The 115,343-nt window shown below is 69.2% G+C and carries 84 protein-coding genes, 2 tRNA genes and 5 pseudogenes (1 of these 91 running past the window's edge); 18 read left to right on the top strand and 73 right to left on the bottom strand.

What is annotated here, in order from left to right:
• Positions 1-435, bottom strand: the start of a protein-coding gene (gene lepA / locus ACFYWY_RS24950; RefSeq protein WP_389190232.1) for a translation elongation factor 4. Its footprint begins 1,434 nt before the window's first position; 435 of the gene's 1,869 nt are visible here — the first part of the coding sequence; it begins with the start codon at positions 433-435; its stop codon lies beyond the left edge, outside the window.
• Between the two features lie 212 nt (positions 436-647).
• On the opposite strand from lepA, the gene rpsT reads away from it, so the two are divergent.
• Positions 648-914, top strand: a complete 267-nt coding sequence (gene rpsT / locus ACFYWY_RS24945) for a 30S ribosomal protein S20 (RefSeq protein WP_307663582.1) — start codon at positions 648-650, stop codon at positions 912-914.
• A 216-nt stretch (positions 915-1,130) separates the two neighbouring features.
• Here rpsT and holA read toward each other — a convergent pair whose 3' ends face one another.
• The 11 genes and pseudogenes from holA to ACFYWY_RS24890 form a co-directional block, all read right to left on the bottom strand.
• Positions 1,131-2,117: a DNA polymerase III subunit delta gene (gene holA / locus ACFYWY_RS24940; RefSeq protein ID WP_389190231.1), complete on the bottom strand. Its 987-nt coding sequence runs from the start codon at positions 2,115-2,117 to the stop codon at positions 1,131-1,133.
• Between the two features lie 43 nt (positions 2,118-2,160).
• The gene (locus ACFYWY_RS24935; RefSeq protein WP_389190230.1) at positions 2,161-2,406 is read right to left on the bottom strand and encodes a hypothetical protein; all 246 of its coding nucleotides are present in this window, start codon (positions 2,404-2,406) and stop codon (positions 2,161-2,163) included.
• 11 nt (positions 2,407-2,417) lie between these two features.
• The gene (locus tag ACFYWY_RS24930) at positions 2,418-3,194 is read right to left on the bottom strand and encodes an arylamine N-acetyltransferase (RefSeq protein ID WP_389190229.1); all 777 of its coding nucleotides are present in this window, start codon (positions 3,192-3,194) and stop codon (positions 2,418-2,420) included.
• 152 nt (positions 3,195-3,346) lie between these two features.
• Positions 3,347-4,117, bottom strand: a pseudogene (locus ACFYWY_RS24925) (ComEC/Rec2 family competence protein); the annotation flags it as partial.
• A gap of 434 nt (positions 4,118-4,551) precedes the next feature.
• Positions 4,552-4,845 carry a hypothetical protein gene (locus ACFYWY_RS24920; RefSeq protein WP_389190228.1) on the bottom strand — a complete coding sequence of 98 codons (294 nt, stop codon included), beginning with the start codon at positions 4,843-4,845 and terminating at the stop codon, positions 4,552-4,554.
• 135 nt (positions 4,846-4,980) lie between these two features.
• Positions 4,981-5,466 carry a CBS domain-containing protein gene (locus tag ACFYWY_RS24915; RefSeq protein ID WP_389190227.1) on the bottom strand — a complete coding sequence of 162 codons (486 nt, stop codon included), beginning with the start codon at positions 5,464-5,466 and terminating at the stop codon, positions 4,981-4,983.
• A gap of 104 nt (positions 5,467-5,570) precedes the next feature.
• Complete coding sequence (locus tag ACFYWY_RS24910; RefSeq protein WP_389190226.1) at positions 5,571-5,861, bottom strand: hypothetical protein; 291 nt, start codon at positions 5,859-5,861, stop codon at positions 5,571-5,573.
• Positions 5,862-5,864: 3 nt separating this feature from the next.
• Complete coding sequence (locus ACFYWY_RS24905) at positions 5,865-7,163, bottom strand: SLC13 family permease (protein WP_389190225.1); 1,299 nt, start codon at positions 7,161-7,163, stop codon at positions 5,865-5,867.
• On the bottom strand, positions 7,160-7,618 hold the full coding sequence (locus ACFYWY_RS24900; RefSeq protein ID WP_389190224.1) for a CBS domain-containing protein: 459 nt from the start codon (positions 7,616-7,618) through the stop codon (positions 7,160-7,162). Before ACFYWY_RS24900 ends, ACFYWY_RS24905 begins: the two co-directional genes overlap by 4 nt.
• Complete coding sequence (locus ACFYWY_RS24895) at positions 7,605-8,846, bottom strand: cation:proton antiporter (protein WP_389190223.1); 1,242 nt, start codon at positions 8,844-8,846, stop codon at positions 7,605-7,607. Before ACFYWY_RS24895 ends, ACFYWY_RS24900 begins: the two co-directional genes overlap by 14 nt.
• 180 nt (positions 8,847-9,026) lie before the next feature.
• Complete coding sequence (locus ACFYWY_RS24890) at positions 9,027-9,386, bottom strand: hypothetical protein (protein WP_389190222.1); 360 nt, start codon at positions 9,384-9,386, stop codon at positions 9,027-9,029.
• A gap of 305 nt (positions 9,387-9,691) precedes the next feature.
• Between ACFYWY_RS24890 and ACFYWY_RS24885 the strand changes: the two genes are divergently transcribed.
• Positions 9,692-11,080, top strand: coding sequence for a TrkH family potassium uptake protein (locus ACFYWY_RS24885; RefSeq protein ID WP_389190221.1), 1,389 nt, complete (start codon positions 9,692-9,694; stop codon positions 11,078-11,080).
• Positions 11,073-11,795 carry a potassium channel family protein gene (locus ACFYWY_RS24880; protein ID WP_389190220.1) on the top strand — a complete coding sequence of 241 codons (723 nt, stop codon included), beginning with the start codon at positions 11,073-11,075 and terminating at the stop codon, positions 11,793-11,795. Before ACFYWY_RS24885 ends, ACFYWY_RS24880 begins: the two co-directional genes overlap by 8 nt.
• A gap of 46 nt (positions 11,796-11,841) precedes the next feature.
• On the opposite strand, the gene ACFYWY_RS24875 is transcribed toward ACFYWY_RS24880, so the two are convergent.
• The 3 genes from ACFYWY_RS24875 to ACFYWY_RS24865 all read right to left on the bottom strand — a co-directional run bounded on the left by ACFYWY_RS24875 (position 11,842) and on the right by ACFYWY_RS24865 (position 14,457).
• On the bottom strand, positions 11,842-12,438 hold the full coding sequence (locus ACFYWY_RS24875; protein WP_389190219.1) for a hypothetical protein: 597 nt from the start codon (positions 12,436-12,438) through the stop codon (positions 11,842-11,844).
• Positions 12,439-12,470: 32 nt separating this feature from the next.
• Entirely contained in the window at positions 12,471-13,886 is a 1,416-nt protein-coding gene (locus ACFYWY_RS24870) for a flotillin family protein (RefSeq protein ID WP_389190218.1), read from the bottom strand.
• A 64-nt stretch (positions 13,887-13,950) separates the two neighbouring features.
• On the bottom strand, positions 13,951-14,457 hold the full coding sequence (locus ACFYWY_RS24865; RefSeq protein ID WP_389190217.1) for a hypothetical protein: 507 nt from the start codon (positions 14,455-14,457) through the stop codon (positions 13,951-13,953).
• A 205-nt stretch (positions 14,458-14,662) separates the two neighbouring features.
• Between ACFYWY_RS24865 and ACFYWY_RS24860 the strand changes: the two genes are divergently transcribed.
• From ACFYWY_RS24860 to ACFYWY_RS24850, 3 genes and pseudogenes are all read left to right on the top strand, one after another.
• Entirely contained in the window at positions 14,663-15,730 is a 1,068-nt protein-coding gene (locus tag ACFYWY_RS24860) for a PucR family transcriptional regulator (protein ID WP_389190216.1), read from the top strand.
• Positions 15,731-15,898: 168 nt separating this feature from the next.
• Positions 15,899-16,276, top strand: a pseudogene (locus ACFYWY_RS24855) (transposase); the annotation flags it as partial.
• A 173-nt stretch (positions 16,277-16,449) separates the two neighbouring features.
• Positions 16,450-16,908 (top strand): annotated as a pseudogene (locus ACFYWY_RS24850) (transposase); the annotation flags it as partial.
• Positions 16,909-16,927: 19 nt separating this feature from the next.
• Here the strand turns inward: ACFYWY_RS24850 and ACFYWY_RS24845 are convergent.
• The 4 genes from ACFYWY_RS24845 to ACFYWY_RS24830 all read right to left on the bottom strand — a co-directional run bounded on the left by ACFYWY_RS24845 (position 16,928) and on the right by ACFYWY_RS24830 (position 21,301).
• Positions 16,928-17,386 (bottom strand): hypothetical protein, encoded by a 459-nt coding sequence (locus tag ACFYWY_RS24845; protein WP_389190215.1) that lies wholly within the window; start codon positions 17,384-17,386, stop codon positions 16,928-16,930.
• 307 nt (positions 17,387-17,693) lie between these two features.
• Complete coding sequence (locus ACFYWY_RS24840) at positions 17,694-19,013, bottom strand: UDP-glucose dehydrogenase family protein (protein WP_389190214.1); 1,320 nt, start codon at positions 19,011-19,013, stop codon at positions 17,694-17,696.
• Positions 19,014-19,068: 55 nt separating this feature from the next.
• Positions 19,069-19,506: an NUDIX domain-containing protein gene (locus ACFYWY_RS24835; RefSeq protein ID WP_389190213.1), complete on the bottom strand. Its 438-nt coding sequence runs from the start codon at positions 19,504-19,506 to the stop codon at positions 19,069-19,071.
• A 28-nt stretch (positions 19,507-19,534) separates the two neighbouring features.
• Positions 19,535-21,301, bottom strand: a complete 1,767-nt coding sequence (locus tag ACFYWY_RS24830; RefSeq protein WP_389190212.1) for an asparagine synthetase B family protein — start codon at positions 21,299-21,301, stop codon at positions 19,535-19,537.
• Between the two features lie 340 nt (positions 21,302-21,641).
• Here ACFYWY_RS24830 and ACFYWY_RS24825 point away from each other — a divergent pair, with 340 nt between their 5' ends.
• Positions 21,642-23,039, top strand: coding sequence for a sporulation protein (locus ACFYWY_RS24825; RefSeq protein ID WP_389190211.1), 1,398 nt, complete (start codon positions 21,642-21,644; stop codon positions 23,037-23,039).
• Positions 23,040-23,103: 64 nt separating this feature from the next.
• On the opposite strand, the gene ACFYWY_RS24820 is transcribed toward ACFYWY_RS24825, so the two are convergent.
• From ACFYWY_RS24820 to leuS, 9 genes and pseudogenes are all read right to left on the bottom strand, one after another.
• Complete coding sequence (locus ACFYWY_RS24820; protein WP_389190210.1) at positions 23,104-23,517, bottom strand: hypothetical protein; 414 nt, start codon at positions 23,515-23,517, stop codon at positions 23,104-23,106.
• Positions 23,517-25,649: an integrase gene (locus ACFYWY_RS24815; protein WP_389190209.1), complete on the bottom strand. Its 2,133-nt coding sequence runs from the start codon at positions 25,647-25,649 to the stop codon at positions 23,517-23,519. The genes ACFYWY_RS24820 and ACFYWY_RS24815 overlap by 1 nt, the downstream gene beginning before the upstream one ends.
• Positions 25,646-27,391: a hypothetical protein gene (locus ACFYWY_RS24810; RefSeq protein WP_389190208.1), complete on the bottom strand. Its 1,746-nt coding sequence runs from the start codon at positions 27,389-27,391 to the stop codon at positions 25,646-25,648. The genes ACFYWY_RS24815 and ACFYWY_RS24810 overlap by 4 nt, the downstream gene beginning before the upstream one ends.
• Positions 27,388-28,839 (bottom strand): site-specific integrase, encoded by a 1,452-nt coding sequence (locus ACFYWY_RS24805; protein ID WP_389190207.1) that lies wholly within the window; start codon positions 28,837-28,839, stop codon positions 27,388-27,390. Before ACFYWY_RS24805 ends, ACFYWY_RS24810 begins: the two co-directional genes overlap by 4 nt.
• 107 nt (positions 28,840-28,946) lie before the next feature.
• A pseudogene (locus ACFYWY_RS24800) lies at positions 28,947-30,806 on the bottom strand (ComEC/Rec2 family competence protein); the annotation flags it as partial.
• Positions 30,807-30,838: 32 nt separating this feature from the next.
• A complete protein-coding gene (locus tag ACFYWY_RS24795; protein WP_389190206.1) occupies positions 30,839-31,966 on the bottom strand; it encodes a helix-hairpin-helix domain-containing protein in 1,128 nt (375 codons plus the stop codon).
• A 153-nt stretch (positions 31,967-32,119) separates the two neighbouring features.
• Complete coding sequence (locus ACFYWY_RS24790) at positions 32,120-32,965, bottom strand: DegV family protein (RefSeq protein ID WP_389190205.1); 846 nt, start codon at positions 32,963-32,965, stop codon at positions 32,120-32,122.
• Positions 32,966-33,134: 169 nt separating this feature from the next.
• Complete coding sequence (locus tag ACFYWY_RS24785) at positions 33,135-33,938, bottom strand: hypothetical protein (protein WP_389190204.1); 804 nt, start codon at positions 33,936-33,938, stop codon at positions 33,135-33,137.
• Between the two features lie 117 nt (positions 33,939-34,055).
• A complete protein-coding gene (gene leuS, locus ACFYWY_RS24780) occupies positions 34,056-36,914 on the bottom strand; it encodes a leucine--tRNA ligase (RefSeq protein ID WP_389190203.1) in 2,859 nt (952 codons plus the stop codon).
• Positions 36,915-37,505: 591 nt separating this feature from the next.
• On the opposite strand from leuS, the gene ACFYWY_RS24775 reads away from it, so the two are divergent.
• Positions 37,506-38,843, top strand: coding sequence for a hypothetical protein (locus ACFYWY_RS24775; RefSeq protein WP_389190202.1), 1,338 nt, complete (start codon positions 37,506-37,508; stop codon positions 38,841-38,843).
• Positions 38,840-40,426, top strand: a complete 1,587-nt coding sequence (locus ACFYWY_RS24770; RefSeq protein ID WP_389190201.1) for an NADH-ubiquinone oxidoreductase-F iron-sulfur binding region domain-containing protein — start codon at positions 38,840-38,842, stop codon at positions 40,424-40,426. The genes ACFYWY_RS24775 and ACFYWY_RS24770 overlap by 4 nt, the downstream gene beginning before the upstream one ends.
• Before the next feature lie 90 nt (positions 40,427-40,516).
• On the opposite strand, the gene ACFYWY_RS24765 is transcribed toward ACFYWY_RS24770, so the two are convergent.
• Positions 40,517-40,589, bottom strand: a tRNA-Ala gene (locus tag ACFYWY_RS24765).
• A gap of 122 nt (positions 40,590-40,711) precedes the next feature.
• Here ACFYWY_RS24765 and ACFYWY_RS24760 point away from each other — a divergent pair.
• Positions 40,712-41,929: pseudogene (locus tag ACFYWY_RS24760) on the top strand (glycosyltransferase 87 family protein); the annotation flags it as partial.
• Here the strand turns inward: ACFYWY_RS24760 and ACFYWY_RS24755 are convergent.
• The 8 genes from ACFYWY_RS24755 to ACFYWY_RS24720 form a co-directional block, all read right to left on the bottom strand.
• Positions 41,856-42,089 (bottom strand): hypothetical protein, encoded by a 234-nt coding sequence (locus ACFYWY_RS24755; protein ID WP_389190200.1) that lies wholly within the window; start codon positions 42,087-42,089, stop codon positions 41,856-41,858. The pseudogene ACFYWY_RS24760 and the gene ACFYWY_RS24755 sit on opposite strands and share 74 nt — an antisense overlap.
• Positions 42,090-42,696: 607 nt before the next feature.
• A tRNA-Ala gene (locus tag ACFYWY_RS24750) sits at positions 42,697-42,769 on the bottom strand.
• 104 nt (positions 42,770-42,873) lie between these two features.
• Entirely contained in the window at positions 42,874-43,551 is a 678-nt protein-coding gene (locus tag ACFYWY_RS24745; protein ID WP_389190241.1) for a histidine phosphatase family protein, read from the bottom strand.
• Positions 43,548-43,979 (bottom strand): ribosome silencing factor, encoded by a 432-nt coding sequence (gene rsfS / locus ACFYWY_RS24740; protein ID WP_389190240.1) that lies wholly within the window; start codon positions 43,977-43,979, stop codon positions 43,548-43,550. Before rsfS ends, ACFYWY_RS24745 begins: the two co-directional genes overlap by 4 nt.
• 82 nt (positions 43,980-44,061) lie before the next feature.
• Positions 44,062-45,780, bottom strand: coding sequence for an LCP family protein (locus tag ACFYWY_RS24735; RefSeq protein ID WP_389190199.1), 1,719 nt, complete (start codon positions 45,778-45,780; stop codon positions 44,062-44,064).
• A 19-nt stretch (positions 45,781-45,799) separates the two neighbouring features.
• On the bottom strand, positions 45,800-46,441 hold the full coding sequence (gene nadD / locus ACFYWY_RS24730) for a nicotinate-nucleotide adenylyltransferase (protein ID WP_389190198.1): 642 nt from the start codon (positions 46,439-46,441) through the stop codon (positions 45,800-45,802).
• Between the two features lie 38 nt (positions 46,442-46,479).
• Complete coding sequence (locus tag ACFYWY_RS24725) at positions 46,480-46,641, bottom strand: hypothetical protein (protein WP_389190197.1); 162 nt, start codon at positions 46,639-46,641, stop codon at positions 46,480-46,482.
• A 110-nt stretch (positions 46,642-46,751) separates the two neighbouring features.
• Complete coding sequence (locus ACFYWY_RS24720; protein ID WP_389190196.1) at positions 46,752-46,916, bottom strand: hypothetical protein; 165 nt, start codon at positions 46,914-46,916, stop codon at positions 46,752-46,754.
• 110 nt (positions 46,917-47,026) lie between these two features.
• Between ACFYWY_RS24720 and ACFYWY_RS24715 the strand changes: the two genes are divergently transcribed.
• Positions 47,027-48,154, top strand: coding sequence for a M48 family metallopeptidase (locus ACFYWY_RS24715; protein WP_389190195.1), 1,128 nt, complete (start codon positions 47,027-47,029; stop codon positions 48,152-48,154).
• Positions 48,155-48,282: 128 nt separating this feature from the next.
• Here ACFYWY_RS24715 and ACFYWY_RS24710 read toward each other — a convergent pair whose 3' ends face one another.
• From ACFYWY_RS24710 to rplU, 11 genes are all read right to left on the bottom strand, one after another.
• Positions 48,283-49,359: a hypothetical protein gene (locus ACFYWY_RS24710; protein WP_389190194.1), complete on the bottom strand. Its 1,077-nt coding sequence runs from the start codon at positions 49,357-49,359 to the stop codon at positions 48,283-48,285.
• A 179-nt stretch (positions 49,360-49,538) separates the two neighbouring features.
• The gene (locus tag ACFYWY_RS24705) at positions 49,539-50,147 is read right to left on the bottom strand and encodes a hypothetical protein (RefSeq protein ID WP_389190193.1); all 609 of its coding nucleotides are present in this window, start codon (positions 50,145-50,147) and stop codon (positions 49,539-49,541) included.
• A gap of 90 nt (positions 50,148-50,237) precedes the next feature.
• Positions 50,238-51,521 (bottom strand): glutamate-5-semialdehyde dehydrogenase, encoded by a 1,284-nt coding sequence (locus ACFYWY_RS24700; protein ID WP_389190192.1) that lies wholly within the window; start codon positions 51,519-51,521, stop codon positions 50,238-50,240.
• 101 nt (positions 51,522-51,622) lie between these two features.
• Positions 51,623-52,165, bottom strand: a complete 543-nt coding sequence (locus ACFYWY_RS24695) for a hypothetical protein (protein WP_389190191.1) — start codon at positions 52,163-52,165, stop codon at positions 51,623-51,625.
• Positions 52,166-52,297: 132 nt separating this feature from the next.
• Entirely contained in the window at positions 52,298-53,425 is a 1,128-nt protein-coding gene (proB, locus tag ACFYWY_RS24690) for a glutamate 5-kinase (protein WP_389190190.1), read from the bottom strand.
• A 132-nt stretch (positions 53,426-53,557) separates the two neighbouring features.
• The gene (locus ACFYWY_RS24685; RefSeq protein ID WP_389190189.1) at positions 53,558-55,645 is read right to left on the bottom strand and encodes a hypothetical protein; all 2,088 of its coding nucleotides are present in this window, start codon (positions 55,643-55,645) and stop codon (positions 53,558-53,560) included.
• A gap of 164 nt (positions 55,646-55,809) precedes the next feature.
• The gene (locus ACFYWY_RS24680) at positions 55,810-57,309 is read right to left on the bottom strand and encodes an SDR family NAD(P)-dependent oxidoreductase (RefSeq protein WP_389190188.1); all 1,500 of its coding nucleotides are present in this window, start codon (positions 57,307-57,309) and stop codon (positions 55,810-55,812) included.
• Between the two features lie 245 nt (positions 57,310-57,554).
• On the bottom strand, positions 57,555-59,576 hold the full coding sequence (locus tag ACFYWY_RS24675) for a glycosyltransferase family 4 protein (protein WP_389190187.1): 2,022 nt from the start codon (positions 59,574-59,576) through the stop codon (positions 57,555-57,557).
• A gap of 241 nt (positions 59,577-59,817) precedes the next feature.
• Positions 59,818-61,254 carry a GTPase ObgE gene (gene obgE / locus ACFYWY_RS24670; RefSeq protein WP_389190186.1) on the bottom strand — a complete coding sequence of 479 codons (1,437 nt, stop codon included), beginning with the start codon at positions 61,252-61,254 and terminating at the stop codon, positions 59,818-59,820.
• A 132-nt stretch (positions 61,255-61,386) separates the two neighbouring features.
• Complete coding sequence (gene rpmA, locus ACFYWY_RS24665) at positions 61,387-61,641, bottom strand: 50S ribosomal protein L27 (RefSeq protein ID WP_307663554.1); 255 nt, start codon at positions 61,639-61,641, stop codon at positions 61,387-61,389.
• Between the two features lie 14 nt (positions 61,642-61,655).
• The gene (rplU, locus tag ACFYWY_RS24660) at positions 61,656-61,976 is read right to left on the bottom strand and encodes a 50S ribosomal protein L21 (protein ID WP_223774625.1); all 321 of its coding nucleotides are present in this window, start codon (positions 61,974-61,976) and stop codon (positions 61,656-61,658) included.
• Between the two features lie 283 nt (positions 61,977-62,259).
• Here rplU and ACFYWY_RS24655 point away from each other — a divergent pair, with 283 nt between their 5' ends.
• On the top strand, positions 62,260-64,092 hold the full coding sequence (locus ACFYWY_RS24655) for a hypothetical protein (protein WP_389190185.1): 1,833 nt from the start codon (positions 62,260-62,262) through the stop codon (positions 64,090-64,092).
• A 267-nt stretch (positions 64,093-64,359) separates the two neighbouring features.
• Here the strand turns inward: ACFYWY_RS24655 and ACFYWY_RS24650 are convergent, their stop codons facing one another.
• The 4 genes from ACFYWY_RS24650 to ACFYWY_RS24635 all read right to left on the bottom strand — a co-directional run bounded on the left by ACFYWY_RS24650 (position 64,360) and on the right by ACFYWY_RS24635 (position 77,106).
• Positions 64,360-64,866 carry an SUKH-3 domain-containing protein gene (locus ACFYWY_RS24650; RefSeq protein WP_389190184.1) on the bottom strand — a complete coding sequence of 169 codons (507 nt, stop codon included), beginning with the start codon at positions 64,864-64,866 and terminating at the stop codon, positions 64,360-64,362.
• A complete protein-coding gene (locus ACFYWY_RS24645; protein ID WP_389190183.1) occupies positions 64,859-71,746 on the bottom strand; it encodes a polymorphic toxin-type HINT domain-containing protein in 6,888 nt (2,295 codons plus the stop codon). Before ACFYWY_RS24645 ends, ACFYWY_RS24650 begins: the two co-directional genes overlap by 8 nt.
• 135 nt (positions 71,747-71,881) lie before the next feature.
• Entirely contained in the window at positions 71,882-75,511 is a 3,630-nt protein-coding gene (locus ACFYWY_RS24640) for a LamG domain-containing protein (protein WP_389190182.1), read from the bottom strand.
• A gap of 53 nt (positions 75,512-75,564) precedes the next feature.
• On the bottom strand, positions 75,565-77,106 hold the full coding sequence (locus ACFYWY_RS24635; RefSeq protein WP_389190181.1) for an FG-GAP repeat domain-containing protein: 1,542 nt from the start codon (positions 77,104-77,106) through the stop codon (positions 75,565-75,567).
• A 261-nt stretch (positions 77,107-77,367) separates the two neighbouring features.
• Here ACFYWY_RS24635 and ACFYWY_RS24630 point away from each other — a divergent pair, with 261 nt between their 5' ends.
• The 4 genes from ACFYWY_RS24630 (at position 77,368) to ACFYWY_RS24615 (ending at position 82,649) form a co-directional block, all read left to right on the top strand.
• Positions 77,368-78,129 carry a polyprenol monophosphomannose synthase gene (locus ACFYWY_RS24630; protein ID WP_389190180.1) on the top strand — a complete coding sequence of 254 codons (762 nt, stop codon included), beginning with the start codon at positions 77,368-77,370 and terminating at the stop codon, positions 78,127-78,129.
• Positions 78,130-78,243: 114 nt separating this feature from the next.
• On the top strand, positions 78,244-79,485 hold the full coding sequence (locus tag ACFYWY_RS24625) for a hypothetical protein (protein ID WP_389190179.1): 1,242 nt from the start codon (positions 78,244-78,246) through the stop codon (positions 79,483-79,485).
• 64 nt (positions 79,486-79,549) lie between these two features.
• A complete protein-coding gene (locus ACFYWY_RS24620; RefSeq protein WP_389190178.1) occupies positions 79,550-80,149 on the top strand; it encodes an acyltransferase in 600 nt (199 codons plus the stop codon).
• Positions 80,150-80,372: 223 nt separating this feature from the next.
• Positions 80,373-82,649, top strand: coding sequence for a glycosyltransferase (locus ACFYWY_RS24615; protein WP_389190177.1), 2,277 nt, complete (start codon positions 80,373-80,375; stop codon positions 82,647-82,649).
• A gap of 67 nt (positions 82,650-82,716) precedes the next feature.
• Here the strand turns inward: ACFYWY_RS24615 and ACFYWY_RS24610 are convergent, their stop codons facing one another.
• From ACFYWY_RS24610 to ACFYWY_RS24600, 3 genes are read right to left on the bottom strand one after another with little or no spacing between them, the layout of a single operon-like run.
• Positions 82,717-84,123, bottom strand: a complete 1,407-nt coding sequence (locus ACFYWY_RS24610) for a glycosyltransferase (RefSeq protein WP_389190176.1) — start codon at positions 84,121-84,123, stop codon at positions 82,717-82,719.
• Between the two features lie 21 nt (positions 84,124-84,144).
• Positions 84,145-84,699 (bottom strand): hypothetical protein, encoded by a 555-nt coding sequence (locus ACFYWY_RS24605; RefSeq protein WP_389190175.1) that lies wholly within the window; start codon positions 84,697-84,699, stop codon positions 84,145-84,147.
• 9 nt (positions 84,700-84,708) lie between these two features.
• Entirely contained in the window at positions 84,709-85,914 is a 1,206-nt protein-coding gene (locus tag ACFYWY_RS24600; protein WP_389190174.1) for a glycosyltransferase, read from the bottom strand.
• 112 nt (positions 85,915-86,026) lie between these two features.
• Here ACFYWY_RS24600 and wecB point away from each other — a divergent pair, with 112 nt between their 5' ends.
• A complete protein-coding gene (gene wecB, locus ACFYWY_RS24595) occupies positions 86,027-87,115 on the top strand; it encodes a non-hydrolyzing UDP-N-acetylglucosamine 2-epimerase (RefSeq protein WP_389190173.1) in 1,089 nt (362 codons plus the stop codon).
• 68 nt (positions 87,116-87,183) lie between these two features.
• Here the strand turns inward: wecB and ACFYWY_RS24590 are convergent, their stop codons facing one another.
• The 18 genes from ACFYWY_RS24590 to ACFYWY_RS24505 all read right to left on the bottom strand — a co-directional run bounded on the left by ACFYWY_RS24590 (position 87,184) and on the right by ACFYWY_RS24505 (position 114,093).
• Positions 87,184-88,467 carry a nucleotide sugar dehydrogenase gene (locus ACFYWY_RS24590; RefSeq protein ID WP_389190172.1) on the bottom strand — a complete coding sequence of 428 codons (1,284 nt, stop codon included), beginning with the start codon at positions 88,465-88,467 and terminating at the stop codon, positions 87,184-87,186.
• The gene (locus ACFYWY_RS24585; protein WP_389190171.1) at positions 88,464-90,092 is read right to left on the bottom strand and encodes a glycosyltransferase; all 1,629 of its coding nucleotides are present in this window, start codon (positions 90,090-90,092) and stop codon (positions 88,464-88,466) included. The genes ACFYWY_RS24590 and ACFYWY_RS24585 overlap by 4 nt, the downstream gene beginning before the upstream one ends.
• An 11-nt stretch (positions 90,093-90,103) precedes the next feature.
• Positions 90,104-91,072, bottom strand: a complete 969-nt coding sequence (locus ACFYWY_RS24580) for a Gfo/Idh/MocA family protein (protein WP_389190239.1) — start codon at positions 91,070-91,072, stop codon at positions 90,104-90,106.
• Positions 91,073-91,116: 44 nt separating this feature from the next.
• Positions 91,117-92,235, bottom strand: a complete 1,119-nt coding sequence (locus ACFYWY_RS24575; RefSeq protein ID WP_389190170.1) for a DegT/DnrJ/EryC1/StrS family aminotransferase — start codon at positions 92,233-92,235, stop codon at positions 91,117-91,119.
• 330 nt (positions 92,236-92,565) lie between these two features.
• Complete coding sequence (locus ACFYWY_RS24570; protein WP_389190169.1) at positions 92,566-96,504, bottom strand: ribonuclease E/G; 3,939 nt, start codon at positions 96,502-96,504, stop codon at positions 92,566-92,568.
• A 232-nt stretch (positions 96,505-96,736) separates the two neighbouring features.
• Positions 96,737-97,516 carry a TIGR03936 family radical SAM-associated protein gene (locus ACFYWY_RS24565; RefSeq protein ID WP_389190168.1) on the bottom strand — a complete coding sequence of 260 codons (780 nt, stop codon included), beginning with the start codon at positions 97,514-97,516 and terminating at the stop codon, positions 96,737-96,739.
• A 125-nt stretch (positions 97,517-97,641) separates the two neighbouring features.
• Positions 97,642-98,838: a hypothetical protein gene (locus ACFYWY_RS24560; RefSeq protein ID WP_389190167.1), complete on the bottom strand. Its 1,197-nt coding sequence runs from the start codon at positions 98,836-98,838 to the stop codon at positions 97,642-97,644.
• Between the two features lie 133 nt (positions 98,839-98,971).
• On the bottom strand, positions 98,972-100,897 hold the full coding sequence (locus ACFYWY_RS24555) for a TIGR03960 family B12-binding radical SAM protein (RefSeq protein ID WP_389190238.1): 1,926 nt from the start codon (positions 100,895-100,897) through the stop codon (positions 98,972-98,974).
• Between the two features lie 52 nt (positions 100,898-100,949).
• Positions 100,950-102,476 carry a CHAD domain-containing protein gene (locus ACFYWY_RS24550; RefSeq protein WP_389190166.1) on the bottom strand — a complete coding sequence of 509 codons (1,527 nt, stop codon included), beginning with the start codon at positions 102,474-102,476 and terminating at the stop codon, positions 100,950-100,952.
• A 50-nt stretch (positions 102,477-102,526) separates the two neighbouring features.
• Positions 102,527-103,729, bottom strand: coding sequence for a rod shape-determining protein RodA (gene rodA / locus ACFYWY_RS24545; RefSeq protein ID WP_389190165.1), 1,203 nt, complete (start codon positions 103,727-103,729; stop codon positions 102,527-102,529).
• A 3-nt stretch (positions 103,730-103,732) separates the two neighbouring features.
• Complete coding sequence (gene mrdA / locus ACFYWY_RS24540) at positions 103,733-105,901, bottom strand: penicillin-binding protein 2 (protein WP_389190164.1); 2,169 nt, start codon at positions 105,899-105,901, stop codon at positions 103,733-103,735.
• 16 nt (positions 105,902-105,917) lie between these two features.
• Positions 105,918-106,592, bottom strand: coding sequence for a rod shape-determining protein MreD (mreD, locus tag ACFYWY_RS24535; protein WP_389190163.1), 675 nt, complete (start codon positions 106,590-106,592; stop codon positions 105,918-105,920).
• Positions 106,593-106,605: 13 nt separating this feature from the next.
• A complete protein-coding gene (gene mreC, locus ACFYWY_RS24530; protein WP_389190162.1) occupies positions 106,606-107,598 on the bottom strand; it encodes a rod shape-determining protein MreC in 993 nt (330 codons plus the stop codon).
• Positions 107,599-107,734: 136 nt separating this feature from the next.
• Positions 107,735-108,754 carry a rod shape-determining protein gene (locus tag ACFYWY_RS24525; protein ID WP_389190237.1) on the bottom strand — a complete coding sequence of 340 codons (1,020 nt, stop codon included), beginning with the start codon at positions 108,752-108,754 and terminating at the stop codon, positions 107,735-107,737.
• A 253-nt stretch (positions 108,755-109,007) separates the two neighbouring features.
• Complete coding sequence (ndk, locus tag ACFYWY_RS24520; protein ID WP_389190161.1) at positions 109,008-109,421, bottom strand: nucleoside-diphosphate kinase; 414 nt, start codon at positions 109,419-109,421, stop codon at positions 109,008-109,010.
• A gap of 63 nt (positions 109,422-109,484) precedes the next feature.
• Positions 109,485-109,838: a DUF4233 domain-containing protein gene (locus ACFYWY_RS24515; protein WP_389190160.1), complete on the bottom strand. Its 354-nt coding sequence runs from the start codon at positions 109,836-109,838 to the stop codon at positions 109,485-109,487.
• A gap of 6 nt (positions 109,839-109,844) precedes the next feature.
• Complete coding sequence (locus ACFYWY_RS24510; protein WP_389190159.1) at positions 109,845-111,335, bottom strand: bifunctional folylpolyglutamate synthase/dihydrofolate synthase; 1,491 nt, start codon at positions 111,333-111,335, stop codon at positions 109,845-109,847.
• A gap of 136 nt (positions 111,336-111,471) precedes the next feature.
• Positions 111,472-114,093, bottom strand: coding sequence for a valine--tRNA ligase (locus ACFYWY_RS24505; protein WP_389190158.1), 2,622 nt, complete (start codon positions 114,091-114,093; stop codon positions 111,472-111,474).
• Positions 114,094-114,230: 137 nt separating this feature from the next.
• Between ACFYWY_RS24505 and ACFYWY_RS24500 the strand changes: the two genes are divergently transcribed.
• Entirely contained in the window at positions 114,231-115,208 is a 978-nt protein-coding gene (locus ACFYWY_RS24500; protein ID WP_389190157.1) for a hypothetical protein, read from the top strand.
• Positions 115,209-115,343: the final 135 nt, after the last annotated feature.

Raw genomic sequence — 115,343 nt, 5'->3', positions numbered from 1 at the left:
GATCGTGAGCTCGTTCTCCATCGCGAGATAGAGGTTGGCGAGGGTCTGCGCCTCGATGCCCTGGGCGGCGTCGACCAGCAGGACGGTGCCCTCGCAGGCCGCGAGCGAGCGGGAGACCTCGTAGGTGAAGTCCACGTGCCCGGGGGTGTCGATCATGTTCAGGATATGAGTCCTGGACTGGTCGGGGCCCTCGGAAGGAGCCCAGGGCAGCCGTACCGCCTGGGACTTGATCGTGATGCCGCGCTCGCGCTCGATGTCCATGCGGTCGAGGTACTGAGCGCGCATCTGCCGCTGCTCGACCACTCCGGTCAGCTGGAGCATCCGGTCGGCAAGGGTCGACTTGCCGTGGTCGATGTGCGCGATGATGCAGAAATTGCGGATCAGCGCCGGGTCGGTACGGCTCGGCTCGGGCACGTTGGTAGGAGTCGCGGGCACGCAGGGTCCTGATTCTTGAGACGCCGGGCGTCTCGTCTCGGGCGATGTCGGATCGGGATCGATACGTAGAGCTTCTATGGTCCCACGGCTGCCGGGCAGCGCTCGGTTTGGGCCGCTCGACGGGCGACTGGTAGCCTGGGCAGCTGTGTCTCGTGGCCTCTCAAGTACGAGAACACACACTCAAAGATCATCGAACCTGAAAAGGCTCTTTCGTGGCGAACATCAAGTCCCAGATCAAGCGGAACAAGACGAACGAGAAGGCGCGCCTGCGTAACAAGGCCGTCAAGTCGTCGCTCAAGACCGCGATCCGCAAGGCCCGTGAGGCTGTCGCCTCGGGCGACGTCGAGAAGGCCAATGTGGCCGTCCGTGAGGCGTCGCAGAAGCTCGACAAGGCCGTCTCCAAGGGTGTCATCCACAAGAACGCCGCCGCCAACAAGAAGTCGGCGCTGGCCTCCAAGGTTGGCTCCCTCAAGGGCTGAACCTCTTGATTGTCGCCGGTAGGGACTCAGCGGGCCCTCTCTTCCGCTCCTGATCCGGCACCCTCAGCGCCGCACGCGGCCTGCGTTCGCCACGCGGGTGCGGCGCACATTGTTTGAGCTGTGAGCCCCAGTGGCTGTCCTTCCCCAGGACGGCGACCGGGGCTTTCGGCGTTGTGGGGGCGAGGCCGAGCCGGGCCAGGCTCGGCTCGGCTCGGATCAGCGTCGGGAGCGTGCCGCGCGGGCGATCGCCACGACCGCCTTCTCCAGCGCGTACTCCGGGTCGTCACCCCCGCCCTTCACCCCCGCGTCCGCCTCCGCCACCGCACGCAGCGCGACCGCCACGCCGTCCGGCGTCCAGCCCCGCATCTGCTGCCGCACCCGGTCGATCTTCCAGGGCGGCATGCCCAGCTCACGCGCGAGATCGGCGGGCCGCCCGCCGCGGGCCGACGAGAGCTTGCCGATCGCCCGCACCCCTTGCGCCAGAGCGCTGGTGATCAGGACGGGCGCGACCCCCGTCGACAGCGACCAGCGCAGCGCCTCCAGCGCCTCCGCCGCACGCCCCTCCACCGCGCGGTCGGCGACCGTGAAGCTGGAGGCCTCGGCCCGGCCGGTGTAGTACCGCCCGACGACCGCCTCGTCGATCGTGCCCTCGACGTCGGACGCGAGCTGCGAGACCGCGGCGGCCAGCTCCCGCAGATCGCTGCCGATCGAGTCGACCAGAGCCTGGCACGCCTCAGGCGTCGCCGACCGCCCCAGCGCCCGGAACTCGGACCGTACGAACGTGAGCCGCTCCGCGGGCTTCGTGGTCTTTGGACAGGCGACCTCGCGAGCCCCCGCCTTGCGGGCAGCGTCCAGGAGGCCCTTGCCCTTCGCACCGCCGGGGTGCAGCAGCACGAGGGTGATCTCCTCGGCGGGCGCGTCGAGATACGACTTGACGTCCTTGATGGTGTCCGCGGACAGGTCCTGCGCGTTCCGCACGACGACGACCTTGCGCTCGGCGAAGAGCGACGGGCTGGTCAGCTCGGCCAGCGTGCCCGGCTCAAGCTGGTCGGCGGTGAGGTCGCGTACGTCCGTGTCCGCGTCGGCGGCCCGGGCGGCCGCCACCACCTGCTGCACGGCACGGTCGAGGAGCAGGTCCTCCTGGCCCACGGCGAGCGTGACGGGGGCGAGGGGATCGTCGGTCGAATTCTTCCTGGTGGCCATCGCGGTCCAGCATCCCACGCGCCACTGACACCGCCCTCCGCGCTCACGGCTCTTCGCGCCAGCCGTCCCACTCCCCCGCGAACTCGTCCAGCTTCGCCGGGTCCAGCCGCCCGTCCGGGTCCTCGACGACCAGCAGCCACTGGGCGTCCTCGGCGTCGTCCTCGCCGGCCAGCGCGTCTCGCAGAAGCAGCGGCTCCTCGGCGACGCCGAAGCGGTCGCCGAGCGCCTCGGCCGCATCCTCCGCGGCATCGCGGTCGGGCAGCACCAGTACATGTCTCACAGCACTCACAAGGACATTGTTCAGGTCGCCCCGCCCGGCACTGTCGGCAGGCGGTCGAGCTGCAGCCCGAAGTGATCGCGGTACGCCGCGAGCACCGCGGCGTCGTCGGCCAGCGCCCGCTCATGCCGCTCACCGCGCACGGTGGTGACCAGTTTGCGGCCGCTGAGCGTGATCCGTCCCTCGGCGGTGAGCCGGGAGCAGACGACGGACTGAGTGAAGTGCGAGTCGGGAGAAGTGCGGTGCCACCAGGCCCCGGCCCGGAAGTCGTCGAGGACGCGGGGCCTTGTGTCGAGGCGGAACTGCGGCTTGCCGTCGCGGTAGACGTCGAGGTCCCCGTACTGAGAGGCCTCGACGATCCGGAACGTACCGGCCGGATCCTTCTGATCGCCCCGCTCGCCGAACACGAGCGGATGGTGGCTGTGGTCGCCGAAGCCGACGTCGGCCAGCCAGGGGCCGGTGGAATCCACCGTCTCGACGAGCAGGGCGAGATGGTCGTACGGGATGCCGAGCCGGCCCTGGTCGCCGAACACGCGCCCCTGGAGGAGGGCGACGGTGAACCCGAGGTCGCGCAGCAACGCGGCGAAGGCACCGTTGAGTTCGTAGCAGAACCCGCCCCGCCGCGCGTCCACGATCTTGGCGAGGAGCGCCTTCTCCTCCAGCACGATGTCCTCGCCGAGGTGGATGGAGAGGTTCTCGAAGGGCACTGCCCGCAAGTGCCGCAGCTGCAGATCGCGCAGCGCGTCGGCGTCGGCGCGCTCGGGGCGGCTCGCATCGATACGGCGGAGGTAGGCATCCATGGGACGAGTGTGTCCCGAGGGGCGCCCGCGCACCATGGCTCCCTGGTCCTAGGTCTGTCGCCCGAGGCCCGAGCGGGCGGGGGCGGGTACGGCGGCGGACAAGGGGGCGGATGCGGCGGTGGACAAGGGGGCGGATGCGGCGGTGGGTCCGGGCCCCGAGGGACCGCCCGCAGACCTCGTCCGGCGCCTCCCGCAACCGCGATCGCCCCGTCCGTGTCGGTACGCAGCACCACCGCTCCCCCTGCCTTCAGCGCCGCGACCGTACGGGGCGCAGGATGGCCGTACATGTTGCCGCGGCCTGCGGAGATCAGGGCCAGCCGCGGGCGCACGGCACGCAGCAGGCCGGGATGCTGGTGGGCGGAACCATGGTGGGCGACCTTGAGGACGTCGACCGGTGGGAGCGCCGGATGGGCCCGCAACAGCCCTCGCTGGGCCGGTGGTTCGAGGTCGCCGAGAAGCAGCACGGTGGGACCGCCCTCGACCCGTACGAACAGCGTGACGCTGGCGTCGTTGGGTCCCTCCGGGACGGGACCGGAGCCGAGGCCGGGGCCGGAGCCGGGCCCGAGGGCTGTCCGCGGCCACAGGACCTGCCAGGCGAGCGGCCCGACCCGGCGCCGCTCCCCCGGTCCGGCGCGGATCACGGCCACCCCGGCCACAGTCGCCGTTCTCCGTACGAATTCACTCTGGTCCCGCGGCTCGTCGAACGTCGTCGTCTGCACCGCACCGACGGCCCTGCCCCTCAACACGCCGGGCAGCCCCCGGACGTGGTCGGCATGGAAATGCGTCAGAAGGACCAGCGGAACCCGGGTGACGCCCAGTTCCCGCAGACAACGGTCGGCGAGTTCCGGGTCGGGGCCCGCGTCCACGACGACGGCCGCGCCGGCACCGGCCGCCAGCACCGTGGCATCGCCCTGCCCGACATCTTCCCTGTCAAGTCTGTGCGTGTTGCGGCAGCCTTCCTGACTTCCTTCTTCTCCTGCCGCCATGGTGACGCTCAGTAGAAGGGGACAGCTCCGCAGCAGGCAGAAGGGGCCGTTGACCGGGTGGGTTCTCACTACACGATGAGGAGGCCGTCCTGTGCGGGGTGGAACTGATCAGGGCGGCGATGCGCAAGGTGGCTCGTCAGCTCGGTTGGAAGGTCACCACGATCGGGTGGATCGGCACCCGCTTCGGCACGATGGTCGCCGTCCAGGAAACCCGAGACGTCCCTGAGGAGTGCCGGGTAGCGGTCGACGCTCCACACCTATGGCACACCACGCGACATCTACGAGGCCTACACGGAAGATCACGGCAGAGCTCGGCTCTGAGCGGCGAACCGGCTGGCACCCCGTAGAAGTGGTGCGCCGCATCGCCGGGATCACCCCATCGGCTCGCTCGCAGGGCTTCCCGCTGAGCGCCGGCGCCCTCGGATCTCGCCGAGAGCAACCACCAGCGTCGCGACATTCAGAGGGAACGCCACGGTTGAAGCGATCACCGTGATTCCGGCGGCCCGGGTGAGACTGGCGGCCAGTGCCGCGCACAGCAGCGCAGCGGGCAACAACCGGCGCCACGTGGGCAGGTTCCGTATGCGCCACACGCGTACGCAAAGGATCACATTGAGCGTCAGGAAAGCCACGGCCCAGGCGGCAAGCACAACCAGGGACAGCGACATCGGCTATCTCCAGAGCAGAAGGAATTTCATGCCGACCAGACTTCCCGGCTGACCTGCCGTGATCCTAGGGTGCGCCTGTGCCCGGCAATAGCGGCGCCCCGGCCTGGAGCAAGGTCCATGGGACGATCCGGCCGGTCACGGCCGAGTCGTGCCGCCGTAGCCGTCCGACGCTGCGAGGAGCTCATGCAGAAGATGGGCGGCTGTGATCACCCCGAGCAGGTGGGTGCCGTCCTTGGCCTTCTCGGCCACGGCCACCAGCGGGCTGCGGACCCGTGCCATGAGCGCCGCCACTTCCAGCGCGGTGTCATCGGGATCCGCGATGGGCGGCGGGGAGGCGGTGCTGGGGAGGCAGTCGCCGACACTGCGTCCGACCAGGTACTGGCACAGGCGGTCGGCGTGTTTCTCGTCGACGACCGCGGCCAGAGTCGGGTCCTCGATCACGTACTCGGGCACCAGGACCTTGACCATCTGGGAGGCGGGCAGGATCGCCTTGGGTTCGCCGTGCTCGTCCAGCACCAGGAGCCCGGGGAGTTTGTGCTCGGCCATCAGCCGGGCCGCCTCCAGCGCGTCGCTGCCGACGCTCACCGATTCGTACTCGACTGCCAGGTCTCGTGCGCGCACGGCCGGCTCCTCGTCTGCTCGTCATGTCCCTGTTCCCAGCGTCGGTCATCACCGGGCTCCCGGCGATGACCTTGACGCGACGCATACGGTCCGCCGGCCCCGTTTCATTCCCGCCCCTTGCCGGCTTGGTCCATGAGCCGGTCGACGATGAACGCGGTCAGGATCCCGCCCAGCAGCGCCCATATGGCATGACCCGGACCCAGTCCACTGACGGCCACCGCTGTGCCGAGGGCAGCGGCGGACGCGGCACCCGTCATCACCGCCGCCGTGTTGGTCAGGAACCGCCATTGCTGTCGAGCGGTGCCGGGTCGGCGTATTTCACCGAGCGCGGCACGGATGACGAGTGCTGCGACGGCGACGCTGCAGCCGAGTGCCGCTTGGGTCCATGTGGTCATCGGTCAGGCCAGGGCGAAGTAGCGCAGCCAGACATACCCGGTCGAGATCGCCACGGTGACGGCGGTGACGACGAGTCCGTACTTGGTGAACTGCCAGAAGGAGATGGGGGTGCGGTTGCGTTCGGCGATGCCGAGGACGACGACGTTGGCGCTGGCGCCGATGGCGGTGGCGTTGCCGCCGAGGTCCGCGCCGATGGCCAGTGCCCACCACATGACGTGGTTGGTGTCGCCGCCCATCGCCTCGACCAGGTCGCTCGTGATGGGTGCCATGGTGGCGACGTAGGGGATGTTGTCGATGATGCCGGACAGCACGGCGGAGGCGTTGAGCAGCAGCATGGAGCCGCCCAGTTCGTTGTCGCCGATGGCGTCGGCGAGGGCCGTGGACACCTCGCCGATCACTCCGGTCTCGATCAAGCCGCCGATCATGATGAACAGCCCGGCGAAGAAGGCGAGGGTGGGCCACTCGACCTCTTTGAGTACGTCCCCGGTCTCCGCGGTGGAGAGGGCGATGAGCAGGCCGGCGCCCAGCAGCGCGACGACGCTGGGCTCGTAGTGGAGCACCGGATGCAGGACGAATCCGGCGACGACCAGGGTGAGCACGATCAGGCCCTGGACGAGGAGCCGGGGGTCGCGGATGGCTTCGCGTTCCTCCAGGTCCATCACCTCGGCCGCGCGGTCCTCGTCGTAGACGAAGGACTTGCGGAACAGGAAGCGGCACATGGCGATCAGGACCACGATCAGCAGCACGGACAGCGGGGCGAGGTGGACGAGGAAGTCGTTGAAGGTCAGGCCGGCCCGGCTGGCGATGATGATGTTGGGCGGGTCGCCGACGAGGGTCGACATACCGCCGATGTTGGAGGCCAGGACCTCAGCGATCAGGAACGGGGCGACCGGCAGGGCGAGCCGTTCACACACCAGCAGCGTCACCGGGGCGATGAGCAGCACGGTGGTGACGTTGTCGAGCAGCGCCGAGGCCGCGGCGGTGATCACGATCAGCATGACCATCACCCGGAAGGGCCTGGCCTTGGCTCTCTTCACGGACCAGATGGCCAGGTACTCGAACATGCCGGTCTTCTTCAGCACGCCGACGATCATCATCATGCCCATCAGCAGGAAGATGACGTTCCAGTCGATGCCGCTGTGCTCGGAGTAGAAGGCGGACTTGTCGTCTGTCGCCCTGATCGCCAGCATCAGCCCGGCGCCCCCGAGGGCGGCCCCCACCCGGTGGATCTTCTCGCTGATGATCAGGGCGTACGTGCTGGCGAAGACGACGATCGCGGCCCAGCTCTGCCAGTCGTTCACGATCCTCCGATGAGTCGTTCCATCAGGCGGGCGGCCGTGATGGCGCCCACCAGCCGGACCTGGTCCCCGTCGCGTTCGATGACGGCGACGAGCGGGCTGTGGGTCCGGGCCATGAGCGCCGCCACCTGCAGTGCCCCCGCGTCGGGCCCGACCACCGGCGGCGTGTACGTCCGCGGCGGCAGCCACTGGGTGACGGTGAGGCCCGCGATCTTCTCCGTGACCTCGGCGAGGTGCCGGTCGTCAATCACGGCGGCGACGTGCGGGGTCTCCAGGACGTAGTCCGGTACCAACTGCTTGATCAGCTGGGAGCCCGGCACGATGGCGTACGGCTGCTGGTCCGCATCGAGCACGAGCAGTGCGGGCAGCTTGCGCTCGGCCAGCAACCGTGCCGCATCCAACGCGCTGTCGTCCGTCGAGACGGAGGGGTAGGGCTCTGCGAGTTCATGCGCGCGCATGGCTGGCCTCCTTGCTGTGGCGAACTTCCGCTGAGCCGTTGTCGGCGGGGATGCCCGTCAGGTCCTCGACGTGGAAGAGGCGGGCGATCGGCACGTCCGTGCTGCTGTGGGCGATGATCGAGGCCGCGATGCAGACGGCAATGAGGGTGTACGCCTCCTGGCCGTGCGGGATGCCGGACTGCAGCACCAGCAGCCCGTACACCACCGATGCGAAGCCCTTCGGCCCGAACCAGGCGGCGACCAGCTTCTCCCGGCGGTCGAATCGCGTCCCGATGAGTGATATCAGCAGGGACGCCGGCCGGATCAGCGCGATCGCCAGGACCACGGCGACGTACCCGCCGAGGGAGAGGTCGCCGAACAGCTGCGGGGTGAGCAGTGCGCCGAAGACGAGCAGGGCGGCGAACTTGGCCAGTTCGGCCAGTGCCTCACCGAGCGGCTCGAACGCCGCCTTCGCCTCCGGGGACGCCGCGGTGAGAACGGCACCGGCGGAGAAGGCCGCGAGGTAGGGGTTGGCTTGGGTGAGGTGGCACAGCCCGTACAGGATGATCCCGGTGGCCAGCGGCAGCAGCGGCTGCAGCTTCGGCTCCGCGCCGAGCAGCCGGAACCGCACGAGGCCCGTGACGATCAGCGGCAGCACGATGCCGAGGGCGAGGCCGCCTCCCAGCTCCAGGGCGATCTTCCCGAGCGACGCGTGCGCCGGGCCCGCCGTGGGGCCGGCCGCGGCGATGAGGATCAGGACGACCGGCAGGGCGAGGCCGTCGTTGATGCCGCTTTCCACATTCAGCAACTGCCGCAGTTTGGCGGGGACTTCCTTGCGGCCGACGATCGCGGAGGCGAATACCGGGTCGGTGGGCGCAAGCACCGCGCCGACCAGGAACGACGTCGTCCAGTCCAGGCCCACCACGTAGTGCGTGATCAGGGCCATGCCGACAAACGCGAGCGGCATGCCCAGGCCCAAAGCCCGCGCCGGGTTCTTCCAGTTGGCGCGCAACTTGGGGAACGAGACGTGCATCCCGTCGGTGAACAGCACCGCGAACAGGGCGAGGTCCGCGGTGACCGCGACGATCTCGCTGTCCGGCGTGATGTGGATCAGGCCGAGAAAGCCGTCACTGACCAGCGCCCCGCCGACGAGGAACAGGAACGAGGTGGACAGGACGGTACGGGCGGCAAGCCCGGAGAGCAGCACCGCGATGAGCAGTGCGACTCCGAAAACGGCAACGAGCACCATGAGGGTGTCCCCCGATCGGCAAAGAGAGCTCTCTCGAATTCGCCGACCAGGCTTCCCGGCACACCACGCTGGACCTTACACGTCCCTTACGTCACATTGACAGGTCTCCCACGCGCACCCGCGGCGCCGTCACGTTGCCGGATCCCGGCAGGGATTCTGTGCTCCTCCGTCGCGTGGCTGTCAGGCACGGCCCTCCCACCAAGTCGAGCGCACGACGGATGACCCAGCGCGCTCGGCGTCGCGGCGGTTGAAACGCTCACACAGGGTCGCCCCGAGAACGAGTCCGTTTCCGCCAAAGACGGCCACAGGGACCAGGACCATCCGCAAGAAGTCCGCATCCTCGGAGCGCATTCCGGACATGGCCGTGACGGGCGGGATCAGCAGGGCCACATACAGGACCAGGATCGCGATCCCCTTCACCTTGAGTCCGCCAGGTGTGGACTGCCGCCGCATCCACTGCGGCACCCGCCCGGACAGGAACAGCGCAGCCAGGGGCAGCACGATCGCCGACCAGACAGTTATCCACAGCCAATGGAACATTTCCCCTCCAGGGCCGAGTTGGGGACGCGAGCGGTCCGGCCACGCCGATGCAGAGATAGTGCCACCGCCCCCAGCAACCAATCACTGCCCTGATACAGCAACCCCGCGCGGCCTTGGCTGCCGAGGACAGCTCCTGTCCTTACCCGCCCTTCCTGCACATGAGCCCCCGCCCGAAGAACATCCCCGTGCCCAGTTGGCGCGCGGCTGGGTTTACGCCAAATCCCAGGTGGAGGGGGTAGGGTGACGGCCCGCGGAGCCTTGACGGGGTGTCAATGCCAGGGCCCGGGCGGACGGTATGGAGCGTGATGGCAGGGCGACGGGTGACGGTAGGCACGATGCGGGTACGGCAGTCGCTGTTCACCACGCACCCGGCCCGTACTGTCGTGCTGGCCTTCGCCACCGTCATCCTGGGCGGGACCGCACTGCTGTCGCTGCCCATTGCGTCCGAGCAGGGGAGCGCGACGGGCTTTGTCACCGCGCTGTTCACCTCCACCTCGGCGGTGTGCGTCACCGGTCTCGTCGTGGTTGACACGGGAACGTATTGGAGCGGGTTCGGCGAGGGCGTGATCCTGGCGCTGATCCAGGTCGGCGGGTTCGGCATCATGACCCTGGCGTCGCTGCTGGCGCTGCTGATCTCCGGCAAGCTGCGCCTGCGGATGCAGCTCACCGCGCAGGCGGAGACCAAGAGCCTGGGCATCGGTGACGTACGGCGAGTACTGCTCGGTGTCGCGGCGACCACCCTTGCTGTGGAGCTGGCGGTGGGGGCGATTCTCGCGCTGCGCTTCCGGTTCGGTTACGCCAATTCCATCGGTGACGCGGTATACCGCGGGTTCTTTCATGCGGTCTCGGCGTTCAACAACGCCGGGTTCGGACTGCACGCCGACAGCCTCACCCGCTACGCGCAGGACGCCTGGGTGACGCTGCCCATCTCGGTGGCGGTCATCCTGGGCGGTATCGGCTTTCCGGTGCTGCTGGAGCTGCTGCGCCACCGGCATCGGCGGCGTACGACCGGACGGCGCAGGTGGTCGCTGCACGCCAAGCTGACCCTGGTCACCACCGCCGCTCTCCTGCTGGCCGGCACGGTGCTCACCTGTCTTCTCGAGTGGGACAACCCCGGGACTCTCGGGCCTTTCGACGGGGACGAGAAGCTGCTGAACGGGTTCTTCTACTCCGCGATGAGCCGTACGGCCGGGTTCAACGCCGTCGACATCGGTGCGCTTGACGCATCGACGCTGCTGATGACCTGCATGCTGATGTTCGTCGGAGGCGGCAGTGCGGGTACCGCTGGCGGCATCAAGGTAACGACGTTCGCGGTGCTGGCCGCGGCCATACTCGCTGAGGTACGCGGCGAGCCCAGTTCCAGCATCCTGGGCCGGCGCCTCGCACCCCACGTCCTGCGGCAGGCGCTGACGGTGGCACTGCTGGGCGTGGGGCTGGTCGTCGCCGCCACACTCGCGTTGCTGACCGTCACGAAGTCGTCGTTCGAGGCTGTGCTCTTCGAGGCAGTGTCCGCGTTCGGAACCGTCGGCCTGTCCACGGGGATCACCGCCGACTTCACGGACTCCGGACGGCTGATACTGATCCTGCTGATGTTCGTCGGCCGGCTCGGGCCGGTCACCTTGGTCTCGGCCCTCGCCCTTCGTGAGCGGACCCGCCGCTACCAGCTACCCGAGGAGCGACCTGTCATTGGGTAACTACCTGCGCAGTCTGCGCCGTCGCCGCCGTAAGCGGCTTGCGGACCAGTACGCCCAGCCCGGCCACGACCAACGCGTCGCAGTGATCGGCCTCGGCCGGTTCGGCAGCTCTCTGGCCCACGAGCTGACCCGGCGCGGCTGGGACGTCCTGGGCATCGACACCGACGCCCACCTGGTGCAACAGCACAGCGACACTCTCACCCATGCCGCTGTCGCGGACTGCACTGACCCCGAGGTGCTGCGCCAACTCGGCGTACATGAGTTTTCCCGCGCGGTCGTCGGCATCGGCACCGATATAGAGGCGAGCATACTGATCAGCTCCAACCTGTTGGAGGCGGGCGTTCCCAACATCTGGGCCAAGGCCATCAGCCGCCAGCACGGTCAGATCCTGGAACGGCTCGGCGTGCACCACGTCGTGCTGCCCGAGCACGAGATGGGTGAGCGCGTCGCGCATCTCGTCACCGGCCGCATGCTCGACTTCATCGAGTTCGACGACGACTACGCCCTCGTCAAGACAGTCGTCCCCGACATCGCCACCGGCGTCCCGCTCGGCCAGAGCCGGGTGCGCAGCAAGTACGGCATCACCGTGGTCGGCATCAAGCGACCGGGCCAGGACTTCACCCACGCGACGGCCGAGACCGTGGTCGAAAGGGGCGACGTCATCATCGTCACCGGCAAGACCCAGGCGGTGGAGGCATTCGCCGAGCTCAGCTGAGACTACCCGTCACCGGGCCGGAAGGGCGGGCCAGACCGCCACGATGTCACCGCGCGCCTGCCGGTCCGGCTGTCTCATGCCGCCCCATCGGGGGTGAGTGTGGGTCGCGGCGTCCGGACGTGAGATGCAGTTCTCCGATGATGAGGGTGAGGGTTCCCGCGCCGGCGGCGAGCAGCCCGATGATCGCGAACATAGAGCGTTGATCGTGCTTGTACACGTCGTCGTACTCGCTCGTGGTGACCTCGACGTGACGCCGGTGCGGGTCGGCCGTATCGACGGCGAAGTAGCGGCCGTGCGCGGCGTCACTGGCCTGGAGGGGACCCCCGCCGACGGCGGTCACCACCGCGATCCCCGCGGCGAATACGCAGACCAGGACGGCCTGCACCGTGCGGGGCAGGCAGCGCAGGGCGAGCCACTGCAACCACGAGTTGCTGAGGCTGCCGCCCGAGCCGACGTCCAGGGCGATCCCGCGGATGATCGTGGCAAGGAAGAGAAGGAGCAGCAGCACGAAGCCGATCCCCGCGAACAAGGCGGTGTTGTCCAGCACCGGTTCACCGGGGAGGAGAGTGAGGGCGGATGCCGACAGCGCGGACACGCTCACCGACAGCGCCAGACCGGCCTGGACCTTGTAGCTCGTCTTCATGGCAACCGCCCCCTGTCCCCGTGGCGCGCGCTCTAGTCGGTGATCGCGATAGCCCCGTTGTCGGAGGGCGCGCCGGTGCCCTTCTTCTGCGTGATGCCCTTAAGCAGCTGGGCGAGGTCGACTCCGGTGGTGGAGCTGAGGAGTTCCATGCCCTGGGCGACGTTGTCGGCGACCGTACGGGACAACTGGCTTGCCCCGTCGGTGGAGATGACGGTCATCTTGTCGATGGCGGACAGCGGCTCGGAGGCCTTGGCGACGACCTGCGGCAGCACCTCGACCAGCATCTGCAGCATGGCCGCGTCGCCGTACTGGGCGAAGGCGTCGGCCTTCTTGCGCATGGCCTCGGCCTCCGCCGATCCCCTGGCGGCGATGGCCGCGGCCTGTGCCTCGCCCTCGATGCGTAGGGCGTCCGCGAGTGCTGCGCGGTGTGCCTTTTCGCCCTCACCCGTCAGGCGGGCGCGCTGGGCATCCGCCTCGGCCTCCTTGACCTGGGCGATACGCCGCGCCTCGGCCTCCTGCTCGGCCTGATAGCGCGCGGCATCGGCGGGCTTGCGGACCTGGGTGTCCAGTTCACGGTCGGTCAGCGCGGCCTGCCGCTCGGCGACCTTCTCCTGCTCGCTCAGAACCGCCTGCTGACGGTCCGCCTCGGCAAGCGGACCGGCGGCGGCAGCCTTGGCCGCGGCCTCGTCCGTCTCCGCCTTGATCTCCGCCTGCTTGAGCGCGAACGTCCGCTGGGCGATCGCGATCTCTTCCTCGGCCTTCAGCCGTGCCTGCTCCGACGCACGCCGTGCCACGGCCTCGGCTATGTCCGCCTCCTGCTTGGCGCGGGCGGCCTCGGGCCGGCCCAGGTCCTCCAAGTAGGAGCCCTCGGTGGTGATGTCCTGGATCTGGAAGGCGTCCAGCACCAGGCCCTGCCCGGACAGGCTCGCCTCCGCCTCCTCCGCGACCTGCCCGGCGAAAGCCGCCCGGTCCCGGATGATGTCCTCCACCGACATCCGGCCGACAATCGACCGCAGCGCACCCGAGAGCACCTCCTGGGTGAAGCCGACGATGCCGTTCTGCTGCATCAGGAAACGCTGCGCCGCGGCCCGGATGGAATCCTCCGTCCCGCCGACCTTGACGATCGCAACGCCCTCAAGGTTGGCCTTCACCCCGCGCAGGGTGACCGCGCCACGCACCGCGACCGGAATGTGCCGACTGGACAGGTCCAGGGTGAACTTCTGCTGGACGAACGGGACGACGAAGACGCCTCCGCCAACGACGACCTTCTGGCCACTGTTGTCGGTGAACACCCGGCCGGTGGCCGGATCGGTGGCCTTCTTGCCACGTCGGCCGGTGATGATGAACGCCTCACTGGGCCCTGCGACCTTGTAGCGGGTGATAACGACGAGGGCGAGCAGTACAACGAGAACGACGATGCCCACCACAGCGGTGAGAACAGGGCTCATGGCAAATCCTCTTGGGTTGGAACAGACAGAACAACCAGCACGGACCGCTGTGGCGGTCAGGCGGTCAACGCTCGACGGGACGCACCGCGACTGACGTCGTGGTGAGCACCGACTCGACCCAGACCTCGGTGCCGCGAGCGACCGGAACAGAACTCTTCGCTGCGAACTTCAGTGGCTGCCCGGCCAGATACAGCAGCACCTCGCCGTAGCCGTCCACCGGAATCCCGGTGACCACGGAGCCCGAACTGCCCACGAGATCCTCACCGCGCGGCGTGACCGAGACACCGTCATGCATCAGAGCCCGGCTCAGCTTCCAGGTCAGCCAACCCGCGCTAACCCCCGCCACCGTGCCCACACCGGTGGCGGCTGCCGCTCCAAGACCGGTGGTCCCGAGCGTGATCGCTCCGGCGAAGCCGAGCATCGACACGAACCCGGCGATCACCGGCAGCGACAGGAACCCGTCCAGGCCACCGCTCAGCCCCTCGATGACCCCTTCCAGCAGCCCGTCGAAGACCAGGGACAGCACGAGCAGAACGAGACCGGCGATGCCGAGACCAAGAAACCAGCCCATGAGCGCCACCCCTTCCCGTTCGCAAGTACCCGACGATACGGCGATGCTTCCACGGAACCGCACATGAGTTCACTGCCGGAACCCGGCAATCTTTACACGCCCTTGATGCCGTGCCCCGACCGGAGAGCGGCCGGGTGCGTCATGCCACCCTGGTCCTGGTCGCGTCAGGAACGCGTCATCAGCGCATCAAGGATCAGGGGGCTGCGTGAATCGGCGGACAATTCCGGAGGAGTACCTGGCGGGATACACCCAAATCCTGGCCGAGGTCGCCGCGACCGGCCGTCGGCTCACCCGGGACGAACTGCAGTCCCGGCGGGCGCTCGGTGAACAGGCCGCCGAGGCGGGGCACGGCCTGCGCGCCCTCATCGTCAAACACCTCGCCGTGACACGGGCAGCGTGGCCCGACACCGCAGCCGCCGGCGTCCTCGCGGCTGTCGAGCAAGCCATCGACGCCTTCGCCGAAGGCTACGAAGGCGCCCAGCGACTCGCCGTACGCCAAGAAGAAGCCGCACGCCGCGAGTTCATCGACGACCTGCTCTACGGCCGCAGCGATCTTGGACGACTCGCCGAGCGAGCCGAACGCTTCGGCCTTCGGCTCTCCCACGCGCACGCCGTCGCGGTAGCCGGCGACCCGGCCTCGTACGACGAGACCGGCTCCGTACTGCGCCAGGTGGAACAGGCCGTCTTCACCCGTTTCGGAGACCGCCGCATCCTGCTCACCACCAAAGACGGCAGGCTGGTCTGCATCGCACCCGGCGACCAGGACGACATCCTGGCCTCCTTCGCCAAGCACGCGCACGCCGCCACGGACGGCGGCCAGGTCGCCATCGGACGCCCCCACCCGGGCCCCGGCGGCGTGGTCCACTCGTATGAGGAAGCCCTCAACGCCCTTGACCTGGCAGAGCGTATGCATCTGGAAGGCCCGGTCCTGCGCGCCGTCGATCTCCTCGTCTTCCCCGTCCTGACCCGCGATCGGGCAGCGATGGCCGATCTCGTAGGCAATGTCCTTGGACCACTCCAGAAAGCACGCGGCGGCCCCCGCCCTCTGCTCGACACTCTCACCGCCTACTTCGACGCAGGCTGCGTCGCGGCCGAAGCAGCGCGCCAACTCAATCTCAGCGTCAGGGCGTTGACGTACCGGCTCACCCGCATCCACAGCCTCACCGGCTCCAATCCGGCGGACCCCATGCACCGCTACACCCTGCAGACCGCGGTCATCGGTGCCCGTCTGCTCGACTGGCCGGCCAAGAACCTGGGACCCCGAACGGTGTGACTGCCATCCCGGTGCGAGTCATCGAGCGGCCAGTCCGGCCGGCGTGGTCGCCGGACTCGGCGCGGGCCGATCGGTGTCCTGCTTACCCCTGGCCGTCGTGGGTGGCGCGTTCTTTGGAGCGGCGGATCTTGGGCAAAGACCCCAGGGCGGTGGCCACCGTGATCGACTCGCAAGCGGAATCTCGTGGTCGACACCCGCGGGCTTCCGCTGCTGGTCATGGTCACCCCCGCCTCGCTCAGCGACCGCGACGCGGCCAAGGAAGTCCTCGTCCGCCTCCGCCTGATGCACCCCGAAATCACCATCGTCTGGGCCGACTCCGCCTACGCCGGAAAGCTCGTGACCTGAGGGAAAGGCACCTCAAGCTCACGATCAAGACCGTCAGCCGCCCCAAGGACTCCTTCGGATTCGTGGTTCTGCCCCACCGCTGGGTCGTCATGGCTGATGCATGCCCGCCGGCACGCGCGGGACTACGAACGGCTCATCCAGCACTCCGAAACCCTGATCACCTGGGCCGTCATCACGCTGATGACCCGCCGTCTCACCCGGGGCAAGAAGAGCCTGACACGCCTGCCCGTCACCCCGTCCCGACTGACGCAGGCCGCCTGACCTAATCGGCGGACTCCGGGCCGTCCTTCTTGCCGAACCGTTGGTACCAGATCAGGGCGCCGAGGCTCCGCCACAGCACACCGAGCTCGAACTGGCCTGAACTGAGTCCGGTCTCGCTGACGGCGGTGCTTGACCAGCGCAAGCTGCTGGCCGGGCGGATCGAGGAGCTGCTGGAGGCCCACCCTCTTTCGAAGGTCCTGACGTCGATGCCGGGGGTCGGCGTCAGGACCGGCGCCCGGATCCTGATCGAGGTCGGCGACGGCAGCACCTTCCCGACCGCCGGCCACCTCGCCGCCTACGCCGGTCTCGCCCCCGCGACCCGCAGCTCCGGCTCCTCGATCCGCGGCGAACAGCCTTCCCGGAGAGGAAACAAGCAGCTCAAACGAGCTTTCTTCCTCTCCGCGTTCGCCGCCTTGGGTGATCCGGCCTCCCGGGCCTACTACGACAGAAAGATCGCGCAGGGCAAGCACCACACCCAGGCCCTGCTCTGCCTCGCCCGACGCCGGGCCGACGTCCTCTTTGCCATGCTCCGTGACGGCACCTTCTACGAACCGCGGCCGGCCAGCCCATGACCGCCGTCCCTGTCAGGCGTCACCGCGGTGAGGAATCAGGGTCCGCCTCCAGAACAGCCAGCAGCTCCGCGAAGCGCCGGTCCTGCGAGGTCCCCGCGGCCAGCTCGCTCAGCGCATAAGCCGTGGTCTTGAAGCCGTCTCCGTGATGGAACTGCGCACCCCACGCACCAAGCCGCACGGAAGCCACCTCATCCCGGAGAAGGCGGTGGGTCCCCCATGGGTTGACCGCCACGATGCCGTCAGAGCCGACCTCAAGCCGGACCCTGAGAATCGCCCACCAGAAGAACAACCCAACGCCGACGGCCAGCCCCGTCCACAGTCCGGCCGACCGTGCCGTCTCCGCTGCCGGAGACGAAGCCCACCCGCCCCAACCAATGACGGCCCTCACCCCTACGACAGCGGGAATCACATAGGCCGCCACGAGAGCCGGCCCCTCCACCCGCCACACCGACACCGAGTCCCCACCCTGGTCATCCATGCCCGCATTGTGAGCCACACAGCTTGACCAAACACATAGGGGCACCCGACGAGCATCCGCTTGCCGTCGAACCTCGGGTCGACCGCATGGATCGACGACGAATCCGGCACCAGCGCATACCACTCCGTGTCGTCCGAGACCACAGCCCCGCACAGGTCACACAGCTCAGGCTGAACCCCTTCCTCGCCACCGTCGTCCGGCTCGCTCTCCGTTACCCTCCCTGTCTATCGCCCGCCGCCAGCCACCGCGTCTCGACGCCCCGAGATCAGAAACACGTTTAGTCCCTCGGCGAGAGCAGGCCTCGGTATCAAGGACGGCCGAGGGCCCGATAGGTCCATCCGGCCTCGCGCCAGGTGTCGGGGCTGAGGGTGCCGCGGCCATCGATGACCATCGGCTGAGTGGGGCGGTGGACGAGACGATGCGGGTCGATGTGACCGAACTCTGCCCACTCGGTCAGGTGCAGCAGCAGGTCGGCGTCCTGAACGGCGGCGATCGGGTCGTCGATGTAGTCGAGTTCGGGGTGGAGCTTGCGGGCGTTGTCGAGGGCCTTGGGGTCGGTGACGGTGACGGTGGCGCCGAGCTCGTGGAGTTTCTGGGCAACGGCGAGGGCGGGCGAGTCGCGGATGTCGTCGGTGTTCGGTTTGAAGGCGGCGCCCCAGACGGTGATCCGCTTGCCCATGAGGTCGCCGCCGAGCTGTTCGCAGGCGAGGTCGATGATGGCCTCGCGGCGGCGGGTGTTGACCGCGTAGGCCTCGCGGAGGATGCCGGTGGCCGCTTCGGCTCCGAGCACGGCGGCCTGGGCGATGAAGCCGCGGATGTCCTTGGGCAGGCAGCCGCCGCCGAAGCCAAGACCGGGCCGCATCCCGCGCCGGCCGATGCGGAGGTCGTGGCCGAGGATCTCGGCGAGCTGCTGGACGTCGGCGTCGGACTTCTCGCAGATCTCGGCCATCGCGTTGATGAAGGAGATCTTGGTGGCGAGGAAGGAGTTCGCGGCGCCCTTGGCGAGTTCGGCCGTCGCCCAGTCGGTGACGATCGTCGGGGTCCCGGACTCGATGATCTTCGCGAAGCACTGCCGCAGCATGGCCTCGGCCCAGGTCTGCTCTTCCTGGAAGCCGAGAACGAGCCGGTCGGGGTGGAGGGTGTCCTCGATGGCGAACGATTCGCGCAGGAACTCGGGGTTCCAGGCGACCTCGACCTGGTCGCCTGCCGGTGCGTGGGTCCGCAGGATCTCGGCGACGCGGGGTGCGGTGCCGACCGGGACGGTCGACTTGACCGCGATCACGGCCGGACCGGTCAGACGGGGGGCGAGCTGGCGGACCGCGGAATAGAGGTGGGTGAGGTCGTAGGTGTCCTTGCCGGGCGTCTGCGGGGTGCCGACCCCGATGAAGTGCAGGTCGGCGAAGTGGGCAGCCTCGGCATAGGAGGCGGTGAACTTCAGGCGGCCCGTGGCAGTGTGTTTGGCCAGCAGGTCGTCCAGGTCGCGCTCGAAGAACGGGGCCTTGCCGGAGTTGAGGACGGCGGCCTTGTCCATGTCGGAGTCCATGCCGAGGACTTCGTGGCCGAGTTCGGCCATGCAGGCCGCGTGGGTGGCGCCGAGGTAGCCGCAGCCGACGACGGTGAGTTTCACGCGGTGTCCTTCCAGGTGGGGCCGCGTCCCGGCAGCCCCCTTCCCGGGGACGGGTTCAGGCGGGCCGGGCGGCCAGGTAGTGGTTGATCCCGTCCCGGATGAACGGCGGGATCGTGAGGATGTCGAGGTGTTCGGGGGCGAAGAACTGGAGCTTGACGCCCTCGGCCAGCGGCAGCGTGGTCTCGTCGCCGTCCCAGTCGGCGGCGAAGAAGGTGATCAGCTGGCCGGAGCCGTGTTCGTCGCGGATCTCGAAGAGCTCAGTGAGATTCCTGGGGGCGAGTCCGGCTTCCTCGTCGAGCTCGCGGACGATCGTCTCTGCGGGGCATTCGCCGTCGTCGGTGCCGCCCCCGAGCAGGCTCCAGTGGGCGGGCCAGGCGATGTTGGGCAGGTCGTCCCGCAGGTGCATCAGGAGGTCGCCGCGCCGGTTGGTGATGATGGCGACCGAGCCGCGGGCGGTGGCCGGGCCCTTGGGGCGGGTGGGGTCAGAGTGCATCCCGTCACCGTAGTAAGGGAGTTGAGGATCATGCGGCAGCCCTCACCGTCTGGTCTGAAAGCCAGGCGGCTGCGAGCAGGGCCTGCATCCTGGTGCGGTCGAACCGGCCGCCGGGCTTGAGGCCGCCCATCAGCAGCGGCCGCAGCGAGGGCGGAGCCTCGGCGAGCGCGGTGTGGATCTGGGCGTCCGCCCAGCCCGCGAGGGGGCCGTTCAGCCAGGTGGGGACCGGAGAGGCGAAGCCGAGCTTGTCCCGGCTCCCCCAGAGCTCACGGGGCAGGCCCAGGGCCTTGGCGGCATCCCGCAGGATCCGCTTGCCCGCCGCCGGATCTACGATCTTGTGCTCGGCCGGGAGCCGGTAGGACAGCTCGATCAGATCGCGGGCCAGGTAAGGGGACCGGCGCTCTAACGCGTAGGCGGAGGCGAGCTTGTCGCTCGTCATCACCAGTGGCCGCCAGGCTGTCGCCAGATCGGCCAGGGTCAGCCCCCTGGCCAGGTCGCCGCCGGCCCGTTCTATCGCGTCGGCGACCAGATCCCGGATGCGGTTCTCGGGGTCCGGGCCGCGCAGGATGAGCCGGGTGACTGCCTCGACCGGCTCCAGCTGCTGGCCCGCAGCGTGCAGGAGCTTGGCGGCCAGTGGCCGGTAGGCGTCCAGGCCCGCCTTCAGGACGGCGTCCGGACCGAACAGGACCAGGGCATGGCGGATGTAGCCCATCAGGAACTCGTCCGGGCCGAGCCCGCCGACCACCACCTTCAGGCCGAGATCGGAGACCTTCCGGTAAGCCATGTGCTCGGAGAACGTGGACGCGTTGCCCATCGGGTAGTCCAGCGCGGACATCATGTGCGGCAGCATCTTGGTGAAGTCGATGTGGTCCGGCTCGACCACCACCAGCTCGGCCCCGATGTCCCGGGCGATCCTCGCGGCGGCGTCCGACTCGTCCAGGCGGTCCTGGCCCGGGTAGCAGACGGTGACGCAGACCGGCGGCCGCATCAGGTAGGCCAGCAGCCCAGAGTCCAGGCCGCCGGACAGCAGCAGCGCGAAGTCGCAGCCAGGGGCCCGTAGCGGAACCTGATCGGCCAGCACGACCGAGAATGCGGCCAGGGCCTGGCGGTAGTCGCCCGCGAACGGCAGCCGGTTCTCCAGCCGCCACCAGGTGTGCTGGTCAAGCGAGCCGGTCACGACGTCGAAGGTCAGTAACGTCGCCGGGGCCAGCAGCTGGATGCCCTGGAACGGAGTGTCGACGCCGACGGGGGTCTCGATCGCCAGCATCTCCGGGCGGACGAACAGCGGCGCCGAGCCGTATCCGGTCAAGGTGGTGACCTCGGAGGCGAACGAGAGCCGGCCACCGTCCAGGCGCCAGTAGAGCGGCTTCTCCCCCAGCCGGTCCCGGGCCAGGAACAGCTTGCCGACGCGCGGGTCGTAGACCGCGAGGGCGAACATGCCGTCCAGCCCGTCCAGGCAGGACGGTCCGAGTTTCGTCCATGCCTTGAGGACCAAGTGGGCGTCGGTCTCCTTCTCGGCGAGCTCGATGCCCCAGGCGGCGGCCTGCTGCCGGTAGTTGTAGATCTCGCCGTTGAAGGCCAGCAACACCCCGGAGGTGCGGTCCAGGTAGGGGCCGGGGTGGGCGAGCGGGTCCACGATCAGCAGCGTGTTCATGGCCAGCACCGCCCGCCCGTCCGAGCCGGCGGCGTGCATGGTGCCGTCCGGGCCGCGGTAGTGCTGGGCGATGCCCATGGCCTTCACCGTCGTCTGGTGCCACTGGGCGTCCGGTCCGGCCAGTCCTGCGATTCCGCACATCTGGTTCACCCCCGAGAGTGAGCGTTGGTGCCCTGTCGGCGGCCACCGCCGGAAGGAGCCTGGTCCAGTTCCGGCGGTGGCCTGGGCCTTCATCACAGCGGTCAGCAAGAAGACCGGGGAGGGCTCGCAGGGGGGCTCACAACTCGCGTGCGCGGTTCACTGCGGGCCCCGAAGGCAATACCCTCGGTGACCCAACACGCGTATCGCGTACGACTCTTCGTGCCCAGCGGGGGGGGGTCGCGTACGACTGAAAATCCTCAGCCCGTCCGCGTACCGCTTTCTGTGCCCAGTCGAGTACGAGCTCGTGCGCAACGCTCCAGTACTGGTCAAGGGGGACGTCGTGGCATCGACCGTCCGTCGGGCCCGTCCGCCCAATACGGACCTGTCCCGGCTGATCGAAGCCTCTGGTGCGAGCCACAAGTCCCTGGCTCTGCGCGTCAACCAGCTCGCCCACCAGGCTGGGATAGAGACCGACTACTCGCATACCTCCGTGGCGAACTGGTGCCGACGCGGAATGACCCCGAAGCCGCCGGTGCCCCGGCTGCTGGCCCAAGCTCTCGGGGAACGGCTGGGGCGGCCCGTCAATCTCGCGGAAATCGGTATGGGCGAGGCGGAGACAATCGACGCTTCGGTGGGGTTGGATTTCTCGCGAGATCCCGCCGACGCCGTCCGTGTCGCCACTTCGTTCTGGAGCTCCGTGAACCGCCGCGACTTCCTCAAGGACACCGGGTCCGGCTTCGCCGTGTCCGCGTTCACCGTCCCCGTCACCCGCTGGCTCGTCAACCCCGCAGACGAGACCGCCGACCACCAGGGCGGCCAGCAAGTCGGCCGCTCGGACCTGGACGAACTGCGCGAGGCCGCCGACCACGCCCGCCACTGGGACTCCAAATACGGCGGCGGGAACTGGAAGTCCAGCTCCGTCACCGACTGCCTGGAACACCGGGCCGCCCCACTCCTGCAGGGCTCCTTCTCCGACGGCGTCGGCCGTGAACTCTTCAGCGTGACCGCCGAGTTGTCCCGGCTGGCCGGGTGGACCGCGTTCGACATCGGCCAGCACGACGCCGCCCAGCGGCACTTCATCCAGGCCCTCCGCCTTGCCCGCGCAGGCGGTGACGTCCAGCTCGGGTGCTATGTCCTGACCACGATGGCCATGCAGTCCCTGATGCGGGGCTTCGCGTCCGAGGCCGTGGACATGGCCCAGGGCGCCTTCGAACGCGGCAAGGGCCAGGCGGCGCCGAGGGTGCTGGCGTTCACCAAGCTGATCGAGGCGCGCGCTCACGCCCGCGAGAACGACCCCAAGTCCGCCTCCCGGGCCCTCGCGGCCTCCGAGGACCTGCTGGGCCAGGCCAGGGCCGACAGCGGCGACGAGCCCGGATGGATCGACTTCTATCACCACGCCCGCCTCTCGGCGGACGCCGCCGAGGTCTTCCGCGACCTGAAGAACCCCAAGGCCGCCCTCGCCTGGAACAAGCAGGCTGCCGCCATGCCGACCGGGGTATTCACCCGCTCCGTCGGGATGCGGCTCGCCATCGTCGGGACCGCCCATCTGCAGGCCCGCGACCTTGACCACGGCCTCGAACTCGGCAATCGCTCCGTCGACATTCTCGCCCGCGTCCAGTCCAGCCGGGCCAAGGACTACGTCCGCGAGTTCAACGCGGCCCTGGCCCCGTGGCGGCGCGAGTCGGCCGTCCGCGAGTTCGTCCACCGCACCCGCTCCGAACTCGGTGTCGCCGCCTGAGTAGTGCCCGCCCGCCTCGTTCTGCCCGCGTTCGCGGGCAGAACGAGGCGGGCGGGCAGCGCGATCACCGGCCGGGCTCGGGGGCGGGCTGCAACGGCACCAACGGCGCCCGCTTGCGGCCCTGCTGGCCGCGAAGCTGGTCGTTCTCGACCTCCAGCACGTTCACCACCCGGGCGAACATCTCGATCTCGGCCTTCTGGCGCTTGTTCTCCTCAATCACCTCGGCCAGTCGCTCCTTGGTCTTCTTGAGTTCCTCCCGCAGCTTGCGCTCGCTGTCGGGGACGTGTCCCTGGGCCCTGACCTTCGCGTAGAACTCGTCCTTGAGATCGGTGTGCCGGTGGGTGAGGACGTGTCGCTTCACGTCTGCCTCGGCTGCCAGCGCGAGGACGGTCAATGCTCCGTCGGACCGCAGCGGGGTGCCGGCCAGCAGCCGGTCCATCGCGGCCCGGATGTTGGCCCTCTCCTTGTCCCCACTCATCACTCGGCCCCCAATCTCGTGGTGACGCGCTCGTCCTCGTGCTTGTCGGCCAGCTCGGCAAGGCTCGCGGCCCGCTCCAGCAGCCGGTCAGCCAGCGGCTCGGGAATCAGCCCGGAGACGGCTTGCTGTCCCAGGATGTCGGCCGCCTCCCGCAATTGGCGTGCATGGTCGTCGGTGCGGGCGATGTTCGCGCAGTTGCTGCGGCAGCGATCCAGGCTCGGCGCCGTGTTCTTGCCGCCGCGGCCGGGGTGGCAAAGCGCCTTGGCCCGGTCGTAGTTGCAGAACAGGAAAGCCTCCTTGTTCTCGAAGACGTTCAGGGTCGGGTCGGCCAGCAGGCTGCGGGCCTGGCGGACGGAAGCGATCATGCCGCCGAAGCGGTGGTGCTCCTGGGCGGCGGCGTTGATCAGACGTCTCGCTGCCGGCCCGGAGACGCCTTCGCCGTCCTGGATGGCCTCGTGGACCTCGCTGAGGTGTTCGGCGACATTGCGGGCCGTCTCGAAATCCAGCAGGTCGTGGATGCCGCCGCGCGAGCGCGAGCCGTAGCCCTGACTGATCAGCGTGCGCATGTGACCGTACTGAACTGCAAGAGCCACCAGCCCGCCCGGACGGCGGGCGATGTGCCATGCCAGCGTGCGGCGGAAGCGTCCGGTTCCGACCCGGCCGTGCGGGTCGTCCGGGATCACCTCCGCCTGCCGTCCCCGGCCCTCGGCATGGGTGTTGACCCACTCGATGAACGACTCGATGCGGTTGCTCATCGTGGCAATCGCCAGCGACCGGCCGCCGCGGCGCTCGGGCTGCCGTGGGTCGTGGAGTTCGGCGGCGAACAACAGGCCGTGCTCGCCCAGCCGTTCCAGCACCCGCACTGTGGTCACGACCTGCGGGACCGCCACCCAAGGAGCTTCGCGGACCACTCCGGCGGAGTCGTGGTTGCCGTCCTCGTCGCGGGCGACCTTGAACTGCCGGGCATAGATCAGGTGCCGTTGGGCCGCCTCTGGCGGGCCTTCCGGGTCCGGGCAGCACCCGTTCTCCAGGGCCAGGATCTCCCCGGTCCGCATCCCTGTGAGGTAGCCCAGGACGATGAAGCACGCGGTGACCAGGTGATTGAGGAGCGTCGTGCTGCCGTAGAAATCGAACGGCTCATGCCAGGGTTCCCCACCCAACCGCGCGGTGACCGGGGTCTCCAGCAGGCATTTGCCGGGATTCTGGGCCTTGTATGCCTTCCAGCGCGGCTGGTTCATGATCTGGTGGACCTTGGCGACGGGCGTCCCCGTCAGCCCGGCCAGGAACACCCCGGGAGCTGCCACTTCCTTGTTCCTGATCGAGGCCGGGACCGGCTTGCCCTCAGCCTCCAGCTTTTCCAGATAGGCCACCAACCGCTGGCCCGCCCCCGGCTTGAGCGGGCCCTTCAGAGCCTCCGCGACGGCGACCAGACGCCGGTGTTCCCCGAAGGCGGCCAGGATGTCGTCGGCGTACTCCTCGACGAACCGCAGGGCCCAGACCAGCAGCGGCCCCATGGTTGCCGGGCCGATCGGCTCGGTGACGTTCTCACCCAGCGGCGAGGCCGCCGGCAGGTAGTCGTCCATGCCCTCCGCCACCCACGGCGGCTCGATCAGCCTGTCGGTCGGCGGCAGATAGACCCGCCCGTAGTAGTGCAGCCGAGAGAGCCCGATCAGGTGGCTGGTGGCCGTATTGCGGGCAAGTCCCCTCACCTTGTCGAGGTGGCGGCTGTAGTCCGTCAGGTCCTCGGCCGTCACGAGCGACAGCTGCCTGATCCCGCGCAGGTCAAGCCACTGAGCGAACAGCGACCACTGGTTAACCGTCTTCAGGATCCGGCCGACGCTGAGCTTGGACCGCATGGCGGCGCCGTGCCGGGCGACATCGGGGTCCGGCAGCGGATAGTTGATCACCGTCCAGGAGGCGTAACGGAACGGCTCCCGGAAGACCTCGGGAAACCACCGCCAGCGGATGATGTCGTCCGCCTGTGACGGGTTCTGGGTCAGGGCCAGCAGCGACCAGCCGTCGTCGCCGTAGCGGGGCACGAAGCTGCGGCGGCTCTCGACCGCCAGGTCCGGGTCGAACACGAAGGCGTCGACTACGGGACGCGTGAAGCGGGGGTTCAGGGCCAGGCTCATGCGTCGAATCCCTTCTTCAGCAGCTGGTCGATGACCTCGCGGTCCTGGGCACTGACCTCCGCCAAGGCGTCGCTCCATTCGGTTTCGGTGAAATCGGGGACTTTTCGCAGGTCCCGAAGCCGCGTGTAGGGCTCCCGCCAGTCCTGGTCCCACACCTCCGGCGCAAGCACCGCCTTCAACTCCTCCAGCACCTGCAGCAGGTAGGCCAGCCGGGGCAGGTGGCGCGGGGTGATCACGGCGTTCGGGCAGGCGGTGCAGAGCAGGAACGACGCCCGGCAGGGCAGGCCCTGTTCCCCGAACGGGCTGTGCGTGTAGTCGCTGCAGCTGGAAGTCGGGGTGTCCTTGCCCGCGTCCGTGTCCGCCCGGCTGATCTGGGCCTTGAACGACGCGCGGGCCGCCTCGATCGCCTCCGTGACCCCGTCGGTGATCACCGATTGAGCCGCCGCGTGCGTGCGCGGGTCCGGCAGGACATAGACCGAGTCGTGCGTGTCTTGGCTGTGCTGGGTAGGTTGCCGCTGATGCGCGATCACCACGGTCTTGCGCAGCCGCCGCAGGTTCAGAGAGAGCCCGCCGCCCAACTCCTGGCGCCAGTTGCGCCAGACGTTGGCGTGGAAGTGGCCGTCGAACAGGCCGGCCACCCCCTCGCCGTAGACAGCCCGCCGCTGGGCCAGCCGCCAGAGGATGAGCCGGTCGGTGGGCGCCCCCACGTTCTTCAGCATCTCCCGTGCCGGGGCGGTGGCCTCGATGGCCTGCGTGATCAGCCGTCCGGGAGAATCCGCCCCCCAGTCCGCCAGGTTCCTCGTCTCATAGCGGGACGGTTGACTGCGGCGCCGCTTCTCCAGCTCGACCCGGTAGATGATCTGTCCCTCGCCGCCCGCACCGGGGCTCGCGTCGGGCACCTTCATCTCGATGACCGGCGTCGCGTTCCACCCGTGGGCCGCGATCATCAGGATCATCAGCGCGCATGCCTCATCCGTGGTCATGAACAGCCGCATCCACGTGTCCTCGGCCCGGTCGCTGCCCAGAGCTTCGGTGTAGCGGGAATCGGGCCGCTGGCGGTCACCCAGACCTATGTAGAACGGCGTCTCCCCAACGCGGACCAATTGGTCCAAGGCCTCGCCGAGAAGCCAGTCGCCCGTACCTTTCTCGAACCGGCCCGCCCGCCAGTCCTCAAGGTGCTGCCAGTTGGCGCGGATGCGGTGCAGGGCGGGACGGAACCGCTGGGTCGCGGCCAGCTTGATTCGGTCGAACTCCTCATGGCTGTAGGCGTTCTCTTTGCTCGTCTCCTTCGGCATCCGCTTCTTCATCAGGTTCCGCGTCTCCTCGGGCACCCGCGGATGCTCCTTCAGGAGCCGGGCGACCTTCCGGATCTGCCGGCCGCCCGTGGAGTTCGGCGTGCGGCTCAGACGCCAGGCCGCCCAGATCTCCGGAACCAGATCACCCAGCGATTCCGGCACCGGGTCCTGCTCGGCCAAAAAGCGGCTGAAGTAGAGCAGGATCAGCCAGGACTCCCGGCTGGAGGGCAGCGTCTTCCAGGCCCCCTCGGGCCCGGCCTGGGCGGCGAACACCTCAGCGAACTCGCGCTGCAGCCTCGGCCCGACCGCCAGCTGTCCGAAGTCGTAACTGGCCTTCCTCACCCCGTCCTCGGCCGTGTGCCAGACCACCAGATCACCCGGTTCCAGCGGCGGCTTGCGGCGGTGGCCGACCTCGGGCAGGGGGGCGCGTCGTCCTCGTGTACTCATTCCAATTCCTCGCTGTCCAGGACGCGCTCCGACATCTTCGCGATCCGGGCCAAGAGCTCGTTGGTGCCCGGGTCGGCCTCGTCCAGCAGCAGGGACCGGATCTGCAGATCCGAGACGGGAGCGAGGTAAATCTTGCGGGTGGTCTCCTCGCTGGCATGATCAAGGAGATCCTTGACCATCCGCCAGGCGTCCCCGTAAAGCAGGCGGAAGTCCCGCCGTTCCTCCGGGGTGAGCCCGAACCGCTTGTCGAGCGCGTGCATCAGCGCAACCAGCATCTTCAGAGCGAAAGAATGCCTCGCCATATGGGGCGTGAAATAGGGCGGCTGAGCAACCTTGCCCTCCAGCGCTGTCCGGCAACGCTCAGACGCGGCCCGGTAAACCGCCTCCCAGGAATGCGGTAAAAACGGGCGGCCGTCCTCCGACAACCACAGCCACAACGGCTCCAAGCCGCCCTCGCCCTCGACGAACAGCCGCTGGCGTTCCTCGACGTCCAGCGTGGTCAGATCCCGCTCGACCAGCCGACCCCGCTCATCACGGAAGTGCAGCATCGACTGCCGCCAGCCGGAACGCTTCTCCAGCACCCATATGCCCTCCATCGCCTCGTAGCGGCCCTTGGCCTGGGCCCGGCGTACCACCGCCCGCCGCGTCGTCCGCTCGTAAGCGGTGATCGACCGCAAGGACTCGACCGCGACGTAGAACGTCCGCTCGCGTCGGCTCTTCGTGGCCGCCTTCGCCAGGCGCCCGTCGAAGTAGCGCTTCACGCTCTCCTCCAGAGCCGGGACCTCCAACGTCAGCAGCGAACCGCCCTCCGACCGACGCATCCCCGAGGAGAACAGCAGGTCGGAGTAGGCGGCATTGCGGTCGTCGTTGCGGCCCCTGAACGACGCATCGCGGCGGCCCTCGGCGGTGTAGCCGCGCAGACCAACATCCCTCCACAACCGGTAAGCCCGGGGCGTCAGCCACTTCACATTGCTGGACCGCGCATCCGTCGCCCGCTGTGCCGGGACACTCACCACCTCGCCGTGGCGCCCCATCACCTCGCGCTCCAGGATCGGGTTGGTCACCACGTATTTCTTGGCCGTGGCCCACTTGTAGAGCCGGGCCAGCGCCGCGAGCTCGCGGTTCCACTTCGAACCGCCGATCCGCTGCGGATTCCGGGCTGACCAGCGCCGCCAGTCCTCGAAGTCCAGCAGATCCTCCGCCTCGGCCTCGCACCAGTTCTTGTCCCGCTGCCACAAGAAGTTGAAGAACAGGCAGCAGTCACCGGCGTAGTTCCGCCGCGTCTCCCTGGCCAGATGCGCGAACGCCGAACGCGTCAGGTACAGCGTCAGCCTCGGATCCACCCTGTAGTTCGGGTCCGTCATGAACAGGTCCCCGGGATCGATCCGGCAGGCCTCCTCCCGTTCGTCGAGATCGGTCCACTCCCGCAGCACAGGGTGATCACTCACCGCTGCGGGATGCCCCCTCGTTACCCAGTGCACTTGCCAGGCCTTGCTCAACACGTACCTCTCCGCTCACAACACGTACTGCTGCAACACGAAGATTCAATAGGGAAGATTGTGCACATCGCGAACGTCCAGCCCGGCGGCGGCCAGCCGGTGATCACCCTGGTGAGCGGGGCCGGGCGCAGCACGGCGAGCAGGAGCAGCAGCGCGCAGAGGGCGGCCGCCCAGGGATGCCGTGGCAGCCGGCGGGCCAGGAGCACGACCAGGGCCGTGACGGCGGCCAGCAGCAGACCGCCGCGCCAGCCGCCCGGCCAGCCCGCCTCCGCCCCCGGCAGCGCCGCACCGGTTCGAGCCACGGAGGCGATCCACCCGGCGGGCCACCCCGCGCAGTGCGCCAGCAGCTTCGCGACCGGCATGGCCACCGGGGCCGCGGCGAGAGCGGCGAACCCGAGAACCGTGGCCGGGGCGACCGCGAGCTCGGCCACCAGATTGCAAGGGATCGCCACCAGACTGACTCTGGCCGCGAAGATCGCCACGACGGGAGCGCACACGGCCTGCGCCGCGGCGGCCGCGGCCAGCGCCTCGGCGAGCCGTGGCGGCACCCGTCTCCGTTGCAGCGCCCCGCTCCAGCGGGGGCCGATGGTGAGCAGAGCGCCCGTGGCGAGCACGGAGAGCAGAAAGCCGTAACTCCGGGCGAGCCACGGGTCGTACAGGACGAGCAGCAGTACGGCCGTGGCCAGCGCCGGGATCAGCGACCGGCGGCGTCCGGTGCCGATGGCGAGCAAGGTGACGGCGCCGCAGGCCGCGGCCCGCAGGACGCTCGGCTCGGGCCGGCACACAACCACGAACGCGAGCGTGAGCGTGCCACCGAACAGGGCCGTCCCTCGCAGCGTGATACCCAACCGGGGTGCGAGACCCCGCCGTTCGGCCAGCAGGGCCGTTCCCGGCGGCCCGATCAGCAGGACGAGCACGATGGTCAGATTGCTTCCGGATACGGCAAGCAGATGCGAGAGGTCGGTCGCCTCAAAGGCGTCCTCCAGCTCGGGCGTGATCCGTGAGGTATCGCCGACGACCAGCCCCGGCAGCAGGGCCCGGGAGTCCGGGGCGAGCCCTTCCGTGGCCTTGCGCAGTCCCGCTCGTAGTCCTCCGGCCGTGCGCTGGACGTCGGTTGGCGGGCCGGTGATCCGCGGCGGACCGTCCCCCACCGGTCTCAGGACGGCGGCGAACTTGTCGTCGGCGTGCAAAGGCGGCGCGAGCCGTCCGGCCAGCCGCAGCCGGGTCGAGGGCAGCAGCCGCAGCCACGGCGCGGTGGACGCGGACGATTCACCCGAAGGCACGATCACCAGGACGGGCGTCCGGGTCTCTGTGACCGCGCCACCGGGTGCCGTCACGCGGGTCGCCTCGGCCTCCAGCATCACAGATCCGCGCGCCGTCTGATCGCCGCGGACCCGGGGCCGGGGAACGCGTGGATCAGCGGTGAGCTGCAACTCGACGGTGACGTATGCGTATTGGTCTGCCAGATCCGGTAGCGGCCCACGCCGCAGATCCGCGGTGTGCAGCCCTGCCGAGGCCGCGCCCGCCGCGGCACACAGCAGCATCGCGGCGAGGGCTGTGGCATTGAGCCGACGCCTGCGCCTGCGCCTGATGATCTGTGCGCCATCGCCGGACGGCGCCGGACCCCTGCCCGCCCCAGCCCGCACCGCCCGGGCCGTCCGAGCCACCCGCACCGCCCGGCTCGTCGCCGGAGTCAGTAACAGCCCTGCGGCGACGACGCAGGCCATCACGCCCACCGCTGTCCACCACCCCCGCGCGCCCACCGCCACAGCCGCCGCGGCCCAGGCCGCCAGGGCCGGGGGCACGAGCCTCAGGTCTGCCGGTCCCTCCTGCCGCGGGTCGGAAGCCCCCAGCCGGTGGCCCGAAGTGGCGTGCACCGCCGGGCGCGTCGTGGCTGTCGTCGTGGCTGTCGTCATGGCCGTCGTCGTGGCCGTCGTCGTGGCTGTCGTCATGGCCGCACCAGAGGCTGGAGGTCCGCGAACCGGCGGTCGCCGATCCCGTTGACCTCGCGCAGTTCGTCGACCGACCGGACACCGCCGTGCTGGGTGCGGTAGTCGACGATGTGCTGGGCCAGTACGGGGCCGACCCCCGGCAAGGTGTCGAGTTGCTCCACGGTCGCCGAGTTGAGACTCACCGGCCCAGCGGTCTGCCCGCCCGCGCCCGGTCCGCCCGTGCCCCCTCCTGTCATCGGCGGTCCCGGTGGCACGAGCACGCCCACCACCACCTGCTCGCCGTCCATGAGCACCCGCGCCCGGTTGAGGCCCGTCAGGTCCGTACCGGCCCGGACGCCCCCGGCCGCCAGGAGCGCGTCGGCGACCCGGGATCCGGCCGGCAGCCGGAGCACCCCCGGCCGCCGTACCTTGCCGCTCACATCCACGACGATCCGCCCTCCGGGCCCCGCGTCGGACGGCGGCGGACCCGGCGACGGGTGCGGCCCCGGCTCCCGCGCCGCCGCTCCCTGCTGGACCAGCTCCGGGGCGCGCACGGTCTGTGGCCGCCCAGCCCAGAAGTGCTGCGCCGCGAAGACCGCTGCCACGACAAGTACGACGGCCAGGGCGGCGAGAGCCCTGGGCTCGAGCCCGCATCTGAGCTGCATCCACAGCGGCAACCGCTCCCGCACCGCAAGCCCCACGCGCTGCCGAGTGCCCGTATCCGTATCCGTACCCGTACTCGTATCGATGTCCGCCGCAGCGGGGCCACCCCCACCCCCTTCGGCGCGGGAGCGGCCCACGGCCGCGTCGAGACTCGTGCCCGTGCTGCGTGGCGGGCCGTCGAACAGGGCATCCGCCCGGCGGCGCAGGGCGGCCGTACTCGGTGCGGCAGCCACTCGTCTGCCGCGGAGGCGAACCGGACGCCGCCAGCCACGACCGGGAGGGCCAGAGCCGGGGCCCGCCCCTGCACGGGGAGGGCCCAGGCCTGAGCCGCGGCCGTCACGGGCGCGGCCGTCACGGGCGCGGCCGTCACGGGCGCGGCCGTCACGGGCGCGGCCGTCACGGGCGCGGCCGTCACGGGCGCGGCCGTCCGAGGCCGGGGCGCGGCCCGGGCCACTGGTTGCGGAACGTGATCGGAGAGCCATGCCACAAGACGCTAGGCACATCCGTCAAAACCCGCTGAGCAGCCCCAATTCCCGTGGACAACTGCCCCGTTGTGGAAAACCCGGTCACTCACCGGGGTGACAGCGACTGTCTCAGCGCGCCCCGAGCCACCGAGCGCGCCCCGAGCCACCGTCTCAGCGGGGCGAGACGACGACCCCCAACAGCCCCGGCCCCGTATGCGCCCCGATCACCGCGCCCACCTCGCTGGCATGCAGATCGGCCAGCCCGGGAACACGTTCCCGCAGCCGCTCCGCCAGCACCGCGGCCCGCTCCGGCGCGGCCAGATGGTGCACCGCGATGTCCACGCTGCTCGCGCCCGCCCGGTCGACGACGATCTCCTCCAGCCTGGCGATCGCCTTCGATGCCGTACGCACCTTCTCCAGCAGCTCGATCCGGCCGCCGTCCAACTGCAACAGAGGCTTCACAGCGAGCGCCGAGCCCAGCAGCGCCTGCGCGGCCCCTATCCGGCCGCCGCGGCGCAAGTAGTCCAACGTGTCGACGTAGAAGTACGCGAACGTGCCCGCGGCCCGCTTCTCCGCGGCGGCTACCGCCTCGTCGAGCGTGCCGCCGCCCTCAGCCGTCTCCGCGGCCGCGAGCGCGCAGAATCCCAGGGCCATCGCGACCATCCCGGTGTCCACCACCCGCACGGGCACCGGCGCGTTCTTCGCGGCCAGCACCGCGGCGTCGTACGTCCCGGAGAACTCGCTCGACAGATGAAGGGAGACGATGCCGGTCGCACCGGCTTCCGCTCTCGCGCGGTACGCCTTCGCGAACATCTCCGGGCTCGGCCTGGACGTGGTCACCGGGCGTCGCTTCTGCAATGCCAGCGCCAGTGAGCGGGCCGAGATCTCGGTCCCCTCTTCGAGGGCTTGATCGCCAAGTACGACGGTCAGCGGCACCGCGATGATGCCGTGGCGCTCCATCGTCGGTGGCGGCAGGTAGGCCGTTGAATCAGTGACGATCGCGACATGGCGGGACATGAGCGGGAGGTTACCCGCAGGAGCCGCCGCACGGCAGCCCGGCCCCTCGGCATTGATCGCGTCGCCCCGCCCGGCGGATCCCCAGGGGACCGCCGACTGATCACCCAGGGGACCGCCCGGCGGATCACCCGGGGACCACCGCCGGATCACCGATCGAACCGTCGGTGGGTCAATTCGTCGTCTCGGGACGGGCGGTCTTCTGCCACGGGTACGCTGTCTGCTGCCGAGGATCGCGCGCCGTGATCGCCTGCGGCTGCGACTCAGCACCGGGCCCGGCCCCGTCCTCAGGCCCACCTTCAGCTCCCGCGCCGGCCCCCGCGCCCGCCTCCGGCCACGTCTGCTCGCGCACCGCTTCGTCACCGGCCTCCGGCCACGACGCCGACGCACCCCTGGCCGCCTGAGACCCCACAGCCCCGCCCGGCGCCTCCTCCTCCGACCAGTGCCGCAACGCCCCCGCCTCGACGTCGATCTGCGTGCTCAGCGCATCCAGATCGTCCTCCGCGAACTTCCGCGCCCGGTCCCGCGCCGCCCATCTCAAGGACTCGGCCGAGTGCGTGACCCGCTCCGTACGCTCGCGCAGCCCGGGCAGCAGCGAGGCCACCGTCGCCCGGTCGGGCTCGCGCTCCAGCCGCTTCAGTTCGTCGTCGAGCTCGTGGCCGTGCACGCTCAGCCGCTGGAACAGTCCGAGCGACTCGGACAGCGAGGCGTCCTCCGCGGCGCCCGCCTGCAGCGCGTCCTGCGTCGCCCTCATCGACGTACGCAACGACAGCCGCAGCTGCGCCAGCTCGCCGACCACGCCGCCCTGCCCATAGCTCTTCGCCCGCAGTGTCGTCTCCTCGACGGTGCGGCGGGCTTGCGTGACCGTACGCTCCACCCCTCGCTTGGCCGCGCCGATGGCCTTCACGCTGACATACACCCCCAGCACCACGAAGGCGACGAAAAGCAGCGTAAGTATCAGAATCGCGGCTTCCATGAGCGCCCCTCCAGCGTCGGCTGTTGTCCCCTCCACCGTAAACGGAACGGGCAGGCCGGGGGTTCCATCGGAACCCCGGACCTGCCCGTAGGGGAAACCCCTGCCCGCCCGTGGGTGCTACGCGGGGACGATGTTCACCAGCTTCGGCGCCCGCACGATCACCTTGCGGATGCCCGCGCCACCCAGCGCCGCGACCACCGCCCCGTCGCCCAGCGCCAGCGCCTCCAGCTCCTCGTCCGAGATCGACGGAGAGACCTCCAGCCGTGCCTTGACCTTGCCCTTGATCTGCACGACGCAGGTCACGGACTCGTCCACGACATACGCCGGGTCGGCGACCGGGAAGTCCTGGTGCACGACAGAGTCGGTGTGGCCCAGCTTGCGCCACAGCTCCTCGGCGATGTGCGGGGCCAGCGGCGCGATCAGCAGCACCAGCCGCTCCGCCACGCTGCGCGACAGCGGGCCGCCCGCCTTCGTCAGATGGTTGTTCAGCTCGGTGATCTTGGCGATGGCGGTATTGAAGCGCAGGGCCGCCAGGTCCTTTCCGGCGCCGTCGATGGCCTTGTGCAGCGCACGCAGCGTCGCCTCGTCGGGCTCGGTGTCGACGACCGTGACCTCACCCGTCGCCTCGTCGACGACATTGCGCCACAGCCGCTGCAGCAGGCGGTACTGGCCGACGACGGCCCGGGTGTCCCACGGCCGCGACACGTCCAGGGGCCCCATGGCCATCTCGTACAGCCGCAGCGTGTCCGCGCCGTACTCGGCGCAGATCTCGTCCGGAGTGACGGCGTTCTTCAGGGACTTGCCCATCTTGCCCAGCTCGCGCTTGACGGCCACGCCCTCGGAGTAGAACTTTCCGTCCCGCTCCTCGACCTCGGCGGCCGGCACCGGGAAGCCACGGCTGTCCCGGTAGACGTACGCCTGGATCATGCCCTGGTTGTACAGCTTGTGGAACGGCTCGACCGAGGAGACGTGCCCCAGGTCGAACAGCACCTTGGACCAGAACCGCGCATACAGCAGGTGCAGTACGGCGTGCTCCGCACCGCCGACGTACAGATCGACGCCGCCGTGCGGCTGCCCCTCGCGCGGGCCCATCCAGTACTGCTCGATCTCCGGGTCGACCAGCTTCTCGCTGTTGTGCGGGTCCAGGTAGCGCAGCTCGTACCAGCACGAACCCGCCCAGTTGGGCATGGTGTTGGTCTCGCGGCGGTAGCGCTTGACACCGTCGCCCAGGTCCAGCTCGACATCGACCCAGTCCTCGTTGCGCGACAGAGGCGTCTCGGGCTGGGTGTCCGCGTCGTCCGGGTCGAACGTACGTGGCGAGTAGTCGTCGACCTCCGGCAGTTCCAGCGGCAGCATCGACTCGGGCAGCGCGTGCGCGACGCCGTCCTCGTCGTAGACGATCGGGAAGGGCTCGCCCCAGTAGCGCTGTCGGCTGAACAGCCAGTCGCGCAGCCGGAAGTTGACCGTCCCCTCGCCGATTCCGCGGGCGGTCAGCCACTCGGTGATCTTCGACTTGGCCTCGGCGACGTCCAGGCCGTCCAGCGAGATCTCGTCGTTCGACGAGTTGATCGCCGGGCCCTGTCCGGTGAAGGCTTCGCCCTCCCAGCCGTCCGGCGGCTGGACGGTACGGATGATGGGCAGGTCGAAGGCCTCGGCGAACTCCCAGTCGCGCGCATCCTGGCCTGGTACGGCCATGATCGCGCCGGTGCCGTAGCCCATCAGTACATAGTCGGCGACGAAGACCGGGATCAGTTCGCCGGTGACCGGGTTCAGGGCGTGGGCGCCGGTGAACACGCCGGTCTTGTCCTTGTGTTCGGTCTGGCGCTCGACGTCACTCTTCGTCTGGGCCTGCTTGCGGTACGCGGAGACCGCCTCGGCCGGAGTGGCGGCGCCACCGGTCCAGGCCTCCCTGGTGCCCTGCGGCCACTCGGCCGGGACGATGGAGTCGATCAGGCCGTGTTCGGGAGCCAGCACCATGTAGGTGGCGCCGAACAGCGTGTCAGGACGGGTGGTGAAGACCGTGATCTGTGCGCCGTCATGGCCGTCGACCGAGAAGTGGACGCGTGCGCCCTCGCTACGGCCGATCCAGTTGCGCTGTTGCAGCTTGATCGCCTCGGGCCAGTCCAGCGCGTCCAGGTCGTCCAGCAGCCGGTCGGCGTAGGCGGTGATGCGCATGTTCCACTGGCGCAGCTTGGCCTTGAAGACGGGGAAGTTGCCGCGCTCGGAACGTCCGTCGGCGGTGACTTCCTCATTGGCCAGTACGGTGCCCAGGCCCGGGCACCAGTTGACGGGCGCGTCGGAGGCGTACGCCAGCCGGTAGTCGCCCAGCACTTCGGCGCGCTCCGAGGCGCTCAGCTCGCTCCACGCGCGCGTGGAGCCCGGCACCGCACGCTCACCGCTCTCGAACTGCGCCACCAGCTCGTCGATCGGACGGGCCTTCTTCCCGTCCTCGTCGTACCAGGAGTTGAAGATCTGCAGGAAGATCCACTGGGTCCACTTGTAGTAGCCCGGGTCGATCGTCGCGAAGGACCGGCGCTTGTCGTGGCCCAGGCCCAGCCGGCGCAGCTGGGACTTCATGTTGTTCATGGCCGCCTCGGTGGTGACCCGGGGATGCTCGCCGGTCTGTACGGCGTGCTGCTCGGCGGGCAGGCCGAAGGCGTCGAAGCCCAGCGTGTGCAGGACGTTGTGTCCAGTCATGCGCTGGTGGCGGGCGAAGACGTCGGTGGCGATATACCCCAGGGGGTGCCCGACGTGCAGACCCGAACCCGAGGGGTAGGGGAACATGTCCATGACGAACTTCTTGGGCTTGGCGACCTGTGCGGGTTCGCCGGCCAGGTCACCGGTCGGGTTCACCGCCTCGTACGTGCCCTCGGCGTCCCAGAAGTCCTGCCAGCGTGCCTCGATGTCGGCAGCCATGGCGGCCGTGTAGCGGTGCGCTGCAGCTACCTCAGCAGCAGCGGGACTGGTCTCGCTCATGATCTTTGAAGCTCCATCGATTCGTCTCTGCCAGCGGATTCCAAAACGAAAAAACCCCTCGCACAGGAGGGGACGCCGCGCCGATTCCGACCGGATCTTTCATCCGTCGGGACTGATCAGCGCGGCTCGCTAAGCAGAAGGCGTACGGCACGCATGGCGTCAGGGTACCGCAGCGAGCGAACCGGCCGCATGAGGCCGGTCTCGAAGGGCCTCGACGGCCTCCGGAAACGTCTGGCAGCACCCCCCGGCGGGCCCGGCCGCCGCCCGGCATCCGCTCCGAAATGCGCGCGCCACTCCTCGGCACGCCCCCGAGCCCTCTCCGCGCGCGCCCCCGAAACCGCGCTCACACGTACCTCCGGCCCCCTGGGTTACTCCGCGTATCGCCCCTATCCAGGGCAACCCCAGAGTCAGTTGGCTGTGGTTCCGCTCTCTAAACGCTCAAACCTCGTACTGCCTGGTATGGGTCGACCTAGCATGCGTCAACGGGACCGCCTTTCCCGCACCATTCGGAGTCGCCCCATGAACCCTCATCGCAAGAGCCGTTCGTCGCCAGCACCGAGTACCGGGCTAAGCCGCCCGGTGCAAGGTGGCTTGTACGTCGCGGCGTTCGTGCTCCTACCCCTGCTCGCCGTTGGCGGGAGCGACAGCTTTCGCGCCTTCCTGGACTTCGCCACCGGGGTGCTGTCCCTGGTGTCCCTCACCGCCTCCGTGGCGTGGGGGCTGATGGCCACCGACCGGCTGCTCCTCTCCACGCGCCACCGCCTCCTCGCCCAGGGCATCCACCGGGCCACCGCGGTCGCCTCGCTCGGCTTCCTGCTGCTGCACGCCACCGTGAAGGTGTCGCTGGGCCACGTGGAAGCGATCGGCGCCCTGGTCCCGTTCGGACTCGGCGTCACCGGTACGTCCGGCCTGATCGGCTTCGGCTCGCTGGCCGGCTTCCTCATGGTGATCGCCGCCACGACCGGCGCGCTGCGCAGCGCACTGGCCGGCAACGTCCGCATAGCGGGCCGCTGGCGGCCGCTGCACATGCTGGCCTACCCGGCGTGGTGCTCCGCGCTGGTGCACGGCCTGTACACCGGCCGCCCCGCCGCGACCTGGGTCGTGACGTTGTACTGCGTGGTACTCACAGGCGTTGCCGTCGTCGTGGCGGTGCGGCTGATGCCGCGGTCGGTGCAACGGCGAATCGCCGCCAAGATCATGTCCCTGACCGGCGCGGGCGACGACCGGTCGGTGGCGGACGAGCAGCTACGGCGTGATCCGACGACGGCCCCGCTCCCCGGCACGGCCGGAGTGACCGGACCGGCCGGCCTCAACGGCATGAACGGCATTCCCTCCCAGCGCCCGTACGAGCAGGACCTCCAGCGCCAGCCTTCCCTCGGCCAGCCGCGCCAGCAGCCCCGGCGGCTGGCGGCGCCCTCGCCCAATCTCTACGAGGTGCCGCCGCTCCCGGAGGCCGAGCCGATCATCGGCAGCGGCATCGGCCCCGGTACCGGGATCTCCGCCGCGTACCGCGCGGTTTCCCTCGCCGGCGACCAGGCTGCCCCGCTGGCCGAGCGCATACCGATGACCGAGGAGATCCCGGTGGTCTCGGAGTCGGGTTCCCGGGCGGGTCTGTGGCCGACCCCGTCACCGCCGCCGCCCGCGCAGGCCTTCCGGCCCGAGCCCCTCGAAACGCCCGCCCCTCCCCCGTACGAGGCCCCTCCGGCCTACGAGCCTGCGGCCTATGAGCCGCCTCCCGCGTACGAGCCCCCTCTGGCCTACGAGCCCGCTCCCGCCTCCTACGACCCCGCTCCCCCGTACGAAGCACCTTCCCCCCCGTACGCCACCGGCACCGCCGACACGTACGACGACACGGCGACCATGCCCGGACCCCTCTTTCCGCCCCCGGCCGGAGAGCCCTGGCACGCGCCCGCAGGAGACCGACCGTGAACACCCCCCTCCCTGATGTCCCCGAGGTTCGTGTTGTCGGCCTTCCCCAGCTGACGCAGGGGTTCGATCTGGTCGAGCGCCTGGACCTCCCCATGCATCTCAAGGTGCACGGCCCCCTCGAACCCGTGACCGGCGAGTTGCTCGCCCAGCTCGCCGACGACATATCCCTGCGCGGCCGCGGCGGCGCGGGCTTCCCCTTCGGTCAGAAGCTGCGCGCCGTAGCCAAGTCCGCGATACGACGCGGGGTGCGGCCCGTCGTCGTGGTCAACGGCAGTGAGGGCGAGCCCGCCTGCCGCAAGGACACCGTGCTACTCAACCGCGCCCCCCATCTGATCCTGGACGGCGCCCTGCTCGCCGCGGAGGCGCTCGGCGCGCGCACCCTGGTCGTCGCGGTCACCCGCAACTCCACGGAGATCTCCATGCGCGCCGCGCTGGCCGAGCGCGGCCTGTCCGACCGGCGCGGACAGCAGCTGCGCGCGCGGGTGGTCCGTACGCCGGAGCGCATGGTCTCGGGCGAGGCCTCCGCGGTCATCCGCGCTGTGAACGGCGGCCCCGCGCTGCCGCCCGGCCGCCGCGAGCGCGCTTCCGACACCGGCGTCGGCGGCGCCCCGACCCTGCTGTCCAACGCCGAGACGTACGCACAGCTCGCCATCGGCGCCCGTATCGGCGCGCGCCGCTACGGCAACACCGGCCTGGACACCGAGCCGGGCACGGTCATGCTGACGATCTCCGGCGCAGTCGCGCGCCCCATGGTCGTCGAGGTCCCCACGGGCGTCCCGCTGCGGTACGTACTGCAGCTGGCGGGCGCCCCGCCGCTCCCCCAGGGTGTGCTCACCGGCGGCTACCACGGCAACTGGATCGACTCGGTCGCCGTCCACGAGGCCAACGTGTCGCGCGAATCGCTGGCCGCCGTGGGCGGCTCCCTGGGCGCAGGCGCGATCCTCCCCATCGGCCCCGAGACCTGCCCGCTGGGCGAGGCGCTGCGGGTGGCCAACTGGCTCGCCGCGGAGACCGCCGGCCAGTGCGGCCCCTGCAAGCTGGGCCTGCCCGCCGCGGCCGGCGGCCTGTCCGACGTCATGAACGGCGGCGGCCCCGCCGCCCTGGAGGCGCTGCGCGAGGTGACGCAGGCCGTAAAGGGCCGCGGCGCGTGCAAGCACCCCGACGGCTCGGCGCGCTTCTTCGCCTCGACCCTGTCCGCCTTCACGGACGACCTCGCCGCCCATGTGCTCGACGGCGGCTGCGGGCGCGAGACGACCGGCGTGCTGCCGCTTCCCGGGCCCGGCTACCAGGAGGCGGAGGAGTCGATTCCGAGCGGCGAGAAGCTGGCCGTGGACTGGACGCTCTGCCAGGGCCACGGGCTCTGCGCGGACATCGTCCCTGAGCTCATCCGGCTCGGTCCCGACGGCTATCCCGCGCTCGCTGACGCCTCGGTTCCGATGCATCTGCGGGGGCGCGCACAGCGGGCCGTACGCCGCTGTCCCGCGCTGGCGCTCCGTATCGAGCAGGGACCCGCCCCGTCGCCGACCACCCGCCCCGCTCTGCCTTCGAGCAACCGCAAGGCGCTTGGCAGCGGCCGCAGTTGACCGGCCCCTGGGGACGCACAGTCCCCAGGGGCACACAAGGAAGCGGGCCATCCGATCGGATGGCCCGCTTCCTTGTGTCTGCTGCTTCTGTGGAGCTAAGGAGAATTGAACTCCTGACCTCCTGCATGCCATGCAGGCGCTCTACCAACTGAGCTATAGCCCCTTGAGATGTGCCGCCTTGATCAGAGGTTCCCTCTCGGCGACGTCGACAACATTAACGCTCCCCCCAGTGCATCACCAAATCGTTTCCGGTCTGTACGGACTGGGCCGGTAACGTCCCCCTTCGTGACCGTGATCGCGCTGCCCAGTGCCCGACGTCCCGCCCTCGCCACCGCGGTCTGTCTGCTCTCCTTCACGGCCTTCTGGATGGCGCAGCGCGCCGCCGACGTCTCCATGATCGACCTGATGGTCTACCGGGCGGAGGGCGAGACCGTACGCGTCGGCGCGGACCTCTACGCGATGCGTACCACCAGGGCGAACCTCCCGACGACCTACCCGCCGTTCGCCGCCCTGCTGTTCACCCCGCTCACCCTGCTCGGCATCCCCGAGATGCGCGCCCTTGCCACCGCCGGGAATCTGCTCCTGCTCGTCGCCTTCGTCGGCCTGTCGCTGCGGCTGACGCACCCGCACATGGACCGGCGCTCGGCGACACTCTGGGTGGCCGCGGCCGCCGTGTGGTGCGAACCGGTGTGGACGACGCTTCGCTACGGCCAGATCAATCTGCTGCTCGCGGTCGCCGTGCTGTGGGACTTCACCCGCCGCGAGGGGCACAGGTGGGCGGGCGCCGGCATCGGCTGCGCGGCCGCCGTGAAGCTGACGCCCGCGCTCTTCGCGCTCTTCTTGCTGATCTCAGGTCTTGTACGGGCCCGGCGCGAGGGCTGGAACCCGTGGCTGCGGCGGGCGGCGACAGCGGCCGCGGTCTTCCTCGGCGCGACGCTCGCGGCCGCCGCTGTCCTGCCGTACGACTCACGGCGCTACTGGACCGGGATGGTTTTCGCGGCCGGCCGGGTGGGCCACGCCGAGGACACCGCGAACCAGTCGCTGCGCGGGGTCCTCGCCCGGCTGGTGCACACGCCTGATCCGGGGCCGTGGTGGGTCGTGGCGGCCGCTCTCGTCGCCGCGGCCGGGCTCGCCGTGTCCGTGGGTGCGGCGCTGCGCGGCGAGCGGGCCTGCGCGGTCGTGGCCTGCGCGGCGACGGCACTGCTGGTCAGCCCGGTCTCCTGGTCGCACCACTGGGTGTGGTGCGTACCCATGGTGCTCGTCCTGGCGGCGCGCGGCAGCAGGGGGCGGGCGACAGCGGCGGGGCTGGTGTTCTGTTCGTACGCCCTGTGGTGGGTGCCGCACGGGCCAGGGCGGCTCGAACTCGCCCAGAACAGCGGCCAGATGGTCCTTTCGGCCCTCTATTCGCTCATGGCCGCGACCGTCCTGGTCACGCTGTGGCGAATGAATAGAACCGTTTCAGAGCGCAGTGCTCGTCCAGGAGCCGCCCGTAGATCGGCTCCCCTTCGAGCTCTCTGTACGTCTCGATGGGGTCGCCCTTTATGATCAGCGCCCGCGCGCACTCCTCGCACCAGTACTGGTACTCGGGATTGATCGGGTCCATGTCCCGGACGATGGGCGTACCACCGCCGCACCAGTCGCATTTACGCCTGTGTGCACCCATCATTCAGCTCCAGCTGTGGCCGCAGGCCGTGCACACGTAGGAAACTCCACCATTGTCGCCGAGGACTTGGGCGACATGCCCCGATCCGCATGACGGGCAACTGAGACGAGCGCGCACCTCCGCAGTGGCAAGCAGGTCATCGGCCTCCTCGCTACTGCTGGCGGACATCGTGCTCTCCCTCCCGTCCTGGCCGGTGTCCCCTCCGGCCGTCCGATTCTGCCATGGCCACGCAAGAGGGTCAGCGGCGTTTACGTGTGGCCATCGCCATTCCTTCGTTGATGAGACCGGCCATAGCACCCAAGATCGACGCGGCTGCCGGCACGAGGGCGCACACCCACAGCGCGTCGGCGGACTCCAGTGCCCCGGCGTACTGTCTGCCGACTCAGGAAAAGTGTGCCGAATGCGGCGACCCCCGTCAGCTGTCCGAGCTGAACGACGGTCACCGGCAGGCCACTCGCGTCCGCCGCGTCCTCCTGCCGTACGGTCGCGAGCGCTCCCGTGAGGGTGGGGCTGTGGGCGAGCGCCGGACCGGCGCTGCGCGAACTGCGCGACTGAAACGCGAAATCCCGTCCTCTGATCGAAGACGGGACTCGGATTGTGGAACTTGTGGAGCTAAGGAGAATTGAACTCCTGACCTCCTGCATGCCATGCAGGCGCTCTACCAACTGAGCTATAGCCCCGCGTGTTCTTCGCGCTCGGCGCTGCGAACAAGAAGAACTTTAGCCTGCGACCTGCCGGAAAGTGAAATCCGGGGGTGCGTGGCCGAGGGGCGGGCCCGGGCGGGTCAGTCGTCGTCGCCGAGGACCGGTTCCGGAAGCGTGCCGGCGTTGTGCTCAAGCAGACGCCAGCCGCGCGCGCCCTCGCCGAGCACCGACCAGCAGCAGTTGGAGAGCCCGCCGAGGCTCTCCCAGTGGTGGGACTCCAGGCCGAGCAGTCTGCCGATGGTGGTACGGATGGTGCCGCCGTGGCTGACCACGACCAGCGTGCCCTCGTCGGGCAGCTTCTCGGCGTGGTGCAGCACCACGGGAGCGGCCCGGTCGGCGACCTCGGACTCCAGCTCGCCGCCGCCGCGGCGCACGGGCTCGCCTCGCTTCCAGGCGGCGTACTGCTCGCCGTACCGACCGACGATCTCCTCGTGGGTCAGGCCCTGCCACGCGCCCGCGTACGTCTCGCGCAGGGCGGCGTCGTAGGAGACGTCGAGCCCGGTGATCTCGGCCAGCTCGCCCGCCGTGGCCGCCGCTCGCTTGAGGTCGGAGGCGACGATCGCGTCGGGCCTGAGGGAGGCGAGCAGCCGGGCGGCCCGGCGCGCCTGTGCGATGCCGGTCTCGGTCAGCTCGACATCCGTGGAGCCCTGGAAGCGGCGCTCCAGGTTCCACGACGTCTGGCCGTGCCGCCACAGGACGACGCGGCGCCCCCTGCCCGTGCCGCCGGAGCTGCGCTTGCTGTTGTCGCCGCCGTTCAGCTCAGCTCACCGTCCGGGTCGCCGGCGAGCCGAGCGTGCTCCTCGGCCTTGCCTCGGGTCTTCAGAGCGTCCTCGGGGAGAGGCAGCTCGGGGCAGTCCTTCCACAGCCGCTCCAGGGCGTAGAAGACGCGCTCCTCGCTGTGCTGGACGTGCACGACGATGTCGACGTAGTCGAGCAGGATCCAGCGGGCGTCGCGGTCGCCCTCGCGGCGTACCGGCTTGGCGCCGAGCTCCTTGTTCAACCGCTCCTCGATCTCGTCGACGATCGACTTGACCTGGCGGTCGTTGGGCGCGGAGGCGAGCAGGAAGGCGTCGGTGATCGACAGCACGTCGCTGACGTCGTAGGCGATGATGTCGTGCGCGAGCCGGTCGGCGGCCGCCTGAGCGGCAGCGTTGACAAGCTCGATGGAGCGATCCGTGGCGGTCACAAGCAGGCTTTCGTCGTCGGTCAGGTACCCCTCAAGGGTCTCACGGACCACCGACAGTCCTTGCCGTCATTATTCGGCTTGATCATTCAGTCTTGTAGTCCTTGCCGAGCACTACGGAGACATCGGCGTTGGGGGCAGCACTGCCCTTCTTGACCGCGCTCGCCGGCAGGCCCAGGGTCTTGGCGACCTCCGCCGCCTTCGCCTTCTGCGCCTCGTCCGCGTAGGTGATCCGCGAGGTCGGCTCGGTGTCCGCCTTGCCGCCGTCGAGCACCGAGTAGCCGCCGTTGACCAGGGCGATCCGGGCCTTCTCCGTGGCACTGGTCCTCCCGGTGGCGTTCTTGATCCCCACCCGGACGGCCGCGTCCTTGTCCGGCGCGGTGACCCTGCCGCCCAGGACGTCCTTGACGACGCTGTCGGCGGCCTGCGCGGTGAGCGTGCCGTCCTGCTGGACCGGCAGCAGCGCCGTCTTGTAGTCGCCGCCCTTGGCGTGCTCGGCGAGCTTGGCGAGGGAGGCGCCCAGATCGCTCTCGCGCAGCGACGGGTCGAGGATCTGCGCCAGCGTCTCCACGGTCACGGTCGCGGTCTTCGGGTCGTCCGGGAACTTCCTCAGGACGCCCTGCATGACCTGCCCGAAGCGCTGCAGCTGCTTCGCCTCGGCCTCGCCGGGTCCGACGTAGGTGGCGTACGCGACGGCGGCGCGGCCGTTCAGCGTCTGGTTCTCGCCCTTCTTCACCAGCGGCGCCTCGCCCTTCTTGGCGCCGGGCACCTCGGTGTCGGTGGTCAGGTCGATGGTGCCGACCAGCTCGACGAGGTTCTCCAGATACGGGGTGTCGAGCCGCCAGGTTCCGGTGATCTTGGAGCCGAGGAGGGTGCCGACCGCCTCCCTGGTGCCCGTCGAGCCGTCGTCCTCGACCGACTTGCCGAGGGTGGTCGCGGTGCCGTCGTCGTTGGCGACGGAGAGAGAGTTGGGGAGCAGGACGGTGGTGCCCTGCTTGGTGGTGGCGTTGTCCACGAGGAGGGCCGTGGAAGTGCCCTTCTTCTTGGTGTTGTGCAGATGCACCACGATCACGTCCCGCTTCTGCGGTCCGGTCGCCGTGCTGCTCTTCTTCTCCGTGCCCGACAGGCCGGGCAGCTTGCCCGCGTACCAGAGGTAGCCGGCGCCTCCGACGACGGCCAGCGCGAGGACGACGACGAGCGCGACGATGCGGTTGCGGCCGCGGCGCTTGGCCACCTCGCGCCGCTCGGAGCGGCTCTCGGTGAACTTCAGCCAGTCGATGACGTCTTCGGAGTCCTCGTCGGGCTCCTCTATGAAGTCGAACTGCTCGGTGCGGTAGTCGCGGTCGGGCGCGGGCCGGCGCTGCCCGGGCACGGCGGCCTGCTCCCGCTCCGGTGCCCGCGGGGCCTCGGGCGCCTGCGGGGGCGGCTCGGCCGGGGCCCGCTGCTGCTGCGGGATGTTCCACTGCTGGGTGGTGTCGACGGCGGCGGGCTGCTGGCCCGTGTCGTAGCCGTAACCGTCGTAGCCGTAGCCCTGGCCCTGCGGCTGCTGGGCCTGCTGCCGGCCATAGGGGTCGTACTGCTGCGGCTGGGCGTACGGGTCGTACCCGTAGCCCTGGTCCTGACCCTGCGAGCGCTGGGGTTGCTGGGATTGCCCTGGCTGCTGCGGTTGCTGAGAGTGCTGGGGTTGCTGCTGCGCGTAGGGGTCGTACTGCTGGGGCTGCTGATAGACCGGCTGCCCGTACTCGTCGTAGCCGATGATCTGCGGCTGGTAGTACGGGTCGTACGGGTTCTGCTGGTCGTTCACCGGTGCCCCTCTCCGTGGCTCACTCGCCGCGGTACAACTGGCGCTTGTCGATGTAGCGCACCACACCGTCCGGCACCAGGTACCAGACCGGATCACCTTCCGCGACTCTCGCCCGGCAGTCGGTCGACGAGATCGCCAGCGCCGGAACCTCCACCAGGGAGACGCCGCCCTCGGGCAACCCGTCGTCCGTCAGATCGTGACCCGGCCGGGTCACGCCGATGAAGTGGGCGAGCGAGAACAGCTCTTCGGCGTCCCGCCAACCGAGGATCTGGGAGAGCGCGTCGGCTCCGGTGATGAAGAAAAGATCCGCGTTCTTGTTGAGGGAGCGCAAGTCCCGCAGCGTATCGATCGTGTAAGTCGGACCGCCGCGGTCGATGTCGATGCGGCTCACCGAGAACTGCGGGTTGGACGCCGTGGCGATGACCGTCATCAGATAGCGGTCCTCGGCCGGAGACACCGTTTTGTGGCTCTTCTGCCACGGCTGCCCCGTCGGCACGAACACCACCTCGTCGAGGTGGAACAGGGCGGCCACCTCGCTGGCGGCCACCAGGTGTCCATGGTGGATCGGGTCGAACGTCCCGCCCATCACACCGATTCGCCGCTTGCCGACACCGGGACCCGAGCCGGAACCCGAACCGGTAGGCACTTCCTGCTCTCCCATGCGTGCAGAGCCTACTGGCACGGCGGCACGGCCCCGACTCAGCGGTCGCGGTTGAAGCGGGTGGTGATCCACAGCATCAGAAGCAGCACGAACAGCGCGCCGCCGCCGGTGAGGTAGGGGCTGAGGCTTTCGTGGTTGCCACCGTGCTCGGCGCCTTCGGCGAGAGTGACCAGGTTGGCGGCGGTGCTGGCGAGGCTCATCTTCGGCAGGACCTATCGATCGGGAGTCGGAACTCGGGACTCGGGACTCGGACGGGCGGAGAGACTTCGCGCACATCGTATGCGGGCGGTCCGGGCACGCTCACGCCGACTCAGTCGTTGTCCTGGTCGTCGGCGCCGTTTCCGCGGTAGCCGCGCAGCAAGAACCAGGCGAGCAGGGCCGCTCCGGCGACCGACGCGATCAGCAGGATGCGCAGCGTATTGCCCGGTCCCTGCTGTTCGGTTGCGGCGGCGAACAGAGCGGCGGTGTCCGGCATGTCGGGTGTACTCCTCAGTTATCCACAGCCCCCGCCACACCGTAGCTCCAGCACCTACGCTGGGGTCCGTCAGGGGGACGAGCCGGTACTTGCACCAACAGGGGGCTTGAATGACCGAAAGCAGTCACGAGAGCGTGCCGAGCAGGCAGCGCAAGCGCTTCCCGGGCATCTCTTCACGGGCGTACGAACATCCCGCTGACCGCTCGGCGCTGGTCGCCCTGCGCAAGCTCAGCGGCTTCGACACAGTTTTCAAGGCACTGAGCGGGCTGCTGCCCGAGCGCAGCCTGCGGCTGCTCTTCCTCTCCGATTCGGTGCGGGTGAGCGACGCCCAGTTCGCGCACCTGAACAGCATGCTGCGGGACGCCTGCCACATCCTGGACCTCGAGAAGGTCCCTGCGATGTACGTCACGCAGGACCCGCGGCCGAACGCCATGTGCATCGGCCTGGACGAGCCGATCATCGTGGTCACCACCGGGCTGGTGGAGCTGCTCGACGAGGAGGAGATGCGGGCGGTCGTCGGCCATGAGGTGGGCCATGCGCTCTCCGGCCACTCCGTCTACCGCACGATCCTGCTCTTCCTCACCAATCTCGCGCTGAAGATCGCGTGGATCCCGCTCGGCAATGTCGCGATCATGGCGATCGTCACGGCGCTGCGCGAGTGGTTCCGCAAGTCGGAGCTCTCGGCGGACCGCGCCGGGCTGCTGGTCGGCCAGGACCTGCAGGCCTCGATGCGCGGCCTGATGAAGATCGCCGGTGGCAATCACCTCCACGAGATGAACGTCGACGCGTTCCTGAAGCAGGCCGAGGAGTATGAGGAGGGCGGCGATCTGCGCGACTCCGTGCTGAAGATCCTCAATGTGCTGCCCCGCTCGCACCCGTTCACCACGGTGCGCGCCGCCGAGTTGAAGAAGTGGGCCGAGAGCCGCGACCACCAGCGGATCATGGACGGTCACTACCCCCGGCGCACGGAGGACAAGGACACTTCGGTCTCCGACTCCTTCCGCGAGTCCGCCTCGCACTACGCCGACACGGTGCGCACCAGCAAGGATCCGCTGATGAAGCTGGTCGGCGACATAGCCGGCGGCGCGGGCGACCTGGGCGGCAGGCTCCGGGACAAGTTCACCGGCTCGGGCGGCAGCGCAAGCGGCGGAAGCTCCGGCGGAAGCAAGAGCACCGGTGACGGCAACGGTCCGGCGAGCGACAACGGCAGCGGGAGCGGCGGCCAGGGCGGGAGCTGAGCGGCACCGGTCGAGGCGAAAGCTGAGAGGCGGTCACCGCGGTCAGGGCGAAAGCTGAGAGGCGGTCACCGCGGTCAGGGCGAAAGCTGAGATGCGGTCAGGGCTGTGCTGAGCGGCGGCGGCAGCGGTCAGGGCGAGGGCTGTGCTCCGGGCGCCAGCGAGCCGCAGAGCGCCGCAGTGGCCTGGCCCGTCGCATACGGGTCGGTGCCTGCCGGTCCAGCCGCGGTCGCCCGCTCGCCGGCGAGCAGCGGACGCAGGGCGCCGGAAGCGTCAGCGGAGCAGGTCTGCGGGCCGGCCTGGACATAGCTGACCAGCAACTCCGCGCGGTGCTGGTGCAGATCGTCCCGGTCGAAGCGGAAGTGCAGCTCACGGCGGACGGTGAACAGCGAGGCCTCGCTCGCCCGCGGCCCGCTCACGCCGACTGGCCGCAGCGCATAGGCGAAGGTGTGGTCCGACGTCACCTCCAAGACGTTGGGCCCCGCCTCGGCGACTCGCAGCGTGCCCTGCACGCGCACCTCGGGGTCGGCCAGCGCCACCTTCGCCGGGTCGTAGCGAACCAGCCAGCCCGTGGCGGCATGACGGCCGTCGGTGGCCGGGGTGGCCATGCTCCGGTCGAACTGCTCCAGTTGGTCGGGGTCGAGCAGCACCCGCACCGGCCGCACCGCGCCGCCCGTGAGGACATCGGGGTTGAGGGAGGACTCCACGAGGTAGTCCTTCGCGGTGGTCAGGGCCGTCATCACCTGGCTCTCGGAGAAGTTCTTGGTGCCCTGGACGGCGGGCAGATTGATTCCCGAGGCTCCGCTACGGAACTGCGCGGCGGGGCTGTGCGCATACAGGTCGGCCGGGGTGCCGCCGGGGACCGGGCCCTGCGGCGCCAGCGGGATCACCGTGATCCGCAGCGGCTCGGCGTGCTTGGCGACCGGCGCCTGGTAGGGATGCCGGATGCCCAGGTATATGGCCGTTCCGAAGGCCAGGGCGACCAGCAGGATGAGCACAAGCATCTGCTTGGAACCGCTCCCGCGACTCCAGGCGGGAAGGCTGCGCACGGCTCGCGCGTGCTCGCCCATCCGCTCCTGCGCCGAGAACTCCTGAAGCCGGGCAGCCCGCACGAACGATTCGTCGAAGACGACGGATCGGTATTCGTCCTCGCCACCGCCGGGGAGTCCCTCGGGTGTCCCCTCAGGCGGGTCTCCGCGCCCAGCCATACTTTCAGGGTAGGTCTGGCGGGGCTGCGGTAAACGCGCTGGTGCGCGACAAACTCCGACGAGTTCCTACGCGGCCGTCCAAGGGCTCGTGGAGGGGTCGCTCAAGGGCCCGGGCGAGTCGTTCGACGGGGTGCAGACCCGGCGCACAAGGGGGCGCACAGGGGGCGTACAGAGCCTGCTCAGGGGGTGCGGGGGTCCGCAGAAACCGGCGGCGCGGAGTACTCCGCGGAGGCGGAGGGCCCGCCCACCCGTGCGGTGGCAGAGCCCGTTGTGGGTGTGACATCGACACCGGTGGTGGCGGGCGGCGGGACCCGGTCCTGGCGGTTGCCCGCGGCCCCGCGGTAGACGGCCGTGAAGGCGAGAGCGACCATCCCGATGCCCATCAGCAGGGCGAGGATCCAGGCCACCGGCCGGTGCCAGCGGGCGCTGCCGCGGTACGGGCGCATGGCGCCGCCGTGCCGTCCGTAGGGCCCGGAGTACTCGTCGTCGAGGTCCGTGCCGTCGTCGTACGCCCGCTCCCTGCGGTACTCCGCGCCGGGGCCGTATCCCTCGTCGTAGAGCTCATCGTCGGGCACCACGCCGCGGCGTCTGCCGCGGCGGGCCTCGGCCTCGGCACGGGCCTGGGCGGCAGCCAGCAGCCGCTCGACGGCGGTCGGCTCATGGAACTCGGCGGCCCGTACGAAGTCCTCGTCGAACACCACGGAGGCGAAGTCCTCGTCCGCGCCCCCGCGGTCGTCGTCGGGCTCCCAGCCGTCCGGGAACGGCTTGCCCCCCACGTCGTCCGGCACGTCTTCAGAGTAGACCGGGCCAGTCGGTTTGGGCAGGGAGAGCGTGAACTCTCCCTGCCCGAGTGACGCCCCGCACAGCCCCCTTGACGATCACCGGGTGTGACCGTCTCCTGTCACGATGTACTTCGTCGAGGTCAGCTCCGGCAGCCCCATCGGGCCGCGCGCATGCAGCTTCTGCGTGGAGATTCCGATCTCGGCGCCGAATCCGAACTGGCCGCCGTCCGTGAAACGCGTGGACGCGTTCACAGCGACCGTCGTGGAATCGACCAACTGGGTGAACCGGCGGGCCGCCGCCTGCGAGGTGGTGACGATCGCCTCGGTGTGCCCGGAGGACCAGAGCCGGATGTGCGCGACGGCCGCGTCCAGCGAGTCGACGACCGCCGCGGCGATGTCGTACGACAGGTACTCCGTCTCCCAGTCCTCGGCCGTGGCCGCCACGATCGTGGCCTTGGTGGCGTCGGCGTACTCCAGCACCCGCTCGTCGCCGTGCACCTTCACCCCGGCCTCTGCCAGCGCGTCCAGCGCGCGCGGCAGGAATTCGCCCGCGATGTCCTGGTGGACCAGGAGCGTCTCGGCCGCGTTGCAGACGCTCGGCCGCTGCGCCTTGGAGTTGATCAGGATGTCGACGGCCATGTCGAGATCGGTCTGGGCGTCCACGTAGACATGGCAGTTGCCGGTGCCGGTCTCGATGACCGGGACGATGGACTCCTCGACGACCGTACGGATCAGGGAGGCGCCTCCCCGCGGGATGAGGACGTCCACCAGCCCGCGGGCGCGCATCAACTCCCGTACGGATTCGCGGCTTTCACCGGGTACGAGCTGCACCGCGTCGGCGGGCAGGCCGGAGCCGCCGACCGCGTCCCGCAGGACCTTCACCAACGCGGAGTTGGAGGAGTACGCCGAGGAGGAGCCGCGCAGCAGCACCGCGTTGCCCGACTTCAGACAGAGGGCGGCGGCGTCCACGGTGACGTTCGGCCGGGCTTCGTAGATGATCCCCACGACGCCGAGGGGGACGCGGACCTGGCGCAGGTCGATGCCGTTGGGCAGGGTCGAACCGCGCACCACCTCGCCGACCGGGTCGGGCAGCGCGGCCACGTCCCGGACATCGGCGGCGATGGCTCGCACCCGCTCCGGGGTCAGGGTAAGCCGGTCGATGATCGACTCGCTGGTGCCTGCTTCCCGGGCGCGCGCGATGTCCTCGGCATTGGCCGCGACGATCTCGCTCGTACGGACCTCGAGCGCGTCCGCGATCGCCAGCAGCGCGTCGTCCTTTGCCGACCGCGGCAGCGGCGCGAGGTCGGCGGCGGCGCCACGGGCCCGGTAGGCGGCCTTGGCGACCGGGGAGAGGTTGTCGTACGGCGAGAGCGAGGTCATACCCGCAGGGTAATGGCCTGCCCGCGGGCGTCCATCAGGTATTCCGCACTACGAGACGGAAGTGAGACGCGGGGTTCAGCAGGATGGCCCGGAGGCGGGGTTCAGAAGGGGTGGACGCCCACCGGGGCGGCCGGCGGCGGGCCGTAGCCCTCCGCGATGCGCTGGTGGTACGTCTGCCGGTCGATGACCTCGAGGCCCACGATCTTCCACGGCGGCAGCCGGGCGCTGGAGCGGTGCTCGCCCCACAGCCGCAGCGCGACCGCCGCGGCGTCGTGCAGGTCCCGCGCCTCCTCCCAGTAGCGGATCTCCGCGTGGTCGTTGGCGTACCGGCTGGTCAGCAGGAAGGGGTGGTCGTGCGCGAGCTGCTCCAGACCGCGCCGGACCTCCTTCAGCGGGGCCTCCGCACCGGAGACGCTGAGAGTGATGTGCCACAGCTTCGACTGCACGCGCTCTTCGCCGCGGGTGTCCGTCTCCCGGGCAGAGTCCGTGTCCGTGGCCGTGTCCGTGCCCTGACCCGCTTGGCCGTCGTCGAAGTCCGCTCCCGCTCCCACACTGGTCAGGGCTCGTTCCTCGCCCACGGCCCTGCGGCCGTGGGGGACGCCCCCCGTCCCACGGGGCACATCCCCTGGGCGCGCTCGTCGCACCGGCGGCCTCCTGTTGCATGTGTCGTGTTGCTGTACCCCGCCATTCCTCAGCAACAAAGTTGACCAGTCCCGGGCGGAGCGTGGGGCGCTTTTGCTGAAGGTCTCTGCTACAAGACTGGACTTTCAGCCGTTTCAGGGGTGGAGGACGACCAAATCGTCCCTGTGTACGACTTCCCGCTCGTATTCCGGGCCGAGTTCCTGGGCCAGTTCCCGGGTGGAGCGGCCGAGGAGCTGCGGGATCTCCTTGGCGTCGAAGTTGACGAGCCCGCGGGCCACGGCGTGGCCCTCGGTGTCGCGCAGTTCGACCGGGTCCCCCGCGCTGAATTCGCCCTCTACCCCCGCGATCCCGGCCGGCAGGAGCGACTTCCTGCCCTGGACGACGGCCCGTACCGCGCCGTCGTCCAGGGTCAGGGAGCCCTGCGGAGTTGAGGCGTGGGCGAGCCAGAGGAGCCGGTCGGCGGAGCGGCGCCCCGTGCTGTGGAAGTACGTGCCGGTGGCGCGGCCCGCGAGGGCGTCGGCAACGCGGCTGGCGGAGGTGAGGACGACGGGGACGCCGGCGGCGGCCGCGATCCTTGCCGCCTCGACCTTGGTGACCATGCCGCCGGTGCCGACGCCGGCCTTGCCGGCGCTGCCGATCTGTACGTGGGCGATGTCGGCAGGACCGCGCACCTCGTCGATCCGCGAGGTGCCGGGCTTGGCCGGGTCTCCGTCGTAGAGGCCGTCGACGTCCGAGAGGAGGACCAGCAGATCGGCTCGTACGAGATGGGCGACGAGTGCGGCGAGCCGGTCGTTGTCACCGAACCGGATCTCGTCCGTGGCCACCGTGTCGTTCTCGTTGACGACGGGGACGGCGCCCATGTCGAGCAGCTGGTCCAGGGTCCGGTAGGCGTTGCGGTAGTGGGCGCGGCGGCTGGTGTCGTCGGTGGTGAGGAGCACCTGGCCGACGCGTACGCCGTAGCGCGCGAAGGAGGCGGTGTAGCGGGCGACGAGGAGGCCCTGGCCTACGCTGGCGGCGGCCTGCTGGCGGGCCAGGTCCTTGGGGCGGCGGGCCAGGCCCAGTGGTGCGAGGCCCGCGGCGATGGCTCCGGAGGAGACCAGCACTATCTCCTTCTCGCCGCCGCTGCGGACCTTGGCCAGCACGTCGACGAGGGCGTCGACGCGGTCGGCATCGAGTCCGCCGGCCGCGGTGGTCAGGGAGGACGAGCCGACCTTGACGACGATCCTGCGAGCTTGCGTTACCTGCGCTCTTGCCACTGTCACAGGGCCGAATCTATGTCAGGGCGCGCGGTGGGCGCTCGGCCATTTCACTCGCTGGACTGCCTGCCGCAGGCTGTCGCGGCCGGTCGCCACACCGGCGCGGCTGACCGGTCGTCAATGAAGCCCCGCAACAGGTCAGCCGGCGACCGGCGAGTCCAGTCCGGTGACCGCCGTCTCGGAGTCCCCGACGGCGTCCTCCCCCGCGTCGTCCAGCTCCCCGTCCAGCTCGAGGAGCTGCTGACCGGCCCCGGCGTTGCGTGCTTCGGACCGGGCCGCCAGCGCCGTGACGGCGGCGTTGAACTGCTCGATGGAGGTCGGTTCGTCTGGCCCGAGCAGATACCTCTTGAGCTCGCGCCGCGCCTCGGCGAGGGTGTCCGCGGCCGGGTCGGCGACGGCCGCCAGCAACTCCCCCAGTTCCTCGGCGCTGTTGGAGAGGATGACCGCGGCCCGTACGGCGGTGTTCTGCCGCCTGAACTCGGCGCCCACCTCCGCCGAGTCGGTCACGGCGTACGGCTTGCCGCTCGCGATGAAGTCCGAGACCACGCTGGAGATGTCGGACACCATGCCGTCCGCCTCGTTGAAGCAGTCGTACAGACGCGGCTCGGTTCCGGTCACCGTCCTGTGCTGCCACCAGCCGAACGAGCGCCAGTACGCCTCGTTCCACTCCGCGCGCAGCCTCTTGATCTCTTCGAGGCGCTGCGGGTCCGCGAGCGAGACCCGCGATGTCTCCGACTCGTCGCCGCCCGGCCGGCCGGGCTTGGACAGCTCGGCCAGTCGCGCCTCGGCCCGCGCCAGGGTCGCCTGTGCGGCGGCCTGGTCGGCCTGTGCCGCGGCCGCTTCCTGGGCCCATCGGGGCTCGGCGGCGCGCTCCGCGGCGGCCTTCTCGACGAGCGCCATGATGCGCGTGTGAACGGCCTTGGCCCTGGCGCTGCGGGTGCCCGTGAAGGGGTGCGGCTTGTAGATCAGCCGGACCGGCTGATCCGCGTCGAGCAGCCGCTTGACGATGTTCTCGCCGGCCAGCAGCAGGGAGGTGTTGCCGGGGTTGTCGTCCCAGCCCTCCCAGGTGGGGGCGTACAGGATGGTCGGGATCGGGTTCTTCGGGGCTCCGGTCCAGGAGGCTATGGGGGCCAGCTGGGGGCGGCCGACCTCGACGATGTCCTCGTCGCGCACGCCGACGTCGGCGAGGGCGTACCGGTCACGGCCGGCCCGGCCCGCCGTCCACACCTCGTCGTACACCTTGCTGAACGGGTTGACGCTGGCGACCTTGTCGCTGTCGCCGTGCCCGATGAAGACATGCTTCATGGTCGGTACGCGCAACATGTGTATGTTCTTGCCCACGTTGGCCGGATACAGCGTCACCCGGACCGTGGAGAGATCCATGTTCATCAGGTGGACGCCGCCGGGCACACAGATGACCGGCACCGAAGTCGCCTCCAGCTGCGGCACGATGTAGCGCTCGCGGAGGATGATCAGCGGCCGGGCCTCCAACTGCTCCAGCGTCTCGACCCACATCTTCACCTGGTACGCCGACTCCTTGGAGCCGGAGAAGTACATGGCCACGGTCGGCCGGTACTCGCGCAGCCACTGGTCGACGCCCTTGAGCACCTGGGGCGCGGTCGGTACGCGCTGGTTCCGCCGGATGTACCGGAAGAGGGCACCGGTGTAGAGCACCGCCAGGCCGGCGGCGAGCCCGATGCCGACGTAGGCGACGACGTTCTGGTGCGTCCGGACGGCGATCAGCACACCCGCGACGGCCGGGATGTCCAGGTGGAGCAGCTTCTCGGCGGACCGGCGCAGCAGGGCCTGCGGCGGGGCGTCCGGGATCTTCAGGCCGTGGAGATCGACGTTGCGCGTGACCACCGGCATGGTGCGGCGCAGCTTGATCAGGGTGGCCAGGGCGCCGTGCGGGGCCTGGAGACCGAAGAGGAACAGGAAGCCGCCGACCGCCAGGTAGAAGAGAGTCTGCTCCGCCATGTTCAGCCGGGCCAGCAACAGGACCAGCAGCAGCTGACGCACCAGGAAGCGCATCGGCAGAGCGAACTTGATCTTGTTCAGCCTGTTGACGAGATAGCTGCCACGCCGGTGCAGGTACCAGTCCGTGGCATAGGTCACGACAACGGCCGCGACGAAGCCCCAGAAACTCGGGATCAGCGCGGCGAGCAGCGCGCACGGATAGCCCAGTCCCAGAAGGACTGCGGCGACCAATTCTGATCCACTGCCCACACGGGCCAGGCGAATGGCGGTCGAAATCACGAAGAACCTGCTCCAAGGGGTGCCGGTTTACCACATTTAGATGCAAACGCGAAGTATAAGCTTCACGAATGCAGGCCTCCGTGAGCGCGCTATGGCGACCACAGAGGCCCAACAAAATTAATTGCTGCCGAACATTACACGTCTTCCTGACGGTCCAGGAGGGATGCCAGTGCATGCTCGAACCCCGATGCTTCGCTCGCCTCGCGGGTCGGGTCCTGCTGTCGCACGTCGATGACGTGACCGGTCAGTTCGGAGAGCAGTACGTCCAGAGAGGTCCTGGCCACAGCCTCGGAGGAGAGCAGCGAACCGGTGGGCTCCTGACCGAAGGCCTTGGTGCGCATCGGGGTAGCCGTGCGCTCGGGATTCACGCAGTTGACGCGGATTCCGTCGGCCGCCCATTCGTCGGAGAGGGCCTGGGTGAGGTTGACCATGGCCGCCTTGGTCGACGAATAGAGGCTGTACTCGGCACGTCCACGGGTGTAGCTGGAGGAGGTATAGAGGAGCAGCTGCCCCTTGGTCTCCGCCAGGTACTTGTACGAGGCGCGGGCAATCTGGACCGGCGCCAGGTAATTGACGTTCAACGCCTCCTGGATCGCCGTGTTGTCCGTCTCCGCGAGCTTGCCGATGCGCAGCACACCCGCGGTGTTGATGACGTAGTCGATCCGGCCCGTCTCGGAGTACGCCATGGAGAGCGCGTCGTCGACGTGCTCCGGGTTCTCCACGTGTGTGCCCGTGGTGGAGCGGCCCAGGGCGTAGACGTTCGCGCCGTACTCCTTCGCCAGCGTGGCGATGTCCGCGCCGATGCCGTACGAGCCGCCGAAGACGACCAGCGTCCGGCCCGCCAGCAACTCGCGGTAGGCCGCCTCGTCCGCCTGGCGCGGAGACGCTGTGGTGGCCAGCTGGAAGAGCTTGTCGGCGATGAAGACGTCGACCGGCTGGGTCACCTTCATGTTGTACTCGTCACCCGCGACGACATATATCGGCACGTCCGGCAGATACTTCAGCACCACGGAACAGTCGTCCGTGGCCTGGAAGTTGGGGTCGCCGGCCGCGACCTCGTACGCCTTGCGGATGGTGGAGAGCTTGAATGCCTGCGGCGTCTGGCCACGGCGCAGCCGCGAGCGGTCCGGGACGTCGGTGATGAACTCGCCGTCGTCGCCGTGGGTGCGGGTCACGATGATCGTGTCCGCGGACGGGATGGCGACATCGACGGCCTGGTAGCGCTCAAGGGCGTCAACACACCCCTGGATCACACGCTGTGACAAAAGCGGACGGACAGCGTCATGGAAGAGGACATTACGGTCCTCCCCCTCGGCGAGCCCCTCCCCGAGCGCGGCGATGGCCCGCTCGGTGGTCTCGTTGCGCGTGGAGCCGCCCTCTAGGATCTTGGTGACCTTGGTCAGTCCGGCCTTCGCGATGATCTTCTCAACGTCGGGCACAAAACCCGGCGCCATCAGCACAATCACGTCGTCGATGGACTCGGCCTGCTCGAAGATCGTCAGCGTGTGCTCGATGACAGCCTTGCCGGCGATCTTCAGCAGCTGCTTGGGGATCGACAGACCCACGCGCTGTCCGGTGCCACCGGCGAGCACGACTGCTGTGGTTCGGGGCTTGACTATGTGCTGCACAGACACAGACGACCTACCTTGCGGGGACGGGGGAACAGGGCGATGGTTGCACTCTCAGTTACCGTCCCGCAAGGTGGGTGCCTTCCACTCCACACCGTGGCGCAACCTGCCGTTTGCCTTGTGGCCAGGCTAATCCCGCCACTCGCGACGATTGACCGGGTGACCGAGACCACATGAAGAAGCGGAGGCGATCACTCCTACAGGCAAAGGCCGCCAGGAGCCGATCCACGGAATTCACGTGCAGGAAATCTCTACAGATCAACCACGTTGAGAGCGAGGTCGTTGGATCCCGTGTAGAAGAAACGCACACGGACTCTCTTCTTGGGCCTTCTGAGAACGTTCTTGGCGATAGCGCGGGGGAGGCTCCCCTTCCTCTTCTTGGGCAGAATGGTCAACGGATAGTTGTAGATGTCCTTTTTCATGACGACGTCGTCCAGCACCCGCCCGATTGTCGCCGGTTGGACATCCGGCGCATAACGGAGCAGGGCGTCCCACACATCGTGCGCGGTGGCCTGGTGCGCGGCCGGCTGAGCACAGGGGACGGTGAAGTGAAAGACCTGCCCATCCTCCCAGCGCCCGGTGACGGTCAGTTCACGCGCCGGCCTGCCGCGGCGGCGCAGCACGAGCACGGGGTCACCGGCCGGGGTGGCGCCGATCAGGCGGCCCGACAGCGTGACCTTCTTGCCTGCGAGCCGCACCTCCGCGGCCTCCGCGTGCACCGGCCGGACCCAGGACCGCAGGACGAGCGTGCCCTTGGCCTTGTCTGCGTAGGGCACGAGGTTCCGGACGGCCTCGCCCGGCACCAGCCGCTCCGCCGCGTGCATGGCGCCGCGCTGGTCGACATTGCGGCTGCCGAGCCGGGAGCGCGCACCGGTGGCCGCCATCTCGACGAAGAGTTCCCACACCCCCTCACCGAGCTGCTCACCGGCCGGGATCGTGACGGATCCGTCCGGCCCGAACGCGAACGTACGGACCTCGGTGCTGCCCTCGGTACGTACGCACATCAGGCGCAGCCCTGCCTCGTCGGCCGACGGGCGCGGGCTGACCAGAGTGAGGGCCAGCGCGCCGTCCGCGGCCACCACACAGTCGGCCACCGGCGCGAACTCGGGCACCGAACCGCGCGGTGACGTGTCGCCGGCCAGCTCCTCGAAGAGGTTCTCGTACTCCTTGACGACCTGAGAGGGGTCGAAGCGGCGGGCGCTGGCCCGCGCGGCCGCGCCCAGCCGGCGCCGCAGCGCCTCGTCGTCGATCAGTGTGAGCAGCGCGTCGACGATCGCCTTCACATCGCCGACCGGGACGAGGACGCCGTCCGCGCCGTTGTCGATGATCTCGCGCGGTCCGTAGTCGCAGTCTGTGGAGATCACCGGCAGACCGCAGCGCATGGCCTCGACGAGCGTCATTCCGAACGACTCGTGGCGCGAGGTGGAGACGGCGATGGCGCCCTTGGCCCACTCGGGCTCGATGGGTGAATGCGGCCCCATGAGGTGGACCTTGTTGTAGAGGCCCGTCTTCAGGATCTGGTCGCGGAGGGCGGGGCGCCGGTCGCCGCCGCCGTAGATGCGCAGCACCCAGTCCGGGCGTACGGCCGCGACCTTGGCGAAGGCGTCGATCAGGACGTTGTACTGCTTCTCCGTCGCCAGCCGGCCGGCCGCGACGACGGTGTTGCCCGTCCCGTCACTGGGGGCGACCTGCGGCTCGGGAACGCTGTTGGGGATGGCCAGCACCCGGGTGCTGGGCAGCGGCATCTTCTCCCGCCACACCTTGGCGTCACCCTCGGAGACCGTCACAAAGGCGTCGATCGCGGCGAGATGCTCGTACATCTCGGCGCGCAGCGCGGCCTTGTGGTGGTTGTGCGTCATGTGTTCCTGGCCGATGCGGACCGCGCTGCGCGGGGCGAACTGCGCGACGTACGCGACGAGTCCGGGCCGGGTGCCGACGACGACGTCCGCGTCACAGGCGGCGTAGTGCTCACGGACGCGGTCGTCGGTGAGCCGGCTGTACTCCTTGTAACGCGCCTCGTTCTGCGGGAAGAACGTCGCGGGCTGGAGCTGGAAGGGGTGCTCCTGCTCGTTCGTCGGCGAGTTCGGCCTGGTGTCGACGAGGGGCACGACGGTGATGCGCGGGTCGATGGAGAAAAGCGGGACGTCCCGGTGCCGGAAGACCGAGACGATCTCCACCTCGTGCCGGTTCACAAGCTCTTCTGCGAGGTTGAGCGTGGTGCGGATCGTCCCGCCAATACCGTAAACGGTATGGATGAGGAAGGAGATCTTCATCGGCCGTGGTGCTCCGTTCGACTGAGACGCGGGAGGCGGACGGGCAGTCCCCGTAACGCCACACGCCAGTCAGACGGGTCTGGGACCCCGGAGGTTGCCCCTGATCCGCGGATTTAACCGGATCAGAGGACACGGAACGGGACGAAAGAGACGAACTCGTCGTACTCACACTGTGCCTCGCCCCGAGGCCTGCGCCACACCACGGCCGACCGCGGACACCACCCCGCGGCCGGGCGCCGTCCTAGAACGGGTCGAACTCGTCGTACTCCCGCTGCGCCTCGTCCCGCTCCGCGTCGCGGTCCTTGCGCCGCTGCGCCGCCGGACGCGGTGCCTCCAGGCGGTGGTCCTCGCCTCGGCGGCCGAGCATCTCCGCGCCCGCCATCATCGTCGGCTCCCAGTCGAAGACGACCGCGTTGTCCTCGGGGCCGATGGCAACGCCGTCGCCCGCGCGGGCGCCGGCCTTCATCAGCTCGTCCTCGACACCGAGGCGGTTGAGGCGGTCGGCGAGGTAGCCGACGGCCTCGTCGTTGCTGAAGTCGGTCTGGCGGACCCAGCGCTCCGGCTTCTCGCCGCGCACCCGGAACAGCCCGTCCTCCTCCTGCACCACCGTGAAGCCCGTGTCGTCCACCGCCTTCGGGCGGATGACGATTCGGGTCGCCTCCTCGACCGGCTTGGCCGCGCGAGCCGCCGCGATGATCTCGGCCAGCGCGAAGGAGAGCTCCTTCAGGCCCGTACGAGCGATGGCGGACGCCTCGAAGACGCGGTAGCCGCGGGCCTCGAGATCCGGGCGGATCATGTCCGCGAGGTCCTGGCCGTCCGGGATGTCGATCTTGTTGAGGACGATGATGCGCGGGCGGTCGTCCAGGCCGCCGTACTGCCGCAGCTCCTCCTCGATGACATCGAGGTCGGTGACCGGGTCGCGGTCGGATTCCAGCGTCGCGGTGTCCAGGACGTGCACGAGCACCGAGCAGCGCTCGACATGGCGCAGGAACTCCAGGCCGAGGCCCCTGCCCTGGCTGGCTCCCGGGATCAGGCCGGGGACGTCGGCGATGGTGTAGACGGTCGACCCGGCGGTGACCACGCCCAGGTTCGGCACAAGCGTGGTGAACGGGTAGTCCGCGATCTTCGGCTTGGCCGCGCTGAGCACCGAGATCAGCGAGGACTTGCCGGCGCTCGGGTATCCCACCAGCGCCACGTCGGCGACGGTCTTGAGCTCCATGACGACGTCACGCGCCTCGCCCGGCTCACCGAGCAGTGCGAAGCCGGGCGCCTTGCGGCGCGCGGAGGCCAGCGCGGCGTTGCCCAGGCCGCCCCGACCACCCTGGCCGGCGATGAAGGTGGTGCCCTGGCCGACCAGGTCGGCGAGCACATTGCCCTGCTTGTCGAGGACGACAGTGCCGTCGGGCACCGGCAGGACCAGGTCCTGGCCGTCCTTGCCGGAGCGGTTGTCGCCGGCGCCGGGCTGACCGTTGGTCGCCTTGCGATGCGGGCTGTGGTGGTACTCGAGCAGCGTCGTCACCGACTGGTCGACGACCAGGATGACGTCTCCGCCACGGCCGCCGTTGCCGCCGTCGGGGCCGCCGAGCGGCTTGAACTTCTCCCGGTGAACGGAGGCGCAGCCGTGGCCTCCGCTACCCGCGGCGACATGCAGCTCGACGCGGTCCACGAAGGTGGTCATGGTTGTGCCTCCAGATTGGGGTCTCCCCGGCCGGAGGCTGGGGAAGTACATACGAAATGTCTTAGCTTCAACACGCGAAAGGCGGACCCACTTCCCGAACGGGAAGTGAGGTCCGCCCTCGCAAAGATCCGATCAGGCGACCGGAACGATGTTCACGACCTTGCGGCCACGGTGCGTGCCGAACTGCACCGCGCCGGGCTGCAGCGCGAACAGGGTGTCGTCGCCACCGCGACCGACGCCCGCACCCGGGTGGAAGTGGGTGCCGCGCTGGCGGACCAGGATCTCACCGGCGAGAACGACCTGACCGCCGAAGCGCTTCACGCCGAGCCGCTGAGCATTGGAGTCGCGACCGTTCCGAGTGGACGATGCGCCCTTCTTGTGTGCCATGTCTCCTCAGTCCCTTACTTCGCAGCCGTGGGGATGCCGGTGACCTTGATCGCCGTGTACTGCTGGCGGTGACCCTGGCGGCGGCGGTAGCCGGTCTTGTTCTTGTAGCGAAGGATGTCGATCTTCGCGCCCTTGTGGTGGTCCACGACCTCGGCCGTGACCTTGATACCGGCCAGCACCCACGGGTCGCTGGTCACGGCGTCGCCGTCGACAACGAGCAGGGTCGAGAGCTCGACCGTGTCGCCAACCTTGGCAGTGGGAATCTTGTCAACCTCAACGATGTCGTCAACAGCAACCTTGTGCTGACGACCACCGCTGCGCACGATGGCGTACACGCGGATCTCACTCTCGCTCGGAACGGATCCCCTGATGCCAGCCGCTCGCACAGGCCGAAGCCTGCGACGATCCGGAAGGATGAGCGGCCTCTCCCGACCGGCAGAACCATCGGGAGGGAGTTGCTCAGGGGTGGGCGTGCATGGAAACACACCGAGGGTCAAGGTTACGGGGCCCGGCTTGAGGGGTCAAACCGGGTACGCGCCGTGAATCCCTGGTGGACGCCTGCCGTGGCCTGTTGAATGTGCGTTCGTGTCCCTGCGCTCCCTGATCACGATGCCTCGTATGCTCCGCCACGGCTCTGCCGTGGGCGCGGACCTGCCGCCGGACGAGACCGTCACCGTCGATGCCGTCGCCGACCCCGCCCTTCGGGCCGCGCTGACCGCTGCCGCGACCGGCGACGCCGGCCCTGCCCGCGAGCTGCTGGCCACGACCCGGCTCGGCGCCCAGTGGGAGCGCCGCAGTGTGTACGTCTCCGAACTCGCCGAGTGCGCGCTGCACAACCCGGGCTGGCTGGAGGGCTGGCTGGCCGCTTCGCCCGAGGACCCGGACGCGGCGCTGGTGAAGGCGGACCTCTGTATCCAGCAGGCCTGGGAGGTACGTACCGGCTACCGCGCCAGGCATGTGTCCGAGGACCAGTTCCGGGCCTTCTTCACGCTCCTCGAGGATGCGGTTCCGGTGATCGCCGCCGCGGCCGAGCTCAACCCAACCGACCCGGTGCCGTGGGAGGTCGCGCTCACCCACGCACGCGGCATCCAGGCGCCCCGGCATGTGTTCGACGCCTACTGGACCGAAGCCGTGGCCAGGGCCCCGCACCACTACGGCTGCCACGCCACAGCACTGCAGTACCTCTGCGACAAGTGGTACGGCTCGCACGAGGAGATGTTCGCCTTCGCCGAGCAGGCCGCCGAAGGAGCGCTGCCCGGCTCGAAGCTGCACGCGCTGCCGCTGATGGCCGCAGTGGAGTACGAGGTCGTCTCCGACGACTCCACCGAGGACGGCCCGATCGACCCCGCCCGGGTCGATGCGGCGATCGCCCGCGCGCTTGAGCTCTCCGACTGGTACGAGCCGGGCGACCCCGACGCCGCGGGCTTCCGCAATCACCTGGCCCTGATGCTGATCTTCGCCGAGCGCTGGACCGAGGCCCTGGAGGTGTTCCGGGCGATCGGCGTGCATGCGCGCAGCTTCCCTTGGGGGTACGTCGGCGAGGCCCGCAAGGAGTTCCTGGAGTTCCGCCTGGGCGTACGGATGCAGATCGCGTCGCAGACCCCGTTCTTCGGCCGCCCGCCGCAGCCCGCGACGCCGGCGACACCGCTGCCCTCCGTCCCCGCGCCGCGCTCACTCGCGATAGCCGCGGCCCCGCCGCACGAGGTCGCAGAGGCGGCACTGATGTGCGGCGTCTCGCTGCGAATCGCGCCCACCCCGTCGCCGTACCGGATGAGCTACGTCGAGCTGGTCCCCGACCCGTCGCCCGGCAGGCGCGCGAGCCTCGCGGCCGGCGAGGAGATGCTCACGGCCGCCGCGGACAACTTCACCACCGGCGAGAAGTGGCCCGCCCTGGTCCTGCGGCGCACCGCCGACCGCTATGGCTTCACCCTCTTCCTCAAGGGCAAGCCGGTCGCGTCCCATCTGTGGGACCCGTCCGCCCCGGTCACCGGCCACCCCGAGGCCACGGCCACCGCGCAGGCCCTCGCCGCCGTCTTCCCGGTGCCGGACCCGCGCCCCCTGGTCACCCTGCTGCGCGGCACGAACGACCCGGCCCGCCGCCAGTCGGAGCTGGTGACCGCGCTCAGGCTGCCCCCGGTCCCGGCCGGCTTCGGCGAGCGCGACGAGATCCTGGCCGGGCTGGACGATGCCCAACTCCTGGCCCGCCGCGGGGTGTTCAAGGGCATCAGGGACACCATGTCAACGGACCTGGGCACTCCGGCCCTGCCGATCCCCCGCCCGCGGCGCTGGTGGGTGCTGCGGATCGTGGCCCTGACGATCCTGGTCCCGGCGGCGGTATACGGCTGGTGGTCCCCGGACGTTGGCTGGTATCGCACGCTGGTCCCCACGGCGGCGTCGCTCTTCTACGCGCTCCAGCTGCGGAAGGCGTGGAGCCAACGGCACCGCCGCTGAGCGGGCGGCCGCACCTTCGCAGCGGCAGGACGCCCTACCGCCCACCAATACGTAATTACATGTCGTGTGGCTGGACCTGTCATTGACGTGACCTCGATATTCGACCCCTATCTGGCGACTTGAGGTAAATCACCCCTCGTGCTTCGGTCCAGACAGCCGAAGTGGCCCGCCGAAGGAAATCGACGGGCCACCACGACGCAACTCTGCCAAGAAACCAAGGCGGCAGCCACCACCTCGCTGAGCTGAAACCCCTGGCCTTTCGGCTTTTTACGGCATAGGCCAGGGGGCTCGTCCGGGTTCGGCGTGCACACACACTAGAGGACGATGTGCAAGAACCATGAACTCCACAGCGTCGCGCACATCTGTTCCGATCTCCCAAACCAGACGATCGAACCAAGAATAGACGCGACCCGATCCGGATATGTAGATATGCGCACCGCTCAGCCATCTGCAGAGCGGTGCGAAATCTTCTCCATAGAGAGACTCCAGTCGCAACGCTTCTTCTCGATGCCGAACCCCCCAGCCCGCGGAGAATTGAATCGGATCAGAATTAATGAAGCTCACCCCAGGATGATCCACCGGCTGAACGGACAGCCCGTACAGATTCTGGTAGAGCCCGGCCACCTGCTCACCGAGGTTGTATCCAGCCTCCCGGAGAGTGCCCACGACGGGTGCCACATCGACACTCCTGTCAATGCTCCATCCCGACTCCGTGAGCGCATTCAGAACCTCAGGGCGCAGATCCCCCAGCCTGAAACGCGACAGGTTACTCAATTCCCAGATTCCCCTGCAGTCGAGCGCAACGGCCGCAAGGCCGCGCCCTGCCGAAATGTTCCCATGCTCCGTCGAGGTCGTCGCTTACGTGAACAACCTTCATCCTGCCTCCACGCGTTGCTGCAATCCCCTCGGCGTTGTACGCCTTGATCAAGCACTTCGTCTCGGCGCAGCCACCATGATGGTCGTTATTCGGATCCTTGAAGACCTTGTCCATCTCGTCCGGAACCTCAAGCTCCTCGGCATTGTGCGCCCGGTATACCTTCCCGGTCGGAGAGGTGTATTCGGCCGCATAATCAGCGCGCGCAATCTCGGCCTTGTCGGCGAACTCCTCAAAGGTCTCACCACAGTTGTGGACGAGAACAGCGGAAGCGCCTGCGTGTACATAGTACGTGTGGATGCCGCTGATCGTGAGGTCATGCGTGCGCTGGCGCTTTTCGAAGTAGCGGGTCTTCGACAGTTCGACAACATCGCCGTCCGGGGTGCGAAGCGTCATCCCGGGCTTGAGGTCGCCGGCCTCGATCCACTTGCCTTCGGACTCCACCCAGAAGGGGTGGGTCGTCGTGGAGATCAGTGCCGCCACGTCACCAGACTTGCCCTCGATGGTGAGGTCGACGAAGTGCTTGTCGTCCTCGGTGACGATCGTGCCGACGACCTCGCGGGTCGTGGTCTCGCCCGTCTCCGGATCCGTGACAACGACCTTGTCACCGAGCTCTAGCTGCTCGATGGGCTTGCTGCTGCCGTCTGCGAGGGCGACTTTCGTTCCTGGCAGGAAGCTGTGATTGGGGACCGGGCAGGATCCGGAGTCCCCCTTGCCCTTCTTGAGGACGGCCTTGAGCCTGGCCCGCGCCCCGGACAGCGCGTCCTTCGCCTTGCCCAGCGCCTTGTTCGCCTTGAGCAGACCCTTGACGCCGCCAATGAGGTCACCGACCAGGCCCGCCACTCGTTTGGCGAGCTTGGCGCCGTCGGCCCACTTCCACGGCACTCCGTACTTGGCGAGGATCTTGCCTGCCAGACCACCGGCGAAGCTGCCCGCGATGTTCAGCAGGGTCTCCCCGCAGGCCCCCATGTCACCGCTGGAGATGCAATCCAGCGCCGCATCGATCCCGAGAATGTCCCGGACGATCTTCACCAGGGCCTTGCCCGCCTGCTTGATCCGCTGCTTCGCTGCGGACTGCTGGTCCTGGGCATCCGAGAGCGCGTTCTCTGCCTCGCCTACCTCGTGCTCCGCCTTGTCCTTCTCCGGGTTCTTGGGCTTGTAGGGGCCGTAAGTGCCGTTGTCTCCCGAACAATTGATGGGGTAGCAGCTCTCGAGACCGCTCGGGTCGCTGAGCGTTACGGGGGAGTTGTCGGCGTAGGCATAGCCGTTGATCTGCTGCGGACGCCTGTAGTCGATGATCGGGTCGACCGATATGAACTTGCCGATGACCGCGTCGTATTCACGTGCGCCCAGGTGCGTCAGGCCCGTGGAGGAGTCGATCGTGCCTCCGACGAAGCCCTTCTCCCCGGGCCAGGTCCCGGTCGCCTCGCCCCGATCGACACCGTACGGATCGAAGCGCCGCTGGGAGACCGCGCCGGTGGCGGAGTCGATGGCCAGCTCGCCCGTGCCGTGGTGATCGGAGGCAAGGAAGGAGACCTTGCCATTGTCGGAGCGGACCGCGACGGTCTCGCCGAGGTGCGTGTAGTAGCGGGTGGCCTCCGCCTTGGAGCCGCCGGCCGGCAGCCGGAGTTCCATGCCGGGCAGGTAAACCGTGGTGCCGGACGGGTCCTTGCGCTGTACCCGGCTGCCGCTCGCGTCGTAGAGGTTCGTGGTCTCCGACCCACTGGCCTCCTTGGCCTTGGTCAGCTTTTCGCGGGCGTCCCACTCCAGCGTTTGGGTGTTGCCGCCGATGGTGCGCTTGGTGGTGTTGCCTGAGTCGTCGTACTCGTACGTCGACTGGCGATCGCCTGTCGGCGTGTTCTCGACGATCTTGGTCACCTGGTGCGGGCCGTCGCCCGCCGCGCCAGCGGCGCCGTAGGTGTAGGTGCGGGTGATGTCCTTCGACGCGTCTCGTCCGGTGTCGTGCACCTTCTCCGAGGTGCGATTGCCGATCGCATCGGTGACGTACGACTTCCAGTACGCCGCCGGGCCACCCAGCGGGCTCGCACCCGGGGCCGCCTCGCATGCCTTCGGCTGGGTGCCGTCCACTGGGGCAGTCGTGCCGACGGTGCCGGAGCCCGTCGCATCCGCCACAGTCGACGTGGGGGTCCACGCATCCGAAAGACGTCGGCCCGAGGCATAGGCGAAGCATTGGACGTCGGGCGATGAGGCGTTCGCGGTGTCCGAGATGGACAGAACGTTGCCGACCTGGTCGTAGGAGTAGTTGGACTCCTTCACCGGAGCGGACCCGCCGTAGACGTCGACGACCGACCGCGTCAGACGGTCTGTGCCGGTCTCGTAAGCGAAGGTCTGCCAGACCTTCTTGCCCGTCCCGGTGGACAGTTCGAGTTGTTGGAGATGGCTGGTGTTCGAGTAGACCGTGTTGGTGACGTACGGCGTCGTACCCGTTAGCTTCGTCGGCCGCTGCAGCTCGTCGTAATCGGAGACGAGCGCCTCGGCCGGCAGCCCGCCCGCGGCGGGGAGACCGGCAGACTGCACGGTGCCGTCACGGTTGTACGCGTTGGTGAAGACGTACGTGCCGGCAAGCGCGCCCTGAGACGCGGGCACTGTGTACGCCGTCTTCAGCGGACGGTAGAAGTTGTCCAGGGACTGCGTGACCGATGCGAAATACTCGGTGGCGGAGATGTAGCTCAGGGAAGCCCAAGCCTGGCCGAGCCAGCCCGCCTTGTCATAGCGGGTCTCTGTGAGCTTGGTCCCGGTGTTGGCTTCGCCCTCCCAGGTCGTCACCGGACGGCCGAGCTTGTCGTAGACCGTCGAGATCTGCCTGCCGCGACCGTCCGTCGTCTTGACGGGACGGTCGAGGGAGTCATACTCCGTAGTCGACGTGCCGGCGTCGGGGTCGATCGACTTCGTCTTGCGGCTCAACTGGTCGTACTCGTAGCGCCACACATTGTTCTTGGCGTCGGTGACCGTCTCCAGCTGTCCGGCCGGTGTGTAGGTGTACTTGGTCGTGTCGTGACCCGTGCTCGGGCTCGGCGACGCCCCGTGGTGGTGCCACATTTCCGTAGTACGGCCGCCGGCATCAGTGATGGTCGTCGTGGGCACACCGCCAGTCGGCGGATCCACGTCGACACGCTCGCCGTTGTACGTGATGGTCGAGCGCCATTGCTCGACGCCGGAAACGGCGGTTATCTCCGCCGTCGTGCGGCCGAGCCCGTCGAACTGGAGGAGACTCTGGGCGCCGACCTCTCCGTTGTGCACGATCAGGAGTTCGTCGGAGGGTGCACCGGCGGCGTTGTAGGTGGAGTTGGTCTTCTTCACCTTGCCGGTGCCGTCGTAGAACGAGTCGGCGACCATCCTGGTCCCGCCCGGCCCCTCGGTCTGTATCTGGCGGGGGCGCAGCAGGCCGTCGTACAGCTGATACTCAGACCCGTACGACCCGTCGATCTCGACCTTCTCGGTCTTGATCGCGACGACCTTGTCCCGGCGGACGTTGTACGAGTACTTGATGCTCGGGGTCTGGCTCTTCGCCCGGTCCGGCAGCCACACGGACGTCAGACGGCCAAGGCCGTCGTACGCCAGGTCGGTGCGCTTTCCGTTCTGGTCCGTCTGTCCCGCCGACTGACCCCAGGCCGGGGCGTAGTCGGTGGTCGTCACGTGGCTGAGGGCGTTGGTGAACGTGGCCTTGGAGATCAGACCGTTCACGTCCGTGTAGGCCGTCTTGGTCTCGGCCTGGCTCGCGTCCTTCTGCGACGTGGGGCGGCCGAACACGTCATACGCCGTGGTACCGGTGGCCTGGTACGTACCGGTGGTGCCATCGTGCGAGGTGAGGCGCTCCGTCTTCGTCGCGTCGCCCGCCTGCGGGGCCGCGCCGAAGGCGCCGCCGTCGTAGGAGGTCCGCTCGTCCGCGATCACCTGGGTCTTGCGGTCGGGCGTGGCCGAGCACTTGACTGCAACGGACTCGCTGCGCGACGGCAGCGAGAGGATGTTCTCGCCCGCATTGTCGGCGTACCAGACACGCGTGCAGGTGTCGTCCGCGGCGGTCGACACATCACCCAGGTCCTCGGCCTCGTAGGCACGGCCTGTGCGGTTCGCCGTCTCGTACTTCGTGGTCGCCTTCGTCTCACGCCAGTCGCCGGAGGCGAGAGGTGTGAAGCCGCGAGTGGTGTCCGACTTCACGATGGTGGCGTGCGTGGTGGCCCAGCTCTTCGTCTGAGTGGCGGTGTTGTACTTCCACGGAGTGGTGATCACCTTCGAGACGAGGTCGGCCCCGTTGTAGGTAGCCGCCTCCAGCTCGAAGCCGGTGAACTCCTTGGAGTCGGTGTACTCGGTACCTGTGGAGTCTTGGACCTTGACCGAACGCGTGCCGCCGGCGGAGTCCTTGTCTCCGTCCATGCCCTGCATGAACGTGTAGTCGATACGGCTGGTCTGCTGGTCGGCGCTTCCGCTGGTGACCTTGACCTTGCCGTAGCCCTGCCAGCCGCCCCACGTGAGGTACTTGTCCTCGGTGATGCCGTCCGGCTCGGCCTTACGCCATGCCGCGTTGCCCTGGTAGTCGTACCGTGTGACCAGGCTTTCGCCACCGCCCGTGCGGTCGGTCTCGACGATCTCCGCGACAACGTATTTGTGGAACCAGTCCGTGATCGGGTCGATGTATCCGGGCGGTGCCCATTTGACCGGGTAGCAGCGCTTCGTCGACGAACCAGGCGTCGGCAGCGCGTCCTTCGTGCAGTTCGTCGGCGCGTAGTTGACGTCCAGCTGGGCGCCCGTCTCGCTCAGCACCGCCGCCAGACGGAAGCGGTGGAAGGGCGCGATGTTGTCGCCGACCGCGTCGACTCGGTTGACGAGCTGCTGGCCGTACAGCTCCAGCGTCGGCAGCTTGGCTGCGGTGCCGACCCGGCCCTCGTGGTCGATCTTCGACAGCCACAGCGTCTTGGAGTCGTCGCCGTTGTCGGTGAAGAGGTGAGTGAACGTCCACGCGTCCACGTCCTGGTAGGTCGTGGCGTCCTTGCGCATCTGCGTGGTGATGCCGGTCAGCCGCTTCGTGGTCCAGAACGTCTGCCCGACAGTGCACTTGGTGTCGGCCTTGCACTCCTGGTCGACCGGGACGTCGGGCCAGTGGGCGGCGTTGGCTGCCGTGCGCTTGCTCTCGGCGCAGTCGAAGTCGGCCGTGGGCAGGCAGCGTTCCGCGGTGGTGAAGGCGACACGAGCCGGGGCCTTGGCGGCGTAAACCTGACCGTCGCGCTGGCCGTAGTCGACCCGCTTCAGGTATCCGCCACGGTGGTAGGCCGTGCCGTTGACGTCCGTCTTACCGTTCAGCGCGTAGTGGTTCGTCTCCGGCGAGTAGTAGTAGGACATCACGTTTCCGTGGGTGTCCTTGACGTAGTCGAGGTTCCAGCGCCAGGCCTGCTTGCAGTGCGCGCTCGTGAACGTGGCGTTGTAGCAGGGCTCACCCGAGTCGTCGCCGAAGACGGGAGTCGTCCAGGTGGACGCGGTCTCCTCGTTGCCGGCCGCCCAGCCCGGCAGCCGGTTCTGGCCGAAGTAGTACTCCGTGCCGTCCGTGGTGGTGACGCGCCAGTGCTCGCCGTCGTTGTCGCCGTTCGTGGCACCGGTCAGCTTCTCGACCTTGGCCCCGTCGTCGGACGCGAGATGCCACTTACCGGTGGTGTCGTCCTTGATCAGTTCGGTGGCGCTGCCGTTGAGCAGAATGGTGGCGTTGTCGAACGCCCAGCACTGCTCACCGGACCCGGAGTGACCGTCGTCCGAGCACGGCTTGTAGCGGCGCTCGATGTACCCGGCGTCGTACGAGAAGCCCTCACCGATCCAGGACCCCTGGTTGTTCGTCGCCGAGGTCCGGCCGTCGGCGGACTGGGACGAGTATCCCAAGCCGATGCTCGGCGTCTGCCCGCCGGGCGTGGGGACAGTACGCAGCGGATAGTTCCACGAGAAGCCACCCGATGAGGGGGCCACGTTCCAACTCGCGGACGGAGAAAGAGCCGTCGCCTTGTAGGTGCCCTGGGCCGAGGAAGGGCCGGCGGCCAGGGCGACGAGCGAGGCGCCCTGGACCGCCATGGTGGAGGTGCCTGTCTCGGCGGGGGTGGCCGTGACGTCGGCCGAGACCGTACGGTCCTTTGCGCTGTTCACCGTCTTCAGCGGCTTGGGCAGCTCGGGGCATGCCTTGCTGCCAGGATCGGCGAACGCCGCGCACGCGGGCAGCTGGACGAGCCGAAGGCGGGCACCGTAGGCACCACCGTAGCCATCGGCGAAGGCGGAATAGTCCACGTGCATACGGACCTTGGCAGCCTGCGCCCCATCATCCGAACGCTGGACGCGGAGGATGGCCCCGACTCCGAGCTTGGCGGCCCGTTTGGGGTCGAGGACATCGACCTTGATCTTGCCGGGCGCCGGGATCGGCTTCCCGGCGGCCGCCTTGGCCTTGTTCGCGGCCTTGTTCGCAGCCGTGGGCACGGTGACGGAGATGGGCAGACCACCGGCCTTGACCTCGGCTGGGGTCTTGGTGCCGGCGTCCGACACCGGCACTTCCGCGCTGCCCTGGGCCGGCCAGGCAGCCTTGTCGAGCTGCTTCACCGCAGCCTTGCGGGCGGGGTCGCCGGGGCGGGGCCTGACCTTGCCCTCGGTGCCCTCGACAGGGTCACCGAAGTCCTGGACACCGGGTCTTCCCCGGCCCTTTTCATCAGCGTAGGCAACAGCCTGGACAGAGGAAGCCGACAGTGCCAGGGAAAGCCCGAGCACAGTTGCGGCGACTGTATGTCTGGGCATGCGGCGGCTCAGCAAGCGGCCACGTATCGACATCACAGGACTCCATGGATCAAAACAGGGACTGGGGAAGCACGGGGAGAACGGCGACTGCGGGTGTGCCGGCCTCGCGGTGAAGGCCGGCACACCCGCAGGTGGTTACAGCTCTGGCTGCGCTATGGCCGTAGCCATCTGACGGACCCTGACCGGGTCGGCAGCACCGGTGTAGGCGCGGACTTCGTCAAGGGCACCGGCGAAGAACTCGCTGTTACCGATGGCCGAGCGGCCCACTTGAAGGCCGCCACTCGCGGCCCACAAGGTGGTGTCGACGCCGTGGGCCGTGGCGGCCAGCTGGCCCTGAACGTACAAGCGGAGCTCGTTGGCGACAGCGTCGTAGACGACTGCCAAGTGCTGGCCGTCGCCGCCAGTGTCGGGCAGTGCCTCACCGTCCACGAAGGAGACCACCTCGGCTCCGGCCGTGTCCGTCTTGGCCACGACCAGCTCCCACTTGCCGCCCTCGGCGTCGGCGCGGTAGCGCACCGCGAACCGGTTGGCGTTCGTTCCCGGCAGGGACAGCACGGTCTGCGACTTCTCCGGGTCCAGCGAGGTGAGCTGGACTCGGGTAGAGACAGTGAAGCTCGTGCCACCGGTGATGGGCGCCGTAGCCGTGGACGCGTAACCACCGTCGCCGGCCAGGATCAAATGCCCCTCTCCGACAAGGGCCGCAGTGTCACCCATCACGGGGTCCGGGTCGGGGCGGTAGATCGACGCGCTGCCCGACAGGTTGAGGGCCGGCCCGTAGACGGTCGTGGAACCGCTCTGCTTGCCAGTCTCAGCCGACACACCGTTGGTCGCGGTGTCCAGCTGCCAGTAGCCCTTACGGTCCGGCTTGACGGTCATCAGTTCAGCAACCTGGGCAGCAGGCAGGATCCGGTCGAAGACCCGGACCTCCGCGAGGTCACCCGTGAACTGGTCGCGGTAACCGGCCTTGGCCGTGGAACGGCCGATCTGCAGCGGGCCGTACGACTTCCACACGGACGGGCGCTGAGCGGTGCCCTTCAGCGTCTGGTTGACGTACAACTGCAGCTCGGTCTTCTGAGCGTCGTATACGCCGGTCAGCAGAACCCACTGGTCCTTGACCACGGTGAGGCCGGTGGAGACAGCCTTCCATTCGCCGATGGTGTCCACGTCCGTGACGGGGATCGAGAACGACCAAGTCTTGAGAATGGAGTCGTAGCCGAGCGTGAAGCCCGGCTCGCCGGTGCCGTCCTGGCTGACGATCGCCATGTCATGGGTGAGGTCGGTGGGCCGCACCCAGGCGCTGACGCTGAAGCCCTTCGACGAGTCGATCACCGTCTCCTCGGTGTCGAGGTAGGAGTTGGCGGTGCCGTCGAAGTGCGCGGCGGAGTCGGCCTTGCCGCCGGGGCCCTCCGCGCCGAAGGTCACGCCGCTGCCGGCATTCGCGGAGAAGGCCTCGCGCTCGTCGTGCGCCTCGGTACTGCCGGGTTCGTCCGCGAGGTTCCACTGGCCGGCGACCGGCTTGCCCTCGCTCACCTTGAAGTCGTAGCGCTGTCTCGTACTCGTGTTCTCCGCCTTGTCGACGGAGACGGCTTCGAGCCAGTGCGGACCATCACGGCTGGGCATCCAGGTCACCGACGCCGGTCCGCCGGGCGTGGCAGCGGCGATGGTGGGGGAGGCCGCCGACACCTCCCCGTCGAAGGCGTACCGGTACTTCACGACATCCGTGTCGGGCAGGGAGTCGTTGGGGTTGGGCGTGAAGGTGAAATTGCCGTACGTACCCACCCCGTCGTGCTCGACAGTGTCGGCCGGGTATTCGTTGGAGAGCACATTCGGCTTGCCGGGCAGTGTCGCGTCATAGATGAATTCGCACCGCGGGGACCACGGGCCCCAGCCGTCACCGTCGAAGGCATGGGCGCTCCAGTAGATCACCTTGTTCTGGGGGATCACGGTCTTCACCTGGTGCGTGAACTTGGTTCCCGCAATGGGTGAGAGATAGCCCGTGGTGGCGATGTACGACTGTGGCGCGCCCGCGCTGTCGGTCCACTCAACCTTGAACTGGACCTGGACCTTGTCCGTCTGACCGTTCGCGTGGTCGGGGTCACGCGCCTCGGTGGAGACGACCGGGGGTACCTCGCTGTACGGGCGGGTGGTGCCCGTCTTGCAGCTGCCGCCCGGGTTGCTGGACATCATGGCGGCCGTAATCGGCGACGGCAGCGTGTTGTAGCTGACCGACAGGTACGCGTTGCCGCAGATCCTCTTCCACTCCGCGAACCGGCTCTCGTCCGCGGCCCTCAGCCCGAGTGTCATCGACGACCAGCCGCCGTCCGCAGCCGCCTTGACCTCACTGGTGAGTTCGCCGGTGGCGCCGCTCTCGAAGTGCAGGTTCGCCTGGCTGGAGCAGGACGTAGGCGAGATGGCCTTGTCGACGGTCCCGATGTGGTCCGTCCAGTCGTCCGAGGTGTTGGACCAGTTGCTGGACGAGGTGATCGAGTAGTTCTTGCCGCCGATCCGGTACAGCCGGATCGGCTCGGCCGTCGGCGACGCACTGTAGATGTGCGCCACGCGGGCCGAGAAATTCGCGCCCAGGATCTGCTTGCCCTTGTAGAAGGACATCGGCATGGTGAACAGCAGTCGCCGCACACCGACACCGTTGCAGGACACCGGGTTGTAGTCGGTCGGGCACTTGCCCACGCCGGCGCTGTCTGCGTACTTCCAGTCCTGCTCGGTCGGCATGCCGGACATCACGCCGGTCCACGCGGTGCGCGAGGTGGTGCGCTGGATCGGGTCGATGACGACGGGGAAGACCGTGTCGGCCGACGTGAGCAGCTTCTGGTCCGGTATGAGCGTGAGTTTGCCCTTGGCGATCTCGACGCCCAGCGGAGCGGTCCTGCCGCCTCCGCCCGCGCCCTCCAGTGCGGCGGCCGGCGCCTGGCTACGGCTCTGGGCCTCGGCCCCGCTCGCGGCAAGGGCCTTGGCAACCGCCTTGGTGCCCTGGGACTTGGTCGCGGCTTCCTTGACGGCCGCCGAGTCCCACATGGTCGGCTTGCCCGCCTCGAAGACGGTGCCGCCGACGGCGGCGTCCTCCGCCCGCAGGGCGCCGGACGCATCCTCCTTCAGCTTCAGGCCGTCGGTCTTGAGCCCGAGGTCGAGCTTGGCCAGCTTCGGGTTCGACGCTGCTTCGGGGGTCTTGACGACGAGCAGGTGGCCGAATCCGTCGGCTTCGGCCCGTACGGTCAGGTCGACGCCGGGCAGCGCGTCGGCGTAAGTCGCCGTGTTGCCCTTGACGACTGGGGCCGCGAGCTTGCCGTACGGCCAGGTCAGCGAGAGTTCCCGACCCGCCCGGTGCATGGTGACGAACGGCTTGCCCGCCTCGCCGGCAGAGAACGACAAACCGACAGTGGTCGCCTTGGGCGCGAGGGAACCATCTGTGCGCTTGATCAGTGTGGCGTCGATGGGTGTCCACTTGCCGTGGCGCACCGTGCGCACCGGCTCTGTGTACTCCCGTGCGGTGAAGGTGCCGTTGGGCTCCGCGAAGATCTCGCGGCGCTCGGTTCGCAGGCCCGCGACCTCCACTCGCTGACCGCTCTTACGGGCCAAGGCCCGCGCCTGGTCCTCGGTTTCTGACGGCCCGGAGGCCGCCGCGTTCTGGGCCTTCGGTGCCTCGTCCGGCGCCGGTAGCCCGACCAGGCCGGCGGTGAGGACGGCACCCGCCGTCGCGGCTGCTGCCGCGCCACGCAGCAGTGTGCTGCGCCGTATCCGCGTGGACACGTATCTACTCCCCTTGCTGTTCACATCAGTTCCTAGAGACCCGCGCGGCCCGGTCATCGGACGACGGCGCCGAACGCGACGCCACCTGCCGGGATGCCGCCTTCGCCGGGCTTCCAGGTCTGGGTCGGGGCACCGCCCGTCGCCACGTTCCAGGGGAAGCCGTACACGGCGCGCCCCTCAGTGGGGCCGTACGGGATGCCGACGTAGAGCAGCGAGGGGCTGCTCGCGACACTCAGGCCGGCGAGGAGCTGAGTGGCGGGCGCGGACGGGATGCCGTTGCCCGGCTCGATCCAGCTGTCACCTGTGCCCGGGGCACCGAGCATCGGGAGGACCTGCACACCGCCCTTGTCGCGGTGCTCCTCCGAGGACTCCTCCCCGGGAACGCCGACCGCGAGGCGCATGGTGGAAGCGGTGCCGACCACGCTGGGCGTGGTGTTGACCGCGGTGAGGCGCTGGCCGAAGAAGTCGCCGGCCTCGGCCTCGCCCTCCACATTGGCCGTGTTCTGGTCGAGCCAGTTCAGCTGGGTGACAGCGCCCGCAGCCGTCGCGTGGTAGGTCTGCACGGCTCCGGCGTCTGCCGCGCCGGCCAGGTCCTCGCCGGGCGTGCCCACGGCGAACAGGAAGTCGGTGGCGGCACTGGCGCCCGCCGGGCGGTACGGGGCAATGGCCATGGAGGTGCCGTAGCGGTCCCCGGACTCGGCGGACGCTTCCTTACCCGGCTCACGGGTCTGGCCCATGCCCCAGGACGGCGCCGGGATGCCGTCGACGTTGATCGACGGCCGGAACGCCATCACCGCACCGGCAGCCCGGTCGGTGTCGATCGATTCGCCGGGTACTCCGACGACGAAGAGATTCCCTGCCGCCACAACCGACGCGCCGAACTGATCGTGCGCCTCGCCGGTCTCCCAGACACCGGCGCTGTCCTGCGTGATCGAAGCGACGTTCTGACCCTGGCCGTAGACACAGCTGACCTTGCCCATGTCCGGCTTACCAGGCTCGTCCTCACCGGGGATACCGATGATCAGGTAGACAATGCCCGACGCCGAAATGGTCGTGGCGACGGAGTATCCGACCCAGTCCTCGGCCTCATAAGCGTCACTCAGGAGCCCGTCGGAGCCCTGCCGGAACCCCTTGGACGGGGTGCCCTGGCCGATACCAGCAGTCGAGCCGTAGATGAGATGAACGAGCCCGGCGTCCGGAGTGGTGCCCACGTCCTCGTACGGGATGCCCACGGCGAGATCGCTGCAGCCGTCCAGGTCCGCGTCGTACACGGCGAACGAGAATCCGAACTGGTCCCCCGCCTCGGCCGAGTCGGAGACATTGGGCATGTCCTGCGAGACCTCGACGGTCCCCTTGCCGCCTCCCAGGACGACGCGGACAGCTCCCGCCCGGTCCATTCCTGAAACGGTCGCGAGCGGATCCGCGATGGCGACATCGCGGATCCCGTCCCCGTTGAAGTCGTTGTCGACGCCACCTGGACACGCGGTCGCGGCCGACGCCTGTTGCGGGGACGCAGCCCCCAGACCTACTGACAGCAACGCCGCTGCAGCGACACCGACGGCAAAGCGCCGCCAGCCCTTCCCTACGCCGGACATCTAAATTCCCACCCCACCCGTTTTGGCCATATCAGGGGTGTGACTGTGACGTGTACACAGAGATGGACTCAAGATCACAAGTCCGACATGATCATTTCTGGCTGGTCACAGATCCATCACAGGTGCTTCACAGACAGCCGCACTTTCGGCCACATCCCCCCAATCCGGCCTGAGGCCAACCCCCACTCCCGCGACCCCGTATGCTCGCGTGATCCAGCCGAGCGGCCCTTCAATGCGCCGGCCGAAGCATGAGGTGAAGAAGTGGTAAAGGGCGGTCAGCGGACCTTCGGTCCCCTGGGCACGGTGTTGGTGATCATCCCGACCTACAACGAGGCCGACAACATCGAGTTGATCGTCTCGCGGGTTCGGACCGCCGTACACGAGGCACACATCCTCGTTGCCGACGACAACAGCCCTGACGGCACCGGCAAGATCGTCGACGAACTCGCCGGCCACGACGATCACGTGCATGCCCTGCACCGTCGCGGCAAGGAGGGCTTGGGCGCGGCCTACCTGGCAGGCTTCCGCTGGGGTATCGATCACGGCTACGGCGTTCTCGTTGAAATGGACGCCGACGGCTCCCACCAGCCCGAACAGTTGCCCCGACTCCTGGAGGCGCTGCCGGAGGCAGATCTTGTCCTCGGCTCGCGCTGGGTCCCCGGCGGAAGTGTCGTGAACTGGCCCAAGTCGCGCGAGTTCCTCTCCCGCGGCGGCAGCCTCTACTCGCGAGTGCTGCTGGGCGTGCCGATTCGCGATGTGACCGGCGGCTTCCGCGCCTTCAGGAGGGAGACTCTCGAAGGGCTCGACCTGGAGAACGTCACCTCCCAGGGCTACTGCTTCCAAGTCGACCTGGCCTGGCGCACGGTGAAGGCCGGCTGCAAGGTCGCAGAGGTCCCGATCACCTTCGTGGAACGCGAGCGCGGCGACAGCAAGATGAGCCGAGCGATTGTCGCGGAAGCTCTGTGGCGGGTCACGGCGTGGGGCGTTACCGCCCGCCTCAAAGCGCTCGCGCGCCGCACCTGAAGCACGCGTGATCTGATCGACATCACACCTCATCGCTTCTCTGTGCTATTTCTGTGATGAATGTGGGGTGCCCGTAAAGGGCGTGCACAGCACTTAAGAGCAAAGAGAGCGAAGATGTCGGGACTGCAGACGACACTGGCCCCGGCGGCTTCCAGACCTGCCGCGCCTCGTGGACGGCACAGCCGGGGCGACTCCCCATCGGCGCGAATACGCAACGCGCTGATACGCGCGTTGCCCGCGCTCGCTGCGTACGCCCTGGTCAGATCTATAGGCGTGGCCTTCGTGGCCTTCCGCATCCGAGAAGACGGGCCCAGTCTCGGCCAGCTCCTCGCGGCCAAGTTCGACACGCAGTACTACGTGCACATAGCCGACTACGGCTATGCGGCCCCCATGACCGGTCTCTGCCAAGTCCAGGGCGAGCTCTGCAAGTACGCCTTCTTTCCGCTGTACCCGTCCCTGATCCGAGGGGTCTCAACCATCGTTCCGATGCCCATGGGCTATATCGCCTGGGGCATCGCCATCTCATGCGCCCTGCTCGCCGCCTGGGGCATCTTCGCGATCGCCGAGCTGCTCGTCGGACGCAAAGCCGCCTTGGTCACCGTCGTGCTCTGGGGCATCGCTCCACACGCAATGGTCCAGTCGATGGCGTACACCGAGCCCGTCTTCACCGCCATCGCCGCCTGGGCGCTGTATGCCGTCCTCACGCAGCGTTGGGGCGCGGCGGCGGCTCTGGCCGTACTCGCCGGGCTGACCCGTCCGTCCGGCGCGGCAGTCGTGGCGGCGGTGGTCATCTCGGCCATGTGGGCCCTGTTCAAGGCCATCAGAGAGCCGCGGGCGACGGTGCCAGGCCGGTCAGGGATACTGCCCCTCATCGCGTGCATCGTGACCGCGCCCCTTGGCTGGTTCGCGTGGTTCATGTGGGTGGGTTACCGCGCAGGCCGCTGGGACGGCTATTTCGTGGTCCAGGAAAAGTGGGGCAGCACCTTCGACGGGGGCACCTACACGCTGCACCGCATGGGTGAGTTGTTCTCCAAGCTGCCTGTCACGTTGAACACAGTCGTGGCCTCGGGCGCCATCACCGTCGCCGTGGTGCTGTTCATGATCTGTCTCCAGCAGCGCCAGCCCGCCGTGCTCCTCATCTACACCGCCGTCCTCCTGCTCATCGCCATCGGCGGCGCCGGCTACTTCCACTCGAAGGCGCGCTTCATCCTGCCCGCCTTTCCTCTGATCCTGCCGCTGGCGCGGGTGATCGCAGCGACGCGTCCTAAAGTGACCTACACAGTCCTCGCCTCGGCCACCCTGGTGTCGAGCGCATACGGCAGTTACCTGATGCTCGTCTGGCCACAGTCGCCCTGAACCGGGTCCGTCCCGGCACCGACGTATGCTCGCCGGGCGAAGCCGCGCACCGGAAGGCAGAACAGTGAACTACAGGGTCCAGCCCACCGCCCAGGTCGACGAGAGCGCCGAGATCGGCGCCGGGAGCAGCGTCTGGGATCTCGCTCAGATCCGCGAGGGCGCACGGCTCGGCGAGGGCTGTGTCGTGGGGCGGGGCGCCTATGTCGGCACCGGCGTCACGATGGGCGACAACTGCAAGCTGCAGAACTACGCGCTGGTCTACGAGCCCGCCGAGCTCGGCGACGGTGTCTTCATCGGTCCCGCCGTGGTGCTCACCAACGACCACAACCCGCGTTCCGTCGACCCCGAGGGCAAGCAGAAGCGCGGCGGCGACTGGGAGGCCGTCGGCGTGAAGATCGCCGACGGCGCCTCGATCGGCGCCCGCGCGGTGTGTGTCGCCCCGGTGCGGATCGGGCGCTGGTCCATGGTCGCGGCGGGCGCCGTCGTCACCAAGGACGTGCCGGACTTCGCGCTGGTCGTCGGCGTACCCGCCCGGCAGATCGGCTGGGTCGGCAAGGCCGGTGTCCGTCTGGTGGAGCGCGCGGACGAGCCCGGCGTGTGGGAGTGCCCGCAGACCGGCGCGGTCTACGCGGAGAAGGACGGCGTCCTCCACGACCGGAGCTGACACCCGTCCGGCCCCACGGCCGGAGCCGGCGCCTGTCCGGCCCGACGGCCGCAGCTGACACCCGTCCGGCTCCACGACCGGAGCCGGCGCCTGTCCGCCCGTCGACCGCAGCTGACACCGGTCCGGCTCCCCACCGCCTCTCTCCGACCCTCTCCTCGCCGCAGAGCCCACCCCGGGCTTCGATACCCTGGGGCCCTGCGTCATGTTGTGCGAAGGGAACCAGATGAAAAGCCACGTGCTCTATCTCGCGCTCGGAACGTACCGGGTACGGGCAGCACGCGAGCATGTCAAGGAACTTGCGTCCTCCGGCTCGCAGGTCGTGCTGGTCGTCGCGGACTGTGAGGAGTGGGCGGAGACCGCCGACGAGCTCTCGCGCCTGGACGGCGTGGAAGTCGTACGGCTCCCCCTCGACAAGCACGGCTCGGCATGGGCCGCCGCGAAGAAGCTGGTCGGCGACAAGTCGGGGCCCTTCGCCACGGCCGAGCGGCTGATCGCCGGTGACGCGCACGCGCTGCCGACGGCATGGGCGGCGATCCGGCGGCGGCCTGAGCTCACGCTGGAGCTGGAGCCCGCCAACACGGACGGTCACACCGCCGAGCCTTCGGACCTCGCCGTGATCACCCCCTGGTACCCCTCGCCGAACAACCCGTACGCCGGATCGTTCGTCCAGGCGATGACGTCGGCGGTGGCCGGCCAGTTCGACCGGGTCACCATCCTTCACACCGAGGACTGGGGCGGCCGCGCCTATCCCGCGCTGAACGACGCCATCAAGGTCACCCAGGACCGCCTCCGGGAGCGCCGCGACCTGATCCCGGTCGTCGACAGCCCCGAGGGCACGGTCGTCCGGGTCCCGGCGCCGCTCGCGCACCGCAAGAACTACGCGTCCTGGGTCGGCAATCAGGAGAAGGCGCTGATGGCCGCGCTGCCCACCGGCAAGATCGAGGCGCCCGTCGTACACGCCCACACCGGCATCTACGGCGGTGTGCTGGCCCTGCATCTGGCCAAGCCGGACGCGCGCGTCATCGTGACCGAGCACTCCTCGTTCCTGGACAAGGTCTTCGCCCAGCCCACCGCCCGTGAGCTGTACGAAGAGGTGCTGGAGCGGGCGGACGCGTTCCTGTGCGTCAGCTCCCGGCTGCGGGAGCAGATCGCCGCGGAGTTCCCGGCGTACGCGCACAAGCTCAGCGTCGTACCGAACATGATCGACTTCGAGCGTTTCACGCCCGGCCCGGAGCGCTCGTCCGAGCTGCTCAACTGGCTGTACGTGGGCCGGCTCATCAAGCCGAAGGGCGTCGACGAACTGCTGGAGGCCTTCGCGCTGGTGGCGCGGGAGGAGCCGCGGGCGACGCTCACCCTGGTCGGCCACGGCGTCCGCGAGGAGGATCTCACGGCCCGTGTCGAGGAGCTCGGGCTCGGCGAGCGCGTCAGCCTCCTGCCGCCGGTGTCGCCGGAAGACGTCAACGCGCTGATGCACCGTCACGATCTGCTGGTGCACCCGAGCAAGGGCGAGACCTTCGGCATGACGGTCGTCGAGGCGGTCGCCTCCGGCCTGCCCGTGCTGGCCACGCGCAGCGGCGGCCCGCAGGAGAGCCTGGCCGGCATCGAGTCCCGGTCCGGCGCGCTCATGGACATCAGCGACGACCCCAGGGTCATCGCCGACGCCTACCGGCAGCTCAGGAAGGACGCGGCCGGGATCGACCTGCCGGCGGCCCGCGAGGTGCTGGAGAGCCGGTACGGCACAGAGGCCGTCGCCAAGCAGCTGCTGGCCGTCTACGAAGGCGTGCGGCTGCCGACCCCCGAGACGGCCGTCGCGACCGGGGAACAGCCTGCCGCGGACACGCCCCGGGAACAGTCCGCCGCGGACGTGTCCGCCGTCACGAAGAGTGCCGGGGCCTCGGCCGAGAAGACCCCGGCGAGCACCGAGCCGCGCGGCCGCGCCGTCATCCTCTCGCTGACGCCTCCCGGCAAGCCCCGGCGCATCGTGGACTTCGCCAACTTCCTGATCGAGCAGAACGTCGAGGTGACGCTGGTCTCCGGCCGCGCCGCCCCGTTCTGGGAGCGCGCGGACCTGGACCGGCGTGTGCCGGTGGTCAGCATCGAGGCCGCGGAGAAGAAGCTGCGCATCCCGCGCGGCGAGCGTCTCCTCGTCTACCGCGCCCCGCGCGCGGTGTTGCGCAGGACCCGGCGGATCGCCGCCCGCAATCGCAAGTCCATCGGGCCGGAGCTCGCCGTCGCGACCGCCCAGCGGGTGCACACACGCGCCGCCAACGCCTTCCACAAGAAGATCTGGAACAAGGGCTGGGGCGAGGTCCGTCCGCAGGTGCTGTCCCGCGTGGCGCGCCGGGTGGCACTGCCCGAGGTACGGCTCGACCTCGCCGACCATGTGTTCGTCGCCGACATCAACTCCACGGTCACGGGCTGGAAGTGGGCCAAGGCCAACCCGCACCTGACCGTCACCATGCACCTGGACCGGGAGATCTACGAGCCCAAGGACGACTAAGGCTCCCTGGCAACGGCGAAGGCCCCGACCGGAGTTCCGGTCGGGGCCTTCGCCGTTGACGTATGTGTCAGTCCTCCGCGGGTGCCTCGCGGCCGGTGATGGCCCGCAGCCGCTCCTCGAAGGGCTCGAGCACCGCGTCGCGCTGGTACTTGTCCGCGTGCCTGCGCGCGGTCTCGCGCTGCTCCGGCGTCAGATCACGGGCGGCCTTGCCCGCGGCGACCATCGAGGCGGCGAGCGCGTCCACGTCCAGGCTGTCGGCGTTGAACCACAGCGGATAGCCCTCGAGCACGTCCTGTGCGGCGATGCCCGGCGCGTGCACCGAGACGATCGGATGCCCAAAGGCCATGTACTCGAAGATCTTGCCGGAGGTCACGTACTTGCCGCCGCCGGCCAGGAAGACCAGCACGTCCGCGTCCTCGTAGACGCGGCCGACCTCGGTCTTGGAGACCGGTCCGCAGTAGCGCAGTCCGGTGGCCTCTGCGCCGTTCCCGGGACCTTCGTCGTCCAGGCCGAGCTTCTGCTTCAGCGTCGCCGGGCTGTTCTTGAAGAAGCCCAGGTGGCCGTGGATCTGCAGCTCGGCGTCCGCGAGATCCGGGTGACGGCGGGCGATCTTGAACGCCTCCGCCATCTCCTCCACGGGCTGCTTGACCGTGAGCGTGCCGAGGTAGGCGAACTTCAGCGGGCGCTGTGTCTCGGTGCCGGTGGTCGCGGGCACCGCGGAGGGCTCGTCCGTGCTCTCCGCGCTCTCCTCGGCCTTCGGCAGCACATCCGCGTCCCAGCCGTTCGGGACCACCATCATGCGGTCCGCGACCTCTGGGTACCGCTCCGCGTGCCAGCCGCGGAGCGCCTCGTTCACGAACACCGCCGCCGACGCCTTGTTCAGCATCCGCTTCTCCCAGCCCCACGCGATGTGGTCCTTCGGGAAGGCGGGCTCGTCGTGGAAGAGGTCCAGCGTCCACGAGTCGCGGTAGTCCATGACGTACGGAACGCCCGTCAGCCGGTTGAAGAGCCAGGCAGCGCCGAAGGAGGCGAACGGGTTGCCGGTGGCGACGACGACGTCGAAGCGCTTGTTCGAGTGGAGCTTCAGCGCCCGCAGGACGGAGGCCCAGGCCCAGGACGAGTAGCGCTCCGGGAAGAGCTTCGTCTGGCTGAGGTGGTAGACGCGCTTGGCCATCAGCGGGAAGCTGCGGCGCAGCCAGCTGAACTCACGCAGATCCTGCTGCCAGGTGTACTGGTTCAGGGCGGGCCGCTCGACCCGGATGCTCGGGTCGACGGTCTCCGACAGGCCTTCGTCCACCGAGCCGATCCTCTTGTAGAGGAAGTCCAGCGGGGAGGCGAAGACAGTGACGTCCCAGCCCTTCTCCACCAGGTGGTTGGCCGTCGCCCTGGCGCGGTACACACCGCTCGCCCGGGAGGGCGGGAAGTAGAACGCCAGGTAGAGCACGCGGGGCCGCCGGCCGCTGCGGTTCTTCATGAAACTTCCTCTTGTGTGAGATCAGCGAGCGGCTGAGGTCTGCGGGGAAACGTCGGAGTCGATGCCGTAGCTGACCCTCGGGACTGCGAGGCCTTCAGACTCCCACGCCTCCATCAGTTGTACTGCGCGGGGCACCGACAGCGCATCAGCGACCACGAGGAGTTCCGGACCCTTGCGCGGTGAGAAGGCACGCCAGACCATCCGGTCGGCGAATTTCGGCCAGATCCGGCGGTGCAGCGGAACGAATACCCGCCGGTGCACTCGCCCCGCCACCCGGCGCTCGTACGCCTTCAGGGCCCGCTTCGCCTTGGCGCGCAGCGGGCCGCGCCCGGCGACGCGCACCACGAGCCGCGGCACACGGTAGAGCACCAGACGCTCCACCCGGCGCGGCAGATGGTGCGCCTCGAGCTCGTCGGCGGTCACCAGCTCGACGCCGGGGGCGAGGGTCTGGTCGAGCCAGGGCGTGCGCTGGGAGACCAGCACGACGGCCCGGCCGCCGCGCGCCGCCACTTCCGCCGACTCTTCGACGACGGCCCGCTTGCGCGAGGCGCCGAGAGCCAGGAACAGGACCTGCATGTCACTCCATCACGGGGAGTCGGGGAACCAGAGACGGTAGTGCGCCTGGGCGACGGCCTCGTAGCCGTACTGCGCGGCCAGCTGCTCCTGGGCACGCTTCAGATCCAGACCGCTGCTGTCGAAGCGGCCGCGCAGGCGCCGGTAGCCGTCACTGATCGACTCGGCGTTCTCTTCCACATCAATGAGCTCGCCGGCCGCGTCCTCAATGCCGGCCAGGGTCTTCTCGGGTCCGCCGCAGCGGGTCACCAGCACCGGCATTCCGGCGGCGATGCCCTCCACGATGGTCATGCCGAAGGTCTCGTACCGGCTCGGGTGGACCAGCAGGTCGTTCTCGCGCATCAGGTCGAGCGCCTGCTCGTGCGGGATCGAACCGGGCAGGTTCACGGCGTCGCTCAGCCCGAGCTCGGCCACCCGCGCGGTCAGCGGCTTACGCAGCGGGCCCTCGCCGACCATCGTCAGCGTCAGCGTCGGGTCCTCGGCGTGGCACTGGGCGAAGGCCTCGACCAGCCAGTTGACGCCCTTCAGCTCGACCATGCTGCCCAGGTAGAGCCACTTGCGCAGCTCGGTGACCGGGGCAGGGCGGCTCACGTCGAAGGAGATCGGGTTGGGGATGCGCAGGATCTTGTCCGCGTGGTGCGGGAACTGCTTGCTGAGCACCTCGGTGACCTTGTCGCCGACGGCGAAGAAGCCGGCGACGCGGGCCAGCAGCTCGTCGTAGAGCTCGACGGCCTCGGGGTCCTGGAAGACCCGCTCGAGGAACGAGGCGTGCTCGGTGACGAAGACCTTCGCGTCGGGGCGGGCGTTCTGCACGGCCGCCCAGCCGCTCGGCAGCCCGACATGGGCGTGCACGACAGGGGCGTCGATGGGCTTGTCGCCGAGGACCGCGCGCAGCTGCCGCTCATGACTGCGGGACTGGGCGCCGTAGTCCTGGCCGCGTGGAGTGGTGACCGGGAAGTGCACCAGCTCGGCGCCGCCGGCGGTGGGCACACGGTGTGTGGCACGGGTCACGAGTTTGCCATTGGCCGCTTCCACCGCTTGGGTGGTGGTGGCGTCCATCGGGGCGACCCAGGGGTCACAGTGATAGACCACGAAGCTGTCACAGCCCGGGGCCGTCGCACCGACCATCGCCTGGACGAAGGAACCTCGGAAAGGCAGCTCACGTGTGGGATACCACGGCGTGACCACGGCCGCATCCCTGGATGCTGCCTCTTTCATTACCGACTTCCTCCCCGGAGCACACGTCGAAGCGTCACTTTATCATCGGACGGAATTCGGTCTTCGGTCCCAGCCGTCGGCCCATACCCAAGGTCTCAAGGAGCAGTTCAACGTGAAGGTCATCAGCGTCGTCGGAGCTCGTCCCCAATTGGTCAAACTCGCACCGATCGCCGCTGCGTTCGCGGAGACCGACCATCAGCATGTGATTGTTCATACAGGCCAGCACTACGACGCCGACCTGTCCGACGTCTTCTTCTCCGGTCTCGGCATTCCGGACCCGGATGTCCACCTCGGCATCGGCTCGGGCAGCCACGGCGCCCAGACCGGCGGTGTGCTCACGGCGATGGACCCGGTCCTCGACGCCGAGCAGCCCGACTGGGTGCTGGTGTACGGCGACACGAACTCCACGCTGGCCGGCGCGCTGTCCGCGGTGAAGATGCACCTCCCCGTCGCGCACCTGGAGGCCGGGCTGCGCTCCTTCAACCGCCGGATGCCGGAGGAGCACAACCGCATCCTCACCGACCACGCGGCCGACCTGCTGCTCGCGCCGACCGAGGAGGCCATGAAGCACCTGGCGGCCGAGGGCCTCGCGGGGCGTTCCGTGCTCGCCGGTGACGTGATGGTCGACGTGTGCCTGCGGATCAGGGACGCGGTGCTGGCCGGCGAGCACCCGAAGCCGGTGCTGCCGGAGGGCGTCGACCCCCAGGCGCCGTACCTGCTCGCGACTCTGCACCGGCCGGACAACACCGACGACCCGGAGCGCCTCGCGGCGATCGTCGACTCGCTCGCGAACCTGCCGGTGCCGGTGGCGCTGCTGGCGCACCCGCGCCTCGTCGTGCGCGCCGAGGAGCACGGCATCAAGCTGAACCAGGGCTCGCTGCACTCGGGCCGTCCGCTGCCGTACGCCGGCCTTGTGGCGGCCGTCCTCGGCTCGGCCGGTGTGGTCACGGACTCGGGTGGTCTGCAGAAGGAGGCGTTCCTGCTGGACCGCGTCTGCACCACGATCCGCCCGGAGACGGAGTGGGTGGAGACGCTGGAGAACGGCTGGAACCAGTTGGTGCCGAACCCGTTCGAGCTCGGTGCGGCCCAGTGGGCGGCCACGGCGACCCGTCCGGCCCCCGGCACCGACCGCGGCATCCCCTACGGCGACGGCCAGGCAGCCCGTCGCGTGGTGCAGTTCCTGGAGCAGCACAAGCGCTAGGGAGTACGCCGAAGGCCCGGGGCGCCTCTTCAGGCGCCCCGGGCCTTCGTCTTGGCCACTGACCTCGCTCAGCCGCCGATGACGACGCGGCGTACGCCGTCCCAGCGGGCCGGGTCGGTGGTGCGGCGACCGTCGACCAGGACGCGGACGTCCGGCAGGTCGGAGGCGGCCAGCTCGCGGTACTCGGCGTGGTCGGCCTGCAGGATCGCGGCGGTGACCGTCTCGCCCTCGTGCGGGGTCAGGCCGTGTGCGGCCAGCTCCTCGGAGGTGTACATCGGGTCGGAGACGTACGGCACCGCGCCGCGCGCCTTCAGCGCCTCGACGGTCGGGAAGACGCCCGAGAAGGCCGTCTCCTTCACGCCGCCGCGGTAGGCGGCGCCCAGCACGAGCACCTGGACGTCCTTCAGGTCGCCGTAGGCGGCGCCCAGCAGGTCCACGGCGTACTCGGGCATGGCGGCGTTCGCCTCGCGCGCCGAGCGCACGACGGTGGCCTCCGGGTCGTTCCACAGGTACATCCGCGGGTAGATCGGGATGCAGTGGCCGCCGACAGCGATGCCGGGCTGGTGAATGTGGCTGTACGGCTGCGAGTTGCAGGCCTCGATGACCTTCTTGACGTCGATGTCGTTCTTGTCGGCGAACCGGGCGAACTGGTTCGCCAGGCCGATGTTGACATCGCGGTAGGTGGTCTCGGCGAGCTTCGCCAGCTCGGAGGCCTCGGCGGTGCCGAGGTCCCACACGCCGTTCGGCTGCGCCAGGTCCGCGCGCTCGTCGAAGTCGAGCACCTGCTCGTAGAACTCCACACCGTGCTTCGCGGAGGCCTCGTCGATGCCGCCGACGAGCTTCGGGTAGCGGCGCAGGTCGGCGAAGACACGGCCGGTGAGCACCCGCTCCGGCGAGAAGACCAGGTGGAAGTCCTTGCCCGCGGTCAGGCCGGAGCCCTGCTCGAGCATCGGCGCCCAGCGGGCACGGGTGGTGCCGACCGGCAGCGTGGTCTCGTACGAGACGAGCGTGCCGGGCTTGAGACCCTTCGCGATCGCCTTCGTCGCGGAGTCCATCCAGCCGAAGTCCGGGGTGCCTTCGGCGTCCACGAACAGCGGGACGACGACCACGACGGCCTCGGACTGGGCGACGGCGGCCGCGGTGTCCGTGGTGGCGCTCAGCAGACCGGCGTCGACGGACTGCTTCAGCAGCCGGTCGAGGTCGTGCTCGCCCGGGAAGGGCTCGGTGCCGGCGTTGACCAGCTCGACGACCTTCTCGTTGACGTCGGCGCCGATGACCTTGTGGCCCTTGGCCGCGAACTGCACGGCGAGCGGAAGCCCGATCTTGCCGAGCGCTACTACACAGATATTCATCGGGTTACTTTCCTCTTCACACGGACCAGCAGCGGGCGCACCCGCAGCCACCACTTGTTTTGGGGCGGGAACAGCAGACCGGTCACGATGACCATGCGGCCCTTGATGTTCACACGTGCGCCCACGCGATACTGGGTGCCGCTGCGCCAGCGCCGGGCCAGCGGCATCGGTTTGTCCTGGCCGCTCACCGGGATCTCGTACGTCCAGCCCGCGACGTCGACGTAGACGCGGACTCCGAGCGAGGCCGGCCGGGGCTCTATCGGGATACGGCCACGGAGCACCGTTCCGGTGCCGTCCTCCGTCGCCTCCTGGGTGAACTCCCCCACCGGGGCGGGAAGTTCGTGTCCGACGGGCAGCCGGCGGCCGCCGGCACGGTCGGCGCTCTTGGGCATGGCGCCCTGGACGAGCCGGATGACGGCCGACTCGGTGTCGCCGCTCAGCCCCAGCCGGACGGCGATGACCAGCGACAGATTGTTGCCGTCCTGCTCCCACTCGGCGCTCAGCAGCTCCGTGTTGGCGGCGAGCTGCTTGGCCACCGAGTCCTTGGTGACCTCGAAGACGCGGTCCGGGATGTTCAGCAACGGGTCGCGGAAGCCCGGGTAGCGGGCGAACGCGCGCTCGCCCTCCAGGTGGAACGGCGGCGGGCCGCTCCGGGTCTCGGACTCGATCGCCTCGACCAGCGCGTCCACCGCGCCGTACTGCGCCAGCACGATCCTCACCCGCCGGATGAGCTCCAGCTCGTCCCGCAGCTCGTCCGTGAGGTACGCGTCGGCCAGCTCGGCGATCCCGGCGGCCACCTCGCGCCGGGTCTGCGGATCGAGCGCCGGGAAGTCCTCCTTGACGAGCTTGAAGATCTCCCAGGTGAAGTGGCGCTTGAAGAGGAAGTCCCGCTTGGGCCCGGCCTCGACCAGTCCCGCGGCGTGGGCCATGATCGTCTTGAAGGACCCAAGACGGCGCAGATGGCTGGACCCGTAGGTGATGTTGCTCGCGTCGTGGCGCTTGACCGCGTAGTAGTACGTGTAGTCCGCGAGCACCGAGATCTTCCGGGCGTTGAGGCACGCCTCCAGCGTGAACGGCATGTCGCTGCCGACCCGCAGTTCCTCGTTGAACCGCAGCTTGTGCTTCTCCACCAGCTCACGGCGGAACAGCTTGATGTTGGCCATCGTGAAGGGCAGCGCCGAGTCGAACAGGTCGACGTCCGGGTCGCTCTTCTTGAACAGCGCCTGATGGGCGTAGCGGCCGTTCTTGCCGACCATCTTGCCGATCACGATGTCCGAGTCCTGCTCGTCGGCGCAGGCCACCATCCGCTTGAGCGCGTCCTTGCCGAGGTGGTCGTCGGAGCCGATGAAGAAGACGAAACGTCCGGTGGCCGCCTCGAGCCCCCTGTTGCTGGGCGTCGCGGGGCCACCGGAGTTCGCCTGGTGGATCACCTTGATCGTGTCCGGGTACTTCTTGGCGAAGCGGTCGAGGACCGCTCCGCTGCCGTCCGTGGAACCGTCGTCCACGGCGACGATCTCAAGCCTGTCCAGGCCGATGCTCTGCCCGACGAGGGAGTTGAGACATTCCGTCAGATACCGGCCCGTGTTGTACACGGCCGTGATGACGGTGACATCAGGACTGGTCAAGGCTCCTCGCCCTACTGGGCCGCGGCGTGCGCGGAGAGATCGACAGTGGTACCGCTGGCGGCCGAGTGCAGCACGGCTGCTGCCACCTCTACCGTACGAAGACCCTGGCGCAACGTGCAGATGTCGTTGGACTTGCCAAGGACGGCGTCGCGGAAGAGCTCGTGCTCGACCAGCAGCGGCTCGCGCTTCGGGATGGCGTAGCGGATCATGTCGCCCTCGGCGACGCCGCGGAACGCCTGCAGCGCCTCCCACTCGGTGGCCTGGGCGGCGTTCGAGTAGAAGGTCAGGTCGGCGGTGAGGGTGTCCGCGATGAAGCAGCCCTTCTCACCGGTGACCGAGGTGAACCGCTCCTTGAGCGGGCTCAGCCAGTTGACCAGGTGGTTGACCATGGTGCCGTCGGAGAGCTGGCCCACGGCGGAGACCATGTCCTCATGCGGACGGCCCGACTTGGAGACCGTGCGCGCCGAGATCGAGGTGTACGTCTGGCCGGTCACCCACCCGGTGAGGTCGATGTCGTGGGTGGCGAGGTCCTTGACCACGCCGACATCGGCGATGCGGTGCGGGAAGGGGCCCTGGCGGCGGGTGACGACCTGGTAGACGTCGCCGAGCTCGCCCGCCTCCAGGCGCTGGCGCAGCGAGCGCAGCGCCGGGTTGCAGCGCTCGATGTGGCCGACGCCGGCCACCAGGCCGCGCGACTCGAAGGCCTCCACGAGCCTGCTGGCGCCCTCCACGGTGTCCGCGACGGGCTTCTCCACGAGAGCGCCGACACCGGCCTCTGCGAGCTTGAGGCCGACTTCCTCGTGCAGCGCGGTCGGGCAGGCCACGACGGCGTAGTCGACGCCGAGCGAGATCAGTTCCTCGACGGTCGACAGCACGGGGACGCCCTGCGCCCAGCCGTTCTTGTCACCCATCGGGTCGACTACGGCGACGAGTTCGACGCCTTCCAGGCCGGCGAGTACGCGGGCGTGGTGGCGGCCCATCGAGCCGAGGCCGATCAGGCCGGCCCGCAGTCCCTGGGCGGTGGTCACAGGTTTTCTCCAAGCTCGTTCACGGCGGCGACGATGCGCTCGAGGTCCTCCGCGGACAGCGAAGGGTGCACCGGGAGCGAGACGACCTCGGCGGCCGCACGCTCGGTCTCGGGCAGGTCCCAGTTGCGGCCGGCCTTCTGGTCCGGCTCCCAGTATGGCTTCAGCCGGTGGATCGGGGTCGGGTAGTAGACGGCGTTGCCGACACCCGCCTCGGTGAGCTTCGCCATCGCGGCGTCGCGGTCCCCGCTGATCCGGACCGTGTACTGGTGGAAGATGTGGCGCGCGCCCTCGGCGACCGTGGGGGTCTGCACATTCGGCGCGGAGATGTGCTCGCTGAGGTACGCGGCGTTGGCGATGCGCTGCTCGGTCCAGCCGCCCAGCTTCGAGAGCTGTACGCGGCCGATGGCGGCGGCGACGTCCGTCATACGCATGTTGGCGCCGACGATCTCGTTGGCGTACCGCTGCTCCATGCCCTGGTTGCGCAGCAGGCGCAGCGTGCGGGCGACCTCGGCGTCACCCGTGGAGATCATGCCGCCCTCGAGGGAGTGCATGTTCTTGGTCGGGTAGAAGCTGAAGGTGCCGCCGGAGCCGAACGCGCCGACCGGGGTGCCGTTCAGCGCCGCCGCGTGCGCCTGGCAGGCGTCCTCGACGACGGCCAGCTTGTGCTTGGCGGCGATGGGCATGATCTTGTCCATCGCGGCCGGGTGGCCGTACAGGTGCACCGGCATGATCGCGGCCGTGCGCGGCGTGATGGCGGCCTCCACAGCCGCCGGGTCCAGGCCGAAGGAGCCGGGCTCGATGTCGGCGAAGACGACATCGGCGCCGACCAGGCGGACCGCGTTCGCCGATGCGGCGAACGAGAATGAAGGAACGATTACTTCGTCACCCGGGCCGATGCCCAAAGCCAGCAGAAGGAGGTGCAGCGCGGAGGTACCCGAGTTGACGGCCACACAGTGGCGCCCCTCGACGAGCTCCGAGAAGCCCTCCTCGAACGCGGCGACCTCAGGGCCCTGTACGACCCTACCGCTGCGCAATACGCGTACCGCGGCCTCGATTTCTTCCTCACCGATGACCGGGCGGGCAGCGGGGATGGGCTGCTGATTGCTGCTCGTCATGGACGTCCTCCTTGAACACCGCAAGAGCTCTTTGTGGCAGAGGTCAGGGGCGGAGCGGACGTCTCGCGAGGCCGCGCACACCCCTCCGGCGCAAGCCAACGCCCTACCGAGGATCTGGGACCGGTCTTGTCCCGAACCGGGCCGGTCACCCACCGTAGTCTCCGGAACGGGGCCTCACCCGGCAGCGACCGCCGTCACATTATCAGGGATTTCCTAGTGAATTTCGGGGCTGTTAACGCAGCACTGCATCAATTCGGAGACAAACAACGCGTCCCACCCCGCAACCTGCGAGGTGGGACACGTGCCGTTCACTGAGGACTCATCAACTGTTCAGCTCTCAGTGGAAGCCGTCACAGAGGGCAGCGTCTGCTGCCCGGCCGCCGCGGTCTTCTTCGCGCCGGCCTTCTTGGCGGTCGTCTTCTTCGCCGCGGTCTTCTTGGCCGCCGTCTTCTTGGTGGCGGCCTTCTTCGCGGTGGCCTTCTTGGCGGTCTTGCGAGCCGCCTTCTTGGCCGGGGCGGCCTCTTCGGCCGGCTCAGCCTCGGCTGCAGCGGTCTCGGCCGCCTCGGTCTCGGCTGCAGCGGTGCTGCTCACCACGACGACCGCGGCCTCCTCCGCGCCCGAGGGCGAGCCGGCGGGGGCGGTGACCTTGCGGGTCACCCGGCGGCGCGCACGCGGCGGGGCCGCGACGGGAGCCTCCTCGGCGACGGGCGCCTCGGGAGCCTCGACGGGCGTCTCAGCCTTCGCCTCGATGACGACCTCAGCCTCGGCGGCCTGCGCCTCAGCGGCCTTCGGCGCACCCGCCGGAGCCGTCGCCTTACGGGTCGCCCGGCGGCGGCCACGGCCCGCCGGGGCCGCCTCCTCCGCGGGAGCCGCAGGAGCCTGCGGCTCGGGAGCCGCGGGAGCCTCCGGCTCGGCGACCGGAGCCTCGGCCTTGGCCTCGATGACCACCTCGGCCTCAGCGGCCTTCGGCGCACCCGCCGGAGCCGTCGCCTTACGGGTCGCCCGGCGGCGGCCACGGCCGCGCGATGCGGCAGCCTCGGCCTCCGCGGCGCTGCTGTACAGCTCCTCGTCCGGCACGAAGGTGTCCACCAGCGCCACCGGGGCAGCCACCTCGGCGGCGACCTCCGCCTCGGTCTCGATCTCGATCTCGGCCTCGACGTCGGCGGCGACCTCGTGCTCGTGGACGTGCTCCGCACCGCCGCGGCCGCGCTTCTTGGCGCGCTTGCCGCCACCGCCACCGCCGCCGACGGCGGTCGGCTGCTCCATGTGCACGATCACGCCACGGCCGTTGCAGTGCACGCAGATCTCGGAGAACGACTCCAGCAGACCCTGGCCCACCCGCTTACGGGTCATCTGGACCAGGCCCAGCGAGGTGACCTCGGCCACTTGGTGCTTCGTACGGTCGCGGCCCAGGCACTCGAGCAGTCGCCGCATGACCAGGTCGCGGTTGGACTCGAGCACCATGTCGATGAAGTCGACGACGACGATGCCGCCCAGGTCGCGCAGCCGCAGCTGACGAACGATCTCCTCGGCCGCCTCCAGGTTGTTCCTGGTGACGGTCTCCTCGAGATTGCCGCCCTGACCGGTGAACTTGCCGGTGTTGACGTCGACCACGACCATGGCCTCGGTCTTGTCGATCACCAGCGAACCGCCGCTCGGCAGCCAGACCTTGCGGTCCAGCGCCTTCATCAGCTGCTCGTCGATCCGGTTCGTCGCGAAGACGTCGGTCTCGCTCGTCCACCGCTGCAGACGGTCGACCAGGTCCGGCGCGACGTGCGAGACGTAGCCGTGGATGGTGTCCCAGGCCTCGTCGCCACTGACGATGACCTTGGAGAAGTCCTCGTTGAAGATGTCGCGGACGACCCGGACCGTCATGTCCGGCTCGCCGTAGAGCAGCGTCGGGGCATTGCCGCCCTTGGACTTCTTCTGGATCTCCTCCCACTGCCCCTGCAGCCGCTCGACGTCGCGGCGCAGCTCGTCCTCGCTGGCGCCCTCCGCGGCGGTACGGACGATGACGCCCGCGTCCTCGGGGACGATCTTCTTGAGGATGGTCTTCAGACGCGCGCGCTCGGTGTCGGGCAGCTTGCGGCTGATGCCGGTCATCGAGCCCTCGGGCACGTAGACCAGGTAGCGGCCGGGCAGCGAGACCTGGCTGGTCAGGCGGGCGCCCTTGTGGCCGATCGGGTCCTTGGTCACCTGGACGAGGACCGACTGGCCGGACTTGAGGGCGACCTCGATACGGCGCGGGCCGTTGGCCATGCCCAGCGCCTCGAAGTTGACCTCACCGGCGTACAGGACGGCGTTGCGGCCCTTGCCGATGTCGACGAACGCGGCCTCCATGGACGGCAGTACGTTCTGCACCTTGCCCAGGTAGACGTTGCCGACGTACGAGGTCGCCTGCTCCTTGTTGACGTAGTGCTCGACGAGGACGTTGTCCTCGAGGACGCCGATCTGGGTGCGCTCGCCGCTCTGCCGGACGACCATCACGCGCTCGACCGCCTCACGGCGGGCCAGGAACTCGGCCTCGGTGATGATCGGCACGCGGCGGCGGCCCTGCTCGCGGCCCTCACGACGGCGCTGCTTCTTCGCCTCCAGACGGGTCGAGCCCTTGATGGACTGCACCTCGTCGGACGGCTCGTCGCTCTTCTGGCGCGCGGGGCGGGGCTCGCGGACCTTGACGACGGTGCGCTCCGGGTCGGTCGTACCCATCTCGTCCTCGCCGGCGGCGTCACCGCTGCGACGGCGACGGCGACGGCGACGACGGCTGCTGGAGGTACCGGGGGCGGAGGGAGTCTCGGTCCCGCCGTGCTCCTCCTCGTCCTCCTCGTCCTGGATGTCCTCGGCGGCGGCCTCGTCGGCCTGCTCCTCCGAGGTCTCGTCGGCGTCGGAGGGCTCGCCACGGCGACGGCGGCGGCCACCACGGCGGCGACGGCGCGAGGGGCGGTCCTCGAACTCGTCCGACTCCTCGCCCTCTGCGGCCTGCTCGGGCTCGGTCTCCGCCTCCGGCTCGGCCTGCTGGGCGGCGTGCGCGGGGGTCTCGACGGGCTCGGCGGGCTCACCGCGGCGGCGACGACGGCGACGGCCGGCGGGCTCCGGGGCGGCGGTCTCTGCGACCGGCTCGACGACGTCCTCGTCCTCCTCCGGCTCGGTGTCCACGGCAGCGGCGGCGGCAGCGGCGGCCGACTCCGGGGTCTGGAACATCGGCTCGGTGAAGACCGGGGCCTGGAACACGGCCACAGCGGGGCGGGCGGCACGGCGGCCGCGCGCGGGTGCCTCGGCCGCTTCGCTCTTCTCGGCCTTGTCGCTCTTCTCGGCCTTAGCTGCCTTCTCGGGCTTCTCGGCCTTCTCCGGGCGGGCGGTGCCCTCGGGGGATACGGCGCGGCGGCGCGTACGGCCACGGGTCGCCGCCTTCTCTGCGGCCGCGACCTCGGCCTCTTCGGAGGCGATCTGCGCAACCGCGTCGGCGGGCAGGCCCTCGCCCTCTTCGGCGACGGCCTCCTCCACGGTGGCCTCGGCTGCCTGCGGGGCACCGGCGGGCGCGGTCGCCTTGCGGCCGCCACGACGGCGGGCGCGGGCGGCCGGTGCGGCCTCCTCGGCGGCGGCCTCCGGCTCGGTGGCCTCTGCCGCCTCCACGGCCTGCGGCGCACCGGCGGGCGCGGACGCCCGGCGACGGGCACGGCCACGCGGCGCGGGGGCCTCGTCCTCGGTGACCGGCTCTTCGGCGACGGCCTCGGTGGCAGCGGCAGCGGGCTCGGCGACAGCAGGCTCGGCGACCGGCTCGGGGGCGGTCACCTGGCGGGTGGCACGACGGCGCGTACGCGGCGCGGCCACCTCGGCCTCGGGCTGCTCAGCAGGCTCAGCGGCCTCAGCGGCTTCCGCGGCCTCGACAGGCTCTGCAGGCGCGGTGGCCTTACGGGTCGCACGGCGGCGCGTACGCGGCGCTGCGGCCTCTTCCGCGGCGGCCTCCGGCTCGGCAGCCTCTGTGGCCTCGGCGGCCTGCGGGGCGTCGGCAGGCGCGGTCGCCTTACGAGTCGCACGGCGACGCGTACGCGGCGCGGCGGCCTCCGCCTCTGCGGTCTCCACCTCAGGTGCAGCCGCGACGGTCTCGGTGACGTCCGTGGCTTCCACGGCGTCTGTTGCTCCCGCGGCCGCCGTCGGCGGTCCCGCGGGGCGCGATGCGGCGCGGCGCCTGCGGCGCGGCGGCAGCGTATCGCTGGGCGAATTGTTCTCGGTCTCTCCGGCAGTGCCGGATTCGGTCGGCTCGAGCATGCGGGCGGTTCTCCCGTCACGCTCCCGGGCGCCGCGCCTGATTCCGGTCCGGCTGCGGCCCGCGTGATGTGCGCGGTGCCGCCGTCCGGGGCGCGGGCGCCGCACGGGAGCTGATGTATGGCTCGCCGGTTCCCTGCGCGATGTACGCACGGCCTGGCGAAAGTCTTCTGTTCGGTGCGCGGCCCGACCCAGGTGGCTCCCGAGTACCAGGGCTGCGCTACAACGACTGTCCTTACGCGGCGGGACCTTCCGGCGCCGTCGCGACGGCTGCCCCGGCGGCCGTGGGTAGAGCGGCCGGAACTGCCTCGCGGTCGGGCGCGAGCGGGTCGGTCACCGTGCCGGACTCCTCGTCGAAGAGCCCCTGCGCCAGCCTGGTCACCGCTGCGGGGACCGGCGGCGCCAGGTCGGCCACAGCTCGGAGACCGGACAGGACGTCGTCGGGTCGCACGGCAGGTGTCACGTGCCGAACAACCAGCCGCAGTATCGCACAGGGCCCGTCCCCAGTCCTATCAGCCTGGGGATGGAGCGCCTGCAGGTCCGCTACGGCAGCACGTGCGTCGAAGGTCCGCATGCCGTTCTTCGTCTTCCGCTGGACCTCGACGGTCCCGGCGGCGAGAAAGGCGGACACGGCCTTCGACGCGTCCTCGACGTCGACCCCGTCGAGCCTCAGCTCCCACACGGATGCGGTGAGCCGGTCGGCGAGGCCTGACGTGCGGGCCTCGACGGCGTCGGTGATGTCGAGGCCGCCCGGCAGCGACTCGTCGAGCAGCTCACGCAGCTTGTCGGGGTCGCGGTGCTCGGTGAGGGCGATCTCCAGATACTCGGCCTCGCTGCCCGTGCCGGTGGGTGCGGCATTGGCGTACGACACCTTCGGGTGCGGGGTGAAGCCCGCCGAGTACGCCATGGGCACCTCGGCACGCCGCAGCGCCCGCTCGAAGGCACGCTGGAAGTCACGGTGGCTGGTGAACCGGAGGCGGCCGCGCTTGGTGTAGCGCAGTCGGATGCGCTGCACCGCCGGTGCGGGCGGCGGGCCTTCGGGCTGTCGCTTGCCCAGTGGTTCTTCTCCTCGGTGCGGGGCGGTGCGCGGGGGACGCGCCGCCCTCGGACGTGCGGGGTGCTCCCTGGGGCCCGCCCGGCTCACCCCTGCTTTCGCAGGGAGATCTCGGGTGCGGCCACCGCGCCGGGAACAGTCGTTGTACTACCCAGAGTACGCGCCTGAGGCACCACCGGTTCCCGGACCTCTGGCGCCCGGGGCCCGCCGACGAGCGCGCGCCAGGTTTCCCGCCTGGCCTGCCGTACCGTCTCCCGGGCCGACTGGAGCGCGGCCCGGGCTGCCCGGCCCGCCTCGACCGCGGCATTTCTGGCCGGACGCCAGATGACGTCGCGCAGCATGTGACCGACGGGGGTGCAGACGGTCTGGTAGCACCAGCGCACCGGCCGCCCGACGAGGTTCCAGGCGAGCCACTTGATCCCCCGGCCGACGGCTCGCGAGATGTATCCGGCGATGCGCCAGGCGACGGTGACGGCGGCGGCGATCTCGCGACCGATGGGCGCGAGGATGTGGCGGTAGACCCAGCCGACGGGCGTGACGAGCAGGACCACGACCAGCCAGACGATCGCCGTCCAGACCCCGCGGCAGACGGCGGCGATGCCGTGCCCCGTCGCGGTGAGCAGCCAGCCGAGCCCGTGGCCGAGCGGGGTCAGCAGCTGCCGGTAGATCCACACCACCGGCACCACAAGCCCGTACGTCACCAACGGCACCACCAGATACCGCCACAACGCGACCCACGGCCAGACGAACAGCGCCTTGCCGATGAAGACCGCAAGCCACCCCAGACCGTGCCCGACCGGCGTCAGCAGCCGGAGGTAGATCCAGCGCACGGGCGCGACGAGCAGGTGCTCCAGGAGCCAGGCGAGCCCGTGGCCGAGCGGGGTCAGCAGCTGCCGGTAGATCCACACCACCGGCACCACAAGCCCGTACGTCACCAACGGCACCACCAGATACCGCCACAACGCGACCCACGGCCAGACGAACAGCGCCTTGCCGATGAAGACCGCAAGCCGCCCCAGACCGTGCCCGACCGGCGTCAGCACCGCCTCGTACACCCAGGCCAGCGCCCTGCCCAGCGGCCGCAGCAGGATCCGCTCCATGGCCCGGCCGCAGACCACGAGGAGGTCCCACACCATCCGTACGGGAACGACCACGAGCAGCACCACGATCCGCACCGGTATCCGGACGACCGTGGTGAGGCAGCCCTCTCCGGGCTCGTAGTGCGCGGGCGCCTGATGATTCCCGTATGTCTGGGGCGACTTCTCGAACTCCATGTCAGACATGACGCGTCACAGGTCCCTCCGGATCCAGTACCTGCGCGCTTTCCGCTGCGTCGGTCCTCGCAGCTGCGAGACCACTATGAGCTGCGGCAACGGCCCATTGCGCCGGGGCGCGCGAACGCCCCGGCGCCATAGGTCACTTGACGACAGTCAGCGGCAGCAGCTTCTTGCCCGTCGGGCCGATCTGGATACTGGTGTCCATCTGCGGGCAGACGCCGCAGTCGAAGCACGGCGTCCAGCGGCAGTCCTCGACCTCGGTCTCGTCGAGCGCGTCCTGCCAGTCCTCCCAGAGCCAGTCCTTGTCGAGACCGGAGTCCAGGTGGTCCCACGGCAGGACCTCCTCGTACGTGCGCTCGCGCGTCGTGTACCAGTCGACGTCCACGCCGAAGGAGGGCAGCGTCTTCTCGGCGCAGGCCATCCACCTGTCGTACGAGAAGTGCTCGCGCCAGCCGTCGAAGCGGCCGCCGTCCTCGTAGACCGCGCGGATGACCGAGCCGATGCGGCGGTCGCCGCGGGAGAGCAGGCCCTCGACGATGCCGGGCTTGCCGTCGTGGTAGCGGAAGCCGATCGAGCGGCCGTACTTCTTGTCGCCGCGGATCTTGTCGCGCAGCTTCTCCAGCCGCGCGTCCGTCTCCTCTGCGCTCAGCTGCGGGGCCCACTGGAACGGGGTGTGCGGCTTGGGCACGAAGCCGCCGATCGACACCGTGCAGCGGATGTCGTTCTGCCCCGAGACCTTCCGGCCCTCCGCGATGACCTTGACCGCCATGTCGCCGATCTGGAGAACGTCCTCGTCGGTCTCGGTGGGCAGACCACACATGAAGTACAGCTTCACCTGCCGCCAGCCGTTGCCGTACGCGGTCGAGACGGTACGGATCAGGTCCTCTTCCGAGACCATCTTGTTGATGACCTTGCGCAGGCGCTCCGAGCCGCCCTCGGGGGCGAACGTCAGACCTGAGCGGCGGCCGTTGCGGGTCAGCTCGTTGGCCAGGTCGACGTTGAACGCGTCCACGCGGGTCGACGGCAGGGACAGACCGATCTTGTCTTCCTCGTACCGGTCGGCCAGGCCCTTCGCGATGTCGCCGATCTCGCTGTGGTCCGCGGAGGACAGCGACAGCAGGCCGACCTCCTCGAAGCCGGTCGCCTTCAGGCCCTTCTCGACCATGTCGCCGATGCCGGTGATGCTTCGCTCCCGCACGGGGCGCGTGATCATGCCGGCCTGGCAGAAACGGCAGCCGCGGGTGCAGCCGCGGAAGATCTCGACGGACATCCGCTCATGGACGGTCTCGGCGAGGGGGACCAGCGGCTGCTTCGGGTACGGCCACTCGTCGAGGTCCATGACGGTGTGCTTGGACACGCGCCACGGCACGCCGGACTTGTTCGGGACGACGCGGCCGATGCGGCCGTCGGGCAGGTACTCGACGTCGTAGAAGCCGGGGACGTAGATATTGCCGGTCTTCGCGAGGCGGAAGAGCACCTCTTCGCGGCCGCCCGGGCGGCCTTCGGCCTTCCAGGCGCGGATGATCTCCGTCATGTCGAGGACGGCCTGCTCGCCGTCGCCGATGACCGCGCAGTCGATGAAGTCCGCGATCGGCTCGGGGTTGAAGGCCGCGTGGCCGCCGGCGAGCACGATCGGGTCGTCCAGGCCTCGGTCCTTCGACTCCAGCGGGATGCCCGCGAGGTCGAGGGCGGTCAGCATGTTCGTGTAGCCGAGCTCCGTGGAGAAGCTGAGGCCGAAGACGTCGAAGGCCTTCACCGGACGGTGTGCGTCCACGGTGAACTGCGGGACCTTGTGCTCCCGCATCAGCTCTTCGAGGTCCGGCCAGACGCTGTACGTACGCTCGGCGAGCACCCCCTCGCGCTCGTTCAGTACCTCGTAGAGGATCATGACGCCCTGGTTGGGCAGTCCGACCTCGTACGCGTCGGGGTACATGAGCGCCCAGCGAACGTCGCAGGCGTCCCAGTCCTTGACGGTGGAGTTGAGCTCTCCCCCGACGTACTGGATCGGCTTCTGGACGTGCGGGAGAAGCGCTTCCAGGCGTGGGAAGACCGACTCGACAGGCATCATGGCGTCTCTCGTGAGCGGGCAAGGGTGACCATAAAGCGTACCTTGACGCTCAGCCGGTCAGATCCGCCCGAAGTTTCGGGGCGGACGCCTCCTTCCACACCCCCGGCAGCTCTGCCTCCCGCTGCGCGGCCTGTGCCTCCTCCCGGCCGTACAGCAGTCCCCAGCTGAAGGCGGTCTCCCCCGCCGCATGCGCCTGGATCGCGAGATTCCGCAGGGCTTCGCGGGCCACCACGCTGTCCTGGTGTTCGCCGAGCACCGACTGCACTGCCTTCATCCGCTTGGCGAACTTCTTGGCGGCCTTGCCGAGCGCGGGCGTCGCCGCCTCGCCCGCGTACCGGGCGCGCTTGGCGGCCTTGCGTGCGTCGTGCATGGCGAGGTCCCGCTCCTCACCGGGGGGCAGCTCCAGGGCATGGTCGACCCGGGCGGCCAGGCGGTCGTAGTCCTTCAGGACCGCCTTGGGGAGCAGCCTGTCGGCCGCGCCGCCCGCAGCCTTGAGCAGCGGCGGGTCGCTGAGCAGCGCGTCCAGCGACTCCAGGAGCGAGAGGTAGCGCTTGGTGTCGAGCACGGCGACGGCCTTGCGCCGGGCGTCGGCGCCCTGGGCGGTGCTCCAGATGCGCAGCCGACTGCGGACCGGGCCGAGCAGCAGCGTTCCGGGCACTGCGTCGATCCGCGACTGCAGCCGCTCGGTGAGCACCTCCTGGTCACGGGCTACGCCCAGCTCGCCCGCGAGCCACTTGAGCTCGTCGCCGATGGGATCGGTGACGGTCCGGTCGATGATCTTCCGGTACGTCTTGAACGCGCTGCGCATCCGGCGGGTGGCGACCCGCATCTGGTGGACCGAGTCGGGCAGGTCGCGGCGCACTCCGGGGTCGTACGCGAGCAGCGCGTCGAACTGTTCCCGCAGGTAGTCGAGGATGTGCCGGCCGGCGGACTGAGGGGGTTCCGGGGTCGGTGGTGCGGCCTGCCTGTCCGCCTTGGGGGTGGTCTCCGCCAGCGCCCTGGCCAGCTTCGACGGCGCCTTCGCCGGGCGCACGCCCGCCTTGCGGAGCTTCTTCTCGACCGCGTCGAGGATGGATGGATCCGCGTCGTCTGCGAGCTCGACCTCGATCTCGTCCCACCGCGCCGTGCGGGCGCCGTCGAGGAGGCGTTCCGCGCGGACCGCGTCCCTGCTCAGCTCGACCAGCAGCGCGCCGTCCGCGTCGACCAGGTGGCATACCTCCCTGGAGGACAGCAGGCGCACCACGGGCCTCAGATCGGCGTCCAGGGTGCGGGCGCGGACCAGCCCCTGAAGGCTCTGCGGGACCGTGTCGGACAGGGGTGCGCTGATCTCGTCCCGTACGTCCGCGGCGACCGGGAGCTTGAGGTGCCAGCCCGCGTCCGTGCCGCCCGTCCTGCGGCGCAGGGTGATGGAGGCGGCGGCAAGGCGCAGGTCGGTGGTGTCGTAGTAGACGGCGTCGAGCTCTGCGACGCCCTTGTCATGGATGGCCGACACCCCTGCGACCCCGGTCAGGTCCGGCAGCCGGGTGTCGGCAGTGGCTTCGTACTTCCGCTCGATCTCACGCTTCGTATCCGCCATGAACCGAATCTAGTTGCCTGAGGGCCTCCGTGGCATCCCCATCTGTTCACCTAGGCAGTTATCGGCCGCTGCACCCGGATCGACTGGAGCAGCCCGATCGCGATCCAGACCGCGAACATCGAGCTGCCTCCGTACGACACGAACGGCAGCGGCAGGCCCGCCACCGGCATGATCCCGAGCGTCATCCCGATGTTCTCGAAGGACTGGAAGGCGAACCAGGCGATGATCCCGGCGGCCACGATCGTGCCGTACAGCTCGGTCGTCTCGCGTGCGATGCGGCAGGCGCGCCACAGCACGACGCCGAGCAGCAGCAGGATCAGTCCCGCCCCCAGGAAGCCCAGTTCCTCGCCCGCGACCGTGAAGACGAAGTCAGTCTGCTGTTCGGGGACGAACTGGCCGGTGGTCTGGGAGCCCTTGAACAGGCCTGTGCCGGTCAGTCCGCCCGATCCGATCGCGATCCGCGCCTGGTTTGTGTTGTAGCCGACGCCGGCCGGGTCGAGCTCCGGGTTGGCGAACGCCGCGAAGCGGTTGATCTGGTACTCGTCCAGTAGCCCGAGCGCGGTGACCATCACGCCGCCGATGACGCCGGCGCCGATCAGCCCGATGATCCAGCGGTTGGAGGCGCCGGAGGCGAGCAACACCCCGAGCACGATCACCGCCATCACCATCACAGAGCCGAGGTCCGGCATCAGCATGACGATCACCATCGGCAGAACCGCGAAGCCCAGGGACTTGGCGACCGTCCGGTGGTCGGGGTGCAGCTGGTCGCCCGCGTCCACGCGCGCGGCCAGCAGCATCGCCATCGCCAGAATGATCGTGATCTTCACGAACTCCGAGGGCTGGAGGGAGAAGCCGCCGCCGATCACGATCCACGCGTGCGCGCCGTTGATGGTCGCGCCGAGCGGTGTGAGCACCAGCAGTACGAGCACCACGGAGAGCCCGTACAGCACCGGGACCGCGCCGCGCAGGGTGCGATGCCCGAGCCAGATCGTGCCGATCATCAGCACGAGGCCGATACCGGTGTTGAGTGCGTGGCGGAAGAAGAAGTAGTACGGGTCGCCCTGGTTGAGCTCGGTGCGGTTGCGGGTCGCCGACCAGACCAGCAGCGTGCCCACCAAGGACAGCGCGATCCCGGACAGCAGCAGCGGCCAGTCGAGCTTGCGCACCACGGAGTCGCGGGCGGACAGCTGCGACCACAGACCGCCGCGCTGGGGCCCGTATCCGGAGACGGAGAAGCCATTCGTGCCGGACATGGCTCAGTCCCTCCGCGCGGGCGCGCCCGCGAGCTGCTGGTCCTCTGCCGGAGGCTCCTCTTCCTCGGGCTCGTACGGCTCGATCTTGGGGGCTTCGATGGAGCCGTCGGGCTCGATCTTCGGCAGCTGGGTCTGCGGCCTGGGCAGCATGGCCCTCTTGAGGTCCTGGCCGCCCTCCTCGTCAAGTCCGTACATCGCCTCGTAGATCCTGCGCACGGCCGGCCCCGAGGCACCGGATCCGGTACCACCCTGGGCGATCGTCATGATGATCGTGTAGTCCTCGGTGTACGAGACGAACCAGGAGGTCGTCTGCTTGCCGTAGACCTCCGCGGTGCCCGTCTTGGCGTGCATCGGGATCTTGTCCTGCGGCCAGCCGCCGAAGCGCCAGGCGGCCGATCCGCGGGTCGTGACTCCCGCGAGGGCTTCGTCTATCTGCGACCGGGTGTCGGCGTCCATGGGCAGCTTGCCGTGGGACTTCGGCTTGATCTCCCGGACGCTCTTGCCGTCCGCGCTGATCACGGCCTTGCCGATGGTGGGGTTGTACAGGGTTCCGCCGTTGGCGATGGCCGCGTAGATCGTCGCCATCTGGATCGGGGTGACGAGGGTGTCGCCCTGGCCGATGGAGTAGTTGACGGAGTCACCGGCACGCATCCGGTTGCCTTCGAGGCAGTTCTCGTACGCGATCTTCTCGACGTAGCCGCCGTCCTTCTTGCCCTGCTTGCACCAGCCGTCCTTGTTGGCCTCCCAGAAGCTCTGCTTCCACTGGCGGTCGGGGACGCGGCCCTTGACCTCGTTGGGGAGGTCGATGCCGGTCTCCTTGCCGAGGCCGAACTGGTGGGCGGTCTTGTAGAACCAGTCGTTCGTGCGCTTCTTGGGCTTGATGCCGCCGTCCTTCTGCCACTCCCGGTGGGCGAGGCCGTAGAAGACGGTGTCGCAGGAGACCTCCAGGGCCCTGCCGAGGTCGATGCTGCCGTAGCCCTTGGACTCGAAGTTCTTGAAGACCTGACCGCCCACGGAGTACGAGCTCGGGCAGGGGTAGTTGCCGTCGAACGGGTAGCCGGCGTTGACCGCCGCGGTCGAGGAGATGACCTTGAAGATCGAGCCAGGCGCGGCCTGGCCCTGGATCGCGCGGTTCAGCAGCGGGTAGTTGGAGTCCTTGCCGGTGAGCTTGGCGTAGTCCTTGCCGGAGATGCCGCCGACCCAGGAGTTGGGGTCGTACGTCGGCTGCGAGGCCATCGAGACGATCCGGCCGGTCTTGTTCTCCATCACCACGACGGCGCCGGCGTCCGCCTTGTACTTCACGCCGGTGTTCCTGTCCGTCTCCTGGCGGGCGGTCTTCATCGCCTCGCTGAGCTCGTACTCCGCGACCGCCTGCACGCGTGCGTCGATGGAGGTGACGAGGTTGGCGCCGGGCTGGGCCTCGTCCTTGGCGGCCTGGCCGATGACGCGGCCGAGGTTGTCGACCTCGTAGCGGGTGACTCCGGCCTTGCCGCGCAGCTCCTTGTCGTAGGTGCGCTCGATGCCCGAGCGGCCCACCTGGTCGGAGCGGAGGAACGGCGAGTCGGTGTCCTTGGCCTTCGTGATCTCCTCGTCGGTGACGGGCGAGAGATAGCCGAGGACCTGCGCGGTGTTGGCCTTGCCGGGCGCGGTGTAGCGGCGTACGGCGGTGGGCTCGGCGGTGATGCCGGGGAAGTCCTCGGCGCGCTCGCGGATCTGCAGGGCCTGCTGGGTGGTGGCCTCGTCGGTGACCGGGATCGGCTGGTAGGGCGAACCGTTCCAGCAGGGCTGGGGGGTCTTGGAGTCGCAGAGCCTGACCTTGTCCATGACGTCCTTCGGCTTCATGCCGAGGACGCCCGCGAGGCGGGCGAGGACGCCTTTGCCGTCGTCCTTCATCTTCATCAGCTCGGTGCGGGAAGCGGAGACGACGAGACGGGTCTCGTTGTCGGCGAGCGGGACGCCACGGGCGTCGAGGATCGAGCCGCGGACGGCGGGCTGGACGACCTGCTGGACGTGGTTGTTCTTCGCCTCGTCGGTGTACTCCTGGCCGTTGCGGATCTGGAGGTACCAGAGGCGTCCGCCGAGAGTGAGCAGGAGGGAGAAGACGAGTACCTGGATGACGACGAGCCGGATCTGGACACGGGGCGTACGCCCGGTCTCCGGAATGTTGCTCACGCTGCTGCCCCCTCGATCACAGTCGCTTGACTCCCTTTATGCGCACGGCCCGTGCCGCCCGCGACCTGGCCGCCTTGACCCGCATTCCGCTGCGCTGCTTGCCGATGCGCAGGCCGGTGCCGGAGGAGAGCCAGCGGGAGGCGACGTCGCCTCCGCCCGCGCCGCCGCTCTGGCTCTCGGAGAGCGGATTGCTCTCGGCGCGTCTGGCGAGCGCCATGATCAGCGGCACCGTGAAGGGCGCGAGGAGCAGGTCGTACACGGCGGCCGTGAACAGCAGGCTGCCCAGGCCCACATGGCGGGCTGCGGTGTCGCCGACGAGCGCGCCCACGCCCGCGTACAGCAGCGTCGAGCCGATGGCGGCCGCGACGACCACGACCATCGGGCCGGTGGCCGACTTGAGCTGGCCGTTGTCGGGGCGCGCCAGGCCCGCGAGGTAGCCGATCACGCAGAGTACGAGTGCGTAGCGCCCGGCGGCGTGGTCGGCGGGCGGGGCGAGGTCGGCGAGCAGGCCCGCGCCGAAGCCGATGAAGGCGCCGGCCATGTGCCCGTAGACGAGGGCGAGTCCGAGGACGACGAGCAGCAGCAGGTCGGGAACGGCGCCGGGGAGCTGGAGGCGGGCGAGGATGGAGACCTGGATGACGAGGGCGACCACGACGAGTGTCGTGGAGAGCAGCATCCGGTTGAAGCGCATGACGGATCAGCTCCTACTCGTCGTTCTGGCCGTTGGCGTTCGCGTCGGCCGGATCCTGGCGTTCGCCCTGGATCTGCTCGCTGCCCTCGCCGTCCGCGGACGGGGTCACCGTCACCGTCACCGTGGGCGTGGGCTTGGGAGCCGCGGGCTTCGGCGGCAGAACCGTGTCGCGCGGATCGGACCTGGGCGCCATGACGACGACACCGACGATGTCGAGCTTGGTGAAGCCGGCGTACGGACGGACGTAGATGGTCCGGGTGAGGTCGCCGCCGGAGGGATCGACGCGGATGACCTCACCGACCGGCACGCCGGGCACGAACGGCTTGTCGGCCTGCGAGCCGAAGGTGACCAGCCGGTCGCCCTTCTTGACCTTGGCCTTGCCGTTGAGCAGCTGCACCGAGAGCGGACGGTCGCCCTGGCCGGTGGCGAAGCCCAGTTCGTCGGTCTTCTCCATCCGGGTGCCGACCGTGAAGTCCGGGTCGCTGGCGAGCAGTACGGTCGCGGTGTTCGGGCCGACCGTGGTGACCCGGCCGACGAGTCCGTCGCCGTTGAGGACGGTCATGTCGCGTGCGATGCCGTCGTTGGAGCCGACGTCGATGGTCACCGTCCAGGAGAAGCCCTGAGCCGCTCCAATGGCGATGACCTCGGCGCCCTTGATGCCGTACTGTCCCGCGCCGGCCTTCTTGAGCATGTTGTCCAGCTCGCGCACCCGGTTGCGGTTGCGGTCGTCGCTGCCGAGCTTCGCCTTCAGCGTGGCGTTCTCGCGCTCCAGTTCGCCGATTCGGTCGTGACGCCGGCCCGAGTCGCGGACGGCTCCGATGGCATTGCCTATCGGGTCGACCGCTGTCGCGACGCCGTTCTCGACGGGTCCGAAGACCGTGGCGGCGGCCTGCCGGGCGCCGTCAACCGGTGACTCCTCGCCTCCGCGGATGTCCACCGTGATCAAAGCGAACGCGATGGCGATCAGCAGCACCAGGAGCAGCCGGCTCTCTCGTGTGTCCCTCACGTGCGACGGCCGTGCCTTCCTCGTAGGAATGGTGATGTCTGTATATCAACGATCCGCCACACGGGTTGGCAGGCACCCGTACGGGGGTCCCCCCACGCCCGCCGGGGCGCAGGGGGAGGAATCGCATGCCCGTCCGCTATCGGCGGGGCTGGGCGTCCAGGACCTGCTGGAGCGCCTCGAACTCCTCGACGCACTTGCCCGCTCCGAGGGCCACGGAGTCCAGCGGATCCTCGGCGATATGGATCGGCATGCCGGTCTCACGGCGCAATCGCTCGTCGAGACCGCGCAGCAGGGCGCCGCCGCCGGTGAGGACGATGCCGCGGTCCATCACGTCGCCGGACAGCTCCGGCGGGCACTTGTCGAGAGTGGTCTTGACGGCGTCGACGATCGCGTTGACCGGTTCCTCGATCGCCTTGCGGACTTCCGCGGCGGAGACGACCACGGTCTTCGGCAGTCCTGAGACGAGGTCACGGCCGCGGATCTCGGTGTGCTCGTCCTTGTCCAAGTCGTACGCGGAGCCGATGGTGATCTTGATGTTCTCGGCGGTCCGCTCACCGAGCAGGAGGGAGTACTCCTTCTTGATGTGCTGGATGATCGCGTTGTCCAGCTCGTCGCCGGCGACGCGGATGGACTGTGCCGTGACGATTCCGCCGAGTGAGATGACGGCGACTTCGGTGGTGCCACCACCGATGTCTACGACCATATTGCCGGTGGCTTCATGAACCGGGAGTCCGGAGCCGATGGCCGCGGCCATGGGCTCCTCGATGATGTGCACCTGTCGGGCGCCCGCCTGCGTCGAAGCCTCGATGACCGCGCGGCGCTCAACGCCCGTGATGCCGGAGGGCACACAGACGACGACACGCGGACGGGCGAGGTAGCGGCGCTTGTGGATCTTCAGGATGAAGTAGCGGAGCATCCGCTCGGTGATCTCGAAGTCGGCGATGACGCCGTCCTTCAGCGGCCGGACGGCAACGATGTTGCCAGGTGTCCGGCCGATCATCTTCTTCGCCTCGGCGCCGACCGCGAGAATGCCGCCCGTGTTGGTGTTGATGGCGACGACGGACGGCTCGTTGAGGACGATCCCCCGACCCCTGACGTACACCAGCGTGTTGGCGGTCCCGAGGTCGACAGCCATGTCACGGCCGATGAACGACATGTTGTTCCCCATGAGGATGCGTCTGGCCTTCCCAAATCGAGCATTGATGGCTTTTCAGGATGGCGAGGTGGGTGCTGTGGCGTGGAGGCTTCATCGTAGTGCCGCCTGCACGGACACGGCGCGGTGGCCCGCCTCTGTATAGGTGACGAGGTGTCGCAGCGATGCGTTCCCGCAAAGCGGCGTCATATGCCGAAGGGCGACCGAAATTCCTTCGGTCGCCCCAGGTCATGAGCGCTGTATGGCTGACGGCCAATCAGGAAAGCCCGGGAAAGAAAATCTTGAGTTCCCGAATGGCGGACTCTTCGGAGTCCGAGGCGTGGATGAGGTTCTCCCGAACGATGGTGCCGAAGTCGCCGCGGATGGAGCCGGGAGCGGCGGCGATCGGGTCGGTGGGGCCGGCCAGCGCGCGAACGCCCTCGATGACCCGCTCGCCGTCGACGACCAGCACGACGACGGGACCCGACGCCATGAACTCGACCAGCGGCTCGTAGAAGGGCTTGCCCTTGTGCTCGCCGTAGTGCTGCTCCAGGGTCTCCTGGTCGAGGGTGCGCAGCTCCAGCGCGCTGATGGTCCAGCCGGCCTTGGCCTCGATCCGGCCGATGATCTCGCCGATCAGGCCGCGGCGTACGGCGTCGGGCTTGAGCAGGACGAGCGTGCGCTGGCTCACGGTGCGGGCTCCTTCAGTGCGGATTCGGGAGTTCAGAGGCTACAGGGCAGGAAAGACCGCCGATTACGCAGCGTCAGGCTCTGACGAGGCCTGCGCCGCCCAGCGGGCCTTCGCCTCGTCGATCTTGCGGCCGTAGTGCACAGAGGCCCACCACAGGCCCGCGAAGACCACCCCGAGGAAGAACATGGTCGGCACCACGAAACCGCTCACGACCAGCCCGATCTGCAGCGCCCAGCCGAGCTGCACACCGCCGGGGCGGCCGAGCATCCCGCAGAGCAGGACCGAGAGCAGCATGCCGATGCCGCAGACCGTCCAGACCGTCGCCGTCGAATGGCCGTCGGACTTCATGGCGACAAGACCGGCGAAGCCGATCACAAAGAATTCGCCGATCAAGGTGGATGCACAGAGCGTACGCATCAGATGTCAGCCCCTTCCCAGGAGGAGTCGGGCCTCGCCGACCGTAATCACCGAGCCGGTCACCAGGACGCCCGCGCCCGCGAACTCGGACTCCTCCTCGGCGAGCGTGATCGCCGTCTCCAGCGCGTCGTCGAGACGCGGCTCCACGACCACTCGCTCATCGCCGAAGACCTCGACCGCGACCGCCGCCAGCTCGTCCACGTCCATCGCGCGATGGCTCGAATTCTGAGTGACGACGACCTCCGCGAAGATCGGCTCGAACGCCTCCAGGAAGCCCCGGACGTCCTTGTCGCCGGACGCGCCGACCACGCCGATGAGGCGGGAGAAGCCGAAGGACTCGGTGATCCCCGCGGCGCTCGCCCGGGCGCCGGCCGGATTGTGCGCGGCGTCCAGGACGACCGTCGGGCTGCGGCGCACGACCTCCAGACGGCCGGGCGAGGCCACAGAGGCGAACGCCTTGCGGATCGTGTCCATGTCCAGAGTGCGGGTCTGCTCGGCGCCGATGCCGAAGAACGCCTCGACGGTGGCGAGCGCCACCGCGGCGTTGTGCGCCTGGTGCGCCCCGTACAGCGGGAGGAAGATCTCTTCGTACTCCCCGCCCAGTCCGCGCAGCGTCACCAGCTGGCCGCCCACCGCGACCTCGCGGGAGACGACGCCGAACTCCATGCCCTCGCGGGCGACCGTGGCGTCGACCTCCACGGCCTTCTTCAGCATCACCTGCGCGGCGTCCACCGGCTGCTGCGCCATGATGACCGTCGCGTCCTGCTTGATGACGCCGGCCTTCTCGACGGCGATCTCGGCGGCGGTGGAGCCGAGCCTGTCGGTGTGGTCCAGGTCGATGGGCATGACGACCGCGACCGACGCGTCGATGACGTTCGTCGCATCCCAGCTGCCGCCCATGCCGACCTCGACGACCGCCACATCCACAGGCGCGTCGGCGAAGGCGGCGAAGGCCATCCCGGTGAGCACCTCGAAGAAGGAGAGCCGGAACTCCTGGGCCGCGTCGACCATTTCGATATACGGCTTGATGTCTTCGTACGTCTCGATGAAGCGCTCAGCTTCGATCGGGGAGCCGTCCAAGCTGATCCGCTCGGTGACCGACTGCACGTGCGGCGAGGTGTACCGCCCGGTGCGCAGGTCGAAAGCGGCGAGCAGGACCTCGATCATGCGGGCCGTGGACGTCTTGCCGTTCGTCCCGGTGATGTGGATCGAGGGGTACGCGCGCTGGGGCTCGCCCAGCACGTCCATCAGCGCCGCGATACGGGCGACCGAAGGCTCCAGCTTGGTCTCGCCCCAGCGCCCGGCAAGCTCCTGCTCCACCGCGCGCAGCGCCTTGTCCACCTCCGGGTCTGCGGGCCGGGCGGGCACGGGGTCACCCTGGGGCGACCCGGCCTGCGCGCGCAGGGTACGGCTGCCGGCCTCGATCACCGCCAGGTCGGGATCACGGTCAGTCTCGGCGTCGACGATCTCGTCGAAAGGGTCGGGCTGCTCACTCACAGGGCCAGTCTACGGAGGAGGAGTGACATGACGTTCACCCCGCCCTCTTCGGGACGTTCGGCACGGGGCTTGAACGGGGGTTTACGCCGCGAGAGGCCCCGGGAACCCCGGGGCCTCTCGTTGGCTCGTGCACGGACTACGCCTCCGGCAGCCGGTCCAACTGCTCGGTGATCCGCGCGATGTCCTCCTCCGCCTTGGCGAGGCGGATGCGGATCTTGTCGACCACGTTGTCCGGCGCCTTCGCGAGGAACGCCTCGTTGCCGAGCTTGCCCGTCGCCTGCGCCTTCTCCTTCTCGGCCGCGGCCAGGTCCTTCGCCAGCCGCTTGCGCTCCGCGCCGACGTCGATCGTGCCCGACAGGTCGAGCGCGACCGTGGCACCCGCGACCGGGAGCGTCGCCGTGGCGCTGAAGCCCTCGCCCTCCGGCTGCAGACGGAGCAGCTGGCGGATGGCCGCCTCGTGCGGCGCCAGGGCGGTGCCGTCCAGGGTGAGCCGGGCCGGGACCTTCTGGCCGGGCTGCAGCCCCTGGTCGGACCGGAACCGGCGGACCTCGGTGACGACGCGCTGGACCAGTTCGATCTCCCGCTCGGCGGCCTTGTCGCGGAAGCCGCTGTCACTCGGCCAGTCGGCGATGACGAGCGACTCCTTGCCGGTGAGCGTGGTCCACAGCGTCTCGGTGACGAACGGGACGATGGGGTGCAGGAGTCGCAGCGTGACGTCGAGGACCTCGCCCAGGACGCGACCGGAGACGCGCGCCTGCTCGCCGCCCGCGAAGTACGTCGTCTTGGACAGCTCGACGTACCAGTCGAAGACCTCGTCCCACGCGAAGTGGTAGAGGGCGTCGGCGAGCTTCGCGAACTGGTAGTCGTCGTAGTACGCGTCGACCTCGGCGACGACCGCGTTGAGCCGGGAGAGGATCCACCGGTCGGCCGCCGACTGCTGCTCGGCGGGCGGCAGTTCGCCCTCCACCGTCGCGCCGTTCATCAGCGCGAAGCGGGTCGCGTTCCAGATCTTGTTGGCGAAGTTGCGCGACGCCTTGACCCAGTCCTCGCCGATCGGGACGTCCACACCCGGGTTGGCACCATTGGCCAGGGTGAAGCGGACCGCGTCGGAACCGTAAGTGTCCATCCAGTCCAGCGGGTTGACCGCGTTGCCGAAGGACTTCGACATCTTCTTGCCGAACTGGTCGCGGACCATGCCGTGCAGGGCGATGGTGTGGAACGGCGGGGTGCCGTCCATCGCGTACAGGCCGAACATCATCATCCGGGCGACCCAGAAGAAAAGGATGTCGTACCCCGTGACCAGGACGGAGTTCGGATAGAACTTCTCGAGACCCTCGGTCTGTTCGGGCCAGCCGAGGGTGGAGAAGGGCCACAGGCCGGAAGAGAACCAGGTGTCCAGGACATCGGTGTCCTGGGTCCAGCCCTCGCCCGCCGGCGGCTGCTCGTCCGGTCCGACGCAGACGATCTCGCCGTTCGGTCCGTACCAGACCGGGATGCGGTGGCCCCACCACAGCTGGCGCGAGATGCACCAGTCGTGGAGGTTGTCGACCCAGTCGAAGTACCGCTTCTCCATCTCCTGCGGATGGATCTTGACCTTGCCGTCGCGGACCGCGTCACCGGCGGCCTTGGCGAGCGGGCCGACCTTGACCCACCACTGCAGGGACAGCCGCGGCTCGATCGTCGTCTTGCAGCGCGAGCAGTGGCCGACGGAGTGCGTGTACGGACGCTTCTCGGCGACGATCCGGCCATCGGCGCGCAGCGCGCCGACGATGGCGGAACGGGCCTCGAAACGGTCCAGGCCCTGGAACGGGCCGTGGGCCGTGATGACTCCGCGCTCGTCGAGGACTGCCAGCGAGGGCAGGTTGTGACGCTGGCCGATCTCGAAGTCGTTCGGGTCGTGGGCGGGCGTCACCTTGACGGCGCCCGAGCCGAACTCGGGGTCGACGTGCGCGTCGGCGACGACAGGGATTCGGCGGCCGGTGAGCGGCAGTTCGATCTCCGTGCCGACGAGGTGGGCGTAGCGCTCGTCCTCGGGGTGGACCGCGACCGCGGTGTCACCGAGCATCGTCTCGGCGCGGGTCGTCGCGACGACGATCGACGTGTCGCCCTCGCCGTAGCGGATCGAGACCAGCTCGCCGTCGTCGTCCTGGTACTCCACCTCGATGTCCGAGATGGCCGTCAGGCAGCGGGGGCACCAGTTGATGATGCGTTCGGCGCGGTAGATCAGCTCGTCGTCATAGAGCCTTTTGAAGATCGTCTGGACCGCCTGGGAGAGGCCCTCGTCCATGGTGAAACGCTCGCGGCTCCAGTCGACTCCGTCGCCGAGGCGCCGCATCTGGCCGGAGATCTGCCCTCCGGACTCAGCCTTCCACTGCCAGACACGCTCGACGAAGGCCTCGCGGCCGAGGTCGTGGCGGGACTTGCCTTCCTTCGCCAACTCGCGCTCGACGACGTTCTGGGTGGCGATGCCGGCGTGGTCCATGCCGGGCTGCCACAGCGTCTCGTAGCCCTGCATCCGCTTGCGGCGGGTGAGGGCGTCGATCAGCGTGTGCTCGAAGGCGTGGCCCAGGTGCAAAGAGCCCGTGACGTTCGGCGGCGGGATGACGATGGTGTACGGCGGCTTCTCGCTCTTGGGGTCCGCCGTGAAGTAACCGCGCTCTACCCAGCGCTCATAGAGCTTCCCCTCCACCTCGGCCGGCGCGTACTGGGTCGGCAGTTCGGGGTTGCTGGCTGGCTGCTGCTGAGCGTTCTCGGTCACGAGGCACAGTTTAGAGGTGTCACAGGGCCGTACTGAAACGGGAATGTTCGTAACGGTGTGCCCCCCGCCGCCCCACGGTCCGAACGCTTGGGCCAGGATGTTCGGACCACATAAGTATCCGGAGGGGAACCCCAGTAATGAGCTACAACCAGCCGGGCCCGTACGGCGGCCAGCCCCAGCAGCCCGGACCGTACGGTCAGCCGGGTCCCTACGGCCAGCAGCCGCCGCAGGCCCCGCAGCCCGGCTATGGGTACCCGCAGCAGCCTCCGCAGCCGCAGCCCGGTTACGGCTACCCGCAGCAGGCGCCGCAGGGCGTCCCGCCGCAGCAGGACCAGTGGGGACAGCCTCAGCAGCCGGGCCCGTACGGCCAGCAGCCCCAGTACCCGGGCGGCCAGGTCCCGCCCCCGCCGCCCGCGCCCAAGAAGAAGACGGGCCTGATCATCGGTGCGGCGGTCGTGGCCCTCGCGGTGATCGCCGGCGGCGCGTACTTCCTGCTGGGCGGGAGCGGCGGCAACGCTGACGTCGCGGACGACACCAAGGGGTACAAGCTCACTCCGGCGGCGTCGGTCGACGAGTACAAGAAGGACGGCACCGAGAAGTCGAAGCCCTCGACCGGCAAGGACAAGAAGGAGGCTGAGGCGCTCGGGATCAAGAACTCGACCGAGGTGGCCGTCTCCTACAAGGCCGGCGACGCGAGCGATCCGCTCAAGGGCGGCAAGGTTCTCACCCTCGGCGGGCTGTGGGGAGATGTCTCCGACCCGGAGAAGGCGATCGACGGCTACTTCACAAGCCTCAAGAAGGGCGACGAGGAGGACAAGGACGTCGACGTCGAACTCATCGGCAGTCCCACCTCGGTCACGCCCTCCGGCTTCGAGGGCGCCCTGATGAAGTGCCAGAAAGCCAAGCTCAAGAACACGGGTGACTCCGCCTCTTCGGCCACCGGTCCGAAGGAGCTCGAGATCCCGATCTGCGTCTGGGCCGACTACAGCACCATCGCCTCCGTCAACGTCATCGACGTGGCGCAGATGATGGGCAAGGGCGGCAAGCCCCTGACGCAGGACCAGGTCGCCGAGCTTGCCGCCAAGCTCTACAAGACCTCGCGTACCAAGGTCTGATGTCCAGGAGGCCAAACGAGAGGCGGGGGGGGCGGGGGGGTGGGGGGGGGGGGCGGGGGGGGGGTGGGGGGGGGGGGGGGGGTCTGTGGAGGCCCCGGCGGTGATCAAGACCCCCCGGCCCCCCCCCCCCCCGCC

The organism is Streptomyces sp. NPDC002870 (assembly GCF_042888505.1).
Taxonomy (GTDB): domain Bacteria; phylum Actinomycetota; class Actinomycetes; order Streptomycetales; family Streptomycetaceae; genus Streptomyces.
Note: the sequence above shows the minus strand (reverse complement) of the source record. Positions and strands in the feature narration are given on the sequence as shown.

What these genes read in the sequence shown, in the direction of transcription:
- holA (WP_389190231.1), bottom strand. Translation starts at nt 2,117, where the DNA reads ATGGCCACCAGGAAGAATTCGACCGACGATCCCCTCGCCCCCGTCACG.
- ACFYWY_RS24930 (WP_389190229.1), bottom strand. Translation starts at nt 3,194, where the DNA reads ATGGATGCCTACCTCCGCCGTATCGATGCGAGCCGCCCCGAGCGCGCC.
- ACFYWY_RS24920 (WP_389190228.1), bottom strand. Translation starts at nt 4,845, where the DNA reads ATGTCGCTGTCCCTGGTTGTGCTTGCCGCCTGGGCCGTGGCTTTCCTG.
- ACFYWY_RS24910 (WP_389190226.1), bottom strand. Translation starts at nt 5,861, where the DNA reads ATGACCACATGGACCCAAGCGGCACTCGGCTGCAGCGTCGCCGTCGCA.
- ACFYWY_RS24900 (WP_389190224.1), bottom strand. Translation starts at nt 7,618, where the DNA reads ATGCGCGCGCATGAACTCGCAGAGCCCTACCCCTCCGTCTCGACGGAC.
- ACFYWY_RS24895 (WP_389190223.1), bottom strand. Translation starts at nt 8,846, where the DNA reads ATGGTGCTCGTTGCCGTTTTCGGAGTCGCACTGCTCATCGCGGTGCTG.
- ACFYWY_RS24890 (WP_389190222.1), bottom strand. Translation starts at nt 9,386, where the DNA reads ATGTTCCATTGGCTGTGGATAACTGTCTGGTCGGCGATCGTGCTGCCC.
- ACFYWY_RS24885 (WP_389190221.1), top strand. Translation starts at nt 9,692, where the DNA reads ATGGCAGGGCGACGGGTGACGGTAGGCACGATGCGGGTACGGCAGTCG.
- ACFYWY_RS24875 (WP_389190219.1), bottom strand. Translation starts at nt 12,438, where the DNA reads ATGAAGACGAGCTACAAGGTCCAGGCCGGTCTGGCGCTGTCGGTGAGC.
- ACFYWY_RS24870 (WP_389190218.1), bottom strand. Translation starts at nt 13,886, where the DNA reads ATGAGCCCTGTTCTCACCGCTGTGGTGGGCATCGTCGTTCTCGTTGTA.
- ACFYWY_RS24865 (WP_389190217.1), bottom strand. Translation starts at nt 14,457, where the DNA reads ATGGGCTGGTTTCTTGGTCTCGGCATCGCCGGTCTCGTTCTGCTCGTG.
- ACFYWY_RS24845 (WP_389190215.1), bottom strand. Translation starts at nt 17,386, where the DNA reads ATGGATGACCAGGGTGGGGACTCGGTGTCGGTGTGGCGGGTGGAGGGG.
- ACFYWY_RS24835 (WP_389190213.1), bottom strand. Translation starts at nt 19,506, where the DNA reads ATGCACTCTGACCCCACCCGCCCCAAGGGCCCGGCCACCGCCCGCGGC.
- ACFYWY_RS24830 (WP_389190212.1), bottom strand. Translation starts at nt 21,301, where the DNA reads ATGTGCGGAATCGCAGGACTGGCCGGACCGGACGCCCAGTGGCACCAG.
- ACFYWY_RS24820 (WP_389190210.1), bottom strand. Translation starts at nt 23,517, where the DNA reads ATGAGTGGGGACAAGGAGAGGGCCAACATCCGGGCCGCGATGGACCGG.
- ACFYWY_RS24815 (WP_389190209.1), bottom strand. Translation starts at nt 25,649, where the DNA reads ATGAGCCTGGCCCTGAACCCCCGCTTCACGCGTCCCGTAGTCGACGCC.
- ACFYWY_RS24810 (WP_389190208.1), bottom strand. Translation starts at nt 27,391, where the DNA reads ATGAGTACACGAGGACGACGCGCCCCCCTGCCCGAGGTCGGCCACCGC.
- ACFYWY_RS24795 (WP_389190206.1), bottom strand. Translation starts at nt 31,966, where the DNA reads ATGGCTCTCCGATCACGTTCCGCAACCAGTGGCCCGGGCCGCGCCCCG.
- ACFYWY_RS24790 (WP_389190205.1), bottom strand. Translation starts at nt 32,965, where the DNA reads ATGTCCCGCCATGTCGCGATCGTCACTGATTCAACGGCCTACCTGCCG.
- ACFYWY_RS24785 (WP_389190204.1), bottom strand. Translation starts at nt 33,938, where the DNA reads ATGGAAGCCGCGATTCTGATACTTACGCTGCTTTTCGTCGCCTTCGTG.
- leuS (WP_389190203.1), bottom strand. Translation starts at nt 36,914, where the DNA reads ATGAGCGAGACCAGTCCCGCTGCTGCTGAGGTAGCTGCAGCGCACCGC.
- ACFYWY_RS24755 (WP_389190200.1), bottom strand. Translation starts at nt 42,089, where the DNA reads ATGGGTGCACACAGGCGTAAATGCGACTGGTGCGGCGGTGGTACGCCC.
- nadD (WP_389190198.1), bottom strand. Translation starts at nt 46,441, where the DNA reads ATGGGAGAGCAGGAAGTGCCTACCGGTTCGGGTTCCGGCTCGGGTCCC.
- ACFYWY_RS24725 (WP_389190197.1), bottom strand. Translation starts at nt 46,641, where the DNA reads ATGAGCCTCGCCAGCACCGCCGCCAACCTGGTCACTCTCGCCGAAGGC.
- ACFYWY_RS24720 (WP_389190196.1), bottom strand. Translation starts at nt 46,916, where the DNA reads ATGCCGGACACCGCCGCTCTGTTCGCCGCCGCAACCGAACAGCAGGGA.
- ACFYWY_RS24715 (WP_389190195.1), top strand. Translation starts at nt 47,027, where the DNA reads ATGACCGAAAGCAGTCACGAGAGCGTGCCGAGCAGGCAGCGCAAGCGC.
- ACFYWY_RS24710 (WP_389190194.1), bottom strand. Translation starts at nt 49,359, where the DNA reads ATGGCTGGGCGCGGAGACCCGCCTGAGGGGACACCCGAGGGACTCCCC.
- ACFYWY_RS24700 (WP_389190192.1), bottom strand. Translation starts at nt 51,521, where the DNA reads ATGACCTCGCTCTCGCCGTACGACAACCTCTCCCCGGTCGCCAAGGCC.
- ACFYWY_RS24675 (WP_389190187.1), bottom strand. Translation starts at nt 59,576, where the DNA reads ATGAAGATCTCCTTCCTCATCCATACCGTTTACGGTATTGGCGGGACG.
- obgE (WP_389190186.1), bottom strand. Translation starts at nt 61,254, where the DNA reads ATGACCACCTTCGTGGACCGCGTCGAGCTGCATGTCGCCGCGGGTAGC.
- rpmA (WP_307663554.1), bottom strand. Translation starts at nt 61,641, where the DNA reads ATGGCACACAAGAAGGGCGCATCGTCCACTCGGAACGGTCGCGACTCC.
- ACFYWY_RS24655 (WP_389190185.1), top strand. Translation starts at nt 62,260, where the DNA reads ATGCTCCGCCACGGCTCTGCCGTGGGCGCGGACCTGCCGCCGGACGAG.
- ACFYWY_RS24645 (WP_389190183.1), bottom strand. Translation starts at nt 71,746, where the DNA reads ATGCCCAGACATACAGTCGCCGCAACTGTGCTCGGGCTTTCCCTGGCA.
- ACFYWY_RS24635 (WP_389190181.1), bottom strand. Translation starts at nt 77,106, where the DNA reads ATGTCCGGCGTAGGGAAGGGCTGGCGGCGCTTTGCCGTCGGTGTCGCT.
- ACFYWY_RS24625 (WP_389190179.1), top strand. Translation starts at nt 78,244, where the DNA reads ATGTCGGGACTGCAGACGACACTGGCCCCGGCGGCTTCCAGACCTGCC.
- ACFYWY_RS24615 (WP_389190177.1), top strand. Translation starts at nt 80,373, where the DNA reads ATGAAAAGCCACGTGCTCTATCTCGCGCTCGGAACGTACCGGGTACGG.
- ACFYWY_RS24610 (WP_389190176.1), bottom strand. Translation starts at nt 84,123, where the DNA reads ATGAAGAACCGCAGCGGCCGGCGGCCCCGCGTGCTCTACCTGGCGTTC.
- ACFYWY_RS24605 (WP_389190175.1), bottom strand. Translation starts at nt 84,699, where the DNA reads ATGCAGGTCCTGTTCCTGGCTCTCGGCGCCTCGCGCAAGCGGGCCGTC.
- ACFYWY_RS24600 (WP_389190174.1), bottom strand. Translation starts at nt 85,914, where the DNA reads ATGAAAGAGGCAGCATCCAGGGATGCGGCCGTGGTCACGCCGTGGTAT.
- ACFYWY_RS24590 (WP_389190172.1), bottom strand. Translation starts at nt 88,467, where the DNA reads ATGAATATCTGTGTAGTAGCGCTCGGCAAGATCGGGCTTCCGCTCGCC.
- ACFYWY_RS24580 (WP_389190239.1), bottom strand. Translation starts at nt 91,072, where the DNA reads ATGGGCCGCCACCACGCCCGCGTACTCGCCGGCCTGGAAGGCGTCGAA.
- ACFYWY_RS24575 (WP_389190170.1), bottom strand. Translation starts at nt 92,235, where the DNA reads ATGACGAGCAGCAATCAGCAGCCCATCCCCGCTGCCCGCCCGGTCATC.
- ACFYWY_RS24570 (WP_389190169.1), bottom strand. Translation starts at nt 96,504, where the DNA reads ATGCTCGAGCCGACCGAATCCGGCACTGCCGGAGAGACCGAGAACAAT.
- ACFYWY_RS24560 (WP_389190167.1), bottom strand. Translation starts at nt 98,838, where the DNA reads ATGTCTGACATGGAGTTCGAGAAGTCGCCCCAGACATACGGGAATCAT.
- ACFYWY_RS24555 (WP_389190238.1), bottom strand. Translation starts at nt 100,897, where the DNA reads ATGCCTGTCGAGTCGGTCTTCCCACGCCTGGAAGCGCTTCTCCCGCAC.
- ACFYWY_RS24550 (WP_389190166.1), bottom strand. Translation starts at nt 102,476, where the DNA reads ATGGCGGATACGAAGCGTGAGATCGAGCGGAAGTACGAAGCCACTGCC.
- rodA (WP_389190165.1), bottom strand. Translation starts at nt 103,729, where the DNA reads ATGTCCGGCACGAATGGCTTCTCCGTCTCCGGATACGGGCCCCAGCGC.
- mreD (WP_389190163.1), bottom strand. Translation starts at nt 106,592, where the DNA reads ATGCGCTTCAACCGGATGCTGCTCTCCACGACACTCGTCGTGGTCGCC.
- ACFYWY_RS24525 (WP_389190237.1), bottom strand. Translation starts at nt 108,754, where the DNA reads ATGTCGTTCATCGGCCGTGACATGGCTGTCGACCTCGGGACCGCCAAC.
- ACFYWY_RS24515 (WP_389190160.1), bottom strand. Translation starts at nt 109,838, where the DNA reads ATGCGTACGCTCTGTGCATCCACCTTGATCGGCGAATTCTTTGTGATC.
- ACFYWY_RS24500 (WP_389190157.1), top strand. Translation starts at nt 114,231, where the DNA reads ATGAGCTACAACCAGCCGGGCCCGTACGGCGGCCAGCCCCAGCAGCCC.